At 34.9% G+C, this 115,343-nt stretch carries 116 protein-coding genes, 3 tRNA genes and 10 pseudogenes (2 of these 129 running past the window's edge); 51 read left to right on the forward strand and 78 right to left on the reverse strand.

Features of this window, described 5'->3' with window-relative positions; translation table 11 throughout:
* Nucleotides 1-939 carry the 3' portion of a methionine adenosyltransferase gene (gene metK / locus OPR50_RS05915; protein ID WP_264339252.1) on the forward strand. It extends 276 nt beyond the left edge of the window, so the window shows 939 of its 1,215 coding nt (coding positions 277-1,215); its start codon lies beyond the left edge, outside the window; the stop codon is at nucleotides 937-939.
* A gap of 2 nt (nucleotides 940-941) precedes the next feature.
* Here metK and tnpA (OPR50_RS05920) read toward each other — a convergent pair whose 3' ends face one another.
* On the reverse strand, nucleotides 942-1,379 hold the full coding sequence (gene tnpA / locus OPR50_RS05920; protein WP_006279552.1) for an IS200/IS605 family transposase: 438 nt from the start codon (nucleotides 1,377-1,379) through the stop codon (nucleotides 942-944).
* Between the two features lie 236 nt (nucleotides 1,380-1,615).
* On the opposite strand from tnpA (OPR50_RS05920), the gene OPR50_RS05925 reads away from it, so the two are divergent.
* Genes OPR50_RS05925 through ruvC form a run of 4 tightly spaced genes read left to right on the forward strand, consistent with a single transcriptional unit; the run spans nucleotide 1,616 to nucleotide 4,368 of the window.
* A complete protein-coding gene (locus OPR50_RS05925; RefSeq protein ID WP_038249063.1) occupies nucleotides 1,616-2,299 on the forward strand; it encodes a TenA family protein in 684 nt (227 codons plus the stop codon).
* Nucleotides 2,300-2,343: 44 nt separating this feature from the next.
* Nucleotides 2,344-2,994: a TenA family protein gene (locus OPR50_RS05930; protein WP_264339253.1), complete on the forward strand. Its 651-nt coding sequence runs from the start codon at nucleotides 2,344-2,346 to the stop codon at nucleotides 2,992-2,994.
* Between the two features lie 57 nt (nucleotides 2,995-3,051).
* Nucleotides 3,052-3,879 carry a cytochrome c oxidase subunit 3 gene (locus OPR50_RS05935; protein WP_006279354.1) on the forward strand — a complete coding sequence of 276 codons (828 nt, stop codon included), beginning with the start codon at nucleotides 3,052-3,054 and terminating at the stop codon, nucleotides 3,877-3,879.
* Nucleotides 3,880-4,368 (forward strand): crossover junction endodeoxyribonuclease RuvC, encoded by a 489-nt coding sequence (ruvC, locus tag OPR50_RS05940; RefSeq protein ID WP_038199503.1) that lies wholly within the window; start codon nucleotides 3,880-3,882, stop codon nucleotides 4,366-4,368.
* A 44-nt stretch (nucleotides 4,369-4,412) separates the two neighbouring features.
* Here ruvC and ruvX read toward each other — a convergent pair whose 3' ends face one another.
* The 3 genes and pseudogenes from ruvX to OPR50_RS08900 form a co-directional block, all read right to left on the reverse strand.
* Entirely contained in the window at nucleotides 4,413-4,880 is a 468-nt protein-coding gene (ruvX, locus tag OPR50_RS05945; protein WP_264339254.1) for a Holliday junction resolvase RuvX, read from the reverse strand.
* 370 nt (nucleotides 4,881-5,250) lie between these two features.
* The gene (locus OPR50_RS05950; RefSeq protein ID WP_265023871.1) at nucleotides 5,251-6,576 is read right to left on the reverse strand and encodes an IS4 family transposase; all 1,326 of its coding nucleotides are present in this window, start codon (nucleotides 6,574-6,576) and stop codon (nucleotides 5,251-5,253) included.
* A gap of 216 nt (nucleotides 6,577-6,792) precedes the next feature.
* Nucleotides 6,793-7,154: pseudogene (locus OPR50_RS08900) on the reverse strand (transposase); the annotation flags it as partial.
* A 330-nt stretch (nucleotides 7,155-7,484) separates the two neighbouring features.
* Here OPR50_RS08900 and OPR50_RS05965 point away from each other — a divergent pair.
* From OPR50_RS05965 to ubiH, 4 genes are all read left to right on the forward strand, one after another.
* Complete coding sequence (locus tag OPR50_RS05965) at nucleotides 7,485-8,951, forward strand: IS4 family transposase (protein WP_264339584.1); 1,467 nt, start codon at nucleotides 7,485-7,487, stop codon at nucleotides 8,949-8,951.
* Nucleotides 8,929-9,303 (forward strand): hypothetical protein, encoded by a 375-nt coding sequence (locus tag OPR50_RS05970; protein ID WP_265023941.1) that lies wholly within the window; start codon nucleotides 8,929-8,931, stop codon nucleotides 9,301-9,303. The genes OPR50_RS05965 and OPR50_RS05970 overlap by 23 nt, the downstream gene beginning before the upstream one ends.
* Before the next feature lie 82 nt (nucleotides 9,304-9,385).
* Nucleotides 9,386-10,396, forward strand: coding sequence for an Mrp/NBP35 family ATP-binding protein (locus OPR50_RS05975; protein WP_265023942.1), 1,011 nt, complete (start codon nucleotides 9,386-9,388; stop codon nucleotides 10,394-10,396).
* A 530-nt stretch (nucleotides 10,397-10,926) separates the two neighbouring features.
* The gene (ubiH, locus tag OPR50_RS05980; RefSeq protein WP_182309156.1) at nucleotides 10,927-12,075 is read left to right on the forward strand and encodes a 2-octaprenyl-6-methoxyphenyl hydroxylase; all 1,149 of its coding nucleotides are present in this window, start codon (nucleotides 10,927-10,929) and stop codon (nucleotides 12,073-12,075) included.
* Nucleotides 12,076-12,267: 192 nt separating this feature from the next.
* Here the strand turns inward: ubiH and OPR50_RS05985 are convergent, their stop codons facing one another.
* Nucleotides 12,268-12,405, reverse strand: coding sequence for a hypothetical protein (locus OPR50_RS05985; protein WP_265023943.1), 138 nt, complete (start codon nucleotides 12,403-12,405; stop codon nucleotides 12,268-12,270).
* A gap of 80 nt (nucleotides 12,406-12,485) precedes the next feature.
* Here OPR50_RS05985 and tnpA (OPR50_RS05990) point away from each other — a divergent pair, with 80 nt between their 5' ends.
* On the forward strand, nucleotides 12,486-12,923 hold the full coding sequence (gene tnpA / locus OPR50_RS05990; protein ID WP_265023944.1) for an IS200/IS605 family transposase: 438 nt from the start codon (nucleotides 12,486-12,488) through the stop codon (nucleotides 12,921-12,923).
* 186 nt (nucleotides 12,924-13,109) lie between these two features.
* On the forward strand, nucleotides 13,110-14,072 hold the full coding sequence (locus OPR50_RS05995) for an IS481-like element ISWpi4 family transposase (RefSeq protein WP_265023945.1): 963 nt from the start codon (nucleotides 13,110-13,112) through the stop codon (nucleotides 14,070-14,072).
* A gap of 2 nt (nucleotides 14,073-14,074) precedes the next feature.
* Here the strand turns inward: OPR50_RS05995 and pth are convergent, their stop codons facing one another.
* Entirely contained in the window at nucleotides 14,075-14,623 is a 549-nt protein-coding gene (gene pth / locus OPR50_RS06000; RefSeq protein WP_065094970.1) for an aminoacyl-tRNA hydrolase, read from the reverse strand.
* Nucleotides 14,623-15,234, reverse strand: coding sequence for a 50S ribosomal protein L25/general stress protein Ctc (locus tag OPR50_RS06005; RefSeq protein ID WP_010962412.1), 612 nt, complete (start codon nucleotides 15,232-15,234; stop codon nucleotides 14,623-14,625). The genes pth and OPR50_RS06005 overlap by 1 nt, the downstream gene beginning before the upstream one ends.
* Nucleotides 15,235-15,379: 145 nt before the next feature.
* Between OPR50_RS06005 and OPR50_RS06010 the strand changes: the two genes are divergently transcribed.
* Nucleotides 15,380-15,679: an NADH dehydrogenase ubiquinone Fe-S protein 4 gene (locus OPR50_RS06010; RefSeq protein WP_010962411.1), complete on the forward strand. Its 300-nt coding sequence runs from the start codon at nucleotides 15,380-15,382 to the stop codon at nucleotides 15,677-15,679.
* Between the two features lie 300 nt (nucleotides 15,680-15,979).
* On the opposite strand, the gene ftsL is transcribed toward OPR50_RS06010, so the two are convergent.
* Both ftsL and rsmH read right to left on the reverse strand, forming a co-directional pair.
* Entirely contained in the window at nucleotides 15,980-16,291 is a 312-nt protein-coding gene (gene ftsL / locus OPR50_RS06015; RefSeq protein WP_007548286.1) for a cell division protein FtsL, read from the reverse strand.
* A complete protein-coding gene (rsmH, locus tag OPR50_RS06020; RefSeq protein WP_265023946.1) occupies nucleotides 16,288-17,232 on the reverse strand; it encodes a 16S rRNA (cytosine(1402)-N(4))-methyltransferase RsmH in 945 nt (314 codons plus the stop codon). Before rsmH ends, ftsL begins: the two co-directional genes overlap by 4 nt.
* A gap of 218 nt (nucleotides 17,233-17,450) precedes the next feature.
* Between rsmH and OPR50_RS06025 the strand changes: the two genes are divergently transcribed.
* Nucleotides 17,451-18,698 (forward strand): MFS transporter, encoded by a 1,248-nt coding sequence (locus tag OPR50_RS06025; protein ID WP_264339267.1) that lies wholly within the window; start codon nucleotides 17,451-17,453, stop codon nucleotides 18,696-18,698.
* 27 nt (nucleotides 18,699-18,725) lie between these two features.
* On the opposite strand, the gene map is transcribed toward OPR50_RS06025, so the two are convergent.
* Nucleotides 18,726-19,508, reverse strand: coding sequence for a type I methionyl aminopeptidase (gene map, locus OPR50_RS06030; RefSeq protein ID WP_155968820.1), 783 nt, complete (start codon nucleotides 19,506-19,508; stop codon nucleotides 18,726-18,728).
* 132 nt (nucleotides 19,509-19,640) lie between these two features.
* Nucleotides 19,641-20,879 (reverse strand): cell division protein FtsA, encoded by a 1,239-nt coding sequence (gene ftsA / locus OPR50_RS06035; protein ID WP_265023947.1) that lies wholly within the window; start codon nucleotides 20,877-20,879, stop codon nucleotides 19,641-19,643.
* 138 nt (nucleotides 20,880-21,017) lie between these two features.
* Between ftsA and def the strand changes: the two genes are divergently transcribed.
* From def to uvrC, 10 genes are all read left to right on the forward strand, one after another.
* Nucleotides 21,018-21,557 carry a peptide deformylase gene (gene def / locus OPR50_RS06040; protein ID WP_182309147.1) on the forward strand — a complete coding sequence of 180 codons (540 nt, stop codon included), beginning with the start codon at nucleotides 21,018-21,020 and terminating at the stop codon, nucleotides 21,555-21,557.
* On the forward strand, nucleotides 21,547-22,368 hold the full coding sequence (locus tag OPR50_RS06045; RefSeq protein ID WP_182309146.1) for a uracil-DNA glycosylase: 822 nt from the start codon (nucleotides 21,547-21,549) through the stop codon (nucleotides 22,366-22,368). Before def ends, OPR50_RS06045 begins: the two co-directional genes overlap by 11 nt.
* 911 nt (nucleotides 22,369-23,279) lie before the next feature.
* Nucleotides 23,280-23,492, forward strand: coding sequence for a hypothetical protein (locus OPR50_RS06050; protein ID WP_006279675.1), 213 nt, complete (start codon nucleotides 23,280-23,282; stop codon nucleotides 23,490-23,492).
* Between the two features lie 5 nt (nucleotides 23,493-23,497).
* Nucleotides 23,498-25,546: an NADH-quinone oxidoreductase subunit NuoG gene (nuoG, locus tag OPR50_RS06055; protein ID WP_265023948.1), complete on the forward strand. Its 2,049-nt coding sequence runs from the start codon at nucleotides 23,498-23,500 to the stop codon at nucleotides 25,544-25,546.
* Nucleotides 25,530-26,555, forward strand: a complete 1,026-nt coding sequence (gene nuoH, locus OPR50_RS06060) for an NADH-quinone oxidoreductase subunit NuoH (RefSeq protein WP_264339264.1) — start codon at nucleotides 25,530-25,532, stop codon at nucleotides 26,553-26,555. The genes nuoG and nuoH overlap by 17 nt, the downstream gene beginning before the upstream one ends.
* The gene (hemB, locus tag OPR50_RS06065; protein ID WP_264339263.1) at nucleotides 26,548-27,543 is read left to right on the forward strand and encodes a porphobilinogen synthase; all 996 of its coding nucleotides are present in this window, start codon (nucleotides 26,548-26,550) and stop codon (nucleotides 27,541-27,543) included. The genes nuoH and hemB overlap by 8 nt, the downstream gene beginning before the upstream one ends.
* Nucleotides 27,544-27,689: 146 nt before the next feature.
* A complete protein-coding gene (locus tag OPR50_RS06070; protein WP_265023949.1) occupies nucleotides 27,690-28,448 on the forward strand; it encodes a phosphatidylglycerophosphatase in 759 nt (252 codons plus the stop codon).
* 44 nt (nucleotides 28,449-28,492) lie between these two features.
* Nucleotides 28,493-29,332, forward strand: a complete 840-nt coding sequence (locus OPR50_RS06075) for a glycine--tRNA ligase subunit alpha (protein ID WP_264339262.1) — start codon at nucleotides 28,493-28,495, stop codon at nucleotides 29,330-29,332.
* Nucleotides 29,333-29,335: 3 nt separating this feature from the next.
* Nucleotides 29,336-31,453 carry a glycine--tRNA ligase subunit beta gene (gene glyS / locus OPR50_RS06080; RefSeq protein WP_264339261.1) on the forward strand — a complete coding sequence of 706 codons (2,118 nt, stop codon included), beginning with the start codon at nucleotides 29,336-29,338 and terminating at the stop codon, nucleotides 31,451-31,453.
* Nucleotides 31,437-33,254, forward strand: coding sequence for an excinuclease ABC subunit UvrC (gene uvrC, locus OPR50_RS06085; RefSeq protein ID WP_264339260.1), 1,818 nt, complete (start codon nucleotides 31,437-31,439; stop codon nucleotides 33,252-33,254). Before glyS ends, uvrC begins: the two co-directional genes overlap by 17 nt.
* 101 nt (nucleotides 33,255-33,355) lie before the next feature.
* Here uvrC and OPR50_RS06090 read toward each other — a convergent pair.
* Nucleotides 33,356-33,432: transfer RNA gene (locus OPR50_RS06090), tRNA-Arg, on the reverse strand.
* Between the two features lie 147 nt (nucleotides 33,433-33,579).
* Between OPR50_RS06090 and OPR50_RS06095 the strand changes: the two genes are divergently transcribed.
* The 6 genes from OPR50_RS06095 to OPR50_RS08560 all read left to right on the forward strand — a co-directional run bounded on the left by OPR50_RS06095 (nucleotide 33,580) and on the right by OPR50_RS08560 (nucleotide 38,011).
* Nucleotides 33,580-34,353 carry an ABC transporter ATP-binding protein gene (locus OPR50_RS06095; RefSeq protein WP_006280146.1) on the forward strand — a complete coding sequence of 258 codons (774 nt, stop codon included), beginning with the start codon at nucleotides 33,580-33,582 and terminating at the stop codon, nucleotides 34,351-34,353.
* A 128-nt stretch (nucleotides 34,354-34,481) separates the two neighbouring features.
* Nucleotides 34,482-34,649 (forward strand): twin-arginine translocase TatA, encoded by a 168-nt coding sequence (gene tatA, locus OPR50_RS06100; RefSeq protein ID WP_006013840.1) that lies wholly within the window; start codon nucleotides 34,482-34,484, stop codon nucleotides 34,647-34,649.
* A gap of 166 nt (nucleotides 34,650-34,815) precedes the next feature.
* Nucleotides 34,816-35,472 (forward strand): exopolysaccharide biosynthesis protein, encoded by a 657-nt coding sequence (locus OPR50_RS06105; RefSeq protein WP_265023950.1) that lies wholly within the window; start codon nucleotides 34,816-34,818, stop codon nucleotides 35,470-35,472.
* 90 nt (nucleotides 35,473-35,562) lie between these two features.
* Complete coding sequence (locus OPR50_RS06110) at nucleotides 35,563-36,219, forward strand: exopolysaccharide biosynthesis protein (RefSeq protein WP_007549323.1); 657 nt, start codon at nucleotides 35,563-35,565, stop codon at nucleotides 36,217-36,219.
* Nucleotides 36,212-37,585 (forward strand): cysteine--tRNA ligase, encoded by a 1,374-nt coding sequence (gene cysS, locus OPR50_RS06115; RefSeq protein ID WP_265023951.1) that lies wholly within the window; start codon nucleotides 36,212-36,214, stop codon nucleotides 37,583-37,585. The genes OPR50_RS06110 and cysS overlap by 8 nt, the downstream gene beginning before the upstream one ends.
* Nucleotides 37,586-37,591: 6 nt before the next feature.
* A complete protein-coding gene (locus OPR50_RS08560; RefSeq protein WP_155968794.1) occupies nucleotides 37,592-38,011 on the forward strand; it encodes a YqaA family protein in 420 nt (139 codons plus the stop codon).
* An 83-nt stretch (nucleotides 38,012-38,094) separates the two neighbouring features.
* Here OPR50_RS08560 and OPR50_RS06120 read toward each other — a convergent pair whose 3' ends face one another.
* Together OPR50_RS06120 and gatB are read right to left on the reverse strand one after the other, a co-directional pair.
* Nucleotides 38,095-40,944, reverse strand: coding sequence for an ankyrin repeat domain-containing protein (locus tag OPR50_RS06120; RefSeq protein WP_264339257.1), 2,850 nt, complete (start codon nucleotides 40,942-40,944; stop codon nucleotides 38,095-38,097).
* A 52-nt stretch (nucleotides 40,945-40,996) separates the two neighbouring features.
* A complete protein-coding gene (gene gatB, locus OPR50_RS06125; RefSeq protein WP_265023952.1) occupies nucleotides 40,997-42,418 on the reverse strand; it encodes an Asp-tRNA(Asn)/Glu-tRNA(Gln) amidotransferase subunit GatB in 1,422 nt (473 codons plus the stop codon).
* 919 nt (nucleotides 42,419-43,337) lie between these two features.
* On the opposite strand from gatB, the gene OPR50_RS06130 reads away from it, so the two are divergent.
* A complete protein-coding gene (locus tag OPR50_RS06130; protein WP_264339118.1) occupies nucleotides 43,338-44,663 on the forward strand; it encodes an IS4 family transposase in 1,326 nt (441 codons plus the stop codon).
* Nucleotides 44,664-45,013: 350 nt separating this feature from the next.
* Here the strand turns inward: OPR50_RS06130 and OPR50_RS06135 are convergent, their stop codons facing one another.
* The 9 genes from OPR50_RS06135 to OPR50_RS06175 all read right to left on the reverse strand — a co-directional run bounded on the left by OPR50_RS06135 (nucleotide 45,014) and on the right by OPR50_RS06175 (nucleotide 53,947).
* Nucleotides 45,014-45,790, reverse strand: a complete 777-nt coding sequence (locus OPR50_RS06135; protein WP_265023953.1) for a hypothetical protein — start codon at nucleotides 45,788-45,790, stop codon at nucleotides 45,014-45,016.
* Between the two features lie 65 nt (nucleotides 45,791-45,855).
* Entirely contained in the window at nucleotides 45,856-46,245 is a 390-nt protein-coding gene (locus OPR50_RS06140) for a phage tail protein (RefSeq protein WP_265023954.1), read from the reverse strand.
* Entirely contained in the window at nucleotides 46,220-46,630 is a 411-nt protein-coding gene (gene gp17 / locus OPR50_RS06145; protein WP_265023955.1) for a tail completion protein gp17, read from the reverse strand. Before gp17 ends, OPR50_RS06140 begins: the two co-directional genes overlap by 26 nt.
* Before the next feature lie 450 nt (nucleotides 46,631-47,080).
* Nucleotides 47,081-47,629, reverse strand: a complete 549-nt coding sequence (locus tag OPR50_RS06150) for a head-tail connector protein (protein ID WP_264339285.1) — start codon at nucleotides 47,627-47,629, stop codon at nucleotides 47,081-47,083.
* Nucleotides 47,630-47,765: 136 nt separating this feature from the next.
* A complete protein-coding gene (locus tag OPR50_RS06155) occupies nucleotides 47,766-48,077 on the reverse strand; it encodes an ECH_0659 family protein (protein ID WP_007548422.1) in 312 nt (103 codons plus the stop codon).
* Between the two features lie 404 nt (nucleotides 48,078-48,481).
* Nucleotides 48,482-50,593 (reverse strand): ankyrin repeat domain-containing protein, encoded by a 2,112-nt coding sequence (locus OPR50_RS06160; protein WP_265023956.1) that lies wholly within the window; start codon nucleotides 50,591-50,593, stop codon nucleotides 48,482-48,484.
* 868 nt (nucleotides 50,594-51,461) lie between these two features.
* The gene (locus tag OPR50_RS06165) at nucleotides 51,462-52,040 is read right to left on the reverse strand and encodes an RlmE family RNA methyltransferase (protein ID WP_015588787.1); all 579 of its coding nucleotides are present in this window, start codon (nucleotides 52,038-52,040) and stop codon (nucleotides 51,462-51,464) included.
* A gap of 76 nt (nucleotides 52,041-52,116) precedes the next feature.
* On the reverse strand, nucleotides 52,117-52,692 hold the full coding sequence (locus OPR50_RS06170) for a PopZ family protein (RefSeq protein WP_010082598.1): 576 nt from the start codon (nucleotides 52,690-52,692) through the stop codon (nucleotides 52,117-52,119).
* Between the two features lie 19 nt (nucleotides 52,693-52,711).
* Nucleotides 52,712-53,947 carry a TolC family protein gene (locus OPR50_RS06175; RefSeq protein ID WP_264339280.1) on the reverse strand — a complete coding sequence of 412 codons (1,236 nt, stop codon included), beginning with the start codon at nucleotides 53,945-53,947 and terminating at the stop codon, nucleotides 52,712-52,714.
* A gap of 132 nt (nucleotides 53,948-54,079) precedes the next feature.
* On the opposite strand from OPR50_RS06175, the gene rplM reads away from it, so the two are divergent.
* From rplM to OPR50_RS06190, 3 genes are all read left to right on the forward strand, one after another.
* The gene (rplM, locus tag OPR50_RS06180; protein WP_253302273.1) at nucleotides 54,080-54,538 is read left to right on the forward strand and encodes a 50S ribosomal protein L13; all 459 of its coding nucleotides are present in this window, start codon (nucleotides 54,080-54,082) and stop codon (nucleotides 54,536-54,538) included.
* A gap of 10 nt (nucleotides 54,539-54,548) precedes the next feature.
* Nucleotides 54,549-55,004 carry a 30S ribosomal protein S9 gene (rpsI, locus tag OPR50_RS06185; RefSeq protein ID WP_006279875.1) on the forward strand — a complete coding sequence of 152 codons (456 nt, stop codon included), beginning with the start codon at nucleotides 54,549-54,551 and terminating at the stop codon, nucleotides 55,002-55,004.
* A gap of 146 nt (nucleotides 55,005-55,150) precedes the next feature.
* Entirely contained in the window at nucleotides 55,151-55,462 is a 312-nt protein-coding gene (locus tag OPR50_RS06190; RefSeq protein ID WP_006279876.1) for an HU family DNA-binding protein, read from the forward strand.
* Here OPR50_RS06190 and OPR50_RS06195 read toward each other — a convergent pair.
* Nucleotides 55,455-56,162 (reverse strand): pyridoxine 5'-phosphate synthase, encoded by a 708-nt coding sequence (locus tag OPR50_RS06195; RefSeq protein WP_006279877.1) that lies wholly within the window; start codon nucleotides 56,160-56,162, stop codon nucleotides 55,455-55,457. The two genes, OPR50_RS06190 and OPR50_RS06195, sit on opposite strands and share 8 nt — an antisense overlap.
* Nucleotides 56,163-56,298: 136 nt before the next feature.
* Here OPR50_RS06195 and OPR50_RS08905 point away from each other — a divergent pair.
* Together OPR50_RS08905 and OPR50_RS08910 are read left to right on the forward strand one after the other, a co-directional pair.
* Nucleotides 56,299-57,006 (forward strand): annotated as a pseudogene (locus OPR50_RS08905) (IS3 family transposase); the annotation flags it as partial.
* A gap of 233 nt (nucleotides 57,007-57,239) precedes the next feature.
* Nucleotides 57,240-57,601 (forward strand): annotated as a pseudogene (locus tag OPR50_RS08910) (transposase); the annotation flags it as partial.
* 429 nt (nucleotides 57,602-58,030) lie between these two features.
* Here OPR50_RS08910 and OPR50_RS06220 read toward each other — a convergent pair.
* The 9 genes and pseudogenes from OPR50_RS06220 to OPR50_RS06270 form a co-directional block, all read right to left on the reverse strand.
* Nucleotides 58,031-58,666: a hypothetical protein gene (locus OPR50_RS06220; protein ID WP_155968855.1), complete on the reverse strand. Its 636-nt coding sequence runs from the start codon at nucleotides 58,664-58,666 to the stop codon at nucleotides 58,031-58,033.
* A 128-nt stretch (nucleotides 58,667-58,794) separates the two neighbouring features.
* Nucleotides 58,795-61,311 carry a leucine--tRNA ligase gene (leuS, locus tag OPR50_RS06225; RefSeq protein WP_264339279.1) on the reverse strand — a complete coding sequence of 839 codons (2,517 nt, stop codon included), beginning with the start codon at nucleotides 61,309-61,311 and terminating at the stop codon, nucleotides 58,795-58,797.
* 12 nt (nucleotides 61,312-61,323) lie between these two features.
* Entirely contained in the window at nucleotides 61,324-61,920 is a 597-nt protein-coding gene (locus OPR50_RS06230; RefSeq protein WP_006279879.1) for a murein hydrolase activator EnvC family protein, read from the reverse strand.
* Nucleotides 61,921-61,965: 45 nt separating this feature from the next.
* A complete protein-coding gene (locus OPR50_RS06235; RefSeq protein WP_006279880.1) occupies nucleotides 61,966-62,292 on the reverse strand; it encodes a MerR family transcriptional regulator in 327 nt (108 codons plus the stop codon).
* Complete coding sequence (locus OPR50_RS06240; protein WP_006279881.1) at nucleotides 62,292-62,597, reverse strand: integration host factor subunit alpha; 306 nt, start codon at nucleotides 62,595-62,597, stop codon at nucleotides 62,292-62,294. The genes OPR50_RS06235 and OPR50_RS06240 overlap by 1 nt, the downstream gene beginning before the upstream one ends.
* 60 nt (nucleotides 62,598-62,657) lie before the next feature.
* The gene (locus OPR50_RS06245; RefSeq protein WP_141456806.1) at nucleotides 62,658-63,845 is read right to left on the reverse strand and encodes an MFS transporter; all 1,188 of its coding nucleotides are present in this window, start codon (nucleotides 63,843-63,845) and stop codon (nucleotides 62,658-62,660) included.
* A 301-nt stretch (nucleotides 63,846-64,146) separates the two neighbouring features.
* Nucleotides 64,147-65,087: pseudogene (locus tag OPR50_RS08915) on the reverse strand (IS5 family transposase).
* A gap of 541 nt (nucleotides 65,088-65,628) precedes the next feature.
* The gene (locus tag OPR50_RS06265) at nucleotides 65,629-67,131 is read right to left on the reverse strand and encodes a leucyl aminopeptidase (protein ID WP_174515790.1); all 1,503 of its coding nucleotides are present in this window, start codon (nucleotides 67,129-67,131) and stop codon (nucleotides 65,629-65,631) included.
* A gap of 97 nt (nucleotides 67,132-67,228) precedes the next feature.
* The gene (locus OPR50_RS06270) at nucleotides 67,229-67,870 is read right to left on the reverse strand and encodes a protocatechuate 3,4-dioxygenase (protein WP_155968861.1); all 642 of its coding nucleotides are present in this window, start codon (nucleotides 67,868-67,870) and stop codon (nucleotides 67,229-67,231) included.
* 466 nt (nucleotides 67,871-68,336) lie between these two features.
* Here OPR50_RS06270 and OPR50_RS06275 point away from each other — a divergent pair.
* Nucleotides 68,337-68,907 (forward strand): annotated as a pseudogene (locus tag OPR50_RS06275) (DUF6444 domain-containing protein); the annotation flags it as partial.
* 54 nt (nucleotides 68,908-68,961) lie between these two features.
* Nucleotides 68,962-69,048 (forward strand): annotated as a pseudogene (locus tag OPR50_RS08665) (IS4/Tn5 family transposase DNA-binding protein); the annotation flags it as partial.
* A gap of 61 nt (nucleotides 69,049-69,109) precedes the next feature.
* Here the strand turns inward: OPR50_RS08665 and tnpA (OPR50_RS06285) are convergent.
* Nucleotides 69,110-69,547: an IS200/IS605 family transposase gene (tnpA, locus tag OPR50_RS06285; protein ID WP_006279552.1), complete on the reverse strand. Its 438-nt coding sequence runs from the start codon at nucleotides 69,545-69,547 to the stop codon at nucleotides 69,110-69,112.
* 87 nt (nucleotides 69,548-69,634) lie between these two features.
* Here tnpA (OPR50_RS06285) and OPR50_RS06290 point away from each other — a divergent pair.
* The 5 genes and pseudogenes from OPR50_RS06290 to OPR50_RS06310 form a co-directional block, all read left to right on the forward strand.
* Nucleotides 69,635-70,953: pseudogene (locus OPR50_RS06290) on the forward strand (IS4 family transposase); the annotation flags it as partial.
* A gap of 7 nt (nucleotides 70,954-70,960) precedes the next feature.
* Nucleotides 70,961-71,302 (forward strand): annotated as a pseudogene (locus tag OPR50_RS06295) (PD-(D/E)XK nuclease family transposase); the annotation flags it as partial.
* 494 nt (nucleotides 71,303-71,796) lie between these two features.
* A complete protein-coding gene (locus tag OPR50_RS06300) occupies nucleotides 71,797-72,132 on the forward strand; it encodes a reverse transcriptase N-terminal domain-containing protein (protein ID WP_209473178.1) in 336 nt (111 codons plus the stop codon).
* A gap of 51 nt (nucleotides 72,133-72,183) precedes the next feature.
* Entirely contained in the window at nucleotides 72,184-72,501 is a 318-nt protein-coding gene (locus OPR50_RS06305; RefSeq protein ID WP_256437793.1) for a reverse transcriptase/maturase family protein, read from the forward strand.
* Nucleotides 72,495-73,472 carry a group II intron maturase-specific domain-containing protein gene (locus OPR50_RS06310; protein ID WP_265023958.1) on the forward strand — a complete coding sequence of 326 codons (978 nt, stop codon included), beginning with the start codon at nucleotides 72,495-72,497 and terminating at the stop codon, nucleotides 73,470-73,472. The genes OPR50_RS06305 and OPR50_RS06310 overlap by 7 nt, the downstream gene beginning before the upstream one ends.
* A 291-nt stretch (nucleotides 73,473-73,763) precedes the next feature.
* Here OPR50_RS06310 and OPR50_RS06315 read toward each other — a convergent pair whose 3' ends face one another.
* Complete coding sequence (locus OPR50_RS06315) at nucleotides 73,764-75,230, reverse strand: IS4 family transposase (RefSeq protein WP_265024328.1); 1,467 nt, start codon at nucleotides 75,228-75,230, stop codon at nucleotides 73,764-73,766.
* A gap of 561 nt (nucleotides 75,231-75,791) precedes the next feature.
* The gene (locus OPR50_RS06320; RefSeq protein ID WP_038199715.1) at nucleotides 75,792-76,499 is read right to left on the reverse strand and encodes a TerC family protein; all 708 of its coding nucleotides are present in this window, start codon (nucleotides 76,497-76,499) and stop codon (nucleotides 75,792-75,794) included.
* Nucleotides 76,500-76,896: 397 nt separating this feature from the next.
* Between OPR50_RS06320 and OPR50_RS06325 the strand changes: the two genes are divergently transcribed.
* The 6 genes from OPR50_RS06325 (at nucleotide 76,897) to OPR50_RS06350 (ending at nucleotide 85,556) form a co-directional block, all read left to right on the forward strand.
* Nucleotides 76,897-77,079, forward strand: coding sequence for a hypothetical protein (locus tag OPR50_RS06325; protein ID WP_006279522.1), 183 nt, complete (start codon nucleotides 76,897-76,899; stop codon nucleotides 77,077-77,079).
* A 185-nt stretch (nucleotides 77,080-77,264) separates the two neighbouring features.
* On the forward strand, nucleotides 77,265-78,080 hold the full coding sequence (locus OPR50_RS06330; RefSeq protein WP_264339309.1) for an ankyrin repeat domain-containing protein: 816 nt from the start codon (nucleotides 77,265-77,267) through the stop codon (nucleotides 78,078-78,080).
* A gap of 275 nt (nucleotides 78,081-78,355) precedes the next feature.
* Nucleotides 78,356-80,866 carry a DNA mismatch repair protein MutS gene (gene mutS / locus OPR50_RS06335; protein WP_265024329.1) on the forward strand — a complete coding sequence of 837 codons (2,511 nt, stop codon included), beginning with the start codon at nucleotides 78,356-78,358 and terminating at the stop codon, nucleotides 80,864-80,866.
* Between the two features lie 875 nt (nucleotides 80,867-81,741).
* The gene (locus OPR50_RS06340) at nucleotides 81,742-82,920 is read left to right on the forward strand and encodes a ribonuclease D (RefSeq protein WP_265024330.1); all 1,179 of its coding nucleotides are present in this window, start codon (nucleotides 81,742-81,744) and stop codon (nucleotides 82,918-82,920) included.
* 295 nt (nucleotides 82,921-83,215) lie between these two features.
* Complete coding sequence (gene coaE / locus OPR50_RS06345) at nucleotides 83,216-83,803, forward strand: dephospho-CoA kinase (protein ID WP_265023959.1); 588 nt, start codon at nucleotides 83,216-83,218, stop codon at nucleotides 83,801-83,803.
* 349 nt (nucleotides 83,804-84,152) lie between these two features.
* Entirely contained in the window at nucleotides 84,153-85,556 is a 1,404-nt protein-coding gene (locus OPR50_RS06350) for an NAD(P)H-dependent flavin oxidoreductase (RefSeq protein ID WP_265023960.1), read from the forward strand.
* A 48-nt stretch (nucleotides 85,557-85,604) separates the two neighbouring features.
* Here the strand turns inward: OPR50_RS06350 and OPR50_RS08920 are convergent.
* The 4 genes and pseudogenes from OPR50_RS08920 to OPR50_RS06380 form a co-directional block, all read right to left on the reverse strand.
* Nucleotides 85,605-85,944, reverse strand: a pseudogene (locus OPR50_RS08920) (transposase); the annotation flags it as partial.
* Nucleotides 85,945-85,958: 14 nt separating this feature from the next.
* Nucleotides 85,959-87,425, reverse strand: a complete 1,467-nt coding sequence (locus tag OPR50_RS06365) for an IS4 family transposase (protein ID WP_264339584.1) — start codon at nucleotides 87,423-87,425, stop codon at nucleotides 85,959-85,961.
* Nucleotides 87,426-87,533: 108 nt separating this feature from the next.
* Nucleotides 87,534-88,250, reverse strand: a pseudogene (locus tag OPR50_RS08925) (IS3 family transposase); the annotation flags it as partial.
* Nucleotides 88,251-88,392: 142 nt separating this feature from the next.
* Nucleotides 88,393-89,913: an HlyD family type I secretion periplasmic adaptor subunit gene (locus OPR50_RS06380; protein ID WP_174516815.1), complete on the reverse strand. Its 1,521-nt coding sequence runs from the start codon at nucleotides 89,911-89,913 to the stop codon at nucleotides 88,393-88,395.
* Between the two features lie 266 nt (nucleotides 89,914-90,179).
* Between OPR50_RS06380 and fabG the strand changes: the two genes are divergently transcribed.
* Nucleotides 90,180-90,914 (forward strand): 3-oxoacyl-[acyl-carrier-protein] reductase, encoded by a 735-nt coding sequence (fabG, locus tag OPR50_RS06385; protein ID WP_265023962.1) that lies wholly within the window; start codon nucleotides 90,180-90,182, stop codon nucleotides 90,912-90,914.
* 88 nt (nucleotides 90,915-91,002) lie between these two features.
* On the forward strand, nucleotides 91,003-91,332 hold the full coding sequence (locus OPR50_RS06390) for a TrbC/VirB2 family protein (protein ID WP_155968336.1): 330 nt from the start codon (nucleotides 91,003-91,005) through the stop codon (nucleotides 91,330-91,332).
* Nucleotides 91,333-91,359: 27 nt separating this feature from the next.
* Here the strand turns inward: OPR50_RS06390 and OPR50_RS06395 are convergent, their stop codons facing one another.
* The 36 genes from OPR50_RS06395 to carA form a co-directional block, all read right to left on the reverse strand.
* Nucleotides 91,360-92,640 (reverse strand): M48 family metalloprotease, encoded by a 1,281-nt coding sequence (locus OPR50_RS06395; RefSeq protein WP_265023963.1) that lies wholly within the window; start codon nucleotides 92,638-92,640, stop codon nucleotides 91,360-91,362.
* Nucleotides 92,641-92,711: 71 nt separating this feature from the next.
* Entirely contained in the window at nucleotides 92,712-93,356 is a 645-nt protein-coding gene (gene ribB / locus OPR50_RS06400) for a 3,4-dihydroxy-2-butanone-4-phosphate synthase (protein ID WP_007549343.1), read from the reverse strand.
* A gap of 6 nt (nucleotides 93,357-93,362) precedes the next feature.
* Nucleotides 93,363-93,857: a transcription elongation factor GreA gene (gene greA, locus OPR50_RS06405; protein ID WP_007549342.1), complete on the reverse strand. Its 495-nt coding sequence runs from the start codon at nucleotides 93,855-93,857 to the stop codon at nucleotides 93,363-93,365.
* A gap of 9 nt (nucleotides 93,858-93,866) precedes the next feature.
* Nucleotides 93,867-95,408: a F0F1 ATP synthase subunit alpha gene (gene atpA, locus OPR50_RS06410; protein ID WP_012673176.1), complete on the reverse strand. Its 1,542-nt coding sequence runs from the start codon at nucleotides 95,406-95,408 to the stop codon at nucleotides 93,867-93,869.
* Nucleotides 95,405-95,965: an ATP synthase F1 subunit delta gene (gene atpH, locus OPR50_RS06415; protein WP_010962742.1), complete on the reverse strand. Its 561-nt coding sequence runs from the start codon at nucleotides 95,963-95,965 to the stop codon at nucleotides 95,405-95,407. Before atpH ends, atpA begins: the two co-directional genes overlap by 4 nt.
* A 41-nt stretch (nucleotides 95,966-96,006) precedes the next feature.
* Entirely contained in the window at nucleotides 96,007-96,357 is a 351-nt protein-coding gene (locus OPR50_RS06420) for a YraN family protein (protein WP_012673177.1), read from the reverse strand.
* Nucleotides 96,358-96,380: 23 nt separating this feature from the next.
* Complete coding sequence (gene rplQ, locus OPR50_RS06425; protein ID WP_264339447.1) at nucleotides 96,381-96,809, reverse strand: 50S ribosomal protein L17; 429 nt, start codon at nucleotides 96,807-96,809, stop codon at nucleotides 96,381-96,383.
* Nucleotides 96,810-96,816: 7 nt separating this feature from the next.
* On the reverse strand, nucleotides 96,817-97,884 hold the full coding sequence (locus OPR50_RS06430; protein ID WP_265023964.1) for a DNA-directed RNA polymerase subunit alpha: 1,068 nt from the start codon (nucleotides 97,882-97,884) through the stop codon (nucleotides 96,817-96,819).
* Between the two features lie 21 nt (nucleotides 97,885-97,905).
* Entirely contained in the window at nucleotides 97,906-98,292 is a 387-nt protein-coding gene (gene rpsK, locus OPR50_RS06435) for a 30S ribosomal protein S11 (RefSeq protein WP_012673179.1), read from the reverse strand.
* A gap of 24 nt (nucleotides 98,293-98,316) precedes the next feature.
* The gene (rpsM, locus tag OPR50_RS06440) at nucleotides 98,317-98,685 is read right to left on the reverse strand and encodes a 30S ribosomal protein S13 (protein WP_007550179.1); all 369 of its coding nucleotides are present in this window, start codon (nucleotides 98,683-98,685) and stop codon (nucleotides 98,317-98,319) included.
* Nucleotides 98,686-98,744: 59 nt separating this feature from the next.
* A complete protein-coding gene (locus OPR50_RS06445; protein ID WP_007550178.1) occupies nucleotides 98,745-99,386 on the reverse strand; it encodes an adenylate kinase family protein in 642 nt (213 codons plus the stop codon).
* Entirely contained in the window at nucleotides 99,383-100,711 is a 1,329-nt protein-coding gene (secY, locus tag OPR50_RS06450) for a preprotein translocase subunit SecY (protein WP_264339450.1), read from the reverse strand. Before secY ends, OPR50_RS06445 begins: the two co-directional genes overlap by 4 nt.
* 3 nt (nucleotides 100,712-100,714) lie before the next feature.
* Nucleotides 100,715-101,185 (reverse strand): 50S ribosomal protein L15, encoded by a 471-nt coding sequence (rplO, locus tag OPR50_RS06455; protein WP_006279863.1) that lies wholly within the window; start codon nucleotides 101,183-101,185, stop codon nucleotides 100,715-100,717.
* Between the two features lie 3 nt (nucleotides 101,186-101,188).
* Nucleotides 101,189-101,701, reverse strand: a complete 513-nt coding sequence (gene rpsE / locus OPR50_RS06460) for a 30S ribosomal protein S5 (RefSeq protein ID WP_010962748.1) — start codon at nucleotides 101,699-101,701, stop codon at nucleotides 101,189-101,191.
* Between the two features lie 12 nt (nucleotides 101,702-101,713).
* Nucleotides 101,714-102,085: a 50S ribosomal protein L18 gene (rplR, locus tag OPR50_RS06465; protein WP_006279867.1), complete on the reverse strand. Its 372-nt coding sequence runs from the start codon at nucleotides 102,083-102,085 to the stop codon at nucleotides 101,714-101,716.
* Between the two features lie 5 nt (nucleotides 102,086-102,090).
* Nucleotides 102,091-102,636 (reverse strand): 50S ribosomal protein L6, encoded by a 546-nt coding sequence (rplF, locus tag OPR50_RS06470; protein ID WP_007551152.1) that lies wholly within the window; start codon nucleotides 102,634-102,636, stop codon nucleotides 102,091-102,093.
* 16 nt (nucleotides 102,637-102,652) lie between these two features.
* Nucleotides 102,653-103,048: a 30S ribosomal protein S8 gene (gene rpsH / locus OPR50_RS06475; RefSeq protein ID WP_155968326.1), complete on the reverse strand. Its 396-nt coding sequence runs from the start codon at nucleotides 103,046-103,048 to the stop codon at nucleotides 102,653-102,655.
* A 21-nt stretch (nucleotides 103,049-103,069) separates the two neighbouring features.
* Nucleotides 103,070-103,378 (reverse strand): 30S ribosomal protein S14, encoded by a 309-nt coding sequence (rpsN, locus tag OPR50_RS06480; protein WP_064124653.1) that lies wholly within the window; start codon nucleotides 103,376-103,378, stop codon nucleotides 103,070-103,072.
* A 16-nt stretch (nucleotides 103,379-103,394) separates the two neighbouring features.
* Complete coding sequence (gene rplE / locus OPR50_RS06485) at nucleotides 103,395-103,928, reverse strand: 50S ribosomal protein L5 (RefSeq protein WP_010962750.1); 534 nt, start codon at nucleotides 103,926-103,928, stop codon at nucleotides 103,395-103,397.
* Between the two features lie 6 nt (nucleotides 103,929-103,934).
* A complete protein-coding gene (gene rplX / locus OPR50_RS06490) occupies nucleotides 103,935-104,252 on the reverse strand; it encodes a 50S ribosomal protein L24 (protein WP_006279347.1) in 318 nt (105 codons plus the stop codon).
* Nucleotides 104,252-104,611 carry a 50S ribosomal protein L14 gene (gene rplN / locus OPR50_RS06495; RefSeq protein WP_006279348.1) on the reverse strand — a complete coding sequence of 120 codons (360 nt, stop codon included), beginning with the start codon at nucleotides 104,609-104,611 and terminating at the stop codon, nucleotides 104,252-104,254. Before rplN ends, rplX begins: the two co-directional genes overlap by 1 nt.
* A 13-nt stretch (nucleotides 104,612-104,624) precedes the next feature.
* The gene (rpsQ, locus tag OPR50_RS06500) at nucleotides 104,625-104,861 is read right to left on the reverse strand and encodes a 30S ribosomal protein S17 (RefSeq protein ID WP_265023965.1); all 237 of its coding nucleotides are present in this window, start codon (nucleotides 104,859-104,861) and stop codon (nucleotides 104,625-104,627) included.
* The gene (gene rpmC, locus OPR50_RS06505) at nucleotides 104,854-105,057 is read right to left on the reverse strand and encodes a 50S ribosomal protein L29 (protein ID WP_265023966.1); all 204 of its coding nucleotides are present in this window, start codon (nucleotides 105,055-105,057) and stop codon (nucleotides 104,854-104,856) included. The genes rpsQ and rpmC overlap by 8 nt, the downstream gene beginning before the upstream one ends.
* A gap of 11 nt (nucleotides 105,058-105,068) precedes the next feature.
* Nucleotides 105,069-105,482 carry a 50S ribosomal protein L16 gene (gene rplP / locus OPR50_RS06510; protein ID WP_010962752.1) on the reverse strand — a complete coding sequence of 138 codons (414 nt, stop codon included), beginning with the start codon at nucleotides 105,480-105,482 and terminating at the stop codon, nucleotides 105,069-105,071.
* A 14-nt stretch (nucleotides 105,483-105,496) separates the two neighbouring features.
* Nucleotides 105,497-106,111 (reverse strand): 30S ribosomal protein S3, encoded by a 615-nt coding sequence (gene rpsC / locus OPR50_RS06515; protein ID WP_265023967.1) that lies wholly within the window; start codon nucleotides 106,109-106,111, stop codon nucleotides 105,497-105,499.
* 39 nt (nucleotides 106,112-106,150) lie between these two features.
* Complete coding sequence (rplV, locus tag OPR50_RS06520) at nucleotides 106,151-106,498, reverse strand: 50S ribosomal protein L22 (protein ID WP_007549821.1); 348 nt, start codon at nucleotides 106,496-106,498, stop codon at nucleotides 106,151-106,153.
* A 5-nt stretch (nucleotides 106,499-106,503) separates the two neighbouring features.
* Nucleotides 106,504-106,788 carry a 30S ribosomal protein S19 gene (gene rpsS, locus OPR50_RS06525; RefSeq protein ID WP_006279181.1) on the reverse strand — a complete coding sequence of 95 codons (285 nt, stop codon included), beginning with the start codon at nucleotides 106,786-106,788 and terminating at the stop codon, nucleotides 106,504-106,506.
* Between the two features lie 3 nt (nucleotides 106,789-106,791).
* Complete coding sequence (rplB, locus tag OPR50_RS06530; RefSeq protein ID WP_155968324.1) at nucleotides 106,792-107,616, reverse strand: 50S ribosomal protein L2; 825 nt, start codon at nucleotides 107,614-107,616, stop codon at nucleotides 106,792-106,794.
* A gap of 1 nt (nucleotide 107,617) precedes the next feature.
* Nucleotides 107,618-107,905, reverse strand: coding sequence for a 50S ribosomal protein L23 (locus OPR50_RS06535; RefSeq protein WP_015589144.1), 288 nt, complete (start codon nucleotides 107,903-107,905; stop codon nucleotides 107,618-107,620).
* Nucleotides 107,902-108,516, reverse strand: coding sequence for a 50S ribosomal protein L4 (rplD, locus tag OPR50_RS06540; protein WP_012673183.1), 615 nt, complete (start codon nucleotides 108,514-108,516; stop codon nucleotides 107,902-107,904). Before rplD ends, OPR50_RS06535 begins: the two co-directional genes overlap by 4 nt.
* A 2-nt stretch (nucleotides 108,517-108,518) precedes the next feature.
* On the reverse strand, nucleotides 108,519-109,241 hold the full coding sequence (rplC, locus tag OPR50_RS06545; RefSeq protein ID WP_265023968.1) for a 50S ribosomal protein L3: 723 nt from the start codon (nucleotides 109,239-109,241) through the stop codon (nucleotides 108,519-108,521).
* A 9-nt stretch (nucleotides 109,242-109,250) separates the two neighbouring features.
* Nucleotides 109,251-109,571, reverse strand: coding sequence for a 30S ribosomal protein S10 (gene rpsJ, locus OPR50_RS06550; protein ID WP_012673184.1), 321 nt, complete (start codon nucleotides 109,569-109,571; stop codon nucleotides 109,251-109,253).
* Nucleotides 109,572-109,585: 14 nt separating this feature from the next.
* On the reverse strand, nucleotides 109,586-110,758 hold the full coding sequence (tuf, locus tag OPR50_RS06555) for an elongation factor Tu (RefSeq protein WP_265023969.1): 1,173 nt from the start codon (nucleotides 110,756-110,758) through the stop codon (nucleotides 109,586-109,588).
* 78 nt (nucleotides 110,759-110,836) lie between these two features.
* A tRNA-Gly gene (locus tag OPR50_RS06560) sits at nucleotides 110,837-110,907 on the reverse strand.
* 4 nt (nucleotides 110,908-110,911) lie between these two features.
* A tRNA-Tyr gene (locus OPR50_RS06565) sits at nucleotides 110,912-110,994 on the reverse strand.
* Nucleotides 110,995-111,108: 114 nt separating this feature from the next.
* Nucleotides 111,109-112,308, reverse strand: a complete 1,200-nt coding sequence (gene carA, locus OPR50_RS06570; RefSeq protein WP_010962760.1) for a glutamine-hydrolyzing carbamoyl-phosphate synthase small subunit — start codon at nucleotides 112,306-112,308, stop codon at nucleotides 111,109-111,111.
* 205 nt (nucleotides 112,309-112,513) lie between these two features.
* Here carA and OPR50_RS06575 point away from each other — a divergent pair, with 205 nt between their 5' ends.
* On the forward strand, nucleotides 112,514-113,008 hold the full coding sequence (locus OPR50_RS06575) for a hypothetical protein (protein ID WP_010962761.1): 495 nt from the start codon (nucleotides 112,514-112,516) through the stop codon (nucleotides 113,006-113,008).
* A 420-nt stretch (nucleotides 113,009-113,428) separates the two neighbouring features.
* Here OPR50_RS06575 and OPR50_RS06580 read toward each other — a convergent pair whose 3' ends face one another.
* Complete coding sequence (locus OPR50_RS06580) at nucleotides 113,429-114,796, reverse strand: hypothetical protein (RefSeq protein ID WP_265023970.1); 1,368 nt, start codon at nucleotides 114,794-114,796, stop codon at nucleotides 113,429-113,431.
* Between the two features lie 81 nt (nucleotides 114,797-114,877).
* On the reverse strand, nucleotides 114,878-115,343 hold the 3' portion of the coding sequence (gene glpX / locus OPR50_RS06585) for a class II fructose-bisphosphatase (RefSeq protein ID WP_265024331.1). The gene runs 461 nt beyond the window's last position; only the last 466 of its 927 coding nucleotides appear in the window; the start codon falls outside the window, past its right edge — the gene reads right to left on this strand; its stop codon occupies nucleotides 114,878-114,880.

The raw sequence follows: 115,343 nt of genomic DNA on the forward strand, positions 1-115,343 counted from the left end.
AAAGTAAATATATTGCTGCATGAGCAATCAAATGACATTGCAATAGGGTTGGATCAAGGTGCTGGAGATCAGGGCATAATGTATGGCTATGCAACAACAGAGACAGAAAACCTTATGCCGGCACCCATTTTTTATGCACACTCGATTCTGAAAAATATCATGAGCGCAGTTAAAGAAGCAAAACTTGGTCCAGATGCAAAGTCACAAATCACTTTGGCATATGAGAATAACCTCCCGGTACGTGCTGAAAGTATTATTGTCTCAATACAGCACCCTGAGGATTTGGATCAATCAAAAGTAAAAGAAATAATTTACCCTTACATAGTTTCATCTTTACCTGAAGGATGGATGTGTCCTGAGGAAAATCTCTTAGTCAATCCAACTGGTAGATTTGTTATTGGTGGACCGGTTAGTGATTGTGGATTAACCGGACGAAAAATTATGGTTGATACTTATGGAGGTTATATTCCACACGGTGGAGGAGCGTTTTCCGGAAAAGATGCAACCAAAGTTGATAGATCTGCGGCTTATATGGCAAGATATCTTGCTAAAAATATTGTCTTTGCAGGTTTGGCTGAACGTTGTCTTGTGCAGCTTTCTTATGCAATTGGTGTATCAAAACCTACTTCATTCTATATTGATACATTTGGTGCGAATAAGGTAGAGGAAAGAGTAATTAAAAAGTTTATCGAGAATAATATAGATTTATCAACAAAAGGCATAATCAAGCATTTATCGCTTAATCATCCTATATATAAACGTACAGCCTGTTATGGACATTTTGGTAAACAGTCGGAAAGGGACGGTGGATTTTCTTGGGAAAACATGGACTTATCTGCTGATCTTTGTAGAGAATTCAATATAGAAGGTAATACTCAACCACTATCGGCTGAGAGCCGAAAGGTTGGATATAGCGCTGGAAGCGCGGTGAGAAGCTAAAGCTACTCCAATCTTATACTAGATATAGAATGAGGCTGATGTGCATCTGTATGTTTATTGATGTACTCATTAATGACTTCATCTGTGATATGTCCGCTGGTAGCACTAAAGTATCCTCTTCCCCAAAAACGCTTTCCCCAGTACATTTTATTTAGCTCTGGAAATTCTTGTTGAACTTTGCGTGAAGACCTGCCTTTGGCTCTTTGAACAAAATCACTCACAGCTATATGAGGAGGTATTACTACGAATAAATGTAAATGATCTGATGATATTACTCCGTTTTCTATCTTAATCCCCATTTCTTCAGATACTTCTGCTATGATTGTTCGTATTCTCTCCTTCATAGCCTTAGTTAATACTCTGTACCGATATTTTGTAATCCAGACTATATGGTACCTATGATAAAATACAGTGTGTTTTCCTTTGTCATATTCCGTCATAACTATACTTTATAAAGTACAGTTATGACATTGACAAACTAAAGTTTCTCCACCTAGAAGGTGGAGGCTTGTACCATCTTATGGAAAGTAAAATTTCTTTAGATTGCTAAAATTTTTGATTTACAGCCCCATATTTATATACTAGCTTATTGTTAAAGCATAGCACGCTTTTTCATAATAATTATACCACATTAGTAATAATTTTTATATTCAATTTTTATTGTGAGGCTTATAAAGTGTATAACGAAATAGAAGGAGAACTGTACAACGTAATTGTAAAAGAGTTTTCTGATCTTATTGATAAAATAAAAGAACACCCTTTTAATGTTGAATTGATAAATAATACATTAGATTATGAAAAATTCAAATTCTACCTTCAGCAGGATTTTCTGTATTGTATAGATTGCGCTCGTGCTTTTTTAATTGTTGCAGCTAGAGTTGATGATATTGAAATGATGAGTAGTTTAATCAATTTGGCACAAGGAGCATTTTATGTTCGAGAACAGTATAAAAAATATTTTGAAGATTGTGATCTATCTGATGATCACAAAAAGTCAAGAGCTTGTTCTGCCTTTACTGACTTTTTCATGAGTGCCGCATATCACAATTCTGTTAATGAAGCTTTAGTAGCATCTTATTCTTGCTTTAACATATACCAAATCGTTATACGCCATATGGTAAATGAGATAACAACTAAAGGGGTTAAAAATAACAAATACAAAGAGTGGATCAACATTTATAGTAGCGAAACAGTAAATGCTGTAATTGATGAGGTTACTGATATTACAAATAAGCTATATAAAAAAGCTAGTGACTGTGAAAAAAAGAGGATGTATGAGTTTTTTAAGAAAGGGCTGGAATTAGAAATAATGTTTTGGGATGAGGCATATTACTCTAATATATCTAGCAAAGAATATTAGCAGCGGATTATTTACGTTAACTTGATCTTTTATCGGTAACTACAGTGTTCAGTGGCATAATTAGGAGCTGTTACGGGTCAAATCTTTTAAAGGATATAATTGAGCATCCTTTTAATGTTGAGTTAGCGAATAACACCCTAAATATAGAGAACTTCAAATTCTATGCTCAACAAAAGACGTTGTTCTTAGGTGATTATATTCGTACCACCTTAATTACTGCATCCAAAATGGAAGATTATAGTAGTATTATCTCGCTTGCTGAAGTAGCCCAAAGAGTAGTGACTGTTAATAGAATGCTATATGACTACTACTTTACTATGTACGGTATAAGTCGCGAAAAGAAATCTCTTGAGTGTTTTAATTTCACTAATTTTCTTTTATCCATCTCGCATAGTAATACCTATGAGGCTATGACGGTTTTGTATTCTTGCATGTTTATATACGAGACTGTCGTTGATAGCATGAAAAATAGATTCAAGAAAAATAATAGATATAGGGATTGGTTTAATTTTTGTTACAGTGATTCAGTAAAGTCTGGATGCATTATTTTGGAAAATATTGTTGATGGATATTGCAGCAGAGCAAGAGAAAACGAAAAGAGCAGAATGCTTGAGTTGTTTAGAATAACTGCACAATTTGTGTTAGATTTTTTGAACGGTGCATATAATTTTTCAAGATTCAATCCAATTTCCTAAGGAACATTGACAATTTTAAGCTAATTTGTATCCTTAATAAGTATTTTTTAAAATGCTATGAAAAGTAAAGAACATGATTTTCATTTAGTGGATCCAAGCCCTTGGCCAATTGCTGTATCAGCAGCAATTCTTATTCTTGCACTTGGATTAGTTGGCGCGCTTCATAAACAAATTGTCGGAATGTTTTGTTTAGTTTTGGGAATCTCCGCAGTATCAGGGGTGCTGTTTTATTGGTGGAGAGATGTAATAAGGGAGGCCATTTATGACAAATGTCACACTGCCATTGTAAAACATGGACTCAAATTTGCAATGTACTTGTTTATTCTCTCGGAGGTCGTATTTTTTATAGTGTTCTTTTGTTCATTCTTTAAAGCCTGGCTTGATCCAGTTTTTTTATTTGAGGCGTTTTCTCCTGCAAAAAAAGTTGAATGGCCCCCTGAGGGAATTTTGCCACCTGATCCGTGGTCACTACCATTCATGAATACATTAATATTATTGCTTTCTGGTACAACAATTACTTGGGCAAATCACTCTTTACTTAAAAATGATAAAAAGAGCATGATTAAAATGCTGTCCATAACTATATTGCTTGGAGTTTTTTTTATAATAGTGCAAGCAATAGAGTATCATGAAGCGAGTTTTTCTCTACAAGAAACAGGAGAAAAGCTTATTTATACATCCAATTTTTATATGATTACCGGTTTTCACTGCGCACACGTTATAATAGGAATAATATTTTTATCAGTGTGTTTATTTAGAGCACGGAAAGGCCAATTTACACTTCAGGACCATTTGTGCTTTGAGTTTGCCTCCTGGTATTGGCACTTTGTAGATGTAGTCTGGATATTTTTATTTTTGTTTGTCTATTGGTTAAGCGTTTATTAAGTGGTTAAAATAATAGGTCTAGATCCAGGAATAAGCAAGACTGGGTGGGCCATTATCAGCCTGAACGAAAAAAATAATATTGAATTTTTGGGCGGCGGTACCATATCAACTGATGGTAAATTGGGTACAGGTGAACGCCTACATATAATTTTTGAACAATTAAAGAAAGTAATTTCCCTATACTCTCCGAATGAAGCTGCGGTGGAGAAAATTTTTGTTAATAAAAATCCTAAATCTTCACTAACTTTAGGATATGCAAGAGGGGTTGTAATTTTAGCGTTAAAAATAACAAAGCTAACTATGAATGAATATGATGCAAACTATGTAAAAAAAAGCATTACCGGAAATGGCCATGCTGATAAGGATCAGATTATATTTATGGTGAAGCAAATAGTTAAAAATTTGAGTATAAAATGCCACCATGCTGCTGACGCTCTTGCTGTAGCAATTTGTCATGCTTATACGAAAGGTTCTTGTTTTGTTGAGTAACTTTTATATGGGATTCAGTTTGAAGATTTCCAGATCTGGAAAAACTATTTGATTGTATTTATCTTGTCTAACGTTCGTTGCAAAATAATACATGCGGAGATTTTATCATCTATTTTTTTCGATTTTGTGATTGATATTCCAGTAATTTTTAGTGTATGAGTTGCGATAGATGTTGAGAAGCTTTCGTCTTGTAAGTATATATTTACTTTATATTTTTTTATTATTTTATTTGCGAATTGGATTATAGTTTTACACCATTTAGTTTCTTGCTCGTCCATTTTTAATGGTAGTCCTATTACCATTGATCCAGATTCATTTTCTTTGAATATTCTATGCAGATAACCTAAATCTTTGCTCATATTTCTTCTGTGATATATGCTATGAGCTGTGGCTATGAGCTGTGTTTTATCGCTAAATGCTATGCCTATTTGCTTTTCTCCCATGTCAAGGCACATTATGCGCTTATCTTTTGGAATAGACTTTAGAAACTCATCTGGATTTCTATGTAGCATCTATTAGACTTCCTTTAAAGTGACCTTACCAAAAAAGTGGAGAGAAAGTTAAGAAAATTTTTTACAAAAAGAATAATGAATCAAATTGCTCAGGAATGCAATAGACTTCTTGCATAACCCAAACTAAGTAGAAAAAAGGTATCATCTAAGTAGCTGACACTGGTTTCCATCCAAAAGGGCAGTGCCCCTATGATGTCATTCCAGTGCTTGACACTGGAATCCAGACTTCAATTGTTATACTTGTAAATAAGTCTGGAACGTTCATCTCAAAATGTAGTATTTTTGTTGAAATAGCTCAACTGGATTCCAGCGTCACGCGCTGGAATGACACCTTTGTGTTTGCATAGCTGTACGAACCATACGCGTCAAGTTAAGAGATTGTGAGCAAATTTAGAGAGGTTAAAGTGGATACTCTAGCCCTTCTACGTTTGTCTTTTAATGAAAATCGCGACCAAGTTATAGTGAGTTTTTTAAGAAATGCTTTTAAACTATTAATTTTGGTTAATACTAAAAATAACTCTCTAACCCGCCTTTTTAGCTCAATAAATGCCTTTGTTAAGCTAAGTTCTGTATTCTTTTTCACTTCTGTGCAACCAACTATGCCGTGAAATATAAGAATTGCGCACAATTTAGCATATAGTTCACATAATACTCTGCATGGCTTTCCTTTTAGCTTATCAAGCCTGATATGGCTTTTATACAATTTAAATAATAACTCAATTTGCCACCTTACTCTGTAAATCGTTAATACTTGCTCAGCACTAATTTTATTTTCTGGAACATTAGTTATAAATATTGACCAGTTCAACAATTTTTGATTTCTTTTAGAGGATGTATATCCCTGCGATCTTGCTAATCTATTAGCTTTCCTTCTTCTGGCCATAGACTGTTCTTCAGTTAGTTTCTGACATATAATTCTTACTCTAATTTTTGCTTCTTTTCCTAACAATACCTCGTTTTCTAAAAATAACTTATCCTCTAAACATTCTAATAACTCCATTTTTTGATTTGTTTCTACATCATATATGTTGGTATCGGATTTATAACGACTTATGAAATAAGCTCCTATTTCATTGATTTGTTTAAAAGAACTTGGCACAAAATAACCGAGATCAGATATTAGCAAATCATTGCTTAATATATTACTTAAATGTTTCCTATATCCCTGGTCTGATCTTACCCCCTCCGTTAAATTAAGTTGGTCTATTATCTGATTCATGTAGTCGAAAACTAATTGTAACTTTATTCCAGACTTAGTATTGCTTTCATAGCCACTGTAGCTAGTACCATAACCTTTATACATCTCTTCCATACTGTTAGGTAGAGTAATATAGCTACTGTCCAATAATTTAACACTATTAAATTGCTGTAAGATTTTGCAATCAACTTGCAAGATATTTTTAAAGAGAATCACAGATTCATTATACATCCTTTTCATAAATTCCACTGCTTCTTCAGTAAATCTAAAATCCAAACCTTGTTTTGTTATATCTATCGAGTCCTCGTTTAGTAATTGACACATTGTTTCTACGCTACAATTATCAACTCCTATATTACCCAAGACCATGGCTTTTACGAATGATGAACCTTTTAGCTTTCTCTTTCTTTTTATAAACCTTGTTGTAATTGAGATTTTCTCTGCTTTTTCATTAAAAATTTCTTTGAGCTTTTTTGATAAGCAAGTTATTTTATTCATTGGTTCTCTCACTAAAAGTATATCTGGGAGAACTTATACCTTATTATTCTATCTCTTTCATACCTTTATTTCCTTAACTTGACGCGTATGAGCCTAGAACAGACCATTATGCTGCGTGAGGTAACGAGCGTAGTAAAGCTAATGGAATGGACAATATAGGGTGCAATGAAAATTGACCTTACCCAGAAAAAGTGGAGAGAAAGTGTGGAATGTTTTTTACAAAAAGAATGATGCATCAAATTGTTCTGGAATGCAATAGTTAATAGTGACGTTGTTTGTTATAAAAAATTTCTATATATTCAAATATAGCAGTTTTGATATGCTGTTTAGAGTGCCGAGAGGTGTCTATTGGTAACTCCCTTTTTAGAGAACTGAAGAAGCTTTCCACAACAGAATTGTCGTAACAACAACCTTTATGATTCATCTATGTTTTTTATGGATAAGAGATATTGATAACCTTGCAAAGTATATTGTGAACCTTGATCACTATGTAATAGTAGATTTTTAACAGGTTTACGCCTATTAATGGCCATTAATAAAGAGTTCATAACCAATTGTTTATTTATTGCACTACTCATTAACTACCTTACTATTACCCACAAATAAAAACATAGTATTGTATTTACTCAAATAATTTAATTTTATTAACCTGAAAGCTTATTAGATTAAAATTATTAAACTAAGAGTTATAATTTTAGCAACTAAAAGCTGTAAATTGCACCATATAAACAGTTATTTCAAGCAAAAGTTATGCCATTAAGAGCTATGCAACAAACATTTATATTTGTGGGTAATAGTAAGGTTTTGAAGCTTACTATTACCCATAAGTATATAAATAGTAAAAAAGCTGATATTTTACTAATTCAACTTTCTATTATAAATGGATCTATGGTCTAAAAATGGAATATATGATGAAAAGAACTATAAATACTTCAACTGGCGAATGGGCAGAAAGTGAATTTGGAATTGTTAATTTTGGTGATATAAGATTAAGTAAAAGGCTTCTAAAAATAGTTAATAGTTTTGCTGAATCGCCTGAGCGTTCAATAAATCAAGCTTGTGAAGATTGGCATCAAAGTAAAGCAGCTTATAGATTTTTCCAAAACGATGCCATTTCTGAGAGAAAGATATTAGAAAGTCATATAATTAAAACTGTTGAAAGAGCTAAAGAATACTCAACTATCTTAGCTATCCAAGACACGAGTTATATCTCATATAAAAATCATAAAAAGACCGAAGGATTAGGGATTATAGCAGCAAGATTAACATCTAAAACAACTAATTTTAAAACACATGGATTAGTGATGCATACAACGTTTGCAGTTACAACAGAAGGACTGCCTATAGGATTATTGGATCAAAAAATTAGTACTAGACCCTCCTTAGCTGAAGACCTAAAAGAGTTGAAAAGAAGAAGCCATAATACTGCTGTTCCCATAGAAGAGAAAGAAAGCATACGGTGGATAGAATCACTTAAATATTCTACTAATCATCCTGGATTAAAGGATATCAAGGTAGTTACCGTCTGTGACAGAGAAGCAGATATGTATGATTTATTTGAAGTTGCTTCCACTAATCAATCTCTTTTTGTAGTAAGAGGAAATCAAAACAGAACAATAAATAAGAAGTCGACTTATTCTGAAAAAGGTGGTGAAAGGTTGTGGGATCTGATGAATCGCATGTCTTGTCAAGGAGAAATACAAGTGAATATTCCTGCTCGCAATGATAAACCTCAAAGAACAACAGTTTTAGAAGTAAAGTTTAGCAACTTTGTGATGAATGCATCAAAAAATAACGCTAGACGTAAAACCCAAAAACTTCCTAATTTAAGTTTAAATGCTGTCTATGCTATAGAAAAATACCCCCCATTTGGCGAAGAGCCTGTGAACTGGATTTTGTTGACAAATATAAATATTAATAATTTTGAAGAAGCAGTAGAAAAAATACAATGGTATTGCTTAAGATGGAGAATAGAGGTTTTTCATAAAATTTTGAAATCTGGTCTTAAAGTTGAAGAATGTAGGCTCCAAGCAGCAGATAGATTAATCCGCTTTCTTACAATAATGAGTATAATTGCATGGAGAATATTTTTTATCACACTAGTAGCTAGAACAAATCCAAATCTTTCTTGCACTTTCATACTGACTGACGACGAATGGAAGGTTTTATATACCAAAATGCTTAAGACAAAAAACTATCCTGAGACACCACCACCTATAAGAGAAATTGTGAGGTGGGTGGCCAAGTTAGGAGGGTTTTTAGCTCGCAAAAATGACTTAGAACCAGGCCCTATAGCTTTGTGGAAGGGATGGAAACGTCTCTTTGATTTAGCAGAAGGATGGAAACTTGCTCATGAATTTTATACTTGTGGGTAATAGTAAGGTTTTGAAGTCGAGTGAGGAGGGGCGACCTTCTTCACTTAGACAACAGCATGCAAGTGAAACTAGTGAAGAGGATCTAAAAAAAGTGGTAGGAAGTGATGTAATTATTGGCAAGGCTTATAATGAGTTGAATCAATATAATTGGAGTGAAGAAGAGCGTTTTACTTATGATCAAGATAAGAAACGTGAGGATGATAATTTATCCTGCATCATGCAAAGTAGAATTGAAGGAAAAATTGAAGTTGCAAAAAACTTACTTAAAGCTGGCATCTCTATTGATATTATCTCTCAGACAACCAGCCTTCCTCAAGCTAAAATTGAACAACTTCAGGAAGAAATTGCCTAAAAGGCTTGTTGGTTTTTGAATTTATTTCGTGTAACATTGTCGCAATGATACCCTTCCTGGCGCATCAAACAACAGAGGTCTAATGATCAACGAAGAAATTGTAAGAGAGAACTTAAAAAAAGTCATAGAGCAAAAAAGCGGTAAAGATGTGATCGCTCTTGGCATAATATCCTCAATCATTATTAAAGGCTGGGACATTGGTTTTGCGCTTGAAGTTGCCGGTGACACGCAAGCAAACGAAGAATTAAGAAGAAATTGTGAGCAAGCTGTTAAAGCTATACCGGGGGTGACAAAAGTGATCGTGGTTGCTACTTGTCAAAAACAAACTGGGCAACAAAAAGCTAAATTACATATCGAAGGAGTGAAAAATATAATTATTGTGGCCTCTGGTAAAGGAGGCGTAGGTAAATCCACAGTTGCGCTAAATCTTGCTCTCTCATTAGCAAAGTTAAAACACAAAGTTGCGCTGGTTGATGCAGATATATATGGTCCTTCAATTCCTAAAATGCTTAGCACTGAAAAATTAAAGCCAGAAATACAGGGTGGAAAAGCAATACCTATAGAAAGGTATGGACTGCATACTATTTCAATCGGCTATTTTGTTGACAAGGATCGTGCAGCAATATGGCGCGGACCTATGATCACAAAAGCACTTTATAATCTGCTCATGGGAACAAAATGGTCCGATATAGAGTATTTGATAGTTGATACACCACCTGGAACTGGCGATGTGCATTTAAGTCTTATGGAAAATTTTAACTTAACCGGGGCGATAATAGTTTCAACTCCACAGGAGCTCTCTTTAATCGATGCTCGCAAAATTTATGATATGCTTAAAAAGCTCAGTATACCGATTATTGGCATTGTGGAAAATATGAGTTATTTCATTCAAAATGACTCAGAAATATACATATTTGGAAAAGACGGCGCAAAAAGAATGTCTGAGGAGCTGAGCATCAAACTCCTAGGCAGGATTCCTCTGGATCCACAAATATGTCATGCTTCTGATTGTGGAAATCCTTTAATGCTAAGTGAAGATTTGGCAGAGATTTATGAAGACATTGCTAAAGATGTTATAGCTAAAGTGGCTTAGGTTTACCTACAATTTGAAAAACCGTCATTCCGCTACTAGTTAGAGGAATTTATACCGCGAATGAATCCACAACTGTACGAACATTGTCTACCAGAAGGGTGTCATCCCAGTCTGGGATCCAGGAATTTTATTAAGTATAAAAATAGCTGTTTTATGTTAAAATACAACGTTTTGATGATTATGGAAAGGCTGGATTCCAGACTGGAATGACATCATCCTTTTTTCTGAATTCCAGTGTCAGCTACTTCCATGACATCATTATAAAGTAAAATGAGATCCCAGTGTCACGCACTGGGATGACAAGAAGAGGGCTACTGGGATGACAGGGGAGTTGCCTTTTTTCTACTTAGTTTGGGTTATGCAAGAAATCTAATATGATTACTTCTATGCTTAGCCATTTTCAAGACAGGTTCTAAGAGACTTAATTTGTATATAGGAAAACCTTAAAGTCTTTTACTCATAGTATACAAAGTTTGTTTAAACTATTTTCAAAATAGATAAAATATAATTTTACAATTAGCGTAAATAAAATGAATTATGATGTAATCATTTCAGGTGGTGGGTTGCTTGGTCTTATTACTGCAATTGGCCTCAGTTGTAACTCTGTGTCTGTAGCTGTAATTGAAAAAAATAGTTTGCCACGTGTAGTAGATGACAACCGAGCATTTGCTATTTCTCAAGGCTCGAAAAAAATATTGGAAAAATTAGGGATTTGGCAGTTTATAGAAAGCGAAGCTGAGCCAATACTTGATATATGCATATTAGATGCGGTTACTGTGCATTACAATCATAAAATGGTTGGTGAAGAGCCAATGGGTTATGTTATTAACAATGCTACTATATGGAATGCAATCAACAATAATTTTCTGAATAAACTAAATATATACTCTCCACATTCCTATAAAACAATTGCTTGTGATTCAGGATATGTGGAAGTTATTCTTGATAATAACCAGGAATTAATATCATCGCTACTTATCTGCGCTGAAGGCAAAAACTCTAAACTACCAGAGTTATTTTCTATACCGACAGTGAAATTTGATTATAAACAAAGTAGCATAGTATTTAATGTAAAGCATGAACTGCATCACCAAAACTTAGCTGTAGAGCGTTTTTTTCCTGGCGGTCCATTTGCAATTCTACCGATGAAGGGTGGCCATACTTCTTCAATAGTCTGGACAGAAAAATCTGAAATTTCAAAAATGCTAATGGATCTGTCTGAAGAAGAATTTATTATAGAGCTTAAAAAAAGATTTGGTTCTTATTTAGGAGAGATAAAACTAGAGGGTGAAAGAAAACTTTATCCTTTAAGTTTTGTTTTCGCAAAAAAGTTATATAAGGGTAGAGTTTTGCTTATCGGCGATGCAGCACATTCAATTCATCCAGTTGCAGGTCAAGGGCTTAATCTTGGAATTAGAGATGTAGAAAGTATTATAAAGCACGTAGTTGCCGCAAAAGCATCTGGTATTGATGTTGGCAGTAGTTATTTATTAAAGAAAATTTCACGTAACAGATACTTTGATAATTTTACAATGGCGCTTGCAACTGATGGATTAAATAGGATGTTCTCCAACAGAATATTCTGCGCTAAAGCACTAAGAAATCTTGGCTTGATTGCAGTTGAAAATTCAAATTTTCTCAAAAAAAGCTTCATTCGGCATGCTATGGGGTTTATATAAACCACTATTTTATAGTTAATGCAAGTCAGGTTTCCCACGTCATACCGCCGCGGTATCTTGGCCGCTAACACGTAGCGGGATGACGAATGTATCTGTTTAGCAGTTGTGTTAAAAGTCAATAGAAAAATTGATGTAGCTGTGGATAAGTACTTTTATCTGTATAAACGTGCTTATCCACAGCTATACTGGCTCTTAGATAGAAACAGACAGAGAGTTATATTCCTCAGTAAAAACCCTGTCATCTCTGACTAAAGAGTTAGCAAGAATAAGCAATTTCCTCATGGCAGCAGTGGAAGCAATTTTATATGGCTTTTTATATTGACTTTCCATAAGATGGTACAAGCCTCCACCTTCTAGGTGGAGAAACTTTAGTTTGTCAATGTCATAACTGTACTTTATAAAGTATAGTTATGACGGAATATGACAAAGGAAAACACACTGTATTTTATCATAGGTACCATATAGTCTGGATTACAAAATATCGGTACAGAGTATTAACTAAGGCTATGAAGGAGAGAATACGAACAATCATAGCAGAAGTATCTGAAGAAATGGGGATTAAGATAGAAAACGGAGTAATATCATCAGATCATTTACATTTATTCGTAGTAATACCTCCTCATATAGCTGTGAGTGATTTTGTTCAAAGAGCCAAAGGCAGGTCTTCACGCAAAGTTCAACAAGAATTTTCAGAGCTAAATAAAATGTACTGGGGAAAGCGTTTTTGGGGAAGAGGATACTTTAGTGCTACCAGCGGAGATATCACAGATGAAGTCATTAATGAGTACATCAATAAACATACAGATGCACATCAGCCTCATTCTATATCTAGTATAAGATTGGAGTAGCTTTAGCTTCTCACCGCGCTTCCAGCGCTATATCCAACCTTTCGGCTCTCAGCCGATAGTGGTTGAGTATATAATCTAGTAAAGAAAGGTTTGATATAGGAATTAGGGGGGGAGGGGGGGATGTATGGTCCCAGAGTGTGATGGTATGATAAAATATGAGAAAACAATACCATCAAAGGAGGAATTATGGGACAAATATTACATGGGTGCGCCAAAACAACAGAGACAATTCGTAGAGCAATACAAAATAGTAAAGAGAGCATAGCAAAACTCTCCAGGTACTATAACCTTAATCCAAAAACTATCATTAAATGGAGAAAACGGTCTTTTGCCAAAGACGCTGATATGGGTCCGAAGCATGCAAGATCAACTGTTTTAACTTTAGAAGAGGAGGCTGTAATTGTTGCATTTCGTAAGCATACTCTATTGCCATTAGATGATTGTCTCTACGCTTTGCAAACCTCAATCCCACACTTGACTCGCTCTAGTCTACATCGTTGCTTACAGAGGCACAGCATTAGCAGACTACCAGATGTTGATGGCGAAGTTAAACCAAAAAAGAAATTCAAACAATATCCTATAGGCTATTTCCATATTGATATTGCAGAAGTCAGAACAGAAGAAGGAAAGTTATATTTGTTTGTTGCAATAGATAGAACATCCAAATTTACGTATGTTGAGTTGCATAAAAGTGCTACAAAACCTATAGCTGCTGAGTTTCTACGTAATTTGATTAAAATTTTACCATATAAAATCCACACTATTTTGACAGATAACAGTGTACAATTTACCAACCAAAAACGCCATAAATACGCTTTTCAACATATATTTGATAGAGCTTGTGAAGAAAATGACATTGAACACCGTCTAACAAAAGTTAGCCATCCTTGGACAAATGGGCAAGTTGAGCGTATGAACAAAACTTTAAAGAATGCCACTGTTAAGAAGTATTACTATCAGTCTCACCAGCAACTCAAAGAGCATCTTTATGAATTTGTTATGGCCTACAATTATGCTAAAAGACTCAAAACTCTTAAGGGTCTTACACCTTTTGAGTTTATATCTTTACAGTGGACAAAATCTCCTGAATTGTTCATACTAAATCCACACCATCACACTCTGGGACCATACACTCCCTGTGTTTCGTAATATTATACAATCAAATTGATAAAAGCTGTATTATCTCCTTGCAGCATTAAGTGTATATTTTTTGCTATTTTTTCCACTAAGGGAGTAACATTATCAAAATTTGAAAATTTTGATAACACATAATCTGCTAAGCTTCTTTGATCTTCAGGTCTACCCACTCCAAATCTCAAGCGCCAATAATCGTTGCCAATAAAACTATCTATGGATTTAAGTCCATTATGTCCAGCAGAGCTACCACCTTTCTTTATTTTTATTCTTCCAAGTTCCAAATCAGCGTCATCGTGTATGACAACAATATTATCTAGCGATAATTTGTAAAAATTTCGTATTTTTGCAACAGGGATGCCTGAATTATTCATAAATGAATAAGGCTTTATTAACATGATTTTATTATCATTAATTATGCCAGAGGTTATTAGATAATCGGCTTTTTTAGAGAACGACTGGAAATTCCAATATTTGCAAATTGTATCAACTACGATGAAGCCGATATTATGATAAGTTAACTCATATTGACCACCAGGGTTACCAAGCCCAACTATCAGGTGCACTATTCCTCTGTTTCTGCTTGAGGTTCTTCAACGTCACTATCGGCAGCAGAAATTGTAACAATGGTAAAATTTTCTTCTTCATGAGCTACAAACTTAACACCTTCTGGTAATTTTACATCATTGATATGTATAGATTGGCCAATCATTTTACCGGATAAATCAACTTCAATAACCTGAGGTATTTTATCAGGAGAGCATTTAACAGCAATAGAACGACACAAAACATTAAGCACTCCACCTAATTTGATTCCTGGAGCTTTACTTTCATTCACAAATGATAGAGGTATGTCTATTTTAATTTCACTGCCTTTATCAACAAACTGAAAATCAACATGTTGCACAGTATCCTTTACTACATGCAATTGGATATCGCGAACAAGAGCATATTCCTTTTTGCCCGAAATATTCAGCTCTATCAAATGTGCAGAAAGAGAACCTGATTTATATTGCTTCGTGAATTCCTTTGCAGACAATGTCAAATTTACATTATCATGGCCCTTTCCATATATTATTCCAGGGATGTTTCCTTTCTTCCTTAGAGAATGCATCGCTTTTGTTTTTGTTATATCACGTAACTCTGCATTAATTGTTACTATTTCCTGTTGCGTCATCGATTACTCCTATTCAGCTAATCCTTTTAATATAATTTAATAATAATATAACATAAAAATATTTATTTCAAACTTCATTCTTTCATACTAATTGTTTGTGAAAGGATTTATTTAGATATATATTTAAACTTATTTAACAAGAACTATGGGCATTGACGATAAAGTAGTTTTTAGGATTTATAAACCAACAAGAACTGCAACACAATCTGGTTTAGGTAATACAAATTTCTGGCACCTAAAAATTGAATCTGGCTCTTACTACATTGAACCTTTGATGGGGTGGGTTGGCTCAAAAGATCCAAAAAAACAGATTGTATTAAAGTTTGATTCTCTTGAAAAAGCAGTATTCTACGCAAAAAAACGCAACGTTAAATACATAATTGAAATGCCAAAAAATGTTAAGAGGCTGCCAAAATCTTACGCAAGCAATTTCATACTAAAGTAAGTTGCACAACAAATGGTGTTATGCAAGTAGCTGACACTGCTCTCCTTTGTCATCCCAGTGCCCAGACACTGGGATCCAGGAATTTTATTAAGTTGGTAAGCATAAAAATAGCTGTTTTACGTTAAAATACAATGTTTTGATGATTATGGAAAGGCTGGATCCCAGTGTCAAGCACTGGGATGACACCATTTGTTGTAAACTCACTTTTACTCTATGGTTATACTACCTTGCCGCTATCCTGAACGAATACAAAGTAAGTTTTATTGTGATGTGCTCATCTGTAAAAAATAAGACTTAATCTCACTGTTGATCATGGATTTTAAGTTGTGCTAGTACACTGCGGCCATTTAGAGAGTCAAGATTTTTAACCTGGCTAGCCAGTATTAAAGAGTTATTTTTCAGGTATTTCTTTACAAGGCTTGCAAGCCTTTTTGGATTATTCAAATAGCTCCATTCTGCTTGCAAAACTTTTATATCACTTTGCACTAAATTAATTTCACTTTTTATTTTTATTAGCTCTCTATTTAATGACTGAACATGTAATTTTACCTTAAATAGTCCTACAATGCTAAGAAAAAACATAACTATTGAGATGATGCAGAAAGTTCTCATGACAACCTCTGTATAGCTCTTAGTTTTGCTGAGCGTGAACGCGGATTTGCACTTACTTCTTCTATACTTGCTTCGATCACTTTTTTATTTAGAAGAGAGAATGTCTTGCAATCAGTAGCACATAAATCTTTAAAAAAAGTTTTGACTATACGATCTTCTAAGGAATGAAAGGTGACGACAATTAATTTGCCATTCTCACTTAAAATCTCAGATGCAGCTTTAATGCCCTTTTCAAGTTCTCCCAGCTCATCGTTTACCCATATTCTGATTGCCTGAAATGTTCTGGTTGCAGGATCAATTTTGCTTTTTCCACGAAATACCACGGAACGTACAATATCCGCAAGCTCAAATGTAGTTTTGATAGTTTTCTTCTTCCGTGCATTTACTATTGCTCTTGCGATTTTGCGAGAATGACGTTCGCCTCCGTAGTTATATATAGTATTTGCGATTTCTTCTTCGCGTAAAGCGTTAACAAACGTTGAAGCGTTTATATAAGAAGAGTTATCCATGCTCATATCGAGTGGACCATCATGTAAAAATGAGAACCCTCTATCTCCGTTATCAAGCTGCATAGATGAAACTCCGATGTCAAAGACCACTCCATCCACTCCGTTTGATGTCATTCCAGCGCGTGACCAGTTATTTTTTCCAGTATCAAGTACTGGGATGACAGGAGATGGCTCAACGCTGCTTAGTATACTTTTAATATTACTAAACTTCTCAATGAATAGTTTTATTCTATCTGGATATCTAAAGCTTAAATCATCATAAAACTTAGTTACCGTTTCATCTCTATCAATTGCATATACTTTGCAATCAGCTGACTCCAATATTGCTTTGCTATACCCTCCAGCTCCAAATGTGGCGTCCACGTATATGCCACCATCCTGCGGTGATAGTAGTGATAGCATCTCTTTTAACAAAACTGGAGTGTGTGTCATATCAAAAAATTTAAGTACAGTTGGTGTAGATATCCTACTCTACTCTACTCTTCACATCAATTTTATTTATGTACATAGATTTTCTTGCCAAAATATGGTATCTTATCGGAATATATGAGCAATAATATTAAAATTAAGGTTTAATATTGTTAATATAATATTCACATAACGTTCACATTTTTTTTTATATATAAGATCAAACAGGCTATAGGGAAATTATGCAGCAAATAACAAAAGTAATATTTTCAAGTTTGATTTGTAACACTTTATTGTGGTATGACCACATGCTTTTTGGCCACTTAATAAACATAATAGGTGGTGTGTTTTTTCCATCGGATGATCAACTAACCAGCGTATTGAAGGCTTTTGGAGTGTTTGCAGTGGGTTTCTTAATGAGACCAGTCGGTGCTGCTATATTTGGTCACATTGGTGATAAGCATGGCAGAAGAGTTGCCTTATTGCTCTCGATTATATTAATGACTTTATCAACCATATTAATTGCTTTTGTTCCAGGTTATCAAAGCATTGGAATACTAGCGTCAATGCTGGTAGTTTGTTTAAGGCTATTGCAGGGTATATCCCTTGGAGGAGAAGCAGGAAATGCACCATTTTTAATAGAACATGCTCCTAAAAACAAAAAAGGATTTTTTGGCAGCATTGAAGTATTAAGTGCAATTCTTGGTTCAATATTAAGCCTGATGGCGGTACTCATATGCAAAAAAGTATCTGATTTTGAATCTTGGGGGTGGAGATTACCTTTCATTTTCAGTTTAGCAATGGGATTAATCAGCATATATATGAGATATATACTTGATGAAAGCCCAGAGTATAAAAGACAAAAAAATCCGTCTAAATTGCCATTAAAAGAGTTATTAAACAATTACAAAAAGCCTGTTCTAATATCAATAGGTATTGACTTGGTTGAAAATGCGTCTCTCTATATATATTTGGTCTTTTTCAATGTGCTTACGAATAAAATATTAACAGTAAATACTCATTTTAATCATATAGTGGAAATACTGAGTCAAATTGCACTTGGAGGATTGACAATATTGTTTGCAATACTTTCTGATAAGGTAGGAAGAGAAAAAGTTATGAAGTTTGCATTTATAGCTTTTGTAATAGTGAGTTATCCAGTTTTTTCAATGTTATGTAGTGGCAATTACTTGCTGGCACACATTCTTTTTATAATTCCAATAGCTGCATCGCTTGGTCCTCTCAGTGCACTTATGTGCGAATTATTTCCAACAAAGGTTCGGTACAGTGGATTTGGTTTATCAAGAAATATAGCTGCTGGATTTTTTGGCGGCCTTGCACCATTTATATGCACAACAATTATCAAGGTTACAGGACAAGAGACTTCAGCTAGTTTTTACATGATTTTCTGTGCATTAATTGGGCTAGTTGCTATATCGCAAATTAAGGGTGAGCTTTCTTCAAAATTACCCAAAGTAAACCAAGTATAGTTGCAGTATAGCAGAATTTAAAAAAATCTAATTATAAGGTGGGAAATGCCAATTCTTAGGTGATAATGTGAATATTTCAGCACCATCTTTTGTTACTCCAATCGTATGCTCAAATTGAGCAGAAAGTGAAAGATCGCGTGTTGTTACTGTCCAGTCATCGAGTTTACTGAGCAGAGTCTCATGTTTTCCAGCATTAATCATTGGCTCTATTGTAAAAAACATACCTTCCTTCAAGACGAGATTTTCATCTTGATCATAGAAATGCACTACATTTGGTGGAGCATGAAAGACTTTTCCTATACCATGTCCGCAGTAGCTGCGTACGATAGAATATCCAAAATCTCTAATATATTTCTCTATAGCAAGCCCTATTTCATTTAACTTATTGCCGGGCTTAACTTGTTTGATTGCTTCCATCAATGCATGATAAGTAGCGTCACACAAGCGTTTTGCTTTTATTGATGGCTTGCCAACCCAAAACATGCGACTTGTATCACCATGCCAGCCATTTAAAATCACCGTGACATCAATATTTAAAATATCTCCATCTTTAAGTGGTTTATTATCGGGAACACCATGGCACACAACTGCATTTTTTGAAGTGCAAATCGATTTTGGATACCCCCTATAGTTTAGTGGTGCTGGAATTGCACCTGCATTAATTATAAAATCATGACATAGATCATTTAACTCATTAGTTGTCACCCCTACCTTTACGTACGGTGCAATGAAATCAAGAGTTTCAGCAGCAAGCCTGCCAGCCTTGCGCATAAATTCAAAATCTTCTTGTGAGTGTATAGTTATGTTCATATTTTCCATGTCTTATTGTAATTGGTACGCTTACTCGCAAGTACATAAACATAATAATTTTACATATTATAAAAATAAGTCCTATGGATCCTAGTGTCAAGTCATTTGTATGAAAGGTGGTAAAACAGAAATCTAGACTGTAACTTTTGATTTAACCCAATTATACAATTTACTCATTTTACCATCCTGACCTAAAATACCAGAATTATTTTTATAAAAAGTGTCAACTATTAGCTTTATAGAGCCTATAGCAGCAGAAAATACAGGATTTTTATCATATTCGCCATCAAGACCGCTACAAGACTCAGGGCACCCAATTCGAACTTGCTTATTGAATATATAGCCTGCAATTTCCTTCATGCTTGTGAGTTGACTAGTTCCGCCTGTAATCACTACTTTATTAATTGGATCTTTCTGCTCTTGAAATTGCTCTCTTACCATTTCAAGTATTTCTTCAACTCTTGGTCTTATGATGTTAATAAGCTCAGATTTGAATACTTGAGTAGGTTCATCATTTTCGTTGTTTTGCATTGTAATGTACTCATTCTCATCTATTGAAGTTACGATAGTGCTACCATACAGTATTTTTATATACTCTGCACGTTCTATGCTTGTGCATAGCCCGTAAGCAATATCTCGAGTGATATGAACGCCACCAATTGGAACGCTGCTTGCATACACAAGTTTCCCTCTTTTGAAAATTCCAATTGCAGTGCACCCACCGCCTATATCAACAATAGCAGTCCCGAGCTCTTTTTCATCTTCACTGAGACACGCAAGACCTGCAGAATATGCAGAAGCAATACAACCTGCCATATTTAATCCACCATTATTGGTAATACAGTTTTCAATATTGGTAAGCGCTGGACGCGAAGCAGTGACAACATTAACATCAGCAGATAGTCTTTTTCCGTACAATCCACCAACTTCTTTTATTTCAGTCATGTCATCTAAGTGATATTTCAGTGGTATATTGTGAATGATAACATTTTCTTCAATATATTTCTCAAACGTCTGAAAAACTACACGTTTTATATCCCGGTCAGAAATTTCATGATTAGCTGCAATAATTTCATTATGTACATTGAAAGATGAGATGCCACATCCAGCAATGCTCACATATATCTGGTCTATAGTTTCCTCTGACACTTGCTCAGCTAAACCTATAGTTGATGAGATGGAGTAATTTGCGTGTTTTACATTAGTTATCGACCCACCGTTTACACCTTCTGCAATCTTATAGCCCGTTCCTGTTACTTTATAGCTGAAGTTGCCATTTATTTTAACGATTAGACAAATAATCTTTGTTGTACCTATGTCTAAAACAGCAAAAACATTTCTCTTTGGTTTTGCTATTACTGCAGAGTACATTAGTTAACCTTATTACGCAATTTCATTTAAATTGTAGCTTTCTTTAATAATTTATATTTCTATTATAGATATAGCAACATTTTAATATACACTAAATTCTGGACAAAAGGAAAAGCAAAACATAGAATTATAATTTTTATGTCCATATTACCAATTGTAATTGCCCCTGATGAAAGACTAATCACACGTGCCAGTGAAGTAACAGATATAAACGATAAAATTAAAGAATTAGTAAACGACATGTTCGAAACTATGTATGATGCAGAAGGTCTTGGCCTTGCTGCAGTGCAAGTTGGAGTGTTAAAGAGAATTTTTGTTATGGATATTCAGCTAGAAACGATTGAAAATGAGCCAGCAGGATATGGCTCAACTGGCAAATTTTACATGATTAATCCTGAGATTACAGAATTATCCGATGAACAAGTGACTCTCAAGGAAGGGTGCCTTTCAATTCCAGAGCAAAGCTATGAAATTAAGCGTCCAAAGTATTTAACTGTGAAATACAGAGACTTAAATAACGAAGAACAGACGCTAAAAGCTAGTGGTTGGCTTGCAAGGTGTATTCAGCATGAATTAGATCACTTAAACGGCATATTATATATTAGACATTTATCTAAATTAAAGTATGATATGGCCATGAAAAAAGCACAAAAGGTTAAAAAGCATTATGAGCAATAAAGACCTAGAATTATTAAAGTTTTACCATGAAGTGGGCGTTGATTGCACACTAATGGAGGGTGAAGAGGAAAAAAAATTGGAGAGCAAAGAGAGTGTACAACCCTCTGTTATCCAAACTGGGACCAAGAAGAAAGATGCAGATATGCGCTGGAATGACACTAAAGATGGAAAAGACATGTTTCCAAGTGATTGGATAATTGAAGCAAGGAAACTTGCAGGTAAATGTGGTAGTGTGGATGAATTAAGAAGTGCAGTTGAATCATTTGAAGGTTGTGAGATAAAAAAAACTGCAACTAATACTGTCTTTTCCGATGGTAATCCAAATGCAAAAATTATGCTCGTTGGTGAAGCTCCAGGAGCAAATGAAGACCTTCAAGGCATACCATTTTGTGGTGCAAGTGGAATGTTGCTCGATAAAATGTTAAATGCAATCAATCTTGATCGCACTAAGGTATACATAAGCAATGCTGTATTTTGGCGTCCACCTGGCAATAGAAAGCCAACCGACCTAGAGCTTGATATGTGCAGACCATTTGTCGAAAAACACGTTGCACTAGTTTCACCACAAATTTTAATTTTGGTCGGGGGAATCGCATGTTATAGCCTTCTTGACAGCACAAAAACTATATCGAATTTGCGTGGCAGATTTCATACGTACACTAACCAATATTTGTCCAATTCAATCACCACAGCCGCTATATTTCATCCAGCTTACCTACTTCGCCAACCGGCACAAAAACGTTTAGCCTGGGAGGATTTGAAGAAGATTAGGGAGTATCTTGATAACACCAATAACTGTACGAATACTTAACACCACTGGTGTCGGAAAGTAGCCTGCAGAAACGAAAAAACTTCCTTGACAAACTCCGCCAGCCCCCTTATCATGAAACTGAAGCTATTGTATTTGCTTTCGCCAATCTGCAGATTAAAAGGTAAGGATTACTTAATGTATCGGCGTCTTATGTTCAATTTTTTGCAGTATATAGATACTGTATGTCTTTACAAAACTTCATCTACATCTAGATTTTTATCTAAATAAGCTGAACGCGCTTATAAAGCGTTACAAGACATCAAAAAATGCCAATACTCGACAGAGATAGTAAAAGACTAGCTAACTCGGGGGTTCTTTGTCTTTTTTTCTGCTTAGTAAATTTCTTAAACATTTGCAGCGTAGGTTAGTTGCAATTAAAAGCAGCTAAATTTCGCTTGTCAAGCGTTTAAAACATAAAAAACGCCAATATTTTAAAGCAGATAATAACCCCAGGGCTTCTTTTGCCTTTTTTTTTATTTGGTAAATTTCTTAATGTTTATAGCTAAACGACAATCGTCATCCCGCAGCGGGATCTATGCTTTGAGATACCGCGAATAAATCGCGGTATGACGTAGAGCTCGCGTTAGCTATACTTTTATGCTTACCAACTCAGTATCCAATCAAAATCCTGGATTTCAGTGTCAAGCACTGAAATGACACCAAAAGGGCTACTGCTGTTTTGGATGGAAACCAGTGTCAGCTACTTGAATCTGCCACGCAAATTGCCTGCAAATTGCAATGTTCGTACAGCTGTGCGTCATGCGCTGGAATGGCATCAAGGGGTAACTTTTTATTTAAACAATGATTGTAAAATGATTATAATAAGAGATCTATTGAAATTTTAAAGTTATTAAATATTGACGCTGTATACTTAAGTGTTAAAATAGGATGAAAAGTTTTTAGGAGTTTATATGGCAGCAGGTGGGAAAGCAAAGACAGCTAGTAAAAATAACCCTACTCAGCGTAAGAAGGCCGAGCAAAAAATGTATAAAGATAAACCGGTAAAACCTGTTAGATATATAGATCGTGACTCGCGCATGAATTATATGTCTGCTCAATATGACAACGGCAATCTGGTTGAAGATGAGGTAAGCGGCAATCCTATAAAGTGGGAAGCTGTATAATAGTTGTGGTTAAAGTTACTATTAATTCTAAGGAATGTGAAGTAGAGCATGGGCTCACTATAATTCAAGCTTGTGAAGTCGTGGGCGTTGAAATTCCACGTTTTTGTTATCATGAGCGTTTAGCAATTGCTGGTAATTGCAGAATGTGTTTGGTTGAAGTGGAGGGTGGACCTCCAAAACCAGTAGCCTCTTGTGCAATGCCAGTTGCAGAAGGGATGGTTATTCACACTGATACCCCTAAGGTTAAAAAAGCACGTGAAGGTGTGCTTGAGTTTTTGCTAATTAACCACCCGCTTGATTGCCCAATTTGCGATCAGGGTGGTGAATGCGATTTGCAAGATATCACGATGGCTTATGGGAAAGGAACCAGCAGACTTGATGAGCATAAGAGGGCTGTGCCAAAAAAACACTTTGGACCATTGATTGAGACTGCGATGAATCGATGCATTCATTGCACTCGGTGTGTTAGATTTTTGTCTGATGTTGCAGGTACAAATGAACTTGGAGGAATCGGAAGGGGAGAAAATGTAGAGATTAGCACTTACATAAAAAGGCATATTAGTTCTGAATTATCCGGAAATATCATAGATCTCTGCCCGGTAGGGGCTTTAACTTCAAAGCCTTACTCCTTTACAGCGCGTCCATGGGAGCTATCACATTGCGAAACTATAGATGTACTAGATGCTGTGGGAAGTAGTATTAGAGTTGATTATCGTGGCCCGGAAGTTATGAGGATATTGCCAAGGCTGAGCGAAGAGGTAAATGAAGAATGGACATCAGATAAAACCCGCTTTGCCTATGATGGACTAAAAGTTCAGCGTCTTGATCGACCTTATGTAAAAAAAGATGGTAAATTAGCCCCAGTTGATTGGAATGAGGCATTAACTGTTGCTGCAAAGAAATTAAAGAATACAAAATCAAATAAAATAGCTGCAATTGCAGGTGATTTAGCAGATTGTGAGTCTATGCTTCTACTTAAAGAAATGATGCAGAAGCTCGGCTCGGGGAATATAGACTGTAGGCAAGATGGTGCAAAACTTATACCAAATAATCGTGGATCGTATGTGTTCAATACCACTATTGAAGGTATAGAGAATGCGGATTTGTGTCTGCTTATAAATACAAACCCAAGGATAGAAGCACCGATCATTAACGTAAGATTGAGAAAGAGATATTTACAGGGCAACTTTCCTGTTGCAAGTGTTGGTCCTAACATTGAATATTTGTATCATGTTGAGAAATTGGGCGATAATCCTGATATTTTGAGTGAAATAGCAAATGGAAGTCATAAATTCTGTGAGCTGCTGGTAGCTGCTCAAAACCCTATGCTGATTATCGGTCAAGATGCATTAGTAAGAGATGATTCTGAATTAGTTCTAGTTCTGGCTGGCAAAATTGCAGAAAAATTTAACATGATCAGAGATGACTGGAATGGCTTTAATGTGCTGCATAAAGCTGCAGCAAGAGTTGGTGGGCTAGATATTGGGTTTGTTCCTAAAAAAGGCGAAAGGGATATTAATCAAATATTGGAACATGCAGAAAGTGGTGAAATAGAAGTTGTTTATCTTCTTGGTGCAGATGAATTTGACACATCAAAGTTAGAAAACACATTTGTAATTTATCAAGGTCATCACGGTGATAAGGGTGCACATGTGGCAGATGTTATCTTGCCTGGTGCTGCATATACAGAAAAATATGCAACTTATGTAAACACTGAAGGTCGAGTGCAAAGAACAAATTTAGCTGTATTTCCTCCAGGTGAAGCAAAGGAGGACTGGTTAATTATTAAAAATCTCTCGCAATATTTGGATCTCTCCTTACCATATGATAGTTTATTTGACGTGAGAAAAAAATTAGATACTATCGGTCCACAGTTTAGAAATGCTGATCAAGTGATAAAAAACACATGGGTGCCAATTAGCAATGGTAAAATAAATTTAAGTAATACACCTTTTACTTTAAAGGAGTGTAATTTTTATATGACGGATTCAATAAGTCGCGCTTCAAAAATAATGGCAGATTGTACTAAAGCTTTTTATGAACACGCTAGTTAATATTTTATTTATTTTAGTACCGCTACTACTTTCAGTTGCATATTTGACATACTTTGAGCGTAAGGTCCTTGCTGCAATTCAACTGAGGCACGGCCCAAGTGTAGTTGGACCTTTTGGGCTATTGCAGCCATTTGCAGATGCTATTAAACTACTGATTAAAGAGCCGATAATACCATTTAGAGCGAGCACCATACTGTTCATTATGGCTCCAATGCTTACCTTTATCTTGGCATTAATTGCCTGGGCAGTTATACCGTTTGGTGCTGAAGTAATTGTAGAAAATGGCCAGCAAGTAGTTATTCCTAAGGTTATAGCAAATATTAATGTTGGAGTGCTTTACGTGCTAGCTATATCGTCGCTGGGAGTATACGGCGTGATTATTGCAGGCTGGTCAAGCAACTCCAATTATGCATTCCTTGGCGCTATACGGTCGGCTGCTCAGATGATTTCATATGAAGTTTCAATAGGCTTAATAGTTGCTGCAGTCGTTATTACCACTGGAACATTAAATCTTGGAGAGATGGTGGTAGCGAAACACAATATGCCATTTTGGGTTGATTTGCTACTAATGCCTATAGGAATAATATTTTTTATTTCTTTGCTTGCAGAAACTAATCGTCACCCATTTGATTTACCAGAAGCTGAAGCAGAGCTTGTCTCTGGATATAACGTTGAATATTCATCCATGCCTTTTGCCCTCTTTTTTCTTGGAGAATATGCAAATATGATTTTAGCAAGTGCTATGATGACGATATTCTTTCTAGGAGGGTGGTATCCTCCGTTAGAACTTGGTTTGCTTTATAAAATTCCAGGTTTAATTTGGTTCGTTTTGAAGATAATTATACTTTTATTCGTATTTATTTGGATTAGAGCAACAATACCTCGTTATCGATATGATCAGCTAATGCGCCTTGGTTGGAAAGTATTTTTACCAATATCAGTGTTTTGGGTGATACTCATTTCAGGGGTGTTGCTCTTTACTGGGAATTTGCCTGGATCCAATGTTTAATTTCCCAAATACAAGATTAAGACGCAGGCGCTCGAGCAAATGGGTTCGCAATTTAACAAGTGAAAATAGTTTATCAGTAAATGATCTGGTTCTTCCTCTGTTTGTTCATGACAGAGAAGAAACAACTGAACCAATTTCTGGCTTACCAGGCGTAAAGTGTTATTCAATAGATGGATTAGTGTCTATAGTTAAGGAAGCTAAAGATTTAGGAATTAATGCTGTTGCAATTTTTCCTGTAGTTGATAGTAAACTAAAATCTGAAAACGCTGAGGGAGCATATAATTCTGACAACTTAATCTGCAAAGCAATCCGTGCTGTAAAATTAAAGGTACCTGAAATTGGTATTATTGCAGACGTTGCACTGGATCCATACACTATTCATGGCCATGACGGCATTTTAAAAGATAATCAGATGGATGTAGAAAACGATGAAACTATATCAGTGCTGTGTAAGCAAGCGTTTGCTTTAGCGAAAGCAGGATGTGATATAGTTGCTCCTTCTGATATGATGGATGGTAGAATAGGAAGAATCAGAAAATCATTAGATGATAACAACTTTCAAGACGTATTAATATTATCTTATGCAGTGAAATACTGCTCTAGCTTCTATGCTCCATTCAGGCAAGTCGTTGGTTCATGTGGGCTATCACATTCTATAGACAAAAGTGGTTATCAAATGGATTATAAAAATGCGCGCGAAGCAATGTGCGAAATTGAAATGGATATAAATGAAGGTGCAGACTTTATTATGATTAAACCAGGTATGCCATATTTAGATATTATCAAAACAGCAAGTGATAAGTTTAATTTTCCGATTTTTGCTTACCAAGTAAGCGGTGAGTACGCAATGATAAAAGCTGCTGCAAATAATGGCTGGCTAGATTATGACAAGGTGATTTATGAGTCTTTGATTGGTTTCAAACGTGCGGGTGCAAGTGCAATATTCACTTACGCTGCACTTGATATTGCAAAAAATTTAAGTGCATAAGCCCTATAAAATTATTAAATTTTTGGCGCACGTTCTTCTACTGTTGCTGCATATTACCTAAAATCTTCCAATACATGTTTTAAGTTATTGATAAGTCCGTTACAATACAGTATTATAAATAATATAAACCAAGTGTTACTTAGAACATGGGGATTTTTTTTAAATTTTTGGGGAAGATGCTAGGCAAGGTTTTTCCTGCTAAAACAGTAAGCTCTCTTTTAGGAATAGGATATTTACCAAATTGGCAGAACTATTGGTCTTCTTTTTTAATATTATTTATTGTCGATGTTATATTAATTCTTACATATGGAGGCGAATACTTACTATATAAAATGCCAGACTCAGGAATAGTCGTAGCTGCTGTTTTTACAAAATTGGCAATAGTTATGTTAGTAATGCAATTAATTGGAATATTTATTTTTCATGCTCAAGACCCTTCAGCAAACAGTGGTGAAGAAATAGTAATACAAATAGCGTCAGGGCAAGTACTGACTGTAGCACTTTCAATGCCAGCAATAATGTCAATTTATTATGCTGTAAGTAAACTCTATGGGAATATATGTAAGCAGATGTTTCAATGCCCATTTTGGTTTAATGATTTTATGCACTTTTTCTTTTTTCTTATGATACCTTACGTATTTTTTAATGTCGTAGAAGTGATAAAACCATGGCCAATAAGTTCAATACAGCTCAGCTATAATAATGCAATGTCAATTACATTTGAGGGGATTTTTCACACATTTTATGCGGTGATTTTACTGTATTTAACAGCATTTATATTCTGCGATTTAACTATGCATGATGCAATTGTCCTAAATAAAAGCATAATTCAGTATGTGAGAGAAAGTTCAGCAGTCTTAGGTGATTATTTACATGATACTGTTAAAAAAATAGGTATTGAATAGTACTTATTTATTTATATATTTAGTATAAAAAGTGTGCAATTTGTGTGAACTTACAAAGTATAATAAAAGAGTTACAAGATTTTTGGGCTAGTGAAGGATGTGTTATACTTCACCCATACACATCTGAAGTTGGTGCTGGCACATTACATCCTGCAACAATTATGTCTGCAATTGATACAAAACCGACAAAAATTGCATATCTACAACCAGTAATTAGGCCAGCAGATGGACGCTATAGTGATAATCCTAATCGCTTGTATCAACATCACCAATATCAAGTTATAATAAAGCCATCTGGTAATAATTTACAAGACGTCTATTTAGATAGCTTAAAAGTTCTTGGCATATCTACAGAAAAATATGATATTAAGTTTGTTGAAGATGATTGGGAAAATCCAAGTGTTGGTGCATCAGGACTTGGATGGGAAGTTACATGCAATGGAATGGAAGTAACACAGCTTACTTATATACAGCAAGTTGGAGGGATTGACTGCAAGATGATTCCTGGTGAGGTGGCATATGGGTTGGAACGTTTAGCAATGTGCATACAAGGTGTAGATAATGTTTACGATATAATTTGGAACGATAACGGTGTAACTTACGGAGATATTTTTAAACAAAGAGAATATGAATTTTCTTATCTAGCGTTAGATTATTATGATACTAAAGTGGTACAGCAGCAATTCGAAGATACGGAAAAATTGTGTAAGTTCCTTATTGAAAAGGAGCTACCAATGGCAGCCTATGACCAATGTATTAAAACTAGTCACCTACTTAATCTGCTTGATGCAAGAGGTGTGCTTGGTGTGAATGAACGTACAGCTTATATTGGTAAAGTTAGAGAGCTAACAAAAAAATGTTGTGAATTGTACATGAGTAAATAGCGTATGTCGTTGCAGTTATTATTTGAGTGCCTTTCAGAAGAAATACCACCGAGAATGCAGAATGTAGTTGCAACTCAAGTTAAAAGCTGTATTGCCAATGTTTTTAACAAAAATAATGTAAAATTTACATCAATGGAGGTTTTTATAACGGCACGTCGCATTACTCTATTTGTTGACAACATAAATGCTTTGGAACTAAAGGATTCCAATAACGAAGTTAAGGGACCAAACATTAACGCACCAAAAAGTGCTATCGAAGGTTTTTTAAGAAAATATCAGAAAAATGAAGAAGATTTGCTCGTTCGAAAAGTAAATAATGAGGATTTTTACTTCATTAAAAGAGAAAGCTGCTCATTTAACATCAGAGAATTCCTCAAAAATCAACTGGAGGAAATGCTCAAAAACTTTTCTTGGTTGAAGAGCATGAGATGGGGCAAAGGAAAAGAAAGGTGGGTTAGGCCAATCAAAAACATTTTATGCATTTTAAATGACGAAATAATACCTGTGTCTTTTGCAGGGATCACAGCATCTAACACAACATATGGCCATCGATTTCTCTCAAGTGGTACAGCGTTAACTGTTAAAGCACCTAAAGACTATTTTGAATTGCTAGAAAAAAACAGTGTAATTCTCCAAATGGACAAAAGAAAGCAATTTATACTAGATCAGATTAATAAATTCACAAAAGAGCAGAATTTACAACTTGAGAAAAATGATTATTTACTAAATGAATTGACAGGGCTTATAGAGTGGCCAATCGTACTGTTTGGTGAAGTGAATCAAGAAAAGTCATTTGGATTACCGAAGGAAGTAATACTTAGTATAGTTAATACACAACAAAAATACCTTGCTTTAAGTAATGGAAAGAGAATTTCACACTTTGTCACTGTTGTCAACGTCAACAATGGTGAAGTTGTTAAAGGGCACGAAAGAATATTAGAAGCACGTCTTGCTGATGCACAATTTTTGATATCTCAGGACAAAAAGGAAGATCTGGATCATTATGTCAAAAAATTAGGTTCGATATTATTTCATGCTTCACTTGGCAGCGTGGGGGAAAAGGTGAAGCGTATTACGGCTCTGTCAAAGTATATAGCTATATTTATTCCACATGCTTCGCTGATAAAAGTTGAACGTGCTGCATATTTGGCAAAAACTGATTTGGCAACATCGATAGTAAGAGAGTTTCCAGAATTACAAGGAGTAATGGGTGGATATTATGCTTCTTATTTTCAAGAAGATAGAGAAATAGTGGAAGCTATAACTGAGCATTATAAGCCAATCGGGCCAGAGCAGGAGTGTCCTAAATCTCCTTCTGCAATTGCTGTGTCAATTGCAGACAAAGTGGATAGCTTAGTTGGTTTAATTGCAGCAGGTGAGAAAATCTCTGGTTCGTATGATCAATTTGGTTTGCGGAGAATGACAATTGGTATAATTAGGACAATACTTGAAAATAATTTGCATGTTCCAATTAGGCTAATGATAGACAAGTCAGCATCTTTATATTCAAGGCTTCTATTTAATAAAAATACAGCGTCAGTTGATAAGCCGAATAGAAAACAAATTTCAGAACTAGTATTTAGATTTTGCTTAGAAAGATTCAAGGTTATTTTAAAAAATAGAGATATAAGGCAAGATGTTGTAGATTCAATACTATATAAAATCGATATTAATGATCTGCTGACAGCAGAAAAGCAAACTGTTATATTGGATCGTTATCTTAGTACTCCAGAAGGTGAACAAATTCTAAGCACTTACAAAAGAGTCAGTAACATGATGAGCAAAGCAAGGAAAAGTGATGGCACTACTTATAGTGCATCTTACGGTAAGAGGTTTTTGATTGAAAGTGAAGAAATTGCGCTATCAAATTGTGCTATAACTGCTTGTAAAAACATAAAACAAGCGATAAAAAATAACCACTTTAATGTAGCACTTGATGAACTTGCTGGTTTTGCTCCGTTTATCAATCAGTTTATGGACAGTATAAAGATTAACTGTGATTCTGATAAGCTGAGAAGAAACAGATTATCTTTGCTTGAAAATGTAGTTTCCATCTTTCATTTAGTAGCAGATTTTAACCTCATACAGGTTAAGCAATGGATAAATGCTCAGGCAATATAAAGAACAAATCAAATCATCTCCACAGTCCTGTGGCGTGTATAAGATGGTCGGAGATAAGAATAAAGTTTTATATGTTGGAAAAGCAAAAAACTTAAAGTCAAGGTTATCCGACTACCTTCAATTCGAAAACCTTTCTGAACGAATTAGAGTTATGCTCTCACAGGTTATTAAGGTTGAAATATTCATCACTGAGAATGAAATCGAAGCACTGCTTCTTGAAGCACAGCTAATAAAATCATTGAAACCACTTTATAATATTGTGCTTAAGGATGGAAAATCTTATCCTTATATAACAATTTCCAAGCACGATTATCCAAGAATAGCAAAATATAGAGGCAAATTTAAGAAGAATGAGTTTTATTATTATGGTCCCTTTACATCTGCCGCTGCTGTTAAGCAAACTATATTGTCATTGCAAAAAGCTTTTCTCCTAAGAGTATGTTCAGATCAATACTTTTCCTCAACAAAAAGACCATGTATTGAATATCAAATTAAGCGCTGCTCAGCACCATGCATAAACAAAATCACAAAAGACGACTACTGCCAATCAGTAAAACAGGCACGAAATACATTGCTTGGAAGAAATAAGGAAGTGAAAGAACAGTTACTTTTCACAATGAGAAAGTGCAGCAGTGAAGAAAACTATGAGCTTGCTGCTATATATAGAGATCGGGTAAAGTTTCTTGAGCAAATTCAAATACAGCACACGGATTTTTCTTTTGAAAAAGATGCAGATTTCTTCAGTATTGTACGTGAAGAGGATCTAGCATGTATTAGTGTGTTATCGTTTAGAAATAAAGACAACTACGGCAGCACTCCTTACTTTGCCGAGAACTGTGGTGATCACTCAAATGATGAAATTTTATCCACCTTTTTGGTCAATTTTTATAATTCAGCTAACATACCTCCAATACAAATTTACGTTCCAGATTCTATTGTGGATAAGGAAATTATAGAACAAGCACTATATAAGGTTGCTCAAAAGCCAGTAAAAGTTCTGCATGCAAAGAATAAAAAAGAGCGTGATTTATTGAAATTTGTTTATGATAACTCTCAGCATAGCTTAGAGCAGAAGCTTATCGATTATAGAAATAACCTAGAAAAGCTTGAAGAGCTTAGCAAAATCTTCTTGTTACCAAATATTCCAAAGCGTATTGAGGTTTATGACAATAGCCATATATTTGGAAACCAACAAATTGGTGTAATGGTTGTTGCAGGGCAGGAGGGTTTTTTAAAAAGTGAGTACAGAAAATTTACTATAAAGGAAAAATTTTCAGGCGATGACTATAAAATGATGAGGGAAGTGCTAACCAGACGTTTCTCCGGCAATATAAAAGGCATAATACCTGATTTTTTACTGATTGATGGTGGACCAGGACATGTTTCCATAGTACAGAATGTACTGGAAGTATTGAATATAAACGTTCCTTTTGCTTGTATGGCAAAAGGTCCTGATCGTAACGCAGGAAATGAAAGATTTTATATGCTGGGCAGGGAAGAATTCAGTCTGGCAAATGACAGCAAAGTCATGCTTTACTTACAATCGCTGCGTAATGAAGCCCACCGTTTTGCGATAACTTCACATAGAAAAAAACGCGATAAACAGTTTATAGTTTCACAATTAAGCAAAATACCCGGCATTGGCAACAAAAGAAAAAAAGCGTTGATGTCTTATTTTGGTTCAGTGAAAAATATAAGCAAAGCTTCTCTGGCTGAAATTCAAAACATACCTGGAATTAGTAAAGGTTTAGCAGAAGTTATTCTTAAACACGTAAATTATAAGAGAGGAGTACTGGAATGACACAAAACCCGTTTTATTATTAGGGAATTTATATCTTAAAACCGCAAAAAAAGGTGTGCGTATTTGTGAAAAAAAATCTCCATAAAATTTGTGAAGCAATGTGGTGGGACTAGTGCGATTCGAACGCACGACCTTCGGATTAGGAGTCCAACGCTCTATCCTGCTGAGCTATAGTCCCGTGTTTCCTACCATTCATGTAAAGTTATAGCAAAAAATCCTTTCTTTTCTAGATTTCTTGCATAACCAATTTATGACGACAAAAAACATTTCTGTACTTCTTGAGTATAATGCTATTATATTTAATAACATGGTTTAAGTAAGATTAATGCTAGTTAACAATATTGGTTATTTCTATAACAATCAAAACGACTTTGCTTTAAGCAATATAAACATTAAAGTAAAGAAAGGAAATGTTGCATGTTTATTGGGGCATTCTGGCTGTGGCAAGTCAACAATTTTGAAATTAATTGCGGGGATAGAAAATCCAAAATCTGGAACTATTTTTATAAATGATAGGTTAGTTGCAAGTAATAAGGCATCAGTCGCTATAGAGCATAGAAATATCGGATTGATTTTTCAGCATTCTGCATTATTTCCTCATAAAACAGTAGTAGAAAATATAACCTTTGCTATCCGCAGCTCTTCCAAGAGAGAAAAGCACCTAATTGCATTGGAAATCTTGAAGTTACTCAATATAGAAAAATATGAAAATATGTACCCTAACGCCTTATCTGGAGGACAGCAACAATTAGTTGCAATAGCAAGAGTGATGGCACAAAACCCTGATGTTGTGTTGTTAGATGAACCATTTTCTAATTTAGATATACTGCTCAAGTGCCGAATAAGACAACATATATTGTCCCTTTTCAGAAGTAAAAATATCCCTGTGCTAATGGTAACTCATGACCCGCAAGAAGCATTGAAAGTTGCAGATTTTATCTACGTAATGAAAAATGGTAAAATTATTCAATCAGGAGTTTCTAGCGATATATACCATAAGCCTAAAGATGATACGCTAGCAAAGTTTTTTAGTGAGCTCTCTTCTACTCTACAGTTAAGCGAAAAGTTTCCACTTATTCGCTGCAAGAAAATAATCTAGTTTGGGATTGTTATAAAATAATTAAAAAACCTTGATTTATAATTAAATAAAGGTGATATAATCTATGTGTTACTTGACTTCAGTCAAGTTTTAATATTTAAAGGTCAATATTTTAAATGGAGGTGAAAATGAGTTTAGGACCATGGCAATTGTTTCTAGTCTTAATAATAATTTTAGTTCTGTTTGGTGCAGGCAGATTACCGCAAGTTATGGGTGATTTAGGAAAAGGCATCAAAAACCTTAAACAGGAGCTTAAGGACTCAGAAAAATTATCGTCTAATGAACCAGATCGTTAGCGTCCTCATACTTCGTGACATGCACCTTAGTGCATGTCATCTGTTTAAAAACTTAGTCAGGTTAAAGAATGAAAGAGATGAAGTGTTGGTATGAAATAAATAACAAATATTGAAATACAGCAACAACTATGTTAGCTTAAGAGGAATATTTTATTAAAGGATAATTGTGCAAAAAAGTGAGAAACTAACTAAAGATAAAAAACTAGCTTCTGATATTCTAAAAGAGGTTGCAGATACCAATAACAATGATAGCAATAAAGTAACTTTGTTTGACATTAAAACAGCTTTGCATGAGCGCGGTTTTGGTATTTTAATAATCATCTTCTCCTTGCCGCTATCGGTGCCTATAACGGTTCCACCTGGTTATACAACTATTCTTTCTATACCTTTAATCTTATTCTCACTGCAGCTTCTATTTGGATTTGATTCTCCTTGGATGCCCAGTTGGCTAGAAAGAAGATCTTTTCAGCGTTCAACACTAGCTCTTGTGGTAGAGAAAACTTCCCCTGTATTAGAAAAAATAGAAAAATTCATGAAGCCAAGACTGTCTTTCATTTTCTATGGGCCTGGTGAGAAGATTCTGGCTTTTATGATGTTGCTTTGTGCAATAATAATAGCTCTTCTATTACCTTTTACTCACTTCCTTCCTGCAATTGGCACAACTCTTATTTCACTTAGCATTATGAGTAAAGACGGGTTTCTATCCATATTGGGAGTTTTAGTATCATTGTGCGCGTTGTTGCTTACTCTTGTTGTAATAGTCAAAGGACCACAACTTATAACCGGAGCACTTTCTCTTCTTAAAAGCTTTACAACACTTTAACAAAAGAACGAATTACTAGCGCAAAATGAATAATGCATATTGAAATAAAACAATAATTGTGTTAAGAATTATTTTTATCAAAGGTTTTTCGTGTCAAAAAATGATAAGTTGACTAAAAGTGATAAATTAGCTTCTGATATTCTAAAAGAAGTTGCAGATACCAATAACAATGATAGCGATAAAGTAACTTTGTTTGACATTAAAACAGCTTTGCATGAGCGTGGTTTTGGTATTTTAATAATCATCTTCTCCTTGCCGCTATCGGTGCCTATACCGGTTCCACCTGGTTATACAACTATTCTTTCTATACCTTTAATCTTATTCTCACTGCAGCTTTTATTTGGATTTGATTCTCCTTGGATGCCCAGTTGGCTAGAAAGAAAATCTTTTCAGCGTTCAACACTAGCTCTTGTGGTGGAAAAAACTTCTCCAGCATTAAAAAAAATAGAAAAGTTCATGAGACCAAGAATGTCTTTTATTTTCTATGGGCCCGGTGAAAAAATTTTAGCTTTTATAATGCTGCTTTGTGCGTTATCAATAGCTCTTCCACTACCTCTTACTAACTTCATTCCTGCAATTGGTACGACTCTTATTTCGCTTGGTATCATGAGTAAAGATGGGTTTCTATCCATATTGGGAGTTCTAATATCATTGTGTGGGCTATTGCTTACTCTTGTTGTAGTAGTCAAAGGGCCACAACTTATAATTGGGGCATTTTCTTTTCTCAAAAGCTTCGTATATGGTTAGGCTTTACAACACCTTAACAAAAAAAAAGGAACTTTTTACACCAATCGATAAAGATCATGTGAAAATGTATGTTTGCGGACCAACAGTATATGACACAGCACATATAGGCAATGCACGGTCTGTTGTTGTGTATGATGTGTTATTTCAGCTACTTAAGTTTTGTTATGGCAAAGTTACCTATGTGCGTAACATAACCGACATTGATGATAAGATAATTAATGCAGCAAGTGAAAAAAATAGCAACATAGAAAGTATCAGCACATATTACACCAAGGCTTTTCATGAAGATATGAGAAGCATAAATTGTGCAGAACCAACACACGAGCCAAAAGCAACGAAAAACGTAGATTATATTATAAAATTAATTGAACATTTGCTGCAATCAGGCCACGCTTATGAATCTGACAAACATGTGTATTTTAATATAGAATCTTACCATGAATATGGTGCTTTATCAGGAAAAAAAACTGATGAATTGGTTCCAGGTAGCAGAGTTGAAGTTAATGAAAATAAAAAGCACCCGGGAGATTTTGTGCTGTGGAAGCCTGCAAATGATATTGACTACAAACTTTCAAGTTATTGGAATAGCCCATGGGGAGAGGGCAGACCTGGATGGCATATAGAATGCTCAGCAATGTCATATGCTTACCTTGGCAAAGATTTTGATATTCATGGTGGCGGCATAGATTTACAATTTCCTCACCATGAAAATGAAATTGCACAGAGTAAGTCTGCATTTGCTGGATCAATGTTTGCAAAATACTGGATACATAACGGTTTTCTTACAGTAAATGAAGAGAAAATGAGCAAGTCCTTATTTAATATAGTCAAAGTAAGGGATTTGCTAGATAGTGGAATAAAGGGTGAAGTAATACGCTATGCACTGCTCAAAACTCACTACAGAAAACCACTTGATTGGACAGAAAACGTTATTTCTGATGCACAGGAAACCTTAAATAAATTTAATCGATTATCACGTGGTTTAGATACAACAAATATTGATGAAAGTAACGCAGAGATTTCTAAAGATTTTATAGACGCTTTAAAAAACGACTTAAACATTCCTGAAGCTCTAGCTATATTACATGAAATGGCTGCAAAAATCAACAAAATGAGTAATGAAAGTGAAAAGCTTAAATTAACTGAGAGTTTTGTTAAGAGTGCCAGATTTATTGGTCTTCTTGAGTCAAGTTATGAAAAGTGGTTTGCTGTGGATGTAAATCATCAAGAAATAGAAAGGTTGATAGACTTAAGAAAAATTGCAAAAAAAAATAAAAATTACGATACTGCAGACAAAATAAGAAATCAGTTGAAACAAATGGGGATTACAATTTCTGACAATGAAGATGGTACAACAACCTGGTAAATTGATATGGAAAACTACTTCCTGTTATTCACAGATAGTCTAGTATCATCATTAGTCTTACCCATACATCAAGGTTTTGTGTTCAATACCATGCTTTATTTCAGGTCGTATCACACTCCACTACTTATGTTATTTTTTGGAGTACTAGGATCAAGCCTTGGTGGAATAGTTAACTGGTACTTAGGTAGAATAACAATCTCTATACGAAAATCATACCACAAATTAGAAAACGAATATACAACGCCAAAAGTTACAAAAAATTTGCTAATTTTTGCAACTTTATTACTTTCGTGGGTGCCAGCACTTGGAAGTGTGATTCAAATTTTATCAGGTTATTTCAAGTTAAACCTTTATATCCTTGCCCCTTTAATCATTCTATCTAATTTCTTCTATTTATTATATCTAATACTTACTTTTGGAGTATAACAGCTATAGTATTACAGCTATTAAAGCCCACTTCCGTCATTCTATGCCTTGATAGAAGCGGAGCTATAAATTAAATGCAAAATTCAGTAGTCATAGGATGCACCATGAGCTAAAAGCAATTCCACAAGCTCTTGGTGATTATTATTAGCTGCATAATACAATGCTGTTTTTCCTTCATTATTTTTAGCGTTAACATCGGCGTTGTGTTTTAGCAGTATTTTTGCCACAGCAACTTTTCCCATTACGGCAGCAAAGTGTAGTGGCGTATCGTCATCTTTGTTCTTGGTATTAACACCTTTTTCGGCAAGGTATTCTACTATTTCCAAATTTTCACGAAAAACAGCACAGTGTAATGGAGTCAAGCCATCTTTATCCATAGCATTGACATTAGCGCCTTTGTTTACAAGATGTTCTACTACATCTAAATCACTATTACTAGCAGCTAAATGCAGAGGTGTTTTATAATAAATATCCCTAGAATTAATATCAGCTCCTTTCTCTATAAACTTTTTCACTACAGCTAAGTAGCCTAGATAAGCAACCGAGTGTAGAGGAGTTGTACCGTCATTATCTTTTATGTTAATGTCTGTACCCTTTTCATCTATCAAGTATTCTACTACATTCAAGCTTCCACCCTGAGCAGCATAGTGCAACAGAGTACTGCCGTCTTTGCTCTTAGCACTAATGTCAGCACCTTTACTAACAAGGTACTTTACTACATCTAATCTTCCATTATAAACAGCAAAGTGTAATGGAGCGTGACCAGAATTATTTTCAACATTAACAGCCATTATCAATTTACCTGGGAAATGTGTTGATATATGTGTGAGTATAGCCTTAATTGCTTTAAAATCACCACTTGCAGCAAGCAAGTGCAAAGGAGTACTTTTCTTTATAAAAAATGGTTTCCTATGTATACAAGATGAGTTAAAGTAAAAATCATCAATCAACTTACCATATTTACTTGCATATTCCCAAATAGACACAATGTGACTGATTGCTATATCACCACTATTTATCAATTCCAGAGCTTTTCTAAGAACTTCTTCTTCCCGGACTGCCTTTTGTAAATTCAACTCAGTTACTTTCTGCACTAGTCTGTGAATGTTTGCCACTCCTTTTTTTAAGTCAATTATTGAATATCTATCGAGTAGCTCAACAGCCTTCCATAACTTTTCCTTATCCTCTGCTATTAACTTTGAAAAGACTTCTTCTATATGAATCTTGTCAGGAGCAAGATAAGCCATTACTTCTAGAATCTTCAATGCTTCTGGCCCACATTCTCTTTTTGCTATAGCATCAATCGTAATTTTCCAAGCTATGAATGTTGTTTTAGTATAACGGTCACTTTTATATTTAGACTCAAAGTCGAGCAGTTTCTCTGCTTCTTTTTCATACCTTTTTAGGTAGTCACTAACCCCAACTCTTTCTTCACCTCTGCGACTTAATACAATGTTGCTTTCATTTATATATGCAATTGCTTGCCCCAAAGCTAGTGGGAAATATTGTAACTCCTCTGTTAGTTTTTTTATTTCTTCATCTTGTAAATTATCTTTTATATTTAAAGCCCTCTTGACAAACCTTATAGCCTCCGTTTTTTTGAATACACCTAGCTGTATTGTTTTTATTTTTTCCTCGTCTTCTGCTATTCTCCAATCTTTATTACGAGAAGTAATTAAAATGTAAGGTTTTTTATGTCTAGGGTGTAAAGATGAAGGTAAAAACCTTTTAATGTCTTCATATCCCTCAGCATTATCAAAAATGAACAGGCTTCTCCTTCCCCTTCTTGCAAAAAAAGCATATACTTCTCTAACAATGTTTTCTATCGTCTTGTCCCTTTCGTGCCTATCTTTGGTAGGAATGCCTAATCTATTATTAGCTAAATCCAGGAAAGAATTTTTCATAGTTTCAGTGCTTTCAGCATCTATCCAGATAGCATTAACATAATAATCCTTTCCATATTTGTAAGTATATTTCCTAGCCAACTCACTTTTACCTACTCCTCCAAGACCGCTAATAGAGGCAACCTGCGATATCACCGCTTGTTTTTTTGCACTTCTTTGTAGCATATTATGCAGAGCTGTTAACACTCTGCCTCTACCAGTAAAAGATGCCACTGGCTCTATTATGCCAAACCAAACCGCCCCTAAAATTTCCTCTCTTATTTCTTCAAGAAGAGCTTTTGCTTTCTCATATGATAGAAACTCCTCTTCTTCTTTCTCCAGCAAAATCAGCACTTCTTCCTGGTAACGGCTGTAAAAGTGCTTTGCATCAGTATTGCTGAATTCCTTGCCCAATTCACTCTTAATAATTTCACTAAGTTCAGTTCCGCTTGGCAAATTGACTGCAAATACTAATTTATTTAAAAAGTCTTCTATTTCTTTATCGCTGACTTCTCTACCTACCTCACGCTTTATAAAATTCTTATTCTCCTGCAAATATGAGATAATGCTATCATCAAATTTATATCTTACACCATCACCTACATCCAGAAACTCATCTTGTGTGTCTATTCTTATGACTGAAATTTCCTTTCCTTTATTCTTCCCACTCGGCATCATTCTCAGCTTTCTTACTGGATGCGATGTCGAATCCGCGGAATCAAAATCATCATTTGTAATAATGACAAAATCCTCTATTTCACCCTCAAACTCTCCACTACTTTTGATCTTTAAATAAGCAATGAGATATTTTATTAAGCCAAACGCACCATTCTTTCCCGGTGTTAATAAGTCACCTATACTGATCTTTTTGTGCCTACCCTGCCTGTGCTTGACTTGTATGAATCTATGTACTATTTTCCCATCTTGTTCATACCGAAGAACAATATCATCAAAATCCTTAGCTGATTTTTTCTCTGTGAATAGGCGGAAAGAATACTCTCTATCTACTGCATGTTTAGGAAACAGCATTAGCCATCTCGCTTGATACATAATACCATGAAAGGTGCGCTTAACCGCCGAGCAGGATAATCTTACAGGCACCTCACTCTAATCTCTCACTCAAAATTGAATTCACCACATCAGGGCTGGCTTTTCCTTTGGTAAGTTTCATAACTTCGCCGACAAAGAATCCGTATAACTTTGTTTTACCGCTTTTGTATTCTTGAACTTTATCTTGGTTGTTATTGACGATTGTGTCGATAACTCCTGATATTTGACCTCTATCGGTTATTTGTTTTAGGTCTTGCTCTTCTATAATTAAAGATGCAGGTTTGCCAGTTTCAAACATAATATCAAAAACTTGTTTACCAAGTTTAGCAGAGATCGTTCCATCAACGATAAAATCTAAGAGCTCGGACAGGGCATTGGCTTTGATTGGAGAGCTCACAATATCAATATTTGCTTTATTTAAACGACCGAAAAGCTCTACAGTTAACCAGGTGACCGCGAGCTTTGAATCATGTTTTTTTATCAATTCCTCAAAATAATCAGCAATTGCTTTATCGGAGATAATGACGTTTGCATCGTATTCGTTGATACCCAATTCCTCAATGTATCGCAGCTTTTTTTGATCTGGCAACTCGGGCAAAGATGATTGAATTAAATCAATTTTCTCCTGGCTTACCTCAACAGGTAATAAATCAGGCTCAGGGAAGTATCTATAGTCGCTTGCATCCTCTTTGTTTCGCATCACTTTTGTTTTTCCCGAAGCAACGTCAAACAATAAGGTATCTTGACTTATTTCTTCTCCACTTTCTAAAATTTCAATTTGTCTTTGTATTTCATAGTCTATAGCTTGCACAATATAACGTATCGAGTTCAGATTTTTTATCTCACAACGAGTGCCAAATGTGCTACTGCCTTTTAGGCGGACAGAAACATTTGCATCACAACGAAGTGATCCCTTTTCCATATCACCATCACACGAACCAATATAACGCAAAATCTGCCTCAATTTTTTCATGCATTCTGCAGCTTCCGCAGATGAACGGAGATCTGGTTCTGAAACAATTTCCATTAAAGCAACCCCTGCACGATTTAAATCCACATAAGTTTTGCTTTCCTCATGAACGCTCTTTCCTGCATCTTGCTCTAAATGAATTCTCGCGATTCTTATTTCTTTTTCATTATCGTTGATAAATATTCTACCATTTTTAACTATTGGCTCAAAAAACTGGGTTATCTGGTACCCTTGCGGTAAATCAGGATAAAAATAATTTTTCCGATCAAAGTAAGAATACTTATTAATTTCTGCAGAAAGTGCAAGACCGGTGCGTATTGCTTGCTCTATGCAGTAATAATTTAGTATTGGCAGCGTACCTGGCATTGCCGCATCAACTAGAGAAACTTGAGTGTTATGCTCAGCACCAAACTCCGTTGATGAGCTAGAAAATAGCTTCGTATTAGAAGAAACTTGAGCGTGCACCTCAAGCCCAATTACTGCTTCCCAATCCTCTTTCGTCATGTATTTTATTTAAATGATAATCTTAATATTCTGCAAAATTAGCACAAAAAGTCAAAACAAAACTCATGTTAGCTAAGTGGTATGCAGATTGTTTTACCCATAGAAACGGGTTAAATGCAAAAGATTACTTGACAAGCTTCGCCAGCCCTCTTATCATAAAATTGAAGCTATTTATTTATCTTCTCTGTACAGATTAAATGACAAAAAAACTCACGTATCTGGCGTCTCATGTTTAATTTTTTGCACTATGTGCACCTTATGTCTTTATAAAACTTCTACCTACATAAGCTGAAACGCGCTTATAAAGCGTTTAAAACATAAAAAAACGCCAACTTAAAAAATGGATAGTGAATAACTAGCTACCCTAGGGTTTCTTTTGCCTTTTTTTCTGTTTAGTAAATTTCTTAACGTTTATGATTTAGATTAGTTGCGGTTTAAAAGCAACTGAATCGCGGTTATTAAGTGTTTAGAATAAAAAAACGCCATACTTGAAAGTATAATGTAAGTAATTAGCCAACCACGGGGCTTCTTTTGCCTTTTTTTTCGTTTGGTAAATTTCTTAATGTTTGTAGCTAAACGATAACCGTCATCCCGCTACTTGTTAGCGGCCGAGATACCGCGAATGAATCGCGGTATGACGTAGGATTGCTGTCATTCCAGTGCCAAGCACTGGGATCCAGCCTTTATTATTTGGTTGAAATTAAGTCTTCTGGATCCCAGTGTCAGCTACTTGGATGACACCATTCTTTTTCCTGGATTCCAGTGTCTGGGCACTGGAATGACATCCTCCCTTGTGGAGATTGCTCTCAAATCACAATGTTCGTACAGCCATACGCGTCAAGTTAAGGAAATAAAGGTATGAAAGAGATAGAATAATAAGGTATAAGTTCTCCCAGATATACTTTTAGTGAGAGAACCAATGAATAAAATAACTTGCTTATCAAAAAAGCTCAAAGAATTTTTTAATGAAAAAGCAGAGAAAATCTCAATTACAACAAGGTTTATAAAAAGAAAGAGAAAGCTAAAAGGTTCATCATTCGTAAAAGCCATGGTCTTGGGTAATATAGGAGTTGATAATTGTAGCGTAGAAACAATGTGTCAATTACTAAACGAGGACTCGATAGATATAACAAAACAAGGTTTGGATTTTAGATTTACTGAAGAAGCAGTGGAATTTATGAAAAGGATGTATAATGAATCTGTGATTCTCTTTAAAAATATCTTGCAAGTTGATTGCAAAATCTTACAGCAATTTAATAGTGTTAAATTATTGGACAGTAGCTATATTACTCTACCTAACAGTATGGAAGAGATGTATAAAGGTTATGGTACTAGCTACAGTGGCTATGAAAGCAATACTAAGTCTGGAATAAAGTTACAATTAGTTTTCGACTACATGAATCAGATAATAGACCAACTTAATTTAACGGAGGGGGTAAGATCAGACCAGGGATATAGGAAACATTTAAGTAATATATTAAGCAATGATTTGCTAATATCTGATCTCGGTTATTTTGTGCCAAGTTCTTTTAAACAAATCAATGAAATAGGAGCTTATTTCATAAGTCGTTATAAATCCGATACCAACATATATGATGTAGAAACAAATCAAAAAATGGAGTTATTAGAATGTTTAGAGGATAAGTTATTTTTAGAAAACGAGGTATTGTTAGGAAAAGAAGCAAAAATTAGAGTAAGAATTATATGTCAGAAACTAACTGAAGAACAGTCTATGGCCAGAAGAAGGAAAGCTAATAGATTAGCAAGATCGCAGGGATATACATCCTCTAAAAGAAATCAAAAATTGTTGAACTGGTCAATATTTATAACTAATGTTCCAGAAAATAAAATTAGTGCTGAGCAAGTATTAACGATTTACAGAGTAAGGTGGCAAATTGAGTTATTATTTAAATTGTATAAAAGCCATATCAGGCTTGATAAGCTAAAAGGAAAGCCATGCAGAGTATTATGTGAACTATATGCTAAATTGTGCGCAATTCTTATATTTCACGGCATAGTTGGTTGCACAGAAGTGAAAAAGAATACAGAACTTAGCTTAACAAAGGCATTTATTGAGCTAAAAAGGCGGGTTAGAGAGTTATTTTTAGTATTAACCAAAATTAATAGTTTAAAAGCATTTCTTAAAAAACTCACTATAACTTGGTCGCGATTTTCATTAAAAGACAAACGTAGAAGGGCTAGAGTATCCACTTTAACCTCTCTAAATTTGCTCACAATCTCTTAACTTGACGCGTATGGTTGGCTAGACTTTGCCTAAGTTGGATTTTCACCAACTGTATTCTAAACGCTTACTTGGCGCACCCATAACAAAAATGCCTGAAAAACGTTAATAATTATATACTATTATTAATAATTATTCAACCATATTTTAAGCTTACAATTTTGAGCTTAACTGACGCTTATGGATAGGGGCAACTCTATCACCCTGTGTTATGTTTATTTTCTAACGGACGCTGATTTTTGTATCGTAATTTCTTGCTATAAATTGGTTATATAAGAGCTGGCTTCTAAAATTTTATAACCCTAATTTGAATTAACAGACAGTAGAATCGAAAGATTATTACAAGGAGAAATCTACACAGATCGACCCTTTTGTGAATCTGCGTTTCTGCTTTCTTCAACTTGTTTTGCAAAAGATGTTTCCTGTTTCTGAAGTGGTTTAGCAATTTCGCGCACAATGGCAGTAACTGCTGTTAAAAATGTTTTTAACAATGCACCTAAAACTCCACCAACTGCTTCCCTGCCATGTATATGAGCTTGCTTTTCGTTACCGTCAGCAGTTTCCCCTGCCCTCCTTCTTGGATCCATCCTATGAGCAATCACCGAAAACAACACTCCCCTGATTGAAGACTTCACTCGTTTCTTTGCTTCATCATCATGTGTTGTTTCATATCCATGACTTAAGTGTTTAGCGTTCATTAACTCCTTCTGTTGCTGGGCAAACATGCTACTTAACACTTCTTCTATTGCTTGCTTCCTTCTTTTCTCTCTAACTCTTTTCATAGATTCTGATTTATCGCGAGTATGCTTTGTGGTTTCAAATTCTGCATCAATATCTTCGGACACAGCCTGACTATATAAAGTCTCTATGAGCCTATCTATACTTCGCTTTATTTGCATAGTCCTTTCGTAACTATCTAAATTGTCAATTCCTTCGTCGATCTGATTTAGAATATCCTCAAAAGCTTTTAAATATTCTTGAATATACTGTATTATGTATTGCTTATCTTCCTCTTTGTGTTGTTCTTCTTGATTTTGCTGATTTTCATTTTCTAAACTTCTCTCTCTTTTATCATCGTTATTTTCTTCAATATTATCACCGTCTTCCTCGAAAAGGTCTTTGTCGTTCATGATTTTTTTTAATTTAGTTAAAATTCTCACCAGTTACTATTGTATATGAAAAAATTAAATTAACATTAATGAAAAGCGTTTACAACTTCAGCACTAGTTAAAACGACAGTAAAACTGTCAAAAGTAACAGGATCATAATACCTCTCATACAATTCAACTGAACACCTAAGCCTGATTTTTTCCTTAGTGTTAAAACTAATTTCATAATCATTATTAGAGTTTAATATAGCAGAATTACGTAATAATTCATCAGCTAATACAGAGTCTAAAATTCCATTAATTTTTATCGTAATATGTCTGCTTCCAGCAGAATCCAATACTTTTCTCCAGCCAAAAGAAGAAATATCTTTTACCTCTTCTCTGTTATTACGCAAAGTAAACCTTAGGTTTCGTATATTATTTAACACAATAAAATTATTGTCATGATCTTTAATTTTTAGCTGTAATTTGCTCATTATCACCTCCTTTTATTAAAATATCAAAATTAATTGTTGAATGTAAAATTTCATCGTGCTGATCCATAGCACAATTACTTTCTAAAATGACCTCATTATTAAAATCTTCAATGCTCTTAAGTATCAAGTTAATATGCCTTATAATGGCAAACATACTGTCTATATGATAAGTATATATGTCGCATGAAAATCTTGCCTTTGTAGCAAAATTGGACAGCATATGCAGGTTGCTATAATTCACTGCGCGCAATCTCAAGTAAGGAATGGTGACCTGTTTAGGTAAGTAGTCATAAATGTTAGTAACATATTTTCTTAAATCAGAATTTGCTTTTAGTGCTTCATAAACGCTATTGTACAACTCGTTTATAGCTTGAATTTTTTCCATGATTAACCCTCAAAAGATATATAGAAACTCGTCATCCCGCTGCTTGTTAGCGGGATCTATCCGTGACGGTATGACGTAGGACTGCTGTCATTCCGCTACGTGTTAGCGGCTGAGATACCGCGGCGGTATGACGATAAGGTTTATACCTCGTCATCCCGCTGCTTGTTAGCGCTTACTATTACCCACAAATATAAATGTTTGTTGCATAGCTCTTAATGGCATAACTTTTGCTTGAAATAACTGTTTATATGGTGCAATTTACAGCTTTTAGTTGCTAAAATTATAACTCTTAGTTTAATAATTTTAATCTAATAAGCTTTCAGGTTAATAAAATTAAATTATTTGAGTAAATACAATACTATGTTTTTATTTGTGGGTAATAGTAAGTTGTTAGCGGGATCTATCCGTAACGGTATGACGTAGTAGCCCAGTTTGGATGACAAGAAAGAGCTACAACACAACCTTTGGTTCGCGAAACGGAGAATAAACCTTCTTCACTTCAGATAAATGGCTACTTACCTCCGATTCACGATTTTTGTAAAGAGCAGAAACATGCCGCATAATACCTAGTTTTATCTGCTCAGGAACATTGTCATAACCAGCTTCGTATACAACATCAACTCTTATTGCATTCAAACAATTGAAAAACTCAACGTAGCCCCCTACATCACTAAAATAATACTTAAGTGTTCTCTTCTCTTGATTTTTAGACATCATTGCAGTAGCCAATACTATCTTACTCACAGGGCCATAGCTTAAATAGATCCTACGAGGTACATAATCTTCATATGAAACTTGCCATGTTTGCTTTACTAGTGACTTTTCCATATGCCATTCAGCGTAATCAGTTGCCATAAAAATTAGATCTGAAATCAACTTATCATCCTGGTCGTTCTCAATACGTAAAAAAGATTTAACCTCTTCTAAAGTAACTGGAAAAGATTCAGGCTTAGATTTACGTTGCACAGATATTCTTGGTGAAGTCGATCTTATTGACATAATAACCCTCCTTTTTGATATAGCTAGAATAAGTAAGGTTTACCTCGTGACAGCATGGGGCAAATCTTACTTACTTTAGCTATGCAGCTTGCATGCAACATTAAGTTAAATTGGCGCAGCAACAACTCTGAGTGCTTTATCGTATGAATATATTAAGAAGAGAACGTATTAAAGCTGTTTCTCCTTTTTTGTTGATAAAATTTGAACTTATAGCATATTCAACTAGGCTGGATTTTAGTAGATTGACATTTTGAGAATGAATATTGTTGAAGATGGAGTTTAACTCTTTAGCAAGCAGACTGCGAAATTTCTGCACACTGTCATATGCGATGTTCTCAAGTTCATGTGCAAATTTATCTTGAGCTATAGTTGTTATATCTTCAATTTCCTTATTAAACTCCTCTAGCTTTTTTTCGTTATTTTTAAAATTTTTCGTAAAAGTTTTCATATCAATTAAACTCAACTACTATTATGATTATAATGACAATGAAAAACTACCGAAGTAAAAAATTCACACTACTGTGTAACTTGCAAATACTTTTACGCGCTAGGGCTATAGGTGTTATCCCAGCTCGTCATGCAAGTAGCCTCCTTTTCCTGTCATCCCAGTAGCTGACACTGGTTTACTTTACGATGATGTCATGAAAGTAGCTTTCCATCCAAAAGGGCAGTGCCCAGACACTGGGATCCAGAAAACTTCAAGTAAATGTACAATAAGAACTAGATCCCAGTGTCTGGGCACTGGGATGACAAAAAAAGGAGCACAAGGATGACATCATCCTTTTTGGGGATTCCAGTGCAGCTACTTGCATCTGCCACCTGCAAACTGCAATGTTCGTACAGATGTAGGTGCTAAGTTTTACAAACACCACGTTGTGCTGAACCTATATCCACTTCTTTCAATTCAGTGGTAGGAGCGATGGGTTTTGATATTGTGTATGTAATGCCACCAGCTATCAATGCAGATACCACAGAAGCTGCAACTATTAATAGAACAGACAATCCGGAAGCAATACTAAGAGCAGCACCTACTGCTAACATAGCTGCAAGACTCGCATAGGCAACTTTTAAGGAAAATTGTCTTTTTCCTACTTTTTCTAGCGACACTTCATTTGTTTTAGTTTTGCCCAGTTCACCCTCAAGTGGTGTGTTTTCATTCTCCAGACTTCTTATTTTTTGTGTTAGTGATTCATTCTCTTTATTGAATTGTTTCAACTTAGTCTCATGTCTAGCTATACAACTTTTTGATTCTTCTAGTTCCTTTTGCGTTTTTTCTAACAACGCTTCTGCTTTAGAATACTGACTTTCTGTTTTGTCTAATTTATCCTTAAGCGTTGCTTTTTCACTTTCTAGATCTTGTATTTGTTGTTTTAGCAATTCATTCTTTTTCTGCTCATCCTTTAGCTGAGTACGTAATTCTTTTAACTTAGCTTTACGTTTTTCAACCTTTTCTGCTTTTTCTGGAGTTTCCATTGCGTTGTGTGTTTTGGAATGGGAAGAAGTACTAGATACAACCTCAGATGGCTGATCACACATACTGTTTAGTCTATCTATTACTAAGCCTTCATCCTTTATCAATGAGCGATCTGCTCCATATTTTATCAAAAGTTTTGCTAATTCTTTATTGTCATTTGCAACAGCAAAATATAAAGGGGTATGTCCATCTTTATCTTGTGCATTAATATTTGCTTTACGTTTTATCAAAAGTTTTACTGATTCTTTAGCGCTTTTTGCAGCAGCATAGTGTAAAGGGGTCACGCCATCTTTATCTTGTGCATCAACACCTGCTCCATTATCTATTAGATATTCTGCAATCTCTACATAACCATATGTAGCAGCATAATGTAAAGGGGTCACGCCATCTTTATCTTGTGCATCAACATTTGCTCCATCATCTATTAGATACTTTGCAGTCTTTACATCACCATTTGCAGCAGCATGGTGTAAAGGAGTCATTCCATTTTCATCTCGTGTATTGTGTTTTTCTAACTCTTTACCGATGTCTTCTGTGGAAGTATTTATTCCACTGTCGCTACTATTACTTTCATCAATAGTCGAATCTAAAAAGGTCTGTTCACCATTATATGTAGCACCGTATTGTTCCGAATGTTGATTATGACCGGTTTGTTCTATGCGCTTCTGATTATTGGCAAGTCTTTGTTCTACCTCTTGCAACTTTTGCTCCACAGCATTTCTTTCTCTTAGAGCCTGTTCTCTTTCTAATGTATCATCTACTTTGTCTGTATTGTTTTCATTAATGATTGAGTTTGAAGAAGTCTGTTCATCCTCATCTTGTACATAGATTTTTCTGTTGTTTGGTGTAGTTCCGTTGTTCTCTTCCTGATCTCTTGCATTACATGCTTGCACTGCAGCAGTTGCGTTATTTCCGTTCACAGCTAAATTTCCTGGAGTTTTATTATTAGGCTGCGGTAAAGTGCCTTGTCTATTTTGTCTTCTCGTAGCTCCTGCCTCAGCATAACGTTGTTCTCCTTCCTCTAACATTTCTATTATAGCCTTTTTACCTTTTACATCACCGACAATATCCCTTGGAGTTCGGCCTTGACTATCTTTTAGTAAAAGATTTGCGTCATTATTCAATAAAAGCTGAACTATCTCTTGATGACCATGCAAAGCAGCAATGTGCAAAGCAGTTAATTGAGACTTAGCTCCATCAAGTTCATATATTGGTTCATTAACTTTTACTCCCTTTGCTAGTAGGAGTTTTACTATTGGTACACTGTTACATTCCACAGCAAGATGTAACAATGTATAAGTTACAATTTTGTATGAATCTGATACACGGAACATCTTATCTATCTTCAAATTGTTATAAGTGCTATATACTATTGAGTCTGCATCTTTTAGCTCACTTCCTATTCTTTCAAGTAAATTATTCTCATTTAAACCTTCACTCTTGCTTACCTCATTTATTATTTCAAAAAACTTTTCCTTTTTTATTGCCATAACCTTTCCTCTCAATTTATTTATTATTGCTGAACAGTCTCACAAAAAAGTTAAGTTTGTCGAAATTCCATGTTTGATCTAAAAATTAGTCATAAACATTTTCTATGCAAGTAGCTGACACTGGTTCATTCTATAATGGTGTCACAGCAGTCCTACATCATGCCACCGCGAACCGTCATACCGCGATTCATTCGCGGTATCTCATCCGCTAACAAGTAGCAGAATGACAGCAGTCCTACGTCATACCGCCGCGGCGCTAACAAGAGATCCCGCTAACAAGCAGCGGGATGACGAGCTTATCTTCATGCCGCCACGAACCGTCATACCGCCGCGTTATCTCCAGATCCCGCTGGGATGACGATTGTCGTTTAGCTATAAATATTTAAGAAATTTACCAAATAAAAAAAAAGGCAAAAGAAGCCCTGGGGTTATTATCTGCTTTAAAATATTGGCGTTTTTTATGTTTTAAACGCTTGACAAGCAAGATTTAGCTGCTTTTAATTGCAACTAACCTACGCTGCAAATGTTTAAGAAATTTACTAAGCAGAAAAAAAGACAAAGAATCCCCGAGTTAGCTAGTCTTTTACTATCTCTGTCGAGTATTGGCATTTTTTGATGTCTTGTAACGCTTTATAAGCGCGTTCAGCTTATTTAGATAAAAATCTAGATGTAGATGAAGTTTTGTAAAGACATACAGTATCTATATACTGCAAAAAATTGAACATAAGACGCCGATACATTAAGTAATCCTTACCTTTTAATCTGCAGATTGGCGAAAGCAAATACAATAGCTTCAGTTTCATGATAAGGGGGCTGGCGGAGTTTGTCAAGGAAGTTTTTTCGTTTCTGTGGGCTACCTGGATTAATATTATATAGAAAGTCTGCTGCCAATAAAGCCTAAACTTACCAAATACATTTCTGTAGATTCAGATCTACTTGACTTTGGTTTAAAGTATTTTACTGTTTTAAACATTTTTTTTAGCTCGTTACAAAAATCTTTATCAGATTCTCCTTGGAAAATTTTTACTACAAACGTGCCACCATGGCTCAAGAAATGCTTTGCAAAATTGAGCGCTGCCTCACATAAAAGCATAATTCTGATATGATCCAATGATTTTAAACCACAAGATTCGGGCGCCATGTCAGATAAAATTACATCAAATTTTTGATCCTTGAATTTTTCTCTTAAAATTTCAAACTCATTGATAATATCACATTGTATAAACTCTACTCCATTAATTGCGTTCATTGGTTTTATGTCAAGAGCAACCACATTTGCACCTTTCTGAGATGCAACTTGTGACCATCCACCAGGAGAAGCACCAAGATCAATAATTTTTTGCCCTTCTTGGAATAATTTAAATTTGTTATCCATTTCTACCAGCTTATATGCTGAGCGTGACCTATAACCATCCTTGCTAGTTTTTTGCACATACTGATCATTCAAATGACGATGTAGCCACCTTGTTGAAGATAGTTTTCTCCCTCTAGCCGTCTTTACTCTAGTTTTTATTGCTAATACCCTACTTATTATTGATTATATCTTTAAGCTCTTTTTCAACTACTTCTTTTACCAGTGCATGTAGATATTTATTCAGCCATTCTGAGAGCTGAGGTTTTAAAAGAGATGTAACTAATTCTTCAACAGTAAGGTTCGCTTTTTTTTGTTGTTTATGCTGTAATTCGTTTTGCATTTTTCCAAGCAACGCTTTGATCTCTTCCATATTCTCTTTTAAAATTAGATGATCGTTATTTTGCGCTTGTAAGCCGCTATTACTCGCTTTGTTATTACTCATTTGGATATTATCGTACAAATAAATATCTTTTTTTTCTTCTGAATTGTAGCTATGGCCATTAAATTGGTTATTGTTGCAAGCCATTTCCTCACTTTGGTCATCATTATCAATGTCCTCTTTTTCATTATTTTCTTTTTTGCCATCTTCTTCTATTTCTTCTGGATACTCTTCCTCAAGGTATAGCACATCATCATTTTCATCCTTTATTTCTGCTTTATCGTTACTCGCGTTTTTACCCGATATAGCTTTTTTTATATCTTCTAGGATATCTTTTACAGATTGATTGCCTTGTTCATCATGCATAGTGCTAATACCATTAAATTTAGAGGTCTATACTATTTATCATAAAAAGCAAGTTGTAAACACTAATCACATAATTGCTTTTTGCTTCAACTAAGTCTGAACGTGCTTTAAATAATGCATCTTCAGTGTCCAAAAGGTCAGATGTACTCTTTAAATTTAAGTTTACTTCTTGCTCAACTCCTTCCAATGCTAGAGCTGCTGCTTTTTCCGCTTCTTGACTTGCTTTGATAATGGCCTTTGCTGTCAACACATTATTCCAAGCATTTACAACTGCTTGTTCTATATTTTTTACCGTTTCATAATAATCGTAGGTAGATTTTTTTGCATCCATTTTAGCTTTACTGACACCAAAAGCATTAACTCCTCTCTTAAAGATTGGAACATCAAGAGTAAAAACTACATGAACATTTTCTAATAGTTTGTCTACCTTCATACCATCCTCCCCAAAATTTTTGCTTGCACTTAGATTTAAAGAAGGAAGCCACTTGGAGCTTTCAGCAATCACTTCCATTCCGGCTGCTCTTTTTTGATAAACTGCTGCTTTTAGAGATAAATTATTGGTTTTTGCTAACTGTAAACATTCATTTAGCTCTGGAACAGAAGGTAGTTTATCATTAGCTTCAGAAAGGTCATCAGCATCTTCGCCAATCAAATGATAATAAGCAATATTTACCAACTTTAATTTACCTTCAGCATCAACTCTTTCGGATATAGAAGACGAAAATTTTGCTTTTGCTAACAAAACTTCAGCATTGGTTACCTCTCCAAGGGAAAAGCGTTTTTTCATAGCTGACAAATGTTCCAAAGAAACGCGTTCTTTATGTTCTCTGAGCTTTAATATTTCTGTCTTTTGTAAAACATTAACATATGCTTTCACAGCATTAAGTGCAAGCTCTTGTTTTAATTGCTGAAATCGCATCTTTTCTGCTTTGAGAAGATGGCTTGATCGACTGAATGTGGCAAAGGTACCACCGCCATCTATTATCCTTTGGCTTAATATCAGGCGTTTTCCAGAGCCTTGTGAATTGTTAATAATATTAAAATTACTATCAAAATTGTATTGCAAACTAATGTCAGGTAAAAATCCAGCTAACCCAGAAGATTTATAGTGTTTTTCTGCGCTTTTATATTGGTAAAATTGAGACTTTATTTTTGAGCTATTTTTGATGGCTTTGCTTATCACTTCTCCCACATCGGTTGCATAGCAACTTATAGTACCAAAAATGATCGCAAGTGTGATAATCAATCGAAACATTCTACTTCCTGTGCATATTGGTTGCGCAGCTCAATTACTAACATAAATTACTTTAATAATCAATAACTAATATTGTTGACACTATTGAGAAATTAAGTATATAGTAGCTTACTATTGTTTAGTTAAATTACAATGAAAACTTTTTTCTTAAAAGAGAAACAAATCGACAAAAAATGGTTTGTCATAGATGCAGAAGGATTAGTGGTAGGAAGGCTCGCAGCATTTGTAGCGACACTATTACGTGGAAAGCATAAACCTGAGTATACACCTCATATGGATTGTGGCGATAATGTAATTATTATCAACGCAGAAAAGGTGCATTTCACCGGAAAGAAGCTTAAAGATAAAATTTACTATAAGCATACAGGTTATTCTGGTGGTTTGAAGAAAACTACTCCAGATAATATTTTAAATGGCAAATTTCCTGAGCGTGTAATAGAAATGGCAGTGAAAAGGATGCTTGATGATGGGCCTATGGCACGTAGACGCTTTGAAAATTTGTATGTTTATTCTGGTTCAGAACATAAGCATCAAGGACAGCAACCTGAAAAGATAGATTTTGCCTCTTTGAATCGTAAAAATAAAAAGTAATGGAGTAAAAATGAAGAGTTCTACAATAAATAACAATGATTGGTCAGAAAAGACAATTAAATCAGCAGTTGATTCGCTTGGTCGTTTATATGCTACAGGCCGAAGAAAAGAATCTGTAGCAAGAGTATGGATAAAGCCGGGGAGTGGAAAATTTAGTGTTAACAAAAAAGGCGATCTAATTTCTTATTTTAAAAGAGAGTCAGTGTGCCAAATAGTAAAAATGCCATTTGTTGCAACTTCCACATTGGATAAATACGATGTATTTGCAACTGTAAAAGGTGGAGGGCTATCTGGTCAAGCAGGTGCTCTAGCTCATGGAATAAGCAGAGCTTTAAGTAGTGTAAGCCAAGATTTGCATTCTATACTACGTAATGGTGAGTTCTTAACTAGAGATTCACGTGTTGTTGAACGTAAGAAATATGGTCAACATAAAGCTCGGAAAAAGTGTCAATTTTCTAAGAGATAGTTATTTTATAGGGGTGTTTTTTTGTAAGTATTATACAAATATTTGCAAAAATGTATGATATCCTCTATTTTTGTGATGAATTTAGTTGACTATCGGTGTCAACATAATATGCTATTTATGTGATTTTTTCAATATTAAGGTAATTTATGAGTAAAGAAGATATAATAAAACAATTAAAGGAAGATTGTTCTAGTCAGAATATAGATATAACAAAATCTGATTTGAGCAAGATTCATGATGCGTTTATTAAAATAATAAAGAATGAGCTGCATGGGAAAGGTGAAATACGTTTGCATGGAATAGGAACATTTTCTACTGCTATCAGTCAGGAAAAACAATGTCGTAACCCCCAAAGTGGTGAGATCATGACTGTTCCTAAAAAGACAAGGGTAAAATTTAAAGCAAGCCAAACTCTTTTAAGTATTTTAAATGAGAAGGAAAAAGCAGCAGTTAGTTAGACATTGTCATTTTCATTGTTTTTACTACGCTGTGTAAGCCGTAAAATACAGCTTCGCTAATTAAATAGTGGCCTATGTTAAGAGCTGAGATGTGAGGTATTCTTGTCATCTTCTTAGCGTGTTTATAAGTTATGCCATGTCCTGCGTGGCATTCTATTCCTAATTTATTGACGTACTCTGCAGCATTAGTAATTAACTGTAACTTTTTTTCTGATGGATTATCACAGTAATCCCCTGTGTGAATTTCTATTATGTCAGGTTTTGTCCCTAGCTTTTCAAGATATTTTAGTTGATCAATATTTGGATCGATAAACAGTGAGACTTTTATGCTAGAGCTATGCATTTCCTCTATTATACTAGAAAGTTTACTGTGCATATTCACGATATCCAGGCCACCTTCGGTTGTTAATTCTTCTCTTTTTTCTGGTACTATACTAATCGAATAGGGTTTTACCTTTTTTGCTATTTCAAGCATTTCTTCCGTGGCTGCAATTTCAAGATTTAACTCAGTGCTAATGCTTTTTTTTAGGTTAAATACGTCTTCATCTCTAATATGCCTTCTATCTTCTCGTAAGTGTACAGTAATAAAGTCTGCTCCAGCGTCAATGGCTATTTCTGCTGCTTTCAATGGATCTGGATAAGAAGTTCCGCGTGCGTTGCGGAGGGTTGCAACGTGATCGATATTAACACCTAGTTTCACAATCTACCTCAGAAATTATTTATAGATTATACATGTTATTAGGTTTTTTGCATAGTCATTGTTTGACCTTACCCAGAAAAAGTGGAGAGAAAGAAAAGAGTTTTTTTGGGTAAAATAAAATTTTGGAGGATTAGAAATGGTAAGAGAATATACAGCAGAATTCAAATTGGAAGCTGTTAAACTGGCAAATGAACAAAGAAAGGTAGGTCAACCAGTTGCAAAAGTAGCAAGAGATCTAGGAATAAGGGATAGTGTATTAGGAAAATGGATGAAGAAATATAACGAAAAAAAGTCAGCGGCAAATGCATTTCCAGATGTAGCACCTTATGACAAAGAGAGGTTTGATTTACAAAGCAAGAGTAACAAGGGAAAGAGACATTTAAAAAAAAGCCCTGGCCAGTCAAAAAGAGTAAAATATTTTTTTATATAGTAACTGCTATAAAGTACAGGAATTATGTAGGATTTTCTGCTAGTGGCTACTATAAGTGGACCACAAGAAAAATAAGCAGTAGAGAATCAGCAAATAAAGAGCTACTCGAAGCTATTCAAAAAATATATCAAGTTTCTAAATGTAGATATGGAGCTCCTAAAATTCATGCTGAATTGAAGGCTTTGGGTAAAAGTTGCAATTTGAAAACGGTGCAAAGTATTATGCAGAAAAATGACATCAGGGCTATACTGAAAAGAAAGTTTAAAATTAAAAAACAACAAACAGATAATAGAGCTGTAGCTCCCAATATACTAGATCAAAACTTTATTGTTGATCAACCAAATAAAGTATGGGATTACTTACATCAAAACCAAGGAGGGATGGCTATATTTGGCAGCAATAATTCTCACGTATGGTAGTTAATCTTACTATTACCCACAAATAAAAACATAGTATTGTATTTACTCAAATAATTTAATTTTATTAACCTGAAAGCTTATTAGATTAAAATTATTAAACTAAGAGTTATAATTTTAGCAACTAAAAGCTGTAAATTGCACCATATAAACAGTTATTTCAAGCAAAAGTTATGCCATTAAGAGCTATGCAACAAACATTTATATTTGTGGGTAATAGTAAGGTAGTTAATGAGTAGTGCAATAAATAAACAATTGGTTATGAACTCTTTATTAATGGCCATTAATAGGCGTAAACCTGTTAAAAATCTACTATTACATAGTGATCAAGGTTCACAATATACTTTGCAAGGTTATCAATATCTCTTATCCATAAAAAACATAGATGAATCATAAAGGTTGTTGTTACGACAATTCTGTTGTGGAAAGCTTCTTCAGTTCTCTAAAAAGGGAGTTACCAATAGACACCTCTCGGCACTCTAAACAGCATATCAAAACTGCTATATTTGAATATATAGAAATTTTTTATAACAAACAACGTCACTATTAACTATTGCATTCCAGAACAATTTGATGCATCATTCTTTTTGTAAAAAACATTCCACACTTTCTCTCCACTTTTTCTGGGTAAGGTCATTTTTGCCTTGACCAAGAAAAAATTCAGCTATTGCCTTACTTTCTCTTGCAACAACTTCTTCCTTAACAATTTTTCCTTTCTCATCAACGATACTTATAAAAGTTTCTTTTAGTGAGATCGCTATAATATTCCATGAGACTGCTCCTACTAATAAAAGTTTAAATTATTTTTGAAGAACTTATTCTACTGAATTCGTTACTTCGTGCTAAAATAATGGACTCCATCATTCAACAGCAATTACAGTATGTTTACCCTTTTTCTTGTTATTTTTCTAATCTATAGCTAGCGTTCAAAACCATATTCGAAAATACGTTTTCGGATTTTTTTTAATGCTGTTTATTTCATCCTCAACATCGTCTCTACCTTTATGAACTAAGTAGCAGCATTAAAAATTATAACGTACCCCTATCTCTAGAGTTGCATCTGGTATTTGTTTTGCTTTTATACCACTTAGTTGCCCACCCATGGTCATACCAACTGCACCAATTATCTGCGGAGTAATTTCATAATCAACACCTAACTTTAGTTTATAGGAAATAGAACTCAGTATTTTATCTACTACAGATGAACCAGCAGCTTCACCACCTGATTCTGGAGCACCTTGTGTTTCTTCTTCCTTTTCTTTTTCTTCTTGTGAACTATCGCCATCACCATCAACTGTATCACTAACACCAAAGCCAAAAGGTGTTATTTGGAGATATCCTCCTAAACCTCCGCTGACATATAGTTTAACGGGATCAATATCAAGGTCAGGATAGAAGCGGTAGTTTGCCAATAAGCTAGCTCCTATGCTCTTTAATGACTTAATATTACTGAGAACCTCAAGTTCAAATTTAGAGTTTTGGTCATAATGGTAACCAAGAACAACACCAGGTTTCATTTTAAAGCCACCACCCCAACCAGCACCAAAGTTTAAACCTGCATAGTACTTATCTTCTGACTTACTTGCACTATTACTAGCTGCACCTGCTAGAGATGAAGTAAGCAACACAGCCAAAACGCACAATCTCTTTATTTTCATATAACTCCTCATACAAAAAAATATATAATGCATAAGTATATATCCTTTATATTAAAAAAGATATAACTACATGTCAAAAAAAGTATAGCCATAAAATCAGATTATATAAAACGTACTACTCAGGTCTTTTATATAACTATATTTACTATCTTATTTGGTACAGCATATACAGTGCGAACTTTGCTTTGATCGATCTTACTGGACACAGAGTCTATCGCTATTTTCTTCAATTCTTCTTGAGGTAAGTTAATTGCCACCTTGATTGTTGTACGTAATTTTCCATTGATTTGCACTGCTATAGTTACCGTATCGTCAACTAATAATGATTCATCAGCTTTTGGCCAAGGTTGACCTCCTATTTCTTGCCATAGGCTTTCAGCTAGATGTGGTATGAATGGTTCGATTACTCTGATTAATATACATATACCTTCATCAATAAGAGATTTTCCAGTTTTTACGTCTATTTCAGCTATTAAATTCGTCATCTCACGAAATTTTGCCACTACACAGTTTAATCTGCAGTTTTCCAAGTCATCTGTAAGTCCGTGTAAGAGTTTATGAATTTTTTTTCTGTACTCTAGAAGTCCACCCGTAACATTTTCATTATCATAGTGTATATTTACAGGTCTTAGCTGCATGACCATACGCCACAATTTATTTACATAACGAGAACAACCTTCCACACCATCATCGGACCATTCCATATCTTTCTCCGGAGGAGTGTCGGACAACACAAACAAGCGAGCAGTATCAGCACCATACTTTTCTATGATAAAGTTTGGGTCAACTGTATTCTTTTTCGATTTGCTCATTTTTTCAACTTTGCCCACTTGAACTTTTGCACCTCGCGCTATTAATTCTTTTGCTTCTGCGGGAAATAGCCACTTACCATTTTCGTCTTTATAAGTTGCATGGCAGACCATTCCTTGAGTGATTAAAGTAGAGAAAGGCTCTTTAATATCAAAATAGCCACATTTGGTTAAAGCACGGCAGAAAAATCTTGAATAAAGCAAATGCAGAATTGCATGTTCTATCCCACCTATATAATAATCAACAGGCATAAAACGATTACATGCATCTTTGTCTATTGATTTATCTTCACTACAGAATGCAGCAAAATACCAGGAAGATTCAAAAAAGGTGTCGAATGTATCAGTTTCACGCTCTGCTTGCTTTCCGCACTTTGGACAATCAACAAATTTCCAAGTTGGGTGCTTATCCAGCGGATTGCCACCACTTGTAAATTCTACATCTATTGGTAGAACTACAGGAAGGTCTTTTTCTGGCACTGGAACAGTTCCGCAATCTTTGCAATATATGATAGGTATAGGGCATCCCCAATAACGCTGCCTTGAAACTCCCCAATCGTGCAAACGATAGTTTATTGTTTTTTTGCCTATTTTTTTTTCTTCAAATTTTTTAACTATGGCTTCCTTTGCTTCACTAACCATTAATCCGTTTAAGAATTCGGAGTTAAACATTGTCCCGTCTCCAGTATACGCCTCCTTTGTCATCTGAGTAGCTTGACACTGGGATCCATTGTAAGAATTCTGGTCACGCGCTGGAATGACACCTAAGTGGGCTGAAGAAATAACGGGAATTATCGGCAAATTATATTTCTGTGCAAATTCAAAGTCACGCTGATCATGTGCAGGGCAACCAAAAATCGCGCCTTCCCCATATTCCATCAACACAAAATTCGCTATGTAAAGCGGCAATTCCTTATCAAGAAATGGATGTTTGACGTTTAATCCGGTGTAAACTCCTATTTTTTCATCGTTCTCTCTTTTCGATTTTATTTCCTGGATCCCAGTGTCAAGCACTGGGATGACAACAGAAGAACCATTCTTTAATTCCTGCACAATAGGATGCTCTGCTGCCACTGCACAAAAAGAAGCCCCAAACAAAGTATGAGGATAAGTTGTAAAAACTTTTAATTTCTTATTCAGGCCAACTACTTCAAACTCTATAGTTGCTCCTTCAGATTTTCCTATCCAACGCTCCTGCATTGTTTTGACTTTTTCTGGCCAATTTTTCAAACTTTGCAGGCACTTGAGTAAATCTTCAGCGAAATCAGTAATCTTTAAAAACCATTGGGACAACTTACGTTTTTCAACAACTGCACCTGATCGCCATCCTTTTCCATCAACCACCTGTTCATTTGCAAGCACTGTTTGGTCCACTGGATCCCAGTTAACCCATGATTCTTTTCGATAGGCAAGCCCATGCTTTAAAAAATCCAGGAAAAATTTTTGTTCGTGTTTGTAATAATCAGGCTCACATGTGGAGAGTTCACGCTCCCAATTATAAGAAAGACCTATAGATTTCAACTGTGTACGCATATTATCTATATTCTCTTTTGTCCATGTTTCGGGGCTAATATTGTTATCCCTTGCTGCATTCTCAGCTGGTAATCCAAACGCATCCCAGCCAATTGGATGCAAAACCTCAAATCCATTAGCTCTCTTGTAACGCGCTATCACATCCCCTATTGCATAGTTACGTAAGTGTCCCATATGAATTTTACCAGATGGATATGGAAACATTTCCAACACGTAACACTTTTCTTGTTTACCACTCTTGCTTACAGAAAAATCCCATTTATCTTGATAAAATTTTTCAACACTTTTAAAATCATATTTCATATAAATCCAAATTCAATTACAGTTCATATGCATCAAAGGATCAACCGCTTGGCCATTATGTCGTATTGTGAAACACATCTGTGGATCTTTATCTTGTGTGCTTGATTTACCTGCAGATCCAATTACTTGACCTTGCTTTACTTTATCGCCAATTTCAACATGTATGTTTTTTAAATAGGAGTACACAGTCATGTAATTATCTTTGTGTTCCACTATAATTAAATTCCCATACCATCTCAGCCCTTTGCCTACATATATCACTTTGCCTGGTGCAGAGGAAACTACGTTCGTTCCATTTTGAGCAGCAATTTTTATGCCATCCTTACACATTTCATCAGAAGAGGTAGCTGAACCTTTAACTGGCATTACAAATTTACAATTTACCCCCACATTTTGTGTATTATTGTTATCTTTGTATATCCTATTTATGATGGCTTTTCTACTTTCTTTTTGCACTGAAGGCTCCCTAATTAAATGGTACTCTCTTGTATATTCCAGATCTCTTTTTCCGTAAAATTCTTCGCCTTTAAGCAGCACAGGTGCAGGTTTTTGCAGGCCACAGCCTATTAATATTGCTAATAACATAAGAAATGAGGCTATATGCCACATTTTAAACTCTCACAAAACTCCAAAATTTTAGCGAGACGTAGTGTTTCACGCCTGCTTGTTACTTTCCTCGTTATTTATTTTACTAGTTAAATAGTCCCTCAAATCGGTGAGTTCTTGCAACAAATTCTTTGTGACTTTTATATCATTACCAAATTCTTTTTGCACTCCTTTTATTGTATATCCTTTATCATATAGCATGTATTTTACTTTCTTTATGGCCTCTATACACTTGCGATCATATAGCCTTCTTCCTTTACGCTTTGTAGGCTTAATTTGATGAAATTGACCTTCCCAAAATCTCAAAACATGCTGTTCCAAATGTAGCTCTTCAGCTACTTCCCCAATCGTATAAAATAATTTTTCCTTGTTCATTAATTATTGATTGATTTTTTTATAATTTTTGAAGGCCTAAAAGAAACTGAATTTCTTGCCTGAATCATCACTTTCTCCGATGTATTTGGTATATTTCCTGGTCTTTCCTTCTTTTTCTTAACCAAGAATGTTCCAAATGACGATATTTTTACTATTCCATCCTTTACCAAGCTTGTCTTTATTTCGTCCAATATATCATCTATTATCGAAACAGAGTCTTCCTTTGATAATCCTATTTCTTGGTTTATATCTCCAGCTATCGTTGCCTTAGTTACTGTTGTGTCTTTTGTTGTAACGTGATCCATTATTGATAAATATTACAATACGTAAATATAATATAGCAATCGACTCGAGATTCAGCTACTTTATTTTTTAGAGTATGTCTCTTTTGTTGCATAATTTAAAATACCGGCAACTATCAATATCGCAAATATTGCAAAAAGTGCCATTTTATGATCTGTAAAAAGTGCTAACATTGACACTATAACTCCACTGCCAATAAACATAAATCCATTGATAATGGATGATGATGTGCTGATGTATTTTCGTTTCACAATCTCGCTGCCGACAGTAAAATTAAGCATATGTCCTCCCGCAAAAAACCCGAACATTAACATACAAAAGTACACAACGTGGACTGTTAAATGGCTGTATAGTAAAATAATAATTGAGACGCCTTGCAATAAAGCAAAAGCAGAAATTACATGTTTCCTATTTTTAAATAAGTTTGAGATTCGATCTGCAATTGGAGCACCAACTGCAAGACCAAGCCATAGTATTGCAGTTGCTATACCTGACTCCATTGCATTGAGTTCTGAGTTGCCCAGTAACCTTGGAGCCCACAAGGTATTAAGTGCTAAAAATGTTCCAAAAGTAATAGCACCCACCACTGAAGTTATCCAGATATCTCTTAATTTTAGCACTGTTAATATAGAGCACATTACTGTCTTCATAGAGCTTTTTATTGTGCGCTTTTCTGAGCTGCTTTCTGGAAGTGTGTTTGGACAAAAAAGCGTAAGTACAAATATCAACACACCAAATAGTATTATGCATACAATCAGATTTTTCCAATATGCATCTTCGGCAAGCAAGTTAGAGAACAGTATTTGAATTACCAAAGCAGAAAGGCTTGAAATTGTCTGCACTAGTGAAAACATTAGTCCAAATTGGGCAGCGGAAAAACATATGCTACTTGTGTGAGCAGCACCAATAAAACCAAATGATGCTCCAGTTGCAATCAACACTTGAGACAAAATCAAATGGGAGAAATTGTCACTATTAATAAGGACAAAAAACCCCAAGATCATAGTTGATAACGAGAAAAAATAAATTTTTTTACTGGAAAAAACATTAAACGTTGCTCCACTAAAAAATTGTAAGATGGCGAAAGTCCAAGTATATGCTGAATTAGCCAGTGCAACTTGCGCGATTGTAAGTCCAAGTTCCTTTTCGAGATTTACACTTATAAAGGTATAAATTATCTGCATGTTGCTGAATATAACAACCAAGTTACTAATCAGCCAAATGAACCAAGCCTTAGCTCTGCTTTCCATAAGATTTGTTTTTATAAGTAATCTATTAGAAATTTAACACTAAGTCTCTTTTTAAGCTATTGTTTCCTGACTACTGTTATAGCTAACCCAAAAAACGGTTTCCCTACGTCATGCCGCCGCGGTATCTCTTAGCCGCTAACAAGCAGCGGGATGACGATTGTCAGGGTGTCATCCCAGCGCCCCTATGATGTCATCCGAGTAGCCAACACTGGTTTCCATCCAAGACGGTGTCATTCCAGTGCTTGACACTGGAATGGCTTTGTTGCATCGCTCTTCGGATAGTAGGTAACGCACAATAAATTTATGAAGCTATCTCAAATTTAGCCATACCAATATCAGTGAACTTATTGAGCAAATAGCATTTAACAAGTAGTTCCTTCTCTCTATTTGTCTCAGATTTATTCCTAAAACTAAACCCGAATGTTTGTTTCAGTCGCGAGAAAAAACTTTCTATATAAGATCTTTTTCCATAACTCATCTCTTTTTTCCACTTCTTTATACCATCTTCATCATATGACTTTATGAGCTTGACTGCAGAATTTCTCTCAGCCATATAGTCTAACTTTGGATGCTCTGCTGCGTTGTTTTTCGGAGGAATTTTCGTTTTTATACCATATTGATTACACAGCTTATAGAGCTTTTCTCTGTCATATGCCCTATCTGCATATAGTACTTTTATGACATACTGAAAATCGACTTCTTTTAGCAAATCACAAGCTCCATAGTGATCAGCCGTTACTGTATTTTACAGCTATGGCTTTTTTGCTGTTTGTATTCAACATTACATGCAATTTTCTTGTCTGTTCATAGCTGCGATACTTTCTATCTTCGCTATTTTCTTTGCTATGACCAGGAGTGTTGTTGTATATACTAATTCCTGTACTGTCTATAGCAATTTCGATATCTTCCATATTATTTTCTGCAATCATTGATCTTAATATTGAGTTTCTTAAACCTTCTTGATGATTGTGAATAGCTGATAACTTGCAAATTTTTCCCAATTTGCTCAAGGTATCCTGCTATAAACCCAACTGTTTGCCTCAGGCCTATTCTAAATAAACAAGTTATTATGTGCACCAAAATTACAACTTTATCGCTATAAATATTGTTGCCAACTGGTATTTTTGGACCATTCTCGTACCACTTTTCTATGGCTTCGTTGATATAATGAAAAATATTTCCTCTTTTTTCTAGAAATTTGTTATATTCGCTATGGTTACTGACCCTCATTTTTTGTGGCATATTTTTTCTTTCAAGGTTAAATGGCTATTTTATAATGAATTTTGTCAGTAGCCACCAGATTTTTTCAGTTGCTATGCAACAAAGCCCACTGGAATCCAGACTTTAATTGTTATACTTGTAAATAATCTGGTGAAAATAAACGTTCATCTCAAAATGCAGTATTTTTGTTGAAATAGCTCAACTGGATCCCAGTTGTCTGGGCACTGGGATGACACCATAGGAGGCTACTTGGATGACAAAAAAAGGAGCACTGGGATGACAGCAGTCCTACGTCATACCGCCGCGGTATCTCTAGATCCCGCTAACAAGCAGCGGGATGACGAGCTTATCGTCACGCCGCCACGAACCGTCATACCGCGATTCATTCGCGGTATCTCAGCCGCTAACAAGTAGCGGGATGACGGTTGTCAGGGTGTCATGAAAGTAGCTGACACTGGAATCCAGAAAAAAAGAAATATGTATCAGCTACTTTCATTTGCTGCGCCTCAAAAATAAACGTTCATGTAGCTGTAAGTCAAGCCATAAATCCAGATAAAGATCTTTAATCATTGGCTTCGTAGTACTTTTCAACCAACTTATTAAGTAACCTTACACCAAAACCTACTGCTCCTCTTGGACAAATGTCAGTACCTTTTTCGTGCCAAGCAGTGCCTGCAATATCTAAATGTGCCCAGCAAGTTTCATCCACAAAACGCTGTAAAAACTGTGCAGCCATTATGCTATCTCCGCCAGAGCCCGCAGGAGCGATATTTTGCACATCAGCAATCGGTGAATCAATAATTTTATCGTAAGTTTCATTCATAGGAAAACGCCATAACTTCTCATTTACTTCATTTCCTGCATCAATCAGACGGTTTGCTAATTCATCATTATTTGAAAAAAGACCAGCATATTCGTTATTTCCAAGCGCAACCACTATAGCACCAGTTAAAGTTGCAAGATCAATCATAAATTGTGGTGAAAATCTCTCTTGCGTATACCACAAAGCATCTGCAAGTATGAGCCTTCCTTCTGCATCGGTGTTCAACACTTCTATTGTCTGTCCAGACATTGAAGTTACTACATCACTTGGTCTTTGAGCATTACCACCCACTGCATTTTCTGCAAGTGCGACCACACCGATCGCATTTACTTTTGCTTTTCGTCCTGCTAAAGCATGCATCACCCCAACCACAGCAGCAGAGCCTGCCATGTCATATTTCATCGACTCCATACCACGTGAAGGTTTGAGCGATACTCCACCAGTGTCAAACGTTATGCCTTTACCAACAAAAGCTATTGGCTTTTGTTCTTTAGCAGCTCCATTCCATTTTATCACTACTAATTTTGGTTCTTTACTACTTCCTTGTGCAACTCCAAGCAAGGCTCCCATTTTTTTCTCTTCCATCTGCTTTTTATCAAGCACCTCGATTTCAAGGCCAAGCTTAGTAAGTTCTTTTTTTATATGATCAGCATAGGATTCTGGATATAGAATGTTAGGAGGCTCTGTTATAAAAGAGCGCGCAAGGAATATACTCTCACCTTCTTGCCTTGAGTGCTCAAATGATCTTTCAGCATTACTTAATTGCTCATCTTTTACTAATACGGTAATCTCCTCTACCTCTGTAATTTTCTCATCCTTTTTAGTTTTATACTTATCAAACTTAAAACTACGCAGAAACGCACCATATGCAACATTTGCTGCACTACCTTCGATTAAAACCGCTGCTTTTTTAATTTTTAATCTGCTTAGCTCACAATATATTTTACCACCAATATTTAATTCTTTATTTTCATTCCATTCATCCTTCTTACCAAGTCCAACAACTATGACATTTTTTTCTTCTGGCAAAGTAGTAGAGAAAAATTCACCAAAACTTCCATTGAAATTGCTAAATTGCTTTATATTATCCATGATCTGTTTTCCTTGCAAAACTCCGCCATCATTTACGGTTTCGTTGTCCTCAAATAAACCCGTTACTATTGTTTTAAAATCGGGCGAAATTTTAGAAATTGTTATTTTCATTGCTGGCATCTCCGTTGCAAATAATTGTAAACTGTACATAAAACACAGCAAAAACATCAGTAAGATATTTTTCATATACATCCTAAGTACAATAACACTCAAGTTTACTATGGACTCCCTTACATGCAAGGGTTTTTTATCTTTTATTAGAGAACTTATTATATCCGCCCAAGGTAATGTTAAACGTATAGGTTTTTATGACCTGATCACTGTAAGTAAATGGTGTTATGAGAAGGCTTGCAAGCCCATTACTAACAAAATCTCCAAGAACAGGATCAGCACAATTATCGCAATTATGGTCAACAAAAAACATTTGCGTTGTGAATTCCGGAAAATCCGGATGTTGAACTAGAAAGTTGATATGTGGAGCTCTATCACCAATTTTACCAGGTGCTATCGTAATAAAATTATAATAGCCAAGATTATTCACTACAAACCTTCCTGATCCAGCAAAATTCGGATCATCCTCTATATTCTTATCGTAATGGTTCACGCCGCGTGAATTCGCGTGCCATATAGAAACTACAGCATTTTGTATTGGTAAGCAGTTTATATCAGTAATTCTACCCACTATGTGTATTAATTCCCCTATTGCACTATTTGGAGAACCAGGTTTCCTTCTTAAATTGTTTGAAGAGCTAAAATTTTTTGGCCTTGCATCAAGGTCATATATTTCCGGAGTTTTAATGCAGTTGAGCAAAACAGGATCAGCTGCAAATAGCGGCAAACTGAATATCATTTGTACTAAAAGTGCTAACAAGATATTTTTCACATTCATTTCATTTATAATAGACTTCTTGCATAACCATATAACAAACTTTTATTGGAAATAGAAACTAAAAAACTTGCTTGACACCCTTCGCCAGCCCCCTTATCATGAAACTGAAGGTATTCAGTTATCTTCATCTGTGCAGATTAAACAGCAAGAAAACAACGTAGTTGGCGTCTTATTTTTAATTTTTTGCACTATGTGCACCTTATGTCTTCACAATATTTCTAGGTTTTTACCTACACAAGCTGAAACGCGCTATTTAAAACATTAAAAAACGCCAACTTAAAAAATGGATAGTGAATAACTAGCTACCCTAGGGTTTCTTTTGCCTTTTTTTCTGTTTAGTAAATTGTATCCGTTCAGCGGAGTGGTAGAATAAGGTAGACAAAGCAAGATAATAAAGATAATCATAGAGCAAAAGTGAGGTAATGTGGTAAACCTTTGAGAACTCTGCAAAAATTTACAGCAAAAAATAGAAAAGTTGGAAGGGAGGATAGAAGAGTTAGAGGCAGAAAATAAGGCCTTGAGGATTGAGAACGCTGAGTTGAAAGAGAGGCTTGGTTTAAATTCAAAAAACTCATCCCTGCCCAGCTCAAAAGAGCCATACAAAATAAAAAAGGACAAGCCAAAAAGCGAAAGGAATGTTGGCGATCAGGTTGGGCATAAAGGAAATTTTCATGCCACAATGGAAGCGGATAAAGTAGTAAAAATAGAGTTGCCTAATATTTGCGAATGCGGAGGAGAGCTTGTAATATGCGAAAAACCTTATGTTCACCAAAAAGTTGATCTTCCGGAAATTAGGCCTTATGTAGTAATTGGAACATGGTCGTTGTTGGAGATGCAGAAAAAGAAAAAGTAGCAAGTTACCAGAAGGTGTTACGCCAGATACATTTGGTCCAAGGGTTAAGTCTATAATTGCAGCACTCAGCGGATTTTACAAAAACTCAAAGCGTGAAGTGGCTAGTATCATAAATGACATTTTTAATTTGAACATAAGTGTTGGCAGCATATCAAATCTTACTATTACCCACAAATATAAATGTACTTATAAATAAAGTATTACAATATTAAAGCTTGCAAATATTGAGGGTATAAAAATGGCAAACGAGAGTAATGAATGGGCTAAAAATGAATTTGGAGATGCTGTACTTGGAGATAAAAGATTAACTGACCGATTACTCAACCACTATCGGCTGAGAGCCGAAAGGTTGGATATAGCGCTGGAAGCGCGGTGAGAAGCTAAAGCTACTCCAATCTTATACTAGATATAGAATGAGGCTGATGTGCATCTGTATGTTTATTGATGTACTCATTAATGACTTCATCTGTGATATGTCCGCTGGTAGCACTAAAGTATCCTCTTCCCCAAAAACGCTTTCCCCAGTACATTTTATTTAGCTCTGGAAATTCTTGTTGAACTTTGCGTGAAGACCTGCCTTTGGCTCTTTGAACAAAATCACTCACAGCTATATGAGGAGGTATTACTACGAATAAATGTAAATGATCTGATGATATTACTCCGTTTTCTATCTTAATCCCCATTTCTTCAGATACTTCTGCTATGATTGTTCGTATTCTCTCCTTCATAGCCTTAGTTAATACTCTGTACCGATATTTTGTAATCCAGACTATATGGTACCTATGATAAAATACAGTGTGTTTTCCTTTGTCATATTCCGTCATAACTATACTTTATAAAGTACAGTTATGACATTGACAAACTAAAGTTTCTCCACCTAGAAGGTGGAGGCTTGTACCATCTTATGGAAAGTAAAGATTGCTGATAGTTTGATAAGTTTACCTGAAAGCTCAATTAATGAGGCATGCGGAAGTTGGTCAGAAGCAAAAGCAGCATACCGTTTTTTTCAAAATGAGAATGTAAAAGAAAGTGATATTTTAGCTACACATATTAATAAGACGGTTGAGAGAACAAAAGCTCACAAGAGGGTTCTTGTCATTCAAGATACCAGTTACATTGTATATAATAACCATAAAAAAACAAGCGGATTAGCAAATTTGTCCAGTTATGATACTGCAAAAGGTATTATAATGCATACAGCTCTTGCCGTTAGTATAGAAGGTTTGGTACTAGGGATACTAGATCAAAAAGTTTATTCAAGACCTGAAGAAACTGAGAACCTTAAAAAAAAGAGCGATCGCATTGAAGATAAAGAAAGCGTAAAGTGGTTGGAAACTTTAAGAAAAACAAATAATATTATTGATCCAACTCAAACTGAGACTATAACTGTATGCGATAGAGAAGCAGATATATATGACTTTTTTGAGCTTGCACATAATCTTAATTCGGCAGTGCTAGTTAGAGCATGCAGAGATAGAGCAGTAAATAGAAAATCTCGATATCCTGAAAAAGGTGAGCAGAAGTTATGGGCATTTATTAAATCCTCTCATTGTACAGGTACGGTAGAAGTTGAAGTTCCTGTAAAAGATAATAAGCCAAAAAGAACAGCACGTTTGGAAGTTAGATTTGGAAAGTTTATGATGAATCCATCTAAGAATAATATTAGGCATAAGACGGAAGAACTACCTAAATTACCACTTTATGCAGTTTATGTTGTTGAGAAAACTCCCCTTCCCTTAAAAAAAAACCGCTAGAATGGATGCTATTAACGAATCTTTCAGTTAATACTTTCGATGAAGCTGTTGAAAAAATTAGTTGGTATTGCCTTAGATGGAAAATAGAGATATTACATAAAATTTTAAATTCGGTCTCAAAGTTGAAGAATGTAGGCTTGGAATAGCAGAAAGACTAATGAGATATCTAACAGTTATGAGTATTATTGCTTGGAGGATCTTCTTTATTACATCAATTGCAAGAGCTAACCCAACATTACCATGTACTACCTTATTAGCTGAAGAAGAATGGAAAGTTTTATACGTTAAAATACACAGAAAACCATGTCCAAGTGTAGTTCCCAACATAAAAGAAGCTGTTTCATGAACTTGGAGGCCATTTAGCAAGAAAAAATGACCCAAAACCAGGACCAATTACTCTTTGGAAAGGATATAAACGTCTCTTTGATTTAGCAGAAGGATGGCGACTTGCTCACGAACCTCATATTTGTGGGTAATAGTAAGGTTTCTAAGGGAGGGAGTAGTAGTAATACTGCTTCCTTACCTGACCAGTTTGCTCGTGATAAAGGTTTTGAGAAACGCGCTCAATACTATGCTGCTAAAGCTTATTCAAGTCAAGCTCACAAAGGTGATCAAGATCTTAAAGGAGTTATTTTTATTGCTATCGCCGATTTTATCTTATTTCCTAACAAGCTGGCTTACAAATCTGATCACGTTACTTTTGATAAAATTACCTATGAACATGACTTAAAAGATTTTCAATTTGTATTTATTGAACTACCTAAATTTCCTAAGAATAAGGAAGAACAGCTAGAAAGCATAGTGGATCGTTGGTTATTTTTCTTCAGTGCGACCCGGAAAGCCGTGGTTTTGTGATGGTTAAATTCCATCTTCCCTAGACATCGGGGATAATGTATGTCTCACATTTCAAAGGATGGCAACCTTTGGGATGCAAGCATGAGATAAAAGCAGGTAACACTAAACCTCATCCTGCAAACAGAGTTAGATATGATTACGAGAGGAACCTATGTTTGAATTGTCGTCAAAGCATAGTATGCGAAAAGAGGTTGAACTACGCATAGACCAAAATGGTACGAAGCAAAAGGGGAACTAAAGATGGAAGACTTTAGTTATTGATGTTCCCAGCTTCCGGCAAATAGTAGGAATCTAAGTTTAACGTGAAACGAAGCTATGGAACGGAGTAACCACATAAAAGCTCTTATATTCATTAAATATAAGTAGGTAGCCAACCACAAGCTGCTATGTGGAAGAAGAAGCTAATGCCCAAAGTAATATCTGGGATATGCAGACGTAAACACTTTAATTTGGAAGGTAAAGTGGTGAATAGTAGTGAATATGTTATGGACCAGCAAAAAGCTAGGTATGAATGGAATGGAATTCCTTGGCGAAAGCTGAAGAAATCTTCATTTAAGCTACAAAAACGAATTTACCAAGCTTCTAAATGTAATGACATCAAAAAGATGCATAATCTTCAAAAATTATTGCTCAAATCAACAAGTGCAAAAACACTCGCTGTTAGGAAAGTAACACAGGACAATAGGGGGAAGAAGACTGCAGGTATTGATGGAAAGGCTAATCTTAATCAAAAAGAAAGATTACAACTATCATATTCTTTAGATATAAAAGAAAAAGCAAAGCCATCAAGACGCGTCTGAATCCCAAAACCTGGTAAGCCATCGGAGCATCGCCCGCTTGGTATACCTACTATATCACAAACACTTGTAAAAATGGCTTTAGAACCAGAATGGGAGGCAAAACTTGAGCCAAACACTTATGGTTTTAGACCTGGTAGATCATGTCATGATGCAATTGAAGCCATATTTGATGTGCTAAAACAGAAAACAGCATATGTATTAGATGCTGATATTTCTGGATGTTTTGACAATATTAACCATAATAAACTGCTTGAAAACCACACCAACGTTAAAGAAAATCATAAGAAGATGGTTAAGGGCAGGCGTTATGGAAGATGGAAAGTTTCAATCCACAAAACGTGGTACAATTCAAGGAGGCACCGTTGCTAGCTTGTGTTGCATTACACGGATTAGAGCAACATATCAAAAAAGCATTAACAAACGAACTCTTTCAATGCATGAAAAGAAAATATGGTAGGATATCGCATAAAAACGCGCAAAAGTCTATTAGTGTAATTTTCTACTGTGATGATTTTGTCATCATACATGAAAACGAAGAGATTATTCTTAAAGCAAAAATTTTAGTTGAAGAATGGTTAGAAACCATTGGACTAAAATTAAAGCCCTCTAAAACAAGAATTTCTCATACATTAAGAACCATTGACGAAACAAAACCAGGATTTGATTTTCTTGGATTTTCAATAAGACAATATCCAACAAAAGAAAGTAAAAAAGGTTACACATTATTAATAAAACCAAGTCGTAATTCTATAAAGCAGCATACATTTGCTATTAAACATAAACTTAGAGAAATGCGTGGGGCGCCACAGGAAGTAATAATAAGGAATCTCAATCCAATAAACAGAGGATGGAGTCAATATTACTCTTCGGTAGTTTCATGTAAAATCTTTAGCTCATTGGATAATACTATACATAGAAAGCTCTGGAAGTGGGCAGTCTTTAGGCACCCAAACAAAGGGAAATGCTGGATAAAAAGAAAATACTTTAAAAAGTATAATAACGATAACTGGAGTTTTATGACAAGTAACAAGATACATCTTATTATACACAGCGATCATGATATTAAACGACATATCAAAGTGCAAAAAACCAGATCTCCATATGATGGTGATTGGATATATTGGGGTAAACGTCTGAGAAAAATACCAGATAAGCCATTAAGAGTAATAAAACTATTGAAGTTACAACAAAGTAAATGTGATAATTGTAGACTATGGTTTAAAAGTGATGATACAATAGAAATACATCACAAAGACCGGAATAGACGAAACAATATGATCAAAAACTTATCTTTGTTACATGGACATTGTCACGATGAATTATACAGGAGGTGTGCATGAAAAGCACCAAATTGGAGAGAAGCCGTATGAGGCGCAAAGTCTCACGTACGGTTTTGAAGCTTACTATTACCCACAAATAAAAACATAGTATTGTATTTACTCAAATAATTTAATTTTATTAACCTGAAAGCTTATTAGATTAAAATTATTAAACTAAGAGTTATAATTTTAGCAACTAAAAGCTGTAAATTGCACCATATAAACAGTTATTTCAAGCAAAAGTTATGCCATTAAGAGCTATGCAACAAACATTTATATTTGTGGGTAATAGTAAGGTTTTGAAGCTTACTATTACCCACAAGTATAAAATTCATGAGCAAGTTTCCATCCTTCTGCTAAATCAAAGAGACGTTTCCATCCCTTCCACAAAGCTATAGGGCCTGGTTCTAAGTCATTTTTGCGAGCTAAAAACCCTCCTAACTTGGCCACCCACCTCACAATTTCTCTTATAGGTGGTGGTGTCTCAGGATAGTTTTTTGTCTTAAGCATTTTGGTATATAAAACCTTCCATTCGTCGTCAGTCAGTATGAAAGTGCAAGAAAGATTTGGATTTGTTCTAGCTACTAGTGTGATAAAAAATATTCTCCATGCAATTATACTCATTATTGTAAGAAAGCGGATTAATCTATCTGCTGCTTGGAGCCTACATTCTTCAACTTTAAGACCAGATTTCAAAATTTTATGAAAAACCTCTATTCTCCATCTTAAGCAATACCATTGTATTTTTTCTACTGCTTCTTCAAAATTATTAATATTTATATTTGTCAACAAAATCCAGTTCACAGGCTCTTCGCCAAATGGGGGGTATTTTTCTATAGCATAGACAGCATTTAAACTTAAATTAGGAAGTTTTTGGGTTTTACGTCTAGCGTTATTTTTTGATGCATTCATCACAAAGTTGCTAAACTTTACTTCTAAAACTGTTGTTCTTTGAGGTTTATCATTGCGAGCAGGAATATTCACTTGTATTTCTCCTTGACAAGACATGCGATTCATCAGATCCCACAACCTTTCACCACCTTTTTCAGAATAAGTCGACTTCTTATTTATTGTTCTGTTTTGATTTCCTCTTACTACAAAAAGAGATTGATTAGTGGAAGCAACTTCAAATAAATCATACATATCTGCTTCTCTGTCACAGACGGTAACTACCTTGATATCCTTTAATCCAGGATGATTAGTAGAATATTTAAGTGATTCTATCCACCGTATGCTTTCTTTCTCTTCTATGGGAACAGCAGTATTATGGCTTCTTCTTTTCAACTCTTTTAGGTCTTCAGCTAAGGAGGGTCTAGTACTAATTTTTTGATCCAATAATCCTATAGGCAGTCCTTCTGTTGTAACTGCAAATGTTGTATGCGTCACTAATCCATGGGTTTTAAAATTAGTTGTTTCAGATTTTAACCTTGCTGCTATAATCCCTAATCCTTTAGTCTTTTTATGATTTTTATATGAAATATAACTCGTATCTTGGATAGCTAAAATAGTTGAATATTCTTTATCTCTTTCAACAGTTTTAATTATATGACTGTATAATATCTTTCTTTCAGAAACGGCATCATTTTGGAAAAATCTATAAGCTGCTTTACTTTGATGCCAATCTTCACAAGCTTGATTTATTGAACGTTCAGGCGATTCAGCAAGACTATTAACTATTTTTAAAAGCCTCCTACTTAATCTTATATCACCAAAATCAACAATTCCAAATTCACTTTCTGCCCATTCGCCAGTTGAAGTATTTATAGTTCTTTTCATCATATATTCCATTTTTAGACCATAGATCCATTTATAATAGAAAGTTGAATTAGTAAAATATCAGCTTTTTTACTATTTATATACTTATGGGTAATAGTAAGGTTTTGAAGCTTACTATTACCCACAAATATAAATGTTTGTTGCATAGCTCTTAATGGCATAACTTTTGCTTGAAATAACTGTTTATATGGTGCAATTTACAGCTTTTAGTTGCTAAAATTATAACTCTTAGTTTAATAATTTTAATCTAATAAGCTTTCAGGTTAATAAAATTAAATTATTTGAGTAAATACAATACTATGTTTTTATTTGTGGGTAATAGTAAGGTTTTGAAGCTTACTATTACCCACAAATATAAATGTTTGTTGCATAGCTCTTAATGGCATAACTTTTGCTTGAAATAACTGTTTATATGGTGCAATTTACAGCTTTTAGTTGCTAAAATTATAACTCTTAGTTTAATAATTTTAATCTAATAAGCTTTCAGGTTAATAAAATTAAATTATTTGAGTAAATACAATACTATGTTTTTATTTGTGGGTAATAGTAAGGTGTTAGCGGGATCTAGAGATACCGCGAATGAATCGCGGTATGACGGTTAATTTTCTTTATTTTGCTTATAATTTCCACAAGCAGTGCAAACATAAATGAAGAATACAAATATCCTTTTGGTAATTCTATATGAAATCCATGAAGTATGAGGTACACACCGACAAGTAAAATAAATAAAATGGCGATTATTTTTAACCCTGGGTTAGATTTGATTAACTGGGCGGTATAACTTGATAAAAACAGCATTGCTAGCATGGAAAATGTAAATGCTGTAGCAATTATTACCATGTTATAAGTTAGTGCTATAGCAGTTAATATCGAATCAACCGAAAAAACTAAATCTATTAATATAATTTGTAGCACAACTAAAAAAAATTTTGATTTAACGTTTGCTTTCTTTTTATTTTTCTTACATACAAAGATGTCATCCCGTAACTCCATAGAGCTCTTAACAATAAGGAATAATCCCCCTGCGATCATAAGTAAATCCCTTGCTGATGCAGTGTGAAATATAGGTTTTTGCATTGATAATATAGATGATGTAAAAAATAGTATTACAAAACGCATTAATAGTGCTAATCCAAGGCCCATAAGGCGCACTCTTTCTCTCAGCGCATTTGGTACCTTATCTATTGCTAGAGAAATAAAGATTAAATTGTCTACACTAAGTATAGTTTCAAGTAGTGTAAGTGTCAGTAAAGTCCAAGCATCAGTTAGCATTTTTGTTTCAAATTCGGTTCTTCTTACTCTACAATAGATGTGTAAAAATTAAGTGACTTCACTCAGAAGTTTTATAGCAGTTCTCCAGAAAAACAGGATATATAAAGTTCAGCAGCTTCTTCTATTTTCGTTTTTGAGCAAAATCAATAATAAGAGAGTTTCTTATTTTCATGCACGCAAATAAGATAAAGCCTTATTTTCATTTTTGACTTTATTTGAAAATAATATATACTATAAAAATAGTGTGCTCGGTTGAATGAATGTATATTAAAGGATCACCATCAGGCAAAGTATTCCCTGGTTATCAGGCATTTATACCAAGCCCCTTGCCACCAAAATTTGAATGGGACAATGATTTAGTTAATAGTCTTTAAACCCTTACTTTACTATAAGGAAAGTGGTTGAAAACTTAGGTGTCGTATTTACAACAGCCCAAAGAGCAATCGTAAAGCTTGAAGATTTAGGCATCGTTTCACAAACTTCTCAAGGAAAGAGAGATCGGGTTTATTGTGCAACTGATATTTTGAATATTCTAGAAGAACCAACTAAGATTACAGAGAACTTCGATAGCACATTGTAGCTATTGTGATGAATAAATTCAGCAAACAGCAAGCTTAAAGAGTCTGATCCAATGGACATGCTGAACAAAAAGTAAGGAGCTCCTTTTGGAGGATTATATTAACTTATTAATTAATTGCTTGACTTTTAGCAGGATTTATTATATTATTTATTAATGAGTAATGCAATCAAACCAAGGAGGATAGCATGATAAATAATTTGGATTCAATAATTCTTGGAATAAAAGATGGTGAAAAGGCGATTGAAGATTTAAGGGTTGTTCTTAAAAAAAGAAAAGAAGAAGTTATTACTACACAGACATTTAATTACGCTTTACGATGCCCAAAAACTACAAAGGAAGCGATAGTACACGAAATTCTGCTTCATTTTATACAAAATCCTGGCGAGCAATCACTAGAACAAGTGATACAATGCTTAGATAGAGCAATACAATCTGGGATATATGCAAAAAACAACCCAATAAGAAATCTAGATGAAGAATTTCGTACTCATATAAACTTTAAAGATGAAGAGGGAAATACATTACTACATCATGCAGTTATAGGTAATAAAACTGAAGAAATAACCACCCTTCTTGTTACATATAGTGCAAATCCTTTGATACAAAACGCGGATAATAAAATTCCTTCAGATTTAGCTCAAGGAAAAACAAAAGAAGTGCTTATTAAAAGTATGAAAAAACAAGCTCATACGAAAAAAGAAAGCGCTATGATAGGCAGTTTAGTGCCTGGCATAATGATTGGTGGTTTTCTTGGTGTTGTACTTGGAGCTGGTGTGTATGTTGCAGTAAGTCTTTCTGGTGGTATGATACTAGGTGTAATGATAGCATCTGTTCTTGTTGCTAGTATAGCTGTTGGGCTGGCCATGTATTTTTTGAGTCAAGACTATGAACAGGCTAAAGCGATAGAAAAAACTATTAGCACTGTTAGCTCTGTTAGCTCTGAAATATCTGTTGGTGCTGCAAATGGTAAAAATGATAAAGAAGGGCAACAACTTACATAGAAAAAGCTATAGTATTTTTCAAACTAAATAATAAACCTTGTAATTAGGATATTCTGGATTCCAGCGTCACGCGCTGGAATGACAACTGCGTTTTTTGTTTTTTTGTCATCAAATACTCCTACTCTTTATGTCATCCAAGTGTCCTGACTACTTGGATCCAAGAAATTTAATTGTTTTAAATTTTTCCCTCTATACACCTATTTAAAATTTATGTTATCCACATGTGCAATATAATCTATAATAACGTTTATCAATACAATATATTAAAAAATATTATGAGCTTCGTAAAAGAAAAAAACACCCCTGTGATGGAGCAGTATTTGAACCTGAAAGCTCAATACAAGGATCATCTGCTATTTTATAGGCTAGGAGATTTTTATGAGTTGTTTTTCGATGATGCTATTAAAGCTGCGAAATTGCTGAATATAGTGCTCACTAAGAGAGGTAATTCGTGTGGGCAAGAAATACCAATGTGTGGAGTGCCAGCACACAGTAGTGAGTCTTACCTGCACAAGCTAATAGATTTAGGATTCAAAGTAGCAATCTGTGACCAATTAGAAACTGCTGATGAAGCAAAAAAGAGGAGCTATAAATCCATAGTAAAACGTGATGTAGTGCGAGTTGTAACTCCAGGTACAATTATAGAAGATTCACTACTGGAGGATAAAAGCAATAATTATCTCGCATCCATAGTTGAACAAAATGACGAATATGCTATTAGTTGGCTTGAATTATCGACGGGAAAATTTTTTCACACTTTAACGAGTTTGAAAGCTCTAGATAGTGATTTATTGCGTATATCACCAAGAGAATTATTAATTTCTGAAAAATTCATTGAGGACGAAAAAATTAGATCGATTTTAAAAAATTATAAAATATCAATTACACAACACGTACAGAGTTTTTTTGAGTATAGTAAATCTCACAGAACGTTATGCGAGTTTTATAAAATCAGGGAACTTGGGAGTATAGGAAATTTCAGCAAAGTAGAAATCATGGCGTGCGGTGCACTGCTTGAATATGTCAGAGTAACACAAAGGGGCTCCATTCCAAGGCTTGAATTCCCGAAAACCTATAAGCAACAAAATTTCATGCTTATTGATGCTTCAGCAAGGAGAAATCTTGAGTTATTCTCAACTCAATTTGGTGAAAAGAAAGGTTCACTAATTTCAGTTATTGATCACACAGTTACAGCTTCTGGTGGACGCCTGCTCAAACAAATGCTCGCTTCACCACTTGCTTGCTCCAAGGCAATCAATTTGAGGCTCAGCACCGCTCAATTTTTTGTAAATAATCATGATTCACGCAAAAAAATACGAGAGATATTATCTAACATTCCAGATATTGAAAGGTCTTTATCGCGCTTAATACTAGGGCGTGGTTCACCAAAGGATATGAACCTATTAAAAATAGGCCTAGGAAAAACTTTAGAGTTGTCTGAGTTTCTGTCTACCTTGCATAATTATTGTTTAAGTGAAAAATCAGAAATTAACTCTCAGATGTCATTCCAGTGCTTGACCGGAGAAAAGGAACCAGTGTCTACTACTCAGGTGATAAGTAGTGACGAGAGTGAACTCAGCACAATACATAAGAGCCTTGGCAATCATAAAGACCTATTTGAACTGTTAAATAGTGCTATACTCGATAATAACCTCAGTTCCGTGAAAGAAGGAGGATTTATTCACTCAAAATACAACTCAGAATTATCTGAGTTATCCTACATATTAAATAATAGTAATAAACTAATAACCAAACTCCGTGAATCTTATCGCGACCTAACTGGCATTGCCGCACTCAAAATATTACACAACAACATACTTGGTTATTACGTTGAAGTGTCGGCAAATCACAAAATAACTTCGGATATATTTATTCATAGGCAAAGCTTAGCAAATAGCATGCGCTACACTACTAATGAATTGAAAGAACTAGAAAATAAAATTCTTACGGCACGTGATGCTGCAATCGGCTTAGAAATGAAAATTTTTAGTGAACTGTGTAGTGAAGTTGCTAAAGAGTCTGAAAAAATTGCTCTTGCTGCAAATGCTTTGGCAAAACTTGATATTAGAACCGCATTTGCAGAGCTTGCAGTGCAAAATAATTACGTAAAACCCATTATTGATGACAGCAAAGAGTTCAATATCTGTAGCGGAAGACATCTAGTGGTTGAAGTTAACGATAAATTCATTGCAAATAGCATCAATTTAGCTGGTATACATCTAATTACTGGTCCTAATATGGCTGGAAAAAGCACTTTCTTGAGGCAAAACGCTCTCATTGCAATTTTAGCTCACATGGGGTCATTTGTGCCAGCAGAGAGTGCACATATTGGAGTGATTGACAAGATATTCAGCAGGGTTGGCGCAACGGATAATATAACAGCTGGTTATTCTACCTTCATGGTAGAGATGATCGAAACAGCAACGATAGTAAATCAGGCAACGGACCGTTCCTTGGTGATACTTGATGAAATTGGTAGGGGCACAGGGGTGTATGATGGATTATCTATTGCACAGGCGGTGATTGAACATATTCACAATGTAAATAAGTGCCGCGCCATTTTTGCAACTCATTATCATGAATTAACTAAAGTAAGCAAATACTTGAAGAACGTGAAATGTTTTTGTGTAAAAATAAAAGAGTGGAACGGAGAGGTTATCTTTCTACATGAAGTAATTGAAGGCATTGCAGATGAGTCATATGGAATACATGTAGCAAAACTTGCTGGTTTTCCTGATTCTGTTTTAAATAGAGCAAGTGAAGTGTTTGAGGAGCTGAAGGCTTGAATCATTATTATAAGTGAAGAATTACCTATACAATCGTGGTAGTAGCTATAGAAACGAAAAACTTACTTGACACCCTTCGCCAGCGCCCTTATCATGATAGTGAAGCTATTGTATTTGCTTTCGCCAATCTGCAGATTAAAAGGTAAGGATTACTTAATGTATCGGCGTCTTATGTTCAATTTTTTGCAGTATATAGATACTGTATGTCTTTACAAAACTTCATCTACATCTAGATTTTTATCTAAATAAGCTGAACGCGCTTATAAAGCGTTACAAGACATCAAAAAATGCCAATACTCGACAGAGATAGTAAAAGACTAGCTAACTCGGGGATTCTTTGTCTTTTTTTCTGCTTAGTAAATTTCTTAAACATTTGCAGCGTAAGTTAGTTGCAACTAAAAGCAGCTTAATCTTGCTTGTCAAGCGTTTAAAACATAAAAAACGCCAATATTTTAAAGCGGATAATAACCCCAGGGCTTCTTTTGCCTTTTTTTTTATTCGGTAAATTTCTTAATATTTATAGCTAAACGACAATCGTCATCCCGCAGCGGGATCTAGAGATACCGCGGCGGTATGACGTAGGACTGCTGTCATCCCAGTGCTCCTTTTTTTGTCATCCCAGTCTGGGATCTATTTTGCATGTAACTCCAATTGTGTTTTGGCATAAAACGCGACGCGTATTAGACTTATTTGCAAGCAAAGCTTGCTAGATCCAAGTAGTCAGGGCACTGGGATGACAGGAGAAGGAAGCACTGGGATTGGGATGGAAAAGGCTATTTGTGTGATGCCAATGAGTGATAGAAAGTTCTGCAAGAAGTCATTAATTGCAAAAATTTAATATAAGTGGTAAAGTAGAACCACTGAATAAAAAACATATGTTAATTAATACAACGTCGGAGCTGGAGGACATATGTGAGGGGTTGATAGCAAAAAAGCCAAAATTTATAGCAGTTGACACGGAGTTCATTAGAAATAATTTAATCTACTACCCAAAATTATCGTTAATTCAAATTTCTTACGGAGAGAAGAGTTTTATTGTAGACGCATTAGTGCCAGAAATTGATTTATCATTCATTAAGAAAATAATGCTAAATCAGGGGATAACCAAAGTGTTTCATAGCTGCCGGCAGGATATAGAATCCTTACTCACTGTGTTTAAATGTATTCCCACTCCCATTTTTGATACCCAAGTTGCTGCTATGTTTTGTCATTATTATCATGACTTTATTGGTTACTCAAAAGTAGTGGAGCAATATCAAGGAATAGCACTGGATAAAATTAAAGCTAAAAATTCAGATTGGTTAAGGCGTCCGTTGTCCGAAGATCAGTTAGATTATGCAGTAAACGACGTGGTACACCTATATGACCTATACCAAATATTGTGCAATAAACTTGAAGAAAATAATAGGATGGGTTGGTTTCAAGAGGAGATGGAATCAATAGTTGATATAAATAAGTATTTACATAGCCCAAAAGATGCATGGAAGAGGATTAAATTTAATTATGAAGTAAATCCAAGATTGATACTAACTGTTAAAGCAGTTAGTGAGTGGCAAGAAACCTTAGCACAGCGCTATAATATGAACCGTAATAAAATAATCAATAATGCTGTAATAGCTGGTTTTATTGAAAAAAATATAGAGCATGTTGATGAGATTTTAGATGATCTCAAGAGGAATGCAAAAAATATAAAAGATGCGGATTTACTAGAGTTTGTGAATATTTTTAATGAAAATGAGAGAAATTGGATGCAGCAAAACAACACCTTATCGAGTAATTATGACAAATCTGTACTTGATATACTCTCAATTATTTTAGATAGTAAATGTAAAGAAAGTAACATATCAAGGGAATTAGTTTCTTCAAAAGATGAGTTAACCGGGTCAATATCTGGACAGACAGATAAATTATTCAAGGGATGGAGATATGATTTTTTTGGCAGGTCAGTTGAATCATTTTTGAACACAAGCTCAAAATTTGAGATTTCAGCAGTGAAATCCGCAAATAATATAACCAAAATTCAGAGTAATTTAGTGGAGAATAACTGTTGCTAAAGTAACTTAAATTTATCGACAATCGTCATCCCGCTACGTGTTAGTGGCTAAGAGATACCGCGGCGGTATGACGGTTAAGTAGGGTGTCATCCCAGTGCCTTGACTACTTCGATCCAGGAAAATTGATTGTGCACTATACAACATAAAAGCTGGATTCCAGACTGGAATGATACCACCTACAAATTGCAATGTTCGTATAGTTATGTGCTTGACACTGGGATCTAGAAAATCTAGTTAATATATATAGAGAAACCTTAGCTATAGTTTCGAAAGAAGTCTAATGTGTTTTTGTTATATGATTATAGGTCTAACAGGCGGAATTGGGGTAGGAAAGAGCTTTGTAACTAATTGCTTTCAAGAGTTTGGTGCTGCTGTATTTGATGCTGATTCTGTTGTACACCAACTTTATAAAGTGGATAAAAGCATAATAAGTTATGCAGAGAAAAATTTTCCTGGAGTGGTAGTAAATGGTGAAATAGATAGAACAGTACTGTCTAAATATTTCTTAGCCTACGATGAAAATTGGAAACAATTTCAATCTTTGGTTCACTCTGCTGTGCTGCGTGAATTAGAATTTTTTATTGCCAAGGAAAAAAAGATCGATAGAAAACTTTTAGTTTTAGATGTGCCACTTCTATTAGAAACAAAATTTTATTTATATTGCGACCTTATTGTTTTTGTTCATGCAGATAGCATTGTGCAAGCTCAAAGACTTAACGAACGCAACATAGATAAAGAAAAGCTTAATCTAATCTCCGATGTTCAGTTATCTATTGAGGAGAAAAGGAAGATGAGTGACTTTATTATCGATACCAGTGTAAGCAAAGAGTATGTTTTTTCTCAAGTAAAAGATATAGTGGATTCATTAAACCTAAACACGTAGCTCTACGTCATACCGCCGCGGTATCTCTAGATCCCGCTAACAAGCAGCGGGATGACGGTTGTCAGGATCCCAGCAGCCTCCCTCCCCTGTCATCCAAGTAGCCCCCTATGGTGTCATCCCAGTGCCCAGACACTGGGATCCAGGAAAATTGATTGTGCACTATAGCAACATTTTTGATCAAAAACTGGATTCCAGTGTCAAGCACTGGAATGACACCCTTCCGATGGGAACTGCTCTCAAACTACAACAGCGTGAGTAGCTATAGAAGCTTTAATGATACAAGAAAAAATAAACAGCTATCATTTTTTTAGTAATTAAGTAAAATAGAGTGAAAGATTGCGAGGAAGTTTTGAAAAATAAGATAAAAAAGATAGTAATTTCAGGAAAGGAAGTGTGGCCAATCATCGAGGGCGGCAAAGGCATTGCAGTTAGTGATGGAAGATCAAGCGGAGCATTTGCTGCAGCAGATGCTGTGGGTACATTTTCTGGTGCAAATGCTAAGCTTATTGATGATAATGGCGAGTTAGTGCCACTAATTTATAAAGGCAAAACAAGAAATGAAAAGCATAGTGAATTGATTGAGTATAGTATTGAAGCTGGAATTAGTCAGGCAAGAATAGCAAATGAAATATCAAAAGGTCATGGAAGAATACACATGAATGTACTTTGGGAGATGGGAGCAGCAGAACGCGTGCTTAATGGCATATTGGAAAGAGCAAAAGGCTTAGTTCATGGTATTACCTGCGGTGCTGGTATGCCTTATAGGCTTGGGGAAATTGCAGCTAAATATCAGGTTTATTATTACCCTATTATCTCATCAGTGCGTGCTTTTAAAGCATTATGGAAACGTACTTACCAAAAAATATCTTCCTATTTGCTTGGTGGAGTAGTGTATGAAGATCCATGGCTTGCTGGAGGGCACAATGGACTGAGTAACAGTGAAGACCCAGAGCTACCACAGGCTCCATTTGAAAGAGTTGCAGAGCTTAGATCTTTCATGAACGAGATCGGTCTTTCAGAAACACCAATTGTTATGGCAGGAGGAGTGTGGCATTTGAAAGATTGGGAACATTGGTTTGACAATCTGCAAATTGGACCAATAGCTTTTCAGTTTGGCACTCGTCCACTTTTGACGAAAGAAAGCCCAATTTCTGCAGAGTGGAAAAAGAAGCTACTCACTTTAGAAGAAGGTGATGTATTTTTAAATAAATTCAGTCCAACAGGGTTTTATTCATCTGCGGTGAGGAATAATTTTATACGTGAGTTACAGGAACGAAAATTACATCAAGTAAATTTTTCAGAAAATGCCAGCGAAGAATCCAATAGTGAATTTGCAATGGGTAGCAGAGGTAGGAAGATCTACCTTACTGCAAAAGACAAAGAACTGGCAAATACATGGACTAAAGCAGGGTACACAGAAGCAATGAAAACCCCAGATTCAACTGTTATTTTTGTGACGCCAGATAAATTTAAACAAATAAGAGAAGATCAAATCAATTGTATGGGATGTTTGAGCCATTGTTTGTTTAGCAATTGGAAAGATCATGGTGACCATTCAACAGGACGAAAGCCAGATCCGCGTAGTTTTTGCATACAAAAAACACTGCAAAACGTTATACACGATGGTGATATTGAGAACGAACTCATGTTTTCCGGGCACAATGTGTACAAATTTAAGCAAGATCCATTTTATGAGAATGGCTACGTACCGGCAGTAAAAGAACTGGTGGAAAGGATATTGACTGGGTATTGAGTCAGTGACCTTACCCAGAAAAAGTGGAGAGAAAGTTTGGAATGTTTTTTACAAAAAGAATGATGCATCAAATTGTTCTGGAATGCAATAGTTAATAGTGACGTTGTATTCAAATATTGCAGTTCTAGTTTGTTGAGCAGAGTGTTGTGAAGTATCAATAAGTATTTCTCTTTTCAATGAGCTAAAGAAGCTTTCTGCAACAGAATTGTCGTAACAACAGCCTTTATTACTCATCTATATTCTTTACAGCTAAGAGATATTGATACCCTTGCGCAGTATATTGTGAACCTTGGTCACTGTGCAGCAGTAGATTTTTAACAGGTTTACGCCTATTAATGGCCATTAATAAAGAGTTCATAACCAATTGTTTATTTATTGCACTACTCATTAACTACCTTACTATTACCCACAAGTATAAAATTCATGAGCAAGTTTCCATCCTTCTGCTAAATCAAAGAGACGTTTCCATCCCTTCCACAAAGCTATAGGGCCTGGTTCTAAGTCATTTTTGCGAGCTAAAAACCCTCCTAACTTGGCCACCCACCTCACAATTTCTCTTATAGGTGGTGGTGTCTCAGGATAGTTTTTTGTCTTAAGCATTTTGGTATATAAAACCTTCCATTCGTCGTCAGTCAGTATGAAAGTGCAAGAAAGATTTGGATTTGTTCTAGCTACTAGTGTGATAAAAAATATTCTCCATGCAATTATACTCATTATTGTAAGAAAGCGGATTAATCTATCTGCTGCTTGGAGCCTACATTCTTCAACTTTAAGACCAGATTTCAAAATTTTATGAAAAACCTCTATTCTCCATCTTAAGCAATACCATTGTATTTTTTCTACTGCTTCTTCAAAATTATTAATATTTATATTTGTCAACAAAATCCAGTTCACAGGCTCTTCGCCAAATGGGGGGTATTTTTCTATAGCATAGACAGCATTTAAACTTAAATTAGGAAGTTTTTGGGTTTTACGTCTAGCGTTATTTTTTGATGCATTCATCACAAAGTTGCTAAACTTTACTTCTAAAACTGTTGTTCTTTGAGGTTTATCATTGCGAGCAGGAATATTCACTTGTATTTCTCCTTGACAAGACATGCGATTCATCAGATCCCACAACCTTTCACCACCTTTTTCAGAATAAGTCGACTTCTTATTTATTGTTCTGTTTTGATTTCCTCTTACTACAAAAAGAGATTGATTAGTGGAAGCAACTTCAAATAAATCATACATATCTGCTTCTCTGTCACAGACGGTAACTACCTTGATATCCTTTAATCCAGGATGATTAGTAGAATATTTAAGTGATTCTATCCACCGTATGCTTTCTTTCTCTTCTATGGGAACAGCAGTATTATGGCTTCTTCTTTTCAACTCTTTTAGGTCTTCAGCTAAGGAGGGTCTAGTACTAATTTTTTGATCCAATAATCCTATAGGCAATCCTTCTGTTGTAACTGCAAACGTTGTATGCATCACTAATCCATGTGTTTTAAAATTAGTTGTTTTAGATGTTAATCTTGCTGCTATAATCCCTAATCCTTCGGTCTTTTTATGATTTTTATATGAGATATAACTCGTGTCTTGGATAGCTAAGATAGTTGAGTATTCTTTAGCTCTTTCAACAGTTTTAATTATATGACTTTCTAATATCTTTCTCTCAGAAATGGCATCGTTTTGGAAAAATCTATAAGCTGCTTTACTTTGATGCCAATCTTCACAAGCTTGATTTATTGAACGCTCAGGCGATTCAGCAAAACTATTAACTATTTTTAGAAGCCTTTTACTTAATCTTATATCACCAAAATTAACAATTCCAAATTCACTTTCTGCCCATTCGCCAGTTGAAGTATTTATAGTTCTTTTCATCATATATTCCATTTTTAGACCATAGATCCATTTATAATAGAAAGTTGAATTAGTAAAATATCAGCTTTTTTACTATTTATATACTTATGGGTAATAGTAAGATTAACTACCATACGTGAGAATTATTGCTGCCAAATATAGCCATCCCTCCTTGGTTTTGATGTAAGTAATCCCATACTTTATTTGGTTGATCAACAATAAAGTTTTGATCTAATATATTGGGAGCTACAGCTCTATTATCTGTTTGTTGTTTTTTAATTTTAAACTTTCTTCTCAGTATAGCCCTGATGTCATTTTTCTGCATAATACTTTGCACCGTTTTCAAATTGCAACTTTTACCCAAAGCCTTCAATTCAGCATGAATTTTAGGAGCTCCATATCTACATTTAGAAACTTGATATATTTTTTGAATAGCTTCGAGTAGCTCTTTATTTGCTGATTCTCTACTGCTTATTTTTCTTGTGGTCCACTTATAGTAGCCACTAGCAGAAAATCCTACATAATTCCTGTACTTTATAGCAGTTACTATATAAAAAAATATTTTACTCTTTTTGACTGGCCAGGGCTTTTTTTTAAATGTCTCTTTCCCTTGTTACTCTTGCTTTGTAAATCAAACCTCTCTTTGTCGTAAGGAGCCATGTTACCTCTACCTGGAAATGCATCTGCTGCCGACTTTTTTTCGTTGTGTTTCTTTATCCATTTTCCTAATAAACCACCCTTTATTCCTAAATCCTTTGCTATTTTTGTAATTGTTTGACCTGCCTTTCTTTGTTCATTTGCCAGCTTAACAGCTTCCAATTTGAATTCTGCCGTATATTCTCTTGCCATTTCTAATCCTCCAAAATTTTATTTTACCCGAAAAAACTCCTTTCTTTCTCTCCACTTTTTCTGGGTAAGGTCAAGAAGCCTATTGTCTAATTATGTACCTAAATTTTATTACGGCACTTTCACTACTACTTTAACGAGTGAGCTACCTTTCTATAAAAGACCTATCGACTGTTGCAATTATAGGCGTAAACAAGAATGATAAAAGAGTACGAGATTGAGTAACTATGTACACTTCTGCTGGCATACCAGGGTATAGGTATACGTTTTTAAACTGAGCAAGCTCTGGTTTTGGTATCACTACACGTACTGAATAATAACGCCCTAGCCTTGGATCATCAAGGGCATCGGGAGAAATATTGCTTACTATACCATTAATTAAACTTAAACGACGTGCACTGTAAGCACTTAAACGAACTTTAACCTTTAGCCCTTCTAGCCCATCAATAGAGACTATGTTGCTATCTTTCTTTTGTGCTGACAGTATCTCTTCTATGTTTCTGGTCTGAATTTTAGCATCTATTATTAGGTCATCATCCGATGGCACTACGCTCATGATCGGAACTCCAGATTGTATAACACCACCTTCAGTATGGTATCTTATATCTGTGACTATCCCATCTTGAGGCGATTTAATTATTGTACGTGCTAATGAATCTTCAGCAACCATCAGTCTCTCTTTCAAGTCTGCAATAGACGTACTAACTTCCTTAAGTTCAGCGTTTGCTCTTTCTTGAGAATCATTTCTCACGTTTATAATTTCTAATTCGTTCTCTCCAATTTTTTGCTGCACTTGAGATATTGCAGAACGGTAATGTCCAACTCTGCCTTCAATTTCAGCAAACTGCTTTTCTAAAGCTAAAATGTGTGGTTTGCTTATATGGCCACTATCAAGTAATTGTCTTTTTGTTTCCAACTCCTCAGTTATCAAGTCATATTGCTTATGAGCTGCATTTAGTTGAAAGTTTAGCCCCGCTAATTCATCATTTAACTGCTTTATACGTTGTTGCAGTATGTCTGTTTTTCCCAATATGCTCTTTCTCTGAGAGTTGAACAACTTTACTTGATTCTTTATCGCTTTATTTACAAGTTCATCGTGAGATAATTTTTTAACCTCATCAGGAAACTCGAGCGTGTCCAAATCTACTCTGATTGCAAGAAGCCTTGCTTCTGTTGCTAAAAATGATAAGAGCTTCTCTTTGATGATACTTAAATTCGCCTTCTCGTTAACATCACTCAACAAAACTAGAGGCTCATCTTTTTTAACTGCTTGACCCTCTTTTACTAAAATTTTGCTTATTATTCCTCCGCCCAAGTGTTGAACTATTTTTCTATTTGAAGATACAATAACTTCTCCACTTGCATGCACCGCACCGTCAATTGGAGCTATAGCCGACCAAATACCACCTATCCCAAAAAAGATGAGTATTACTACCAGACCAAAAAATAGTGGTCCCCATGTTACTTTCAGGACTTCATTTACGTTATTACTTTCGCGTTTTAAAATAAAATTTATCACTGCATCAATCAATGCAAACGTCTTATCCAAAAATTTTGGGTACTTCTTCTTTTTATTTTTTGCTCCTTGCATATTTATATTATCACCATGGCCAATCAAGCCTGTCAAAGAAAATCCAGCGCTAAGCTTTTTTAACTTACTTATCATAATACTACTGTGAATTTGTGTTAACTCAAGATAACACACAAAAACAAAGAATCTATAATTTAAGCATTCCATTTAGACTGTAGAGCACCAGAATAAACTATTTAGTAACAATTCCTGCATCAACTATGTTTTTAAAATTTTTTGACGTTTAACTTTATTATAACTTTTTCTTTATTTTGTGAATATCTGAGTTACTTATATTATGTAAGAAATCTATTGCCAACTAGTCAATATTCTGTTAGGAATTAAGATAATATAAAGTTATTATGCTTAAATTGGAAAGCAGAAAGTTCCTGATTACTGGCGCATCAGGCGGAATAGGGCAAGCAATTGTAAAAATTATGCACAAAGCCGGAGCAACTTTATGTATTTCTGGCACAAAAAAAGAAGTGCTCGAAGAAGTTGCTAAACAATATGAAAAAAACATGCATGTACTCCCTTGTGATTTATCAAATGCTGAGGAAGTAAATCAACTAATAAATAGAGCAAGTGAGCTGATGGAAGGCTTTGACGGGCTCGTATGCAATGCGGGTGTTACGCGAGACAGTTTATTATTGAGAATGACAGATGAAGCATGGCAAAAAGTAATTGATATTAACTTGAGCTCTACATTTAAGCTGAGTAGAGAAGCATGCAGAAAACTAATTAAGAATAATTGGGGAAGAATTATAAATATTTCCTCAATAATAGGGCTGACAGGAAACGCCGGGCAAGCAAATTATGCGGCGTCTAAAGCTGGAATAATAGCTATGAGCAAATCCATAGCAAAAGAAGTTGCAAGTCGTAATATAACAGTAAATTGTATTGCTCCTGGGTTTATAGATACTAAAATGACTGAAGTTTTAAATGAAGGACAAAAGGGAAAAATATTAGATAATATTCCAATGAAAAGAATGGGAACAGGGGAAGAAATAGCAGCAGGGGTCTTGTTTTTAGCAAGTGATGAAGCAAAATATATAACAGGGCATGTGCTCAATATTAATGGTGGGTTATTTATGTAGCAACACTTATGTATGGACAAATTATAATTTTTACTTTAAAATAAAAAATGTGTAGGTTTAGGTTAATTTATTACTTAGAGGCAAAAAAATGAGCTCTATAATGGAATTTTTTAGTGTTTTTTGCGTAGTATTGCTTTTCTCTTTCTCAGGTTATGCAGCTGACCCTGATATGGATGACACAACTAAAGTAATATGCAATATTATTGGTTATGTTTGGGGGATAGGCGGTCCACTTATGACGGTAGTAATAATTGGTGCAGCTTTGCTTGCAATATTTGGCAGGATGCCGTGGCCAGCCCTCTTTGCTCTTGGCATGTTCTGTGGTGTATTTTTTGGCGCTAAAACTATCATAACGAAAATTATGCCCAACGTAAGCGATGAAGCAAAAACTATGTTGGAAAAGTGTGGACAAAAATAATCCAAAAAGTGCAGAAATGCTTTTTTGTTATCCATTAAACCGCTTCATATCTTCAACTTGCAACAAATAAGGGCTATCTTTTGGTAAAGTTTTAACAGCTAGCTCAGCATATTTTGTAAATTGCTTTAAATCACCTTCAATACAAGCCTTTTTTGTCAAGGCAAAATAATGCATTGCCGTATCAGCTTCACATTTATATGCAATGCTTAAATACTTCCAGACAAAAGCGTTATCTGGTTCTACATTCAAAATCTGCTCCAGGTAAAAAATCGCCTTTTTTGCATCACCGTGTAATAATAAAGTATGAGATAATGCAAGTTTCACTAAATAACTGTTTTTCTCAGATAAATACCTAAGCGATTCCTCATACATTTTTATTGCTTCACTTAAATTTCCGGCCTTGTATAGCATTTCTGCTTTTAATTCATATAGGTATGGGTCATTGCGTGACTCTTGAATCAATGAATTAACTTTAGCAATAGCCTCTTCTATCTTTCCTTGCCTATAGCAAACTATAGCATTTACATACTCAGAATTATTTTCATATTTATTAGATAACACATGAATAGGAGCAAAGAAAGAGTCTAGCTTGGCAACCACACGCTCAAACTTTAGTAACTTATCCGCAAAAATTGGTTTTACGTTGTTTTTAACCTTATAATTTTGTACAGCAAATATACGTTTCTCACTAAGTGGGTGAGTGCGGAAATATTCCTCGGTGTTCTCATGCTCAATACTTTTAAAATAATCAAAAATCTCTTTCATACCTGAATTATCATAGCCAGATTCATCAAGATACCTTAAAGCATAGCTATCTGCTACACTTTCTTGCTCTTGAGAATAGTTAAAAAATAGCCTTGAACTAAACGCTACACCACTAAGCAAAATTGCACCAGCAACCTGAGGGTTAATGATAATACTAGAAACTAATCCTACCATATAACTAATCATTGCTATCGATTGAAAATAACCCATAGCACTACTCATTTGCAATATATGACCAGCAGATATGTGAGCAATCTCATGTGCTAATATACCAAGCAGGACATAAGGTTTAGCCGAATATTGTAAAAGTCCTAAATGAATGAAAATACTGTTATTGTTAATTACAAAAGCATTAATCGAATTGTCATTAATTATAAAAACTTTTATTTGCTCATGATCAATATCCGCAGCAGAAAATAAAGGTTGCGCTAGCTCTTTCACTATTGCTTCCACTTCACTATCTCTAATAATGTTAATAGGGTAAGCATTATTACAATATGCAAAAAAGAACAATAAGGTCAAAAACTTAGCAACTCTAAACATGAAAATTCTGTGCTTGTATAATTTATAGAAATTCTATATTTTAACACTTAAATTATACAAATTTATAAATGCTAGTTTAAATTTTTAACGTAACTGATAAGTTTGTCGATGGTAGTTAACTTAATTTTATGTTGTTCAGCAAATTTAAGTAACTGAGGTAAGCGCATCATAGAGCCATCATCATTCACTAATTCACAAATAACTGCTGAATGATCAAACCCTACTAACTTCGCCATTTCAACACTCGCTTCAGTATGACCAGCACGTTGTGCCACCCCACCTTTATGTGCAATTACAGGAAAAACATGACCTGGAGTTATGATGTCATCCTGAGTACCATCCTTGTTGATAGCAGCATGTATAGTTTTCGTTCTATCCTCTGCTGAAACACCGGTTGTAATGCCATAACGTGCATCAATTGATGTAGTAAATGCGGTATGATTTTCACCAATATTTTTCTTCTCCATGAAATTAAGGCCCAACCTTTTCATGTGAAATTTAGTCATTGCTAAGCAAACAACCCCTGTACCGTACCTAACCATAAAAGCCATATGTTCCGGCTTTATTTTCTCAGCTAAGACAATCAAATCGCCTTCATTTTCTCTATTTTCATCATCAACTAAAATGAATAATTTACCGGAACGAGCATCCTCTAATACATCTTCCACAGAAGAAATACCTGGTAGACTCATTGAAGCATAAGTGGCCTGTACCATAATAATTTACTTAAATTCAATCTTAACTATTTTATACAATTTCTCTCCATTTGGCACTGTCACTTCCACATATTCACCGACTTTTTTGCCGATTAAGGCACTCCCAAGTGGTGAACTAGTAGATATTAACTGCTTTGAAACATCAGCTTCATATTCGCCTACAACCTTATAAACATATTCCACTTCACCGTTATTATCACTTAACATGCTTAATGTCACAGTTGCACCAAACATTACTGAATCACCAGACAAATTTTTTACTTCTATTACTTCCGCATGTGAGAGCTTACTTTCTATCTCCATTATACGGCCTTCAATAAAACCTAACCTTTCCCGTGCTGCATGATACTCTGCGTTTTCAGACAAATCACCTTGATCACGAGCATCAGAAATAGCCTGTATCACAGAAGGTTTTTCTTCCTTTAATTTTTCAAGTTCGGCTTGCATATTCTCAAAACCTTCCCTCGTCATAGGAAATTTATTAATAATGGATGAAGCCATAATCACCACCTAAACGCAATTAAATTGAGTAACGAAATTACTCACAATGTTAAAAATATCACCTTTTATATCATCACTCATGTCATTTGACAACTTTTTTAAAACCCCAGGGTGTACAGTATGAAAATAATTAATAAGATCATGTTCAAATTTATTAATGTAACTTATTTGTATTTTACTTAACTGATTATATAGGTTAGAAAAAATATACATCAGCACTACTTGCTCTTCTATTGACATAGGTAAATGTTGTTTTTGCTTTAATAACTCGACAAGATATTTACCCTTATTCAAGGATAATTGAACACTAGCATCAAGATCAGAACCAAATTTTGCAAAATCTTCTAATTCTCTATACTGAGCTAAGCTTAGCTTTATAGAACCAGCAACTTTCTTCACAGACTTTAGTTGTGCAGCAGAACCAACCCGTGAAACTGACAAACCTATATTTACTGCAGGTCGAAATCCTTTATAAAATAATTCAGACTCAAGAAAGATCTGCCCATCGGTAATTGAAATAACATTTGTTGGCACATATGCAGATACATCACCAGCTTGAGTTTCGACAATTGGCAAAGCAGTTAAAGAACCCTGCCCTTTTTTATCAGACATTTTAGCAGCTCTTTCAAGCAAGCGAGAATGTACATAGAATATATCTCCAGGGTAAGCTTCACGACCAGGAGGACGTCTGAGCAATAAAGACATCTGCCTATATGCCACAGCATGCTTAGATAAATCATCATATATAATCAAACAATGCATTCCATTGTCACGGAAAAATTCCCCAATAGTGCAACCAGCATAAGGTGCTAAAAATTGCATAGGCGCGCAGTCAGATGCACTAGCCACAACTACAGTTGTATACTCTAATGCTCCGCTTTCTTTCAGCTTATTTACCACTTTTGCTACTGTTGAAATTTTTTGCCCAATAGCAACATAAACACAGTAAACTTTTTGATTTTCGTTTACCTCATCGTTAATCTTCTTCTGATTGATAATAGTATCAAGCGCAATAGTAGTTTTACCAATTTGTCTATCACCAATAATTAATTCACGCTGCCCTCTACCTATTGGAATTAGCAAATCTATAATTTTAATTCCTGTTTGCAGTGGCTCATGCACAGACTTACGATCAATAATGCCTGGCGCTTTAGATTCTATATCCATTCTGTTTTTGGCTCTAATTTCCCCACCGTCGTCCATAGGATGGCCCAACGCATTTACAACTCTCCCTAACAATTCATGCCCTACAGGCACCTGCACAACATCACCACTACATTTTACAACGTCCCCTTCTTTCACATCACGGTCATTACCAAGCACAACTATTCCAGCCGTATCATGATCTAAATCGAGAACTATTCCTTCTACACCACTTGCAAAAAATACCTTTTCACCGAATTTTGCTTTTTCCAGCCCATAAACCAATGCGATACCATCTGTTACTGAAATTACTTCACCTATATTTTCCCGCTTTATAGGATTATCAAACGTCTCAACCTTTTCTCTTATTATACTTGCTATCTCAGAAACATTCATACTGTTCTTCATACAAAATTCCTTACTTTTAATATTTCCATTTTACTTAAGTCAACTAACCTATCCAAGTAACTTTTTAGCGAAGCATCGATCAAATTAAAACCATACCTAACTACGAAGCCACCTAGTATAGAAGGGTCAACCACATTGCTTACTTTTATTATTTTACCAAGAAAGCTCAAAGATTCAGTAATTATTTTTATATCAGATTCCTTTAAAGTTTCTGCTGACTTTATAGTAATTTCGAATTCATTTTCATTTTCTCTTGCAAGACTTAAGAATTTTTCTAATATAAGGATCAATAAACTAGAGCGTTTATTTGCAAATATAACCATAATAAATTTTACTAAATTCTCACTCAAGTGCTCATTTATAGAAAGCATCACTTCTTTTTTGTGTGCAAAAGAAATCATAGGATGAGATAGGTACACAAAAACATCACGTTGATCCTTAAAAAAAGCCAACAAAAATTCTACTTCTTTCCTTATAATACCTAACCTGCTTCCTGAGACATGAAATAGCACTCTAGCGTAAGATGAAACTAAATTATTGTATTGGGTCTTTTTCATATTAAATCCAGTAAATCTAAATTAATTCAGCTACAAATCTTTCATTCTTCAATCCAAGCATTTTTTATATAAACAGGTCTTCTCTTTAAGGAAAGAAAATATAAATCATATCTGACTGAATAATCTAAAAAACTAAGGTTTTTACTTAAGAAATACTTAGAAGAATTTATAATAGACTGACATTGAAGATGAGATATCGGTATTTCTTTTCCAAGTAAACTTGTTTTAACTTCTATAAAAATCAGCTCCTTTTTTTTAGATACAATTAAGTCAATTTCACCGAACTTACAACGGTAACGGCGTTTTATAACATTATACCATTTCAGTTTTAAATATACTAAAACTAATAACTCGCCAAAGTAACCTACAAAGTAGCGTAACCTACTTACCACAAGAAGAACAATTATGATAACAATTAACTTTGTGTAACTACTTTGCCTCCTTCTTTATTTTTACTATAAACCTTACCTCTTGCTGCAATATCCCTATCAACCAGTTCTATCACTGCCATTGAAGCGCAATCACCCTTTCGAGTGCTAAATTTTATTATTCTAGAATACCCACCTTTACGATCTTGATAACGGCTGGCTAAGACGTTTAATAACTTATCAACTGCTAACTTACTATTATGAAGGCGTGAAAGCAAAAGTCTTCTACCATGTAAAGTATTCTTATTCTTAGCAATTGTAATAAACTTTTCGACATATGGACGAAGTTCCTTAGCTTTTGGTAAAGTAGTTACAATCTGCTCATGGTTAATTAATGAGATAGATAGATTCTTTAACGTCGATAATCTATATTCAGTACAACGAGATAGTTTACGTTTTTTTATTCCATGTTTCATATATCACCTAATCTTCATCAGTATGTTGTTTAGCCAACTCATCTATATCCTTAGGTGGCCAGTTTAGCACATTCATACCCAAAGACAAGCCAAAATTAGTCAAAACTGCCTTAATCTCATTCAAAGACTTTCTGCCAAAATTAGCAGTTCTTAACATTTCACCTTCTGTCTTTTGCACAAGATCACCTATATAAGTGATGTTTTCGTTTTTCAGACAGTTATGAGACCTGACAGATAATTCCATTTCATCTACCTTACGCAATAAGACAGGGTCATAACCCAAATCTTTAGCACCACTAGACGAAGAAACCTGCGATTTTTTATAACTTACATCAGAACTAATAAAGGGCTGAAGTTGCTCCTGTAATATTCTTGCAGCAGAGTCAACAGCTTGAGTCGGAGAAATTGTACCATCAGTTTCAATTGACAATATCAGCTTATCCTTATCAGTCACTTGGCCAACACGACTGTTCTCTACCGTGTACGAAACCCTGTTGACAGGGCCATACAAAGCATTAACTGGAATAAAACCAATTAAATCCTGTTCACTCATAAGCTTCAAAAGTTCGTTTTCTTTATACTTAATTACAGGAAGATAACCTTTTCCGCTAGCCACATATATGGTCATGTTAAGCTCTACATTTTGCCCCAGCGTACATATTAATAAATCCTTATTAACAATAGAGCATTGATCATCAGTTTCTATCATCCCAGCTAATACCTGGCAAGGCCCTTTAGCGTTTAAATTTAAGCATTTATTAGAAGCACCATTTAATTTACACCTCAACATGCCCATATTTAACACTATATCAGTTACATCTTCTCTCACCCCTTGAATTGAAGTAAACTCATGAGTTACACCTTCAATTTTTATTCCATAAACAGCACTACCTTTAAGAGAAGATAACATTACACGTCTTAATGCATTACCTAATGTTAAAGCAAAACCACTTTCCAACGGTTCTAGCACTATATCACTTTTTTCACTTGAATCATCTGATATTACCTTAACTGAACTAGGTTTAATCAATTTATCTGAATTGCTACAGAGAGACACATCATTATTATAATACATAAAACAACCTTTTCAAATATCCTATACTCTTCTTTTTTTTCTTAACCTGCACCCATTATGAGGAATTGCGGTTTTATCTGCAATTGAAGTCACAGTCAACCCACAGCTCTGAAGTGCTTTAACCGCAGCTTCGGTACCAAAGCCAGGACCACGAATTATTACAGAGACAACCTTCATACCAAATCTCTCTATTGCATTCTTCGCAGCAGCCTCCGCAGCCTTACCTGCAGCATAAGGTGTGGATTTTCTCGAACCTGAAAAACCACATGCACCCACAGAAGTTTGACATAGCGTATTACCATGAACATCAGTTACATTTACAAAAGTATTATTAAAAGTTGCACGAATATGGACAACACCAGTAATAAACTCCTTCTTACTCTTACCAACCGTTTTGACTTTTTTCATTAAAACTCACAATAATAATAAATTTTATTTTTTCCCAGCAATAGGCAACCGAGATCTACCTTTACGAGTCTTAGCATTAGTATGAGTCCTTTGCCCTCTCACAGGTAAACCTTTTCTATGTCTCACCCCTCTATAGCATCCCATTTCCACTAAAGATTTTATGTTCATAGCCACTTCTTTTCTGAGCTCACCTTCTATAACATAATTTTGTCTAATGAAACTGCTGATCTTTTCTATATCTTCATCTCGTAATTCTGAAACACGTTTGCGCTTATCAACTTCGCAAGCGTGACAAATTACATTCGCAGTAGCAATACCTATACCATATATATAAGTTAATGCAAAAGGAACACATTTCCTCACTGGAATATTTATGCCTGCAATACGTGCCACTGGTACCTCGATACTTTATTAATAACAACTCTTAATTTATACCATAAAACAACTCAGAGTCAAACCAAATTACAAGAAATTTTACTTTCAATCTCTTGCGTTACCTCATCAACACTCAAATTAGCGTCAATTGTTAATAATTTGCCTTTATAATACTCGCGTAAACCTTTCATTTGAAGGTGATATTCACTTATTCTCTTATTAATTGCAGACATATCAGCATCATCAATTCTTTTCTCTAACCTCGTACTTTTACATTTAGCACAAGTAGTACTCTTAAAAGAAGATACACTATATATGCTTTTACAGTCCAAACACGCGAGACGATTTTTTAACCTATCGATTGCAATATTATCGTCAAGCTGCAGCTCAACTACAATGTCAACATCCCTATTATATTTTTCTTGCAAAACTTGAGTCAAAAAATGAGCCTGGTTTAAATTTCTCGGAAAACCATCTAATAAGCAATTATCATCCACTAATGCAAGCTGGTCACGTAATAATCCACATATAATTTCATCTTGAATTAAATTACCAGATTCCACGGTACCCTTTATTTTTTTACCTAACTCACTACTGCTAGATATAATATTCCTTAATAAATCCCCTACTGAAATTAATTTTAAATTATATTTTGCTATTAACAAGCTTGACTGAGTACCTTTACCAGAACCTGGAGGACCAAAAATCGTAATGATCATCTTACTTTCCTCGTTTTAGACTCATATTTCTTTATCCAGTTGTCGTACCTATTTGAAAAAATATAAGATTGTATTTGCATAATAGTATCAGTAATAACGTTCACTATAATCAGTAAGCTCGTCCCACCAAAAATAAATGGTATATCATAATAATATCTCATAACTTCAGGTACAGTACATATGACTACCAAATACGCAGAGCCAATGAATGTCAACTTAAAAACTATATCTTGAAGGTAATCAGAAGTATGTTTCCCAGGCCTTCTACCAGGTATAAAACCACCATTTTTTTTAAGAAAATCTGCGTTTTCCTCTGGATTAAATATAAAATTGGTATAGAAAAAATTAAAAAATACTATCAGCACCAAATAGGCTACAATATATACTACTTTATTTCCCATAAAGTAATTCAAAATAAAATCAGAAAAAGCGTGCCCCTTATAGAAATTTGCAATTGAAATAGGTGTCAATAAAATTGCATTAGCAAAAATGGTTGGTACTACACCAGATAAATTAATCTTCAATGGAATATAAGTAAAATCGTCATTATGTAATCTTTTAAATTGCTTTTTAGGATGTTGAACAATAACCTTTCTATAAGAAGACTCTACAAAAATGACTAAGAGTAGCAGCAAAAAAAACAATACCAAAACAAAAAGGATAATAAATAACGATACGCTACCGTTTTTATTTAACGTTAACAAAGATGACAAAGCGCTGTGTAACTCTGATATTATACCCGTGAAAATGATTAATGAGATACCATTGCCTATACCGCTAGCGCTGATTCGTTCACCAAGCCATATTAAAAGCATAGTTCCACCTAAAAGGCTGAAAACACCTATTGTACGAAACATAACACCAGGTTCGATTACAACCAATACCCCTTCCCTATTCATCCCTTCCAATCCAACCAAAATTGGAATTGATTGAAATACACAAATTACTATGGTCAGATAGCGTATATAAGAGTTCATCTTTCTACGGCCTGACTCTCCATCATTCTTAACTTCCTTCATTCCTTTAATCGCAGAAGAAAGTAACTGAATAATGATAGAAGCCATTATATATGGCATAACGTTCAATGCTAGAATTGTCATTCTAGCCAATGCACCACCAGAAAATAAATTAAATACTCCAAAAACGCCTGAGCCATCTTTGGGAAATATATCATTAATTACATCAAGATTAATTCCAGGAATAGGCACATAAGTACCCAAGCGATAGCAAATTAAAGCTATTAGCGTAAAAAATATACGCTTTAATAAATCGCCTTTATATAACAACGTAGGATCCAAGCTATTAAATGCTGATTTATTGCCCATGACTTACGATAGTATTTCCACACTACCACCAACTGAAGCTACAGATTTTTTTGCAGCTTCTGACGCAAAATCAACATGAAACACAAATTTTTCGCTCAACTTACCTTTATTAAGAAGTTTAATTTTATCCTTAATAGACTTTATAAAACCTAATTTATACAGCCTCTCCTTATCTATAACAGAGTCTTTCACTATTTTTTTAGCTTCCATTAAGCGCTGTATATCGCCAACATTAATTATAGAGTATATGCTCCTACGTATAGGCTTAAAACCTCTTTTAGGCAAACGAGTATATATAGACTGTTGTCCACCCTCAAAACCATTTATAGAAACTCCACTTCTAGCCTTCTGCCCTTTATGCCCTCTACCGGATGTTTTACCTTTACCACAACCGATACCTCTACCCAGCAACTTAGGCTTCTTTTTCTTAGATAATTTAGTAAATATAGAGTTTAATTTTACAGCATTATTCATACTTTACCTGTTTCCAACTATCTCGCTAATCTTTTTGCCTCTTTTGCTTGCTACCTGACGAGGAGATAACATACTATCAAAAGCCTTAAACACCGCACATATAACGTTATGAGGATTATTTGATCTAGTGGATTTAGCTACCACATCCTTTATACCTAACACCTCAAAAACTGATCTAATCGCTCCACCAGCAATAATACCTGTTCCGGCTCTTGCGGTTCTTAAAACTATCTCACCAGAACAAAATTTAGCTTTAATATCATGATGCAAAGTTCTACCTTCACGCAAGTACACTCTAATCATTGATTTCTTTGCAGCATTTACAGCTTTGACTCTTGCTTCAGCAACTTCTGCGTGCTTACCTATTCCACACCCTACCCTACCCTTCTCATCGCCAACAACAACCAAAATTGAAAATGAAAATCTTCTACCACCTTTGGTAACCGTTGTCACTCTTCGTACCGAAACTAAAAGCTCTGATAAATCATTATTATTTTGTAAATTCTTTATAGCCATATTCAAAACCTTCTAAAATTCAAATCCAGAACTTCTTAAAGCCTCAGCAAATTGAGAAACTAATCCTGTGTATTTATACGCTCCACGATCAAACGTAAGCTGCTGCTCTAATTTCATGCCAGACAGACGCTCAACCATTAAAGAAGAAACCTGCTTTATAGTTTCAGCGTTGACTTTCCCTTTACATACATCCTTAATTTTAGCATCCAAAGTAGAAGCTGAAGTGAGAGTTATTCCTTTTACATCATTAATTAACTGGACATAAAAATGCCTATTAGATTTAAATATGGATATACGTAAACGTTCAGCGCTCTTGTCAAGCTTCGCTCTATTACGTAACTTCCTTTTTTCAGAATTACTTAAAAAATTATACGATCTTTTCATTTTTATTACTTCTTTTTACTTACAACCTTACGCAGCATAAATTTGCCTTTTATTACAACACCCTTACCTTTATAAGGATCATATTTTCTAATTTTGCATATATCAGACGCCACCATATAGACCTTCTGCTTATCCATACCACTAACTACTAAGTGAGTTGGCTTTATGCACTTAATCTCAACATCTTTAGGCACTTTATATTTAACATTATGGCTATAACCAAGATATAAAGTCAAATACTTACCATCACACTCTGCCTTATATCCCACACCGTTAATCTCAAGATTAACAGAAAAACCATCAACCATGCCGTTAATGATATTATTAATATTACTCCTATAAGTGCCCCACATAGGCTTTATTTTATCATAATTATCTTTATCTTGATCAACAGAAAGCAATAGCTGATTATCAATAATCTGACACACAACATCCCTGATCAAGCTAACTTCCTTTTCAGCCTTAGCACTCTTTATTAACATACTACCATTATTATATTCAACTGAAACACCAGCAGGAATATTGATAGGAGCAGCACCTATACGAGACATGAATTTCTCCTATTATTTAAAACACACGACACAAAACTTCTCCACCAACCTTTAACTTATGTGCATTATAATCAGTCATCACTCCTTTGGGTGTCGATATAATAAAAATACCAAGACCATTATATGCTTTAGAAATGTCCTTATACTTAGAATAACGACGACAACCAGGCTTTGACACCCTAACTATGTCACTAATTACAGGTAACTTCTCATAATACTTCAATTTTACAATGAAAGAAGGTAAATTACCTACAACTTGCTTTTCATAATCAAGGATATACCCTTCCTCTTTTAAAATCTCCAATATAGAAGAATTCATCTTAGAAAATAGTACCCTTGTTGCCCTATGCATTGCCAATTGAGCATTACGTATCCTTGTTAAAAAATCACCAATACTATCAGATAACGCCACAATATACTCCTTATATTATATTTACCAACTAGACTTTGTAACTCCTGGAACTTGCCCAAAAGAACATAAATCACGCAAAACAATTCTACATAAACCAAATTTTCTATATACTCCTCTTGGTCTCCCAGTTAAAGCACACCTATTTCTAATTTTGGTTTTAGAAGAATTTCTAGGCAATTTTTTAATTAATTTATTTTGAGCTGTAAACCTTTCTACAATAGACAAATTCTTATTATTTATTATAGATTTCAATTTTTCTCTTTTTTCTTTATATTGATCGCACAACTTTATTCTGCGAAGATTTCTTTCTATCATAGATTTTTTTGCCATATATTTCTCCTCTCAATTAATCAAAAAAAGGAAATTTAAGAGCCAGTAATAATTCCTTTGCTTCCTTATCACTAACTGCACTTGTTATAATATTAATATCCATACCTCTAATTTTACTTATTTTATCATAGTCTATTTCTAAAAACGAGATATGTTCCTTTATACCAAAGGAAAAATTACCATTACCGTCAAATTGCTTCACACTAAATCCTCTAAAATCTTTTTCCCTTGGCAAAGCAATATATATCAATCTTTCTAAAAACTCATACATTTTATCTCTACGCAAAGTTACTTTGCAACCTACTGTAGCACCTTTTCTGATCTTGAAGCCAGAAATAGATTTTTTTGCAAAAGTTGATAAAGGCTTCTGCCCAGCAATCAAATATAGGCTATCAAGTGGTTCATTTATTGCTTTACTATCTGTAGCAGCATCTCCAACGCCCATATTGATACACACCTTAACAAGTTTAGGCACTTGCATTATATTGCCGTAATTAAACTTATCCTTCAAGGACTTTACTATGCTATCTTTATACAATTCTTTAAACATATCAACCTAATCTATCACTTCTCCAGAAACTTTTGCAAAACGCACTTTTCTACCGTCTATAACCTTAAACCCCACTCTAGTTGGAGTTTTATATTTAGGGTCCAATGTTGCAACGTTGGATATATCAATAGCTAACTCTTTATTTAATATACCACCACTACTACCAGCTTTTGGTTTAGTATGTCTCTTATGCACATTCACTCCAGAAACAATTACTTTCTTTTTAGCATCACGTGCTATAACTTTGATTACCTTACCAATCTTTCCCTTATCTTTACCAGTTAAAACTATAACGTCGTCACCACTTTTTATTTTAGCACTCATTATAAAACCTCAACAGCTAATGACATTATCTTCATAAAAGAACCAGATGATAACTTTTTTACCGGACCAAACACCCGAGTGCCAAGTGGTTCACCTTGATCGTTAATCAAAACTACAGCATTGCTAGAAAAACGAATTACAGAACCATCAGATTTTCTAATAGGGCTTTTCACCCTCACCACAACTGCTCTATATACTTTTCCCTTCTCAACTTTCCCTCTTGGAGTAATAGATTTAGTAGATACAATAACTGTGTCACCTATAGATGCAGACTTTCTACCACCCAATAAACCAATACAAAGCACTGCACGCGCGCCAGAATTATCAGCTACTTCCAACAATGTATTTTTTTGAATCATATAAATATCCTATTCAATGTGAGCTATTAACAATAACCCATTTTTTAGTAGTAGAAATAGGCTTGTGTTCTTGTATTAAAACCTTGTCCCCTTCTTTACAACTATTATTCTCATCATGTGCTGTATACTTCTTGTATTTTTTTATAACCTTTTTATACAGCTCATCCTTATACACTTGTAATACCAAAACCTTTACAGTCTTATCACACTTAGCCTTAGTTACAGTACCACAAAAAACCTTTTTAGGCATTCTTTTCCTCTCTTCTTCTTTTATTTAATGTAGTTAAAATACGAGCTATGCTCTTTCTTATTAATCTAAAACGCGAAATATTGTTGCACTGGCCCAGCTTCTTTTGAAAAACCAAATTAACAAACTCTTTTCTCAAATTCACAAGAATTTCATACAATTCTTGCGAGGACCTCGATTCAATGTCAGCTATATCCATTGCAACTCCATTTAATTATGATTAGATACAAATTTACACTTCATAGGAAGCTTAGCAGTTGCCTTTTCAAGCGCCAATCTTGCTAAATGCATGGGAACATCACTGCTAATTTCAAACAACATTCTACCGGGCTTAGCTTTAAATACCCAAAACTCAACACTACCTTTCCCTTTACCCATACGCACATCCGCCGGCTTTTTACTAACAGGGGTATCAGGAAAAATTCTTATCCACACTTTACCAGAGCGTTTTAATGTTCTAGATATTACACGCCTTGCAGTTTCAATATGCTTAGATTGAATCCTACCTGCTTCCATAGCCTTTAGACCATAATCTCCAAAAGATAATGTGCTACCACCTTTCGTGTTACCCTTAATTCGTCCTTTAAATACTTTTTTATATTTACTTTTTTTAGGAATAAACATTTCAATATACCTAATTAGTTACCAATATAAACCCAGACCTTAACTCCTATGACGCCATATATAGTTTTTGCTTCAGCAAAAGCATAATCTATATTAGCACGTAAAGTATGCAAAGGCAAACGGCCTTCTTTATACCACTCAGTACGAGCTATCTCAGCTCCGCCAAGGCGCCCAGAACAACTTACTTTAATACCTCTAGCACCCATCCTCAAACAACTTTGAATAGCTTTTTTCATCGCTCTTCTAAATGAAACCCTTTTTTCTAACTGCTGTGCAATGCTGTTTGATATTAAAACTGCATCTATTTCAGACCTTTTAACCCCTACTACATTCACTTCCACATTATTTTTTACTTTTTCAGCTATCTTTTGCTTTATCTTCTCAATATCCGAGCCTTTCTTACCTATTATCACTCCAGGTCTAGAAGAATGTATTATTACAGATACCAAATCGATCGTACGCTCTATAATTACTTTAGAAACACCAGCATGCTTAAAAGATTCATTTATATAACTGCGAATAGATAAATCTTGATGCAACCCTTGTTTATAACCCTTCTCAGCATACCAAATAGATGACCAAGTATTAATTATTTTTAACCTAAATCCTTTAGGATTAACGTTTCCCATATTTTTGCACTTTCCTTATTAATTTTCTATTTTTATGAATCATATAATTTCCCCCAATTTTACAGTTATATTACTATAACGTTTACTAACTCTATTAGCTCTACCCATAGCTTTTGGACATACCCTACGCAAAGTAAGAGATTTACCTATTAAAATTTCTTTTATATATAAATTATCGATATCCAATCCATAATTTTGAGCATTAGCAATCGCAGAATTTAATACCTTCCTTATAAGACCTGCAGCTTTCTTTTCACAAAATCTTAATTGCACAGTGGCAAAAGAAACTTTTTTATTACGTACTAAACCAGCAACCAAATTCAATTTACGAGGAGTTGATTTTAAAACCCTAGAACCAGCTTTAACTATTACATCTCTGTTTTTCATATCAATTACCTTCTTGTCGCCTTTTTATCACCACTATGCCCAGTAAATTTACGAGTGGGTGAAAACTCACCAAACTTATGACCTATCATATTCTGATCATTAACATTCACAGGAATGTAATCCTTACCATTATAAACAGCAAACTTTAAACCTAAACAATTAGGAAGAATTACAGAAGCCCTGGAATGAACTTTTATAGCCATGTTAACAAACCCCTTGTTTAAAGCATTATTCACCGACTTTAATATAGAAGGATGACAAAAAGGAGGCTTCCATGCAGATCTACTCATAAACTAACCTTTCAATTGTTTTATATACTTATCACTAGATTTATTTCTCCTTCGAGTTTTCTTTCCTTTTGTTGCAACACCCCAAGGAGTAACAGGATGACGACCACCAGAGGTTTTTCCTTCCCCGCCTCCATGAGGATGGTCAACCGGATTCATTGCAACTCCACGTACAGTAGGTCTAATCCCAAGCCACCTACTTCTCCCAGCTTTACCCAACTTTCTATTCTTATGGTCAGGGTTAGATACTACACCAATAGTAGCCTTGCAAGAAGATAAAATCAACCTAATTTGACCAGACCTGAGTCGTAATAAAATATATTGGCCATCACGACCAACGATTTGTGCATAACAACCAGCAGCTCTAGCAATCGCAGCACCATTACCTGGCTTCAGCTCAACATTATGAACGAAAGAACCAACAGGTATATGCTTGAGTAGTAAACAATTCCCTGGCAAAATATCAGCATCATTCCCAGCTGTAACAACATCACCTGGCTTCATACCTTGAGGAGCTAATATATAAGACTTAATATCATCTTCCTTATATGATATTAACGCCAAAAACCCACTTCTATTTGGGTCATACTCTATTTTTTCAACTATACCTTGACCACTTCTATTACGCTTAAAATCTATCACTCTATACTTCTTTTTGTGACCACCACCCCTATGACGAGTTGTAATTCTACCATGATTATTTCTTCCACCACTGGACTTTTTACCGGATGTAAGAGACTTTTCTGGCTCATCTTTTGATAAACCAACTTTACTTACTAACACAGTCCCACGAGAAGACGGAGTAACAGGATTAAAAAATTTCATACCCATACTAAACGCTCATTATATCTAATTTTTGACCATCCATCAAAGAAAAATAAACTTTCTTTTTCTGTTTTTCACAACCAATCACACCCCTAAAACGCCTATATTTAGGCTTAATTCTAACAACATTTATAGAAGAAATTTTAACATCAAATAGAGACTCTATTGCCAACTTTATTTGACGCTTATTTACATTTACAAAAACATACAAAGAATATTTATTAAACTTCTCCCTCAAAAAAGAGGCCTTTTCTGTAATTATAGGAGATTTTATTATATTATTATATTTGATCATAACAATCTACCTTCAAGATGCTTTAAAGTATCCTTTGTCAACATCACGCATTCGTGATTCAATATATCAAAAACATTTAACCCAATAGGTTTGATTAAGTCTACATAGTGCAAGTTTTTAGCCGCACGCAACAAATCATCTCCATAATCACCAACTATCAGAAAGGAAGAAAATTTAAAATTTTTAATACATTTACACATTTCAGACGTTTTCTTCACATCAATATTTAAATTATCCAGAATAATTACTTGATTATTTAAATACTTTAGAGATAAAGCAATTTTTAAACCAAATTTGCGTACCTTCTTATTAAGAGAATAAGTATGACTCCTCACAACAGGGCCGAAAATAATCCCACCACCTCTAAATTGAGGAGATCGCAAGCTCCCTTGTCTTGCCCTACCGGTACGTTTTTGACCATAAGGTTTAGCTGTTGTACCAGAGACATCACTAATACCTTTTGTTTTATGAGTACCAGCTCTTCTCTTCGCTAATTGCCATCTCACTATATCATGCAAAATACTCAATTTTTGCTTAGCAGAAAATATCAAAGGATTGAGCTGAGCAGTACCTACATTATCATTAGATAGATTAACTAAATTACATTCCATAACTAACTTACCAAATTACTAGCATCATCATTTACATCTAACAGTAAACCTACCGGAAAAGGAACATCTTTATGTAAAGATTTTTTAACTGCATCTCTTACAAAAACATAGGAATTTTTAAACCCAGGAACATTATTACCCTTCACAGCAATTATACTATTTTCATGATCAATGGATAATATCTTCATATTTTGTGCAGTTATCCTGCTGTTACCTAAATGACCAGCCATTTTCTTTCCTTTGAATACTCTACCAGGATCCTGACATTGGCCAGTGGAACCTTGTGATCTGTGAGCAATAGAAACACCATGAGATGCCCTAAGCCCACTGAAATTATGCCGCTTCATCACACCAGCAAATCCTTTACCTATAGAATAACCCGTAATATCAAGATATTGACCAACCACAAAATGATTGATTCCCACTTTTTTACCACATTCTACTCCCGACAGGTCATTTAATCTACTTTCGTATAACTTACATTTATTATTTATACCCTTTTTCTTTAAATATTCCAACTGAGGTTTTGCTATATTTTTAAAATCTCCTGTGCCTAAAATGACTGAATTATAGCCACATTTATCTTGTCCTTTTATATCAATAATATAAGTTTCGCTGAGATGCAATAAAGTTACAGCCATGCGACTATTGTCAGAATACATAGCAGTATGACCAATATTCATCATTAGTAAACCAATTCTCCTCAGCGAATTTATTCTCTTCATTTCCTTCTCCTAAACCTTAACTTCCTTGACTTTTAAATCCACTTCTACGCCAGCAGAAAAAGATAAACCTGTAAGCATCTGCATCATAGTAGGAGTAAGATCATGTAAAACAATCAAACGCCTAGAAGTTCTCATTTCAAACTGTTCACGAGATTTTTTATCAACGTGAGGAGATCTATTAACAATAAATTTAGAATCTTTCCTTGGCAACGCAATCGGACCAGATAATTTTGCACTGGACCGCTTTAATTCATCAACAAATTTTCGAACACACTCCTCCAATAAAGAACAATCGAAAGCCTTAATGTTAATATATATATCTTGCTTCATCTTAGTTACTACACTCACTCCAAAATTTCAGAAACAACACCAGAACCAACAGTTCTACCGCCTTCTCTTATCGCAAAACGCAATCCCTTATCCATTGCTATCGGTACTTGCAATTCTACTTCTACACTCACATTATCTCCTGGCATTACCATCTCCTTCCCATCTAGCAATTTTATGCTCCCAGTTACATCCGTTGTCCTTAAATAAAACTGTGGCTGGTAATTCGCAAAAAATGGTGTATGCCTTCCTCCTTCCTCTTTCTTTAATATATAAACCTCCGCCTTAAACTTTCTATGCGGCGTTATCGTCCCCGGTTCTGCCAATACTTGCCCTCTCTCTACTTCTTCTCTTTTTGTTCCTCTTAACAATATTCCTACATTGAGTCCTGCACTTCCCTTATCCAGCAACTTCTTAAACATTTCTACACCTGTGCATATCGTCTTTTGCGTCGCTTTCAGACCTATTATCTCTATCTCTTCTCCCGTCTTTATCTCTCCCTTCTCTATTCTTCCTGTTACCACTGTTCCTCGCCCCGATATCGAAAATACATCTTCGATTGGCAATAAAAATGGTAAATCCACAGGCCTTGGTGGAACCGCTACATATTCATCTAACTTTTCCATCAATTTGTCTATTGATTTCTTTCCATATTCGCTGCTGTCATCCTCCAGCGCCTTGAGCGCTGAACCAACCACCACAGGCACTTCATCCCCTGGAAATCCGTATTTACTCAGTAATTCCCTCACTTCCATTTCTACTAAATCTATCATATCAGCATCAGCAACATCAGCTTTATTTATATACACCACGATATATCCAACACCTACCTGCTTCGCCAGCAATATATGCTCTCTCGTTTGTGGCATTGGCCCATCAACCCCCGACACTACCAATATCGCCGCATCCATCTGTGCTGCACCTACTATCATGTTCTTTACATAGTCAGCGTGTCCAGGACAATCAACGTGTGCATAATGCCTTTTCTCTGTCTGATACTCAACATGCGCTGTTGCTATCGTTATCCCCCTCTTCCTTTCTTCTGGCGCTTTGTCTATCTGATCGTACGCTACAAAATTTCCATAATGCTTCGTTATCGCCGCTGTTAACGTCGTCTTCCCATGATCCACATGTCCTATTGTTCCCACATTTACATGCGGCTTTCCAAATGCTTCCACTATTGCTGTCATAATTTAAACTTTTCTACCTAAAATACAAATACATCAATAAATAATATGTTGATTTTATAAAAATACAACAAAAAAAAGAGCGGATAGTGGGAATTGAACCCACGTCACTAGCTTGGAAGGCTAGAGCTCTACCATTGAGCTATACCCGCACAATGGAGGAGGTAGGATTCGAACCTACGTACGCTCACGCGGACAGATTTACAGTCTGTTACCTTTAACCACTCGGTCACTCCTCCGCAAAAATTTGTTAAGAGAATACTATTTTAGCATCTTAACTTAAGCTCTTATTGTATTTAATACTAAACGCCTAAAATTAAAAAATCAAGCAATAAAACCTACCCTGATTAAAATCATGCAGATTTCATTTTATATAACACAATATTGCCAATAAAACGCCTAAACAAATAATGCGAATCATGCGTACCTGGCGCTTCTTCTGGATGATATTGCACAGAAAAGACTAGGTAATCCTTCATCATTATTCCCTCTACACTATTATCAAATAGAGAAATGTGAGTAATTTCAACATTACTTGGAAGAGAAGCTGAATCAACAACAAAACCATGATTTTGGCTAGTGATCTCAACTTTTCCACTAATTACATCATAAACTGGATGGTTACTCCCTCGGTGACCTATATCCATCTTGATGGTCTTTGCCCCCAAAGTAATCGCAAGTAATTGATGGCCCATGCATATGCCAAAAATTGGTATTTTAGATTTTATAATAATGTCTATTTCTGAAACTACACTTTCTCCTATTTCTTGCGGATCACCAGGACCATTTGAAAGCACTATACCATCTGGATTCATACTCAACACTTTTTGAGCAAAACCTGTGCTTGGTCTGATTAATTCAACTGTACAACCAAGTTCTATTAAGCGTGAAACTATACTGATTTTTACGCCAAAATCAACGATTACAATCCTATATTTTGCATTAAGGTCAATAGCTCTATCTGATGTCATTCCAGTGCGTGACACTGGAATCCATATATTTTTTGCTGGATCCGAGTAGTCAGCTACTTGGATGACAAAGTGCTCCGCTAGTCTATTATTTTCAAAACTGTTATTTAAGCTAACCTTATTAGTTATTTCTATCCCATTTACAGGTTTGTATTCCTTCAATTTGTCTAATGCATGCGCCTTACTCGATGAGCATATCATTCCATTTTGAGATCCATGTTCTCTCAAATGTCTTGTTAAAGCTCTAGTATCAACTCCTGATATCCCAATCACGTTATTTTTCTCTAACCAATCATTTAAACTGATATATGAAGAAGGGTGGGACATAGAAGAAAGTTCACGCATAACCACACCACTTGCAAAAATTTTCTTTCCTTCATTATCTTTATGGTTTATTCCAATGTTACCAATATGAGGAAAAGTGAACGTTATAATTTGATCGGCAAAAGAAGGATCAGTTATAGTATGCTGATAACCGGTCATACCAGTGGTAAAACAAACCTCGCCTATGCACTTGCCTTTTTTACCTACTGATTTTCCCCAAAAGCACTTGCCATCTTGTAAAATTAAAACTGCGTCCTGCACTTCATTATCTATTTAACTGATTCAAAACAGTATACAAGAATTTCAAATAATACGTAACTCTTTCTAAAATTCCAAATTTAACCACGAAGCAGCAAAAAATAACATGAAAAACTTTTAATACAATCTTTCATATAAAATATATAGTTGACTACCTTCATATTTCGTATTAGATATAGGTAAATCATAAGTAAAGTGGAGGGTAATAATGAACACTGGTACAAATCAATCAAAAAAAATAAATGAGAAGTGGTTAGCTGGAGGAATTGGCGCGCTATTATTTGTAATGATGCTACCGTCGATTCTTCTTTTAGCAAAAATAGCTATAGGGCTAATTATGGTTTCAGTTGCAGCAATAGCGATAAAAGTTGCCTTAAAAACAATATCGAATGCTTTAGAGGATAAACAGGCAGATCAAAGCCAAGCGACGCAACAAACAACACAAAGTAAAATTATAAACCTGGCTATTGGATTAACATCTATATTCGTAGGAGGATTATCACTATTCATTATAGCACAAACTGGCTTAATTGCAGCATGTGCAGCTATAACTGCTTTAGCTCTACACGAATATGTTAAAAATCAAGAAATAGGAAAAGAGATAAATGATAAATTCGATAAGGTAGCTGACGATACAATCAATTTTATTGTTAGCAGTGTTGAAAAACTTATTCCAACAAAGCCGCCAGGCATAACAGCCTAAACTGTCTCCGTTCAGGGCATAAGTGTTACAAGTAGCATTATATAAAGCGATTAATGGCATCCTCCTGATAATAGAATAATTGTATCTGTTCAGGGGCATCGCAAATATTGAAGCAAAAGTGGTCAGTGCTTACTATACGAATATTGTGATTTGAATCCACTAGGGAGGATGTCATCCCAGTGCCCAGACACTGGGATCCAGGAATTTTGATTAGAGATTAAATTGGTGAGTATAAAAGTAGCTAATCCTACGTTAAAATACAACGTTTTTAATGGGACTGCGTAAAAGGGCTGGATTCCAGTGTCAAGCACTGGAATGACACCTTTGTGTTTGAGGCAAAACCTGCTATAACATTTCTTCGCAAACAAACGTTCGTACAGTTATGTATCAGCTACTTTCATGGCACCATTTGTTGTAAACTCACATTTCTCTATGATTATCTTTATTTGCCGCTTTCCCGAACGGATGCTCTACAGTTATTTCCTCATTAATAGAGCGAGGTGCACCGGAACCAGGTACAACGATATTCTCGTGCGATTGCATATCCTTCTTTTCCTCACATGGTGTTTGCTTAATGAAATGTGCTGCTAAAACTTCATGTAAAGCTTTACCTTTTATAAGCACAGCCTCGTTTTGCTTAGCTAACTCTAAAATTTTCTTTGGTTCAACATCTTTACCGTCAATAGTTGATTTTTTAATACTAACTTGACCTAAATTTATATTTAGAACAACAGTACAGTTAAGGTCTTTTCCAGATTCATCTTTTGCACCCCAACTAATTTCGATGTCACATATTGCAAATTTTGTAAAGGAGTAGTTCCTCTGTTGTTTCTCATTCTTCTCAATTGTTACTATTCTTTCACCATTGCTGTATATTTTTGCTCTTTTTACCTCGCTTTTCTCTTCTTCCATTCTTTTAGTTTTTTCAGTGAAAAGACGACTGGTTTCTAAACTTTGTTCAGGTTTAGTAATGTTGATATTAAGATGGTCATAATGATTAAGAAGACGGTTTGCATATGGACATGGCACATAACACCCATCAAAGAAAGCAATTGCACTACCAGTTTTTAGAAATTCTTGTCCATCGCTCATTCTTTCACCAATTCGAATAAGATATCTACCCAACCTCTTTTTAAAATTTTCTTTTAACTCCTCCTGATCTTTAGAAGTAAGCTTCTTATCCAATATACCCATTATTTCTTTTCGCTTACTCAATACCACATAATTGAAAAGGAAAATATCATCCTCTCGATAATAATTTGCTATCTTGTCAAATGGATCTGCCGGCCAACCGTTATTATAATTTACGAAATCAGAAGAATCTTCACACTTATTATCCTTAAAATCAAAATTCAATCTTTCAAAATCTGATAATACTTTTTCTGCCCTATCTTCAAAAGACCGAAGTCCATCTTGAAGTTCTTTTCCATAACTCATTCCTTTGTCAATTTGAAGAACATATTGACCATATTTCTTTCTAAACTCCTCCTGTTCTTCGAGGAGAGGAAGATTCCTATCTAATATATCGATTATTTCTTTCCGCTTATTCAATATTACATAGTTAAAAAGGGCACTCTCCCCCTTCTTTTCATAATCGTCTGCTATTTTGTCAAAACACTTATTATCCTTAAACTCCAATTCCTCAAAATCTGAGAGCACACTTTGTACCTGAGTCTCATCGAATTGAAGATTTGCTTGAGGAGATAGAAGAGTCAACTTTTCTTCACTTTCCTTGGTACTCGAATTTTTGTACAAACCATTAAATAGATTTATAATACTAGAAAACATTTCACACCTCTATTGTTATAAGTAAACTTGATTATATCTTAATGCTAAATGTTGTAAAGCTAAAATTAGAAACTAAAAAAGCTAACATAAGTTCTGCATTGTTTGCAGCTTTATCAGCCTATTAGGCAGAATTATTAAAGAATTAGTTGAATAGGTATTATGATTCAATTTAACTCCATCCACAAGTTCTCCGCTTGTTACTCCAGTTGCAATGAACACTGATTCACCTCTTGCCATATCTTTTACGGCGTAGACTTTTTCTGGGTCATCAATATTTAAATTTTTTGCTCTTTCTCTTAACTGATCCGTATCAAGTACTAATCTTCCCTCCATCTGTCCGTCGATAGAGCTTAGCGCTGCAGCCGCAAGCACTCCCTCTGGTGCTCCTCCTATACCGATATACATATCATGATTGCCATTTACTAGTGAAACTATGGCCGCAACATCACCATCATCTATTAGTTTAATTTTTGATCCTAATTTCCTGATTTTCTCTATTAATTCACCATGCCTTTCACGTTTAAGTACAGTTACCACGAGATCATTC

Origin of the sequence: Wolbachia endosymbiont (group A) of Epagoge grotiana (genome assembly GCF_947251775.1) — a bacterium.
Taxonomy (GTDB): Bacteria; Pseudomonadota; Alphaproteobacteria; order Rickettsiales; family Anaplasmataceae; genus Wolbachia; species Wolbachia pipientis.

Bases quoted from the DNA above. Each gene is read 5' to 3' on its own strand.
- ftsA (WP_265023947.1), bottom strand. From the start codon at position 20,879: ATGTACTCTGCAGTAATAGCAAAACCAAAGAGAAATGTTTTTGCTGTT.
- tatA (WP_006013840.1), top strand. From the start codon at position 34,482: ATGAGTTTAGGACCATGGCAATTGTTTCTAGTCTTAATAATAATTTTA.
- OPR50_RS06070 (WP_265023949.1), top strand. From the start codon at position 27,690: ATGGGGATTTTTTTTAAATTTTTGGGGAAGATGCTAGGCAAGGTTTTT.
- OPR50_RS05975 (WP_265023942.1), top strand. From the start codon at position 9,386: ATGATCAACGAAGAAATTGTAAGAGAGAACTTAAAAAAAGTCATAGAG.
- ruvX (WP_264339254.1), bottom strand. From the start codon at position 4,880: ATGCTACATAGAAATCCAGATGAGTTTCTAAAGTCTATTCCAAAAGAT.
- rplO (WP_006279863.1), bottom strand. From the start codon at position 101,185: ATGAATAATGCTGTAAAATTAAACTCTATATTTACTAAATTATCTAAG.
- atpA (WP_012673176.1), bottom strand. From the start codon at position 95,408: ATGAAGAACAGTATGAATGTTTCTGAGATAGCAAGTATAATAAGAGAA.
- OPR50_RS06175 (WP_264339280.1), bottom strand. From the start codon at position 53,947: ATGTTTCGATTGATTATCACACTTGCGATCATTTTTGGTACTATAAGT.
- def (WP_182309147.1), top strand. From the start codon at position 21,018: ATGTCCATATTACCAATTGTAATTGCCCCTGATGAAAGACTAATCACA.
- OPR50_RS06050 (WP_006279675.1), top strand. From the start codon at position 23,280: ATGGCAGCAGGTGGGAAAGCAAAGACAGCTAGTAAAAATAACCCTACT.
- rplN (WP_006279348.1), bottom strand. From the start codon at position 104,611: ATGATTCAAAAAAATACATTGTTGGAAGTAGCTGATAATTCTGGCGCG.
- hemB (WP_264339263.1), top strand. From the start codon at position 26,548: ATGTTTAATTTCCCAAATACAAGATTAAGACGCAGGCGCTCGAGCAAA.
- ribB (WP_007549343.1), bottom strand. From the start codon at position 93,356: ATGGTACAGGCCACTTATGCTTCAATGAGTCTACCAGGTATTTCTTCT.
- rplV (WP_007549821.1), bottom strand. From the start codon at position 106,498: ATGAAAAACAGAGATGTAATAGTTAAAGCTGGTTCTAGGGTTTTAAAA.
- OPR50_RS05935 (WP_006279354.1), top strand. From the start codon at position 3,052: ATGAAAAGTAAAGAACATGATTTTCATTTAGTGGATCCAAGCCCTTGG.
- rplR (WP_006279867.1), bottom strand. From the start codon at position 102,085: ATGAAAAGATCGTATAATTTTTTAAGTAATTCTGAAAAAAGGAAGTTA.
- OPR50_RS06220 (WP_155968855.1), bottom strand. From the start codon at position 58,666: ATGAAAATAAAGAGATTGTGCGTTTTGGCTGTGTTGCTTACTTCATCT.
- rpsQ (WP_265023965.1), bottom strand. From the start codon at position 104,861: ATGCCTAAAAAGGTTTTTTGTGGTACTGTAACTAAGGCTAAGTGTGAT.
- rpsS (WP_006279181.1), bottom strand. From the start codon at position 106,788: ATGAGTAGATCTGCATGGAAGCCTCCTTTTTGTCATCCTTCTATATTA.
- OPR50_RS06025 (WP_264339267.1), top strand. From the start codon at position 17,451: ATGCAGCAAATAACAAAAGTAATATTTTCAAGTTTGATTTGTAACACT.
- OPR50_RS06045 (WP_182309146.1), top strand. From the start codon at position 21,547: ATGAGCAATAAAGACCTAGAATTATTAAAGTTTTACCATGAAGTGGGC.
- OPR50_RS06315 (WP_265024328.1), bottom strand. From the start codon at position 75,230: ATGATGAAAAGAACTATAAATACTTCAACTGGCGAATGGGCAGAAAGT.
- rplQ (WP_264339447.1), bottom strand. From the start codon at position 96,809: ATGAAACATGGAATAAAAAAACGTAAACTATCTCGTTGTACTGAATAT.
- tnpA (WP_006279552.1), bottom strand. From the start codon at position 69,547: ATGACGGAATATGACAAAGGAAAACACACTGTATTTTATCATAGGTAC.
- rplD (WP_012673183.1), bottom strand. From the start codon at position 108,516: ATGGAATGTAATTTAGTTAATCTATCTAATGATAATGTAGGTACTGCT.
- OPR50_RS06320 (WP_038199715.1), bottom strand. From the start codon at position 76,499: ATGCTAACTGATGCTTGGACTTTACTGACACTTACACTACTTGAAACT.
- ubiH (WP_182309156.1), top strand. From the start codon at position 10,927: ATGAATTATGATGTAATCATTTCAGGTGGTGGGTTGCTTGGTCTTATT.
- tnpA (WP_265023944.1), top strand. From the start codon at position 12,486: ATGACGGAATATGACAAAGGAAAACACACTGTATTTTATCATAGGTAC.
- OPR50_RS06330 (WP_264339309.1), top strand. From the start codon at position 77,265: ATGATAAATAATTTGGATTCAATAATTCTTGGAATAAAAGATGGTGAA.
- OPR50_RS06095 (WP_006280146.1), top strand. From the start codon at position 33,580: ATGCTAGTTAACAATATTGGTTATTTCTATAACAATCAAAACGACTTT.
- rplM (WP_253302273.1), top strand. From the start codon at position 54,080: ATGAAAACTTTTTTCTTAAAAGAGAAACAAATCGACAAAAAATGGTTT.
- nuoH (WP_264339264.1), top strand. From the start codon at position 25,530: ATGAACACGCTAGTTAATATTTTATTTATTTTAGTACCGCTACTACTT.
- OPR50_RS06240 (WP_006279881.1), bottom strand. From the start codon at position 62,597: ATGGATCACGTTACAACAAAAGACACAACAGTAACTAAGGCAACGATA.
- OPR50_RS06340 (WP_265024330.1), top strand. From the start codon at position 81,742: ATGTTAATTAATACAACGTCGGAGCTGGAGGACATATGTGAGGGGTTG.
- OPR50_RS05985 (WP_265023943.1), bottom strand. From the start codon at position 12,405: ATGGAAAGTCAATATAAAAAGCCATATAAAATTGCTTCCACTGCTGCC.
- cysS (WP_265023951.1), top strand. From the start codon at position 36,212: ATGGTTAGGCTTTACAACACCTTAACAAAAAAAAAGGAACTTTTTACA.
- OPR50_RS06535 (WP_015589144.1), bottom strand. From the start codon at position 107,905: ATGATCAAATATAATAATATAATAAAATCTCCTATAATTACAGAAAAG.
- OPR50_RS06390 (WP_155968336.1), top strand. From the start codon at position 91,003: ATGAGCTCTATAATGGAATTTTTTAGTGTTTTTTGCGTAGTATTGCTT.
- rplB (WP_155968324.1), bottom strand. From the start codon at position 107,616: ATGGGTATGAAATTTTTTAATCCTGTTACTCCGTCTTCTCGTGGGACT.
- OPR50_RS06430 (WP_265023964.1), bottom strand. From the start codon at position 97,884: ATGTATTATAATAATGATGTGTCTCTCTGTAGCAATTCAGATAAATTG.
- rplX (WP_006279347.1), bottom strand. From the start codon at position 104,252: ATGAGTGCTAAAATAAAAAGTGGTGACGACGTTATAGTTTTAACTGGT.
- OPR50_RS06160 (WP_265023956.1), bottom strand. From the start codon at position 50,593: ATGGCAATAAAAAAGGAAAAGTTTTTTGAAATAATAAATGAGGTAAGC.
- map (WP_155968820.1), bottom strand. From the start codon at position 19,508: ATGAACATAACTATACACTCACAAGAAGATTTTGAATTTATGCGCAAG.
- rsmH (WP_265023946.1), bottom strand. From the start codon at position 17,232: ATGACACACACTCCAGTTTTGTTAAAAGAGATGCTATCACTACTATCA.
- OPR50_RS06190 (WP_006279876.1), top strand. From the start codon at position 55,151: ATGAGTAAAGAAGATATAATAAAACAATTAAAGGAAGATTGTTCTAGT.
- gatB (WP_265023952.1), bottom strand. From the start codon at position 42,418: ATGACGAAAGAGGATTGGGAAGCAGTAATTGGGCTTGAGGTGCACGCT.
- uvrC (WP_264339260.1), top strand. From the start codon at position 31,437: ATGCTCAGGCAATATAAAGAACAAATCAAATCATCTCCACAGTCCTGT.
- rpsI (WP_006279875.1), top strand. From the start codon at position 54,549: ATGAAGAGTTCTACAATAAATAACAATGATTGGTCAGAAAAGACAATT.
- rplC (WP_265023968.1), bottom strand. From the start codon at position 109,241: ATGAAGAGAATAAATTCGCTGAGGAGAATTGGTTTACTAATGATGAAT.
- fabG (WP_265023962.1), top strand. From the start codon at position 90,180: ATGCTTAAATTGGAAAGCAGAAAGTTCCTGATTACTGGCGCATCAGGC.
- OPR50_RS06130 (WP_264339118.1), top strand. From the start codon at position 43,338: ATGAATAAAATAACTTGCTTATCAAAAAAGCTCAAAGAATTTTTTAAT.
- OPR50_RS06395 (WP_265023963.1), bottom strand. From the start codon at position 92,640: ATGTTTAGAGTTGCTAAGTTTTTGACCTTATTGTTCTTTTTTGCATAT.
- OPR50_RS06380 (WP_174516815.1), bottom strand. From the start codon at position 89,913: ATGATAAGTAAGTTAAAAAAGCTTAGCGCTGGATTTTCTTTGACAGGC.
- rplF (WP_007551152.1), bottom strand. From the start codon at position 102,636: ATGTCTCGTATAGGTGCTGCTCCTATCAATATTCCTGCTGGTGTTTCA.
- OPR50_RS06235 (WP_006279880.1), bottom strand. From the start codon at position 62,292: ATGAACAAGGAAAAATTATTTTATACGATTGGGGAAGTAGCTGAAGAG.
- rpsE (WP_010962748.1), bottom strand. From the start codon at position 101,701: ATGGCTATAAAGAATTTACAAAATAATAATGATTTATCAGAGCTTTTA.
- OPR50_RS06010 (WP_010962411.1), top strand. From the start codon at position 15,380: ATGGGCATTGACGATAAAGTAGTTTTTAGGATTTATAAACCAACAAGA.
- OPR50_RS06580 (WP_265023970.1), bottom strand. From the start codon at position 114,796: ATGTTTTCTAGTATTATAAATCTATTTAATGGTTTGTACAAAAATTCG.
- OPR50_RS06365 (WP_264339584.1), bottom strand. From the start codon at position 87,425: ATGATGAAAAGAACTATAAATACTTCAACTGGCGAATGGGCAGAAAGT.
- OPR50_RS06120 (WP_264339257.1), bottom strand. From the start codon at position 40,944: ATGTATCAAGCGAGATGGCTAATGCTGTTTCCTAAACATGCAGTAGAT.
- rplE (WP_010962750.1), bottom strand. From the start codon at position 103,928: ATGTTTAAAGAATTGTATAAAGATAGCATAGTAAAGTCCTTGAAGGAT.
- OPR50_RS06170 (WP_010082598.1), bottom strand. From the start codon at position 52,692: ATGCATGATGAACAAGGCAATCAATCTGTAAAAGATATCCTAGAAGAT.
- OPR50_RS06230 (WP_006279879.1), bottom strand. From the start codon at position 61,920: ATGTGGCATATAGCCTCATTTCTTATGTTATTAGCAATATTAATAGGC.
- atpH (WP_010962742.1), bottom strand. From the start codon at position 95,965: ATGAAAAAGACCCAATACAATAATTTAGTTTCATCTTACGCTAGAGTG.
- OPR50_RS06135 (WP_265023953.1), bottom strand. From the start codon at position 45,790: ATGAACGACAAAGACCTTTTCGAGGAAGACGGTGATAATATTGAAGAA.
- rpmC (WP_265023966.1), bottom strand. From the start codon at position 105,057: ATGGATATAGCTGACATTGAATCGAGGTCCTCGCAAGAATTGTATGAA.
- tnpA (WP_006279552.1), bottom strand. From the start codon at position 1,379: ATGACGGAATATGACAAAGGAAAACACACTGTATTTTATCATAGGTAC.
- OPR50_RS06265 (WP_174515790.1), bottom strand. From the start codon at position 67,131: ATGTACAGTTTACAATTATTTGCAACGGAGATGCCAGCAATGAAAATA.
- OPR50_RS06270 (WP_155968861.1), bottom strand. From the start codon at position 67,870: ATGAATGTGAAAAATATCTTGTTAGCACTTTTAGTACAAATGATATTC.
- OPR50_RS06445 (WP_007550178.1), bottom strand. From the start codon at position 99,386: ATGATCATTACGATTTTTGGTCCTCCAGGTTCTGGTAAAGGTACTCAG.
- rpsJ (WP_012673184.1), bottom strand. From the start codon at position 109,571: ATGAAGCAAGATATATATATTAACATTAAGGCTTTCGATTGTTCTTTA.
- glyS (WP_264339261.1), top strand. From the start codon at position 29,336: ATGTCGTTGCAGTTATTATTTGAGTGCCTTTCAGAAGAAATACCACCG.
- rpsK (WP_012673179.1), bottom strand. From the start codon at position 98,292: ATGAAAAAAGTCAAAACGGTTGGTAAGAGTAAGAAGGAGTTTATTACT.
- OPR50_RS05950 (WP_265023871.1), bottom strand. From the start codon at position 6,576: ATGAATAAAATAACTTGCTTATCAAAAAAGCTCAAAGAAATTTTTAAT.
- rplP (WP_010962752.1), bottom strand. From the start codon at position 105,482: ATGTTTATTCCTAAAAAAAGTAAATATAAAAAAGTATTTAAAGGACGA.
- OPR50_RS05965 (WP_264339584.1), top strand. From the start codon at position 7,485: ATGATGAAAAGAACTATAAATACTTCAACTGGCGAATGGGCAGAAAGT.
- secY (WP_264339450.1), bottom strand. From the start codon at position 100,711: ATGGGCAATAAATCAGCATTTAATAGCTTGGATCCTACGTTGTTATAT.
- gp17 (WP_265023955.1), bottom strand. From the start codon at position 46,630: ATGGAAAAAATTCAAGCTATAAACGAGTTGTACAATAGCGTTTATGAA.
- leuS (WP_264339279.1), bottom strand. From the start codon at position 61,311: ATGAAATATGATTTTAAAAGTGTTGAAAAATTTTATCAAGATAAATGG.
- OPR50_RS08560 (WP_155968794.1), top strand. From the start codon at position 37,592: ATGGAAAACTACTTCCTGTTATTCACAGATAGTCTAGTATCATCATTA.
- OPR50_RS06245 (WP_141456806.1), bottom strand. From the start codon at position 63,845: ATGGAAAGCAGAGCTAAGGCTTGGTTCATTTGGCTGATTAGTAACTTG.
- OPR50_RS06150 (WP_264339285.1), bottom strand. From the start codon at position 47,629: ATGTCAATAAGATCGACTTCACCAAGAATATCTGTGCAACGTAAATCT.
- coaE (WP_265023959.1), top strand. From the start codon at position 83,216: ATGATTATAGGTCTAACAGGCGGAATTGGGGTAGGAAAGAGCTTTGTA.
- OPR50_RS06575 (WP_010962761.1), top strand. From the start codon at position 112,514: ATGAACACTGGTACAAATCAATCAAAAAAAATAAATGAGAAGTGGTTA.
- ftsL (WP_007548286.1), bottom strand. From the start codon at position 16,291: ATGAGAACTTTCTGCATCATCTCAATAGTTATGTTTTTTCTTAGCATT.
- rpsN (WP_064124653.1), bottom strand. From the start codon at position 103,378: ATGGCAAAAAAATCTATGATAGAAAGAAATCTTCGCAGAATAAAGTTG.
- OPR50_RS05995 (WP_265023945.1), top strand. From the start codon at position 13,110: ATGGGACAAATATTACATGGGTGCGCCAAAACAACAGAGACAATTCGT.
- greA (WP_007549342.1), bottom strand. From the start codon at position 93,857: ATGGCTTCATCCATTATTAATAAATTTCCTATGACGAGGGAAGGTTTT.
- OPR50_RS05970 (WP_265023941.1), top strand. From the start codon at position 8,929: ATGAATTTTATACTTGTGGGTAATAGTAAGGTTTTGAAGTCGAGTGAG.
- OPR50_RS06155 (WP_007548422.1), bottom strand. From the start codon at position 48,077: ATGAAAACTTTTACGAAAAATTTTAAAAATAACGAAAAAAAGCTAGAG.
- OPR50_RS06005 (WP_010962412.1), bottom strand. From the start codon at position 15,234: ATGACGCAACAGGAAATAGTAACAATTAATGCAGAGTTACGTGATATA.
- mutS (WP_265024329.1), top strand. From the start codon at position 78,356: ATGAGCTTCGTAAAAGAAAAAAACACCCCTGTGATGGAGCAGTATTTG.
- OPR50_RS06140 (WP_265023954.1), bottom strand. From the start codon at position 46,245: ATGAGCAAATTACAGCTAAAAATTAAAGATCATGACAATAATTTTATT.
- tuf (WP_265023969.1), bottom strand. From the start codon at position 110,758: ATGACAGCAATAGTGGAAGCATTTGGAAAGCCGCATGTAAATGTGGGA.
- rpsC (WP_265023967.1), bottom strand. From the start codon at position 106,111: ATGGGAAACGTTAATCCTAAAGGATTTAGGTTAAAAATAATTAATACT.